General features: G+C 73.7%; 96 protein-coding genes, 2 tRNA genes, 2 pseudogenes and 1 riboswitch (1 of these 101 running past the window's edge). Of the genes and pseudogenes, 42 read left to right on the top strand and 58 right to left on the bottom strand.

Features of this window, described 5'->3' with window-relative positions; translation table 11 throughout:
* From ACLQ2U_RS20540 to ACLQ2U_RS20495, 10 genes are all read right to left on the bottom strand, one after another.
* Positions 1-558, bottom strand: the start of a protein-coding gene (locus tag ACLQ2U_RS20540) for an argininosuccinate lyase (RefSeq protein ID WP_425752322.1). 900 nt of this gene lie to the left of the window's left edge; only the first 558 of its 1,458 coding nucleotides appear in the window; its start codon is at positions 556-558; its stop codon lies beyond the left edge, outside the window.
* 64 nt (positions 559-622) lie between these two features.
* The gene (locus ACLQ2U_RS20535; protein ID WP_425752321.1) at positions 623-1,576 is read right to left on the bottom strand and encodes an amidohydrolase family protein; all 954 of its coding nucleotides are present in this window, start codon (positions 1,574-1,576) and stop codon (positions 623-625) included.
* Positions 1,573-2,397 carry a creatininase family protein gene (locus ACLQ2U_RS20530; RefSeq protein WP_425752320.1) on the bottom strand — a complete coding sequence of 275 codons (825 nt, stop codon included), beginning with the start codon at positions 2,395-2,397 and terminating at the stop codon, positions 1,573-1,575. The genes ACLQ2U_RS20535 and ACLQ2U_RS20530 overlap by 4 nt, the downstream gene beginning before the upstream one ends.
* On the bottom strand, positions 2,385-4,166 hold the full coding sequence (locus ACLQ2U_RS20525) for an ABC transporter permease (protein ID WP_425752319.1): 1,782 nt from the start codon (positions 4,164-4,166) through the stop codon (positions 2,385-2,387). Before ACLQ2U_RS20525 ends, ACLQ2U_RS20530 begins: the two co-directional genes overlap by 13 nt.
* Complete coding sequence (locus tag ACLQ2U_RS20520; RefSeq protein WP_425752318.1) at positions 4,163-5,236, bottom strand: ABC transporter ATP-binding protein; 1,074 nt, start codon at positions 5,234-5,236, stop codon at positions 4,163-4,165. Before ACLQ2U_RS20520 ends, ACLQ2U_RS20525 begins: the two co-directional genes overlap by 4 nt.
* A gap of 121 nt (positions 5,237-5,357) precedes the next feature.
* The gene (locus ACLQ2U_RS20515) at positions 5,358-6,401 is read right to left on the bottom strand and encodes an extracellular solute-binding protein (protein WP_425752317.1); all 1,044 of its coding nucleotides are present in this window, start codon (positions 6,399-6,401) and stop codon (positions 5,358-5,360) included.
* A 49-nt stretch (positions 6,402-6,450) separates the two neighbouring features.
* Positions 6,451-7,614 (bottom strand): ROK family protein, encoded by a 1,164-nt coding sequence (locus ACLQ2U_RS20510; protein WP_425752316.1) that lies wholly within the window; start codon positions 7,612-7,614, stop codon positions 6,451-6,453.
* A 519-nt stretch (positions 7,615-8,133) separates the two neighbouring features.
* Positions 8,134-10,413 (bottom strand): hypothetical protein, encoded by a 2,280-nt coding sequence (locus ACLQ2U_RS20505; RefSeq protein WP_425752314.1) that lies wholly within the window; start codon positions 10,411-10,413, stop codon positions 8,134-8,136.
* Between the two features lie 125 nt (positions 10,414-10,538).
* Positions 10,539-12,257 (bottom strand): glycoside hydrolase family 3 protein, encoded by a 1,719-nt coding sequence (locus ACLQ2U_RS20500; RefSeq protein WP_425752357.1) that lies wholly within the window; start codon positions 12,255-12,257, stop codon positions 10,539-10,541.
* A gap of 94 nt (positions 12,258-12,351) precedes the next feature.
* Positions 12,352-12,843 carry a DUF3145 domain-containing protein gene (locus ACLQ2U_RS20495; protein WP_425752313.1) on the bottom strand — a complete coding sequence of 164 codons (492 nt, stop codon included), beginning with the start codon at positions 12,841-12,843 and terminating at the stop codon, positions 12,352-12,354.
* A 316-nt stretch (positions 12,844-13,159) separates the two neighbouring features.
* On the opposite strand from ACLQ2U_RS20495, the gene ACLQ2U_RS20490 reads away from it, so the two are divergent.
* Entirely contained in the window at positions 13,160-13,489 is a 330-nt protein-coding gene (locus tag ACLQ2U_RS20490) for a hypothetical protein (RefSeq protein ID WP_425752312.1), read from the top strand.
* Positions 13,490-13,604: 115 nt separating this feature from the next.
* On the opposite strand, the gene ACLQ2U_RS20485 is transcribed toward ACLQ2U_RS20490, so the two are convergent.
* On the bottom strand, positions 13,605-14,231 hold the full coding sequence (locus tag ACLQ2U_RS20485) for a carbonic anhydrase (protein ID WP_425752311.1): 627 nt from the start codon (positions 14,229-14,231) through the stop codon (positions 13,605-13,607).
* A gap of 144 nt (positions 14,232-14,375) precedes the next feature.
* On the opposite strand from ACLQ2U_RS20485, the gene ACLQ2U_RS20480 reads away from it, so the two are divergent.
* The 5 genes from ACLQ2U_RS20480 to ACLQ2U_RS20460 all read left to right on the top strand — a co-directional run bounded on the left by ACLQ2U_RS20480 (position 14,376) and on the right by ACLQ2U_RS20460 (position 20,528).
* Positions 14,376-15,299 (top strand): alpha/beta fold hydrolase, encoded by a 924-nt coding sequence (locus tag ACLQ2U_RS20480; protein WP_425752310.1) that lies wholly within the window; start codon positions 14,376-14,378, stop codon positions 15,297-15,299.
* A 133-nt stretch (positions 15,300-15,432) separates the two neighbouring features.
* Positions 15,433-17,547 (top strand): HelD family protein, encoded by a 2,115-nt coding sequence (locus tag ACLQ2U_RS20475; protein WP_425752309.1) that lies wholly within the window; start codon positions 15,433-15,435, stop codon positions 17,545-17,547.
* An 87-nt stretch (positions 17,548-17,634) separates the two neighbouring features.
* Entirely contained in the window at positions 17,635-18,549 is a 915-nt protein-coding gene (locus ACLQ2U_RS20470; protein WP_425752308.1) for a cation diffusion facilitator family transporter, read from the top strand.
* Between the two features lie 154 nt (positions 18,550-18,703).
* A riboswitch (cyclic di-AMP (ydaO/yuaA leader) is annotated at positions 18,704-18,835 on the top strand.
* Between the two features lie 4 nt (positions 18,836-18,839).
* Positions 18,840-19,904: a coiled-coil domain-containing protein gene (locus tag ACLQ2U_RS20465; protein WP_425752307.1), complete on the top strand. Its 1,065-nt coding sequence runs from the start codon at positions 18,840-18,842 to the stop codon at positions 19,902-19,904.
* 117 nt (positions 19,905-20,021) lie between these two features.
* Positions 20,022-20,528: a hypothetical protein gene (locus ACLQ2U_RS20460; RefSeq protein ID WP_425752305.1), complete on the top strand. Its 507-nt coding sequence runs from the start codon at positions 20,022-20,024 to the stop codon at positions 20,526-20,528.
* A gap of 15 nt (positions 20,529-20,543) precedes the next feature.
* On the opposite strand, the gene ACLQ2U_RS20455 is transcribed toward ACLQ2U_RS20460, so the two are convergent.
* Together ACLQ2U_RS20455 and ACLQ2U_RS20450 are read right to left on the bottom strand one after the other, a co-directional pair.
* Positions 20,544-21,011: an SRPBCC family protein gene (locus tag ACLQ2U_RS20455; protein ID WP_425752304.1), complete on the bottom strand. Its 468-nt coding sequence runs from the start codon at positions 21,009-21,011 to the stop codon at positions 20,544-20,546.
* Positions 21,012-21,164: 153 nt separating this feature from the next.
* Complete coding sequence (locus ACLQ2U_RS20450; protein ID WP_425752303.1) at positions 21,165-21,527, bottom strand: STAS domain-containing protein; 363 nt, start codon at positions 21,525-21,527, stop codon at positions 21,165-21,167.
* A gap of 337 nt (positions 21,528-21,864) precedes the next feature.
* Between ACLQ2U_RS20450 and ACLQ2U_RS20445 the strand changes: the two genes are divergently transcribed.
* The 5 genes from ACLQ2U_RS20445 (at position 21,865) to ACLQ2U_RS20425 (ending at position 24,384) form a co-directional block, all read left to right on the top strand.
* Positions 21,865-22,011: a hypothetical protein gene (locus ACLQ2U_RS20445; RefSeq protein WP_425752302.1), complete on the top strand. Its 147-nt coding sequence runs from the start codon at positions 21,865-21,867 to the stop codon at positions 22,009-22,011.
* A 119-nt stretch (positions 22,012-22,130) separates the two neighbouring features.
* Complete coding sequence (locus ACLQ2U_RS20440) at positions 22,131-22,538, top strand: hypothetical protein (RefSeq protein WP_425752301.1); 408 nt, start codon at positions 22,131-22,133, stop codon at positions 22,536-22,538.
* 326 nt (positions 22,539-22,864) lie between these two features.
* On the top strand, positions 22,865-23,545 hold the full coding sequence (locus tag ACLQ2U_RS20435) for a BON domain-containing protein (RefSeq protein ID WP_425752300.1): 681 nt from the start codon (positions 22,865-22,867) through the stop codon (positions 23,543-23,545).
* 57 nt (positions 23,546-23,602) lie between these two features.
* The gene (locus ACLQ2U_RS20430; RefSeq protein WP_425752299.1) at positions 23,603-23,839 is read left to right on the top strand and encodes a hypothetical protein; all 237 of its coding nucleotides are present in this window, start codon (positions 23,603-23,605) and stop codon (positions 23,837-23,839) included.
* Positions 23,836-24,384 carry a DsbA family protein gene (locus ACLQ2U_RS20425; protein WP_425752298.1) on the top strand — a complete coding sequence of 183 codons (549 nt, stop codon included), beginning with the start codon at positions 23,836-23,838 and terminating at the stop codon, positions 24,382-24,384. The genes ACLQ2U_RS20430 and ACLQ2U_RS20425 overlap by 4 nt, the downstream gene beginning before the upstream one ends.
* A gap of 116 nt (positions 24,385-24,500) precedes the next feature.
* Here the strand turns inward: ACLQ2U_RS20425 and ACLQ2U_RS20420 are convergent.
* A pseudogene (locus ACLQ2U_RS20420) lies at positions 24,501-27,360 on the bottom strand (LuxR C-terminal-related transcriptional regulator).
* An 88-nt stretch (positions 27,361-27,448) separates the two neighbouring features.
* Here ACLQ2U_RS20420 and ACLQ2U_RS20415 point away from each other — a divergent pair.
* From ACLQ2U_RS20415 to serS, 5 genes are all read left to right on the top strand, one after another.
* The gene (locus ACLQ2U_RS20415; protein ID WP_425752297.1) at positions 27,449-27,892 is read left to right on the top strand and encodes a hypothetical protein; all 444 of its coding nucleotides are present in this window, start codon (positions 27,449-27,451) and stop codon (positions 27,890-27,892) included.
* Positions 27,889-29,061 (top strand): zinc-dependent alcohol dehydrogenase, encoded by a 1,173-nt coding sequence (locus tag ACLQ2U_RS20410; RefSeq protein WP_425752296.1) that lies wholly within the window; start codon positions 27,889-27,891, stop codon positions 29,059-29,061. The genes ACLQ2U_RS20415 and ACLQ2U_RS20410 overlap by 4 nt, the downstream gene beginning before the upstream one ends.
* Before the next feature lie 29 nt (positions 29,062-29,090).
* Positions 29,091-30,269, top strand: a complete 1,179-nt coding sequence (locus ACLQ2U_RS20405) for a saccharopine dehydrogenase family protein (RefSeq protein WP_425752295.1) — start codon at positions 29,091-29,093, stop codon at positions 30,267-30,269.
* A gap of 75 nt (positions 30,270-30,344) precedes the next feature.
* A complete protein-coding gene (locus ACLQ2U_RS20400) occupies positions 30,345-31,427 on the top strand; it encodes a MerR family transcriptional regulator (RefSeq protein WP_425752356.1) in 1,083 nt (360 codons plus the stop codon).
* A gap of 761 nt (positions 31,428-32,188) precedes the next feature.
* Entirely contained in the window at positions 32,189-33,475 is a 1,287-nt protein-coding gene (gene serS / locus ACLQ2U_RS20395; protein ID WP_425752294.1) for a serine--tRNA ligase, read from the top strand.
* A gap of 243 nt (positions 33,476-33,718) precedes the next feature.
* Here the strand turns inward: serS and ACLQ2U_RS20390 are convergent, their stop codons facing one another.
* From ACLQ2U_RS20390 to ACLQ2U_RS20380, 3 genes are all read right to left on the bottom strand, one after another.
* A complete protein-coding gene (locus ACLQ2U_RS20390) occupies positions 33,719-34,051 on the bottom strand; it encodes a hypothetical protein (RefSeq protein ID WP_425752293.1) in 333 nt (110 codons plus the stop codon).
* Between the two features lie 116 nt (positions 34,052-34,167).
* Positions 34,168-35,631: an NADH-ubiquinone oxidoreductase-F iron-sulfur binding region domain-containing protein gene (locus ACLQ2U_RS20385; RefSeq protein ID WP_425752354.1), complete on the bottom strand. Its 1,464-nt coding sequence runs from the start codon at positions 35,629-35,631 to the stop codon at positions 34,168-34,170.
* On the bottom strand, positions 35,631-37,016 hold the full coding sequence (locus tag ACLQ2U_RS20380) for a ferric reductase-like transmembrane domain-containing protein (protein WP_425752292.1): 1,386 nt from the start codon (positions 37,014-37,016) through the stop codon (positions 35,631-35,633). Before ACLQ2U_RS20380 ends, ACLQ2U_RS20385 begins: the two co-directional genes overlap by 1 nt.
* A gap of 337 nt (positions 37,017-37,353) precedes the next feature.
* Between ACLQ2U_RS20380 and ACLQ2U_RS20375 the strand changes: the two genes are divergently transcribed.
* Positions 37,354-38,205 carry an alpha/beta hydrolase gene (locus ACLQ2U_RS20375; protein ID WP_425752291.1) on the top strand — a complete coding sequence of 284 codons (852 nt, stop codon included), beginning with the start codon at positions 37,354-37,356 and terminating at the stop codon, positions 38,203-38,205.
* Between the two features lie 46 nt (positions 38,206-38,251).
* Complete coding sequence (locus ACLQ2U_RS20370) at positions 38,252-39,394, top strand: site-2 protease family protein (protein ID WP_425752290.1); 1,143 nt, start codon at positions 38,252-38,254, stop codon at positions 39,392-39,394.
* A 17-nt stretch (positions 39,395-39,411) separates the two neighbouring features.
* Here ACLQ2U_RS20370 and ACLQ2U_RS20365 read toward each other — a convergent pair whose 3' ends face one another.
* The 3 genes from ACLQ2U_RS20365 to ACLQ2U_RS20355 form a co-directional block, all read right to left on the bottom strand.
* Entirely contained in the window at positions 39,412-40,278 is an 867-nt protein-coding gene (locus ACLQ2U_RS20365; protein WP_425752289.1) for an AraC family transcriptional regulator, read from the bottom strand.
* Between the two features lie 101 nt (positions 40,279-40,379).
* A complete protein-coding gene (locus ACLQ2U_RS20360) occupies positions 40,380-41,627 on the bottom strand; it encodes an FAD-binding protein (RefSeq protein ID WP_425752288.1) in 1,248 nt (415 codons plus the stop codon).
* The gene (locus ACLQ2U_RS20355; RefSeq protein ID WP_425752287.1) at positions 41,624-42,373 is read right to left on the bottom strand and encodes a hypothetical protein; all 750 of its coding nucleotides are present in this window, start codon (positions 42,371-42,373) and stop codon (positions 41,624-41,626) included. The genes ACLQ2U_RS20360 and ACLQ2U_RS20355 overlap by 4 nt, the downstream gene beginning before the upstream one ends.
* 80 nt (positions 42,374-42,453) lie before the next feature.
* Here ACLQ2U_RS20355 and ACLQ2U_RS20350 point away from each other — a divergent pair, with 80 nt between their 5' ends.
* From ACLQ2U_RS20350 to ACLQ2U_RS20340, 3 genes are all read left to right on the top strand, one after another.
* Positions 42,454-42,663 carry a hypothetical protein gene (locus ACLQ2U_RS20350; protein WP_425752286.1) on the top strand — a complete coding sequence of 70 codons (210 nt, stop codon included), beginning with the start codon at positions 42,454-42,456 and terminating at the stop codon, positions 42,661-42,663.
* A 251-nt stretch (positions 42,664-42,914) separates the two neighbouring features.
* Positions 42,915-43,220 carry an ArsR/SmtB family transcription factor gene (locus tag ACLQ2U_RS20345; RefSeq protein ID WP_425752285.1) on the top strand — a complete coding sequence of 102 codons (306 nt, stop codon included), beginning with the start codon at positions 42,915-42,917 and terminating at the stop codon, positions 43,218-43,220.
* Positions 43,221-43,222: 2 nt separating this feature from the next.
* Positions 43,223-43,753, top strand: a complete 531-nt coding sequence (locus ACLQ2U_RS20340) for an SRPBCC family protein (protein WP_425752284.1) — start codon at positions 43,223-43,225, stop codon at positions 43,751-43,753.
* 9 nt (positions 43,754-43,762) lie between these two features.
* On the opposite strand, the gene ACLQ2U_RS20335 is transcribed toward ACLQ2U_RS20340, so the two are convergent.
* On the bottom strand, positions 43,763-44,971 hold the full coding sequence (locus tag ACLQ2U_RS20335) for an FAD-dependent monooxygenase (protein ID WP_425752283.1): 1,209 nt from the start codon (positions 44,969-44,971) through the stop codon (positions 43,763-43,765).
* A 71-nt stretch (positions 44,972-45,042) separates the two neighbouring features.
* Here ACLQ2U_RS20335 and ACLQ2U_RS20330 point away from each other — a divergent pair, with 71 nt between their 5' ends.
* The gene (locus ACLQ2U_RS20330; protein ID WP_425752282.1) at positions 45,043-45,642 is read left to right on the top strand and encodes a TetR/AcrR family transcriptional regulator; all 600 of its coding nucleotides are present in this window, start codon (positions 45,043-45,045) and stop codon (positions 45,640-45,642) included.
* A 67-nt stretch (positions 45,643-45,709) separates the two neighbouring features.
* On the opposite strand, the gene ACLQ2U_RS20325 is transcribed toward ACLQ2U_RS20330, so the two are convergent.
* Positions 45,710-47,698 (bottom strand): GTP-binding protein, encoded by a 1,989-nt coding sequence (locus ACLQ2U_RS20325; RefSeq protein ID WP_425752281.1) that lies wholly within the window; start codon positions 47,696-47,698, stop codon positions 45,710-45,712.
* Between the two features lie 674 nt (positions 47,699-48,372).
* Here ACLQ2U_RS20325 and ACLQ2U_RS20320 point away from each other — a divergent pair.
* The 3 genes from ACLQ2U_RS20320 to ACLQ2U_RS20310 all read left to right on the top strand — a co-directional run bounded on the left by ACLQ2U_RS20320 (position 48,373) and on the right by ACLQ2U_RS20310 (position 51,566).
* A complete protein-coding gene (locus ACLQ2U_RS20320; protein ID WP_425752280.1) occupies positions 48,373-49,707 on the top strand; it encodes a quaternary amine ABC transporter ATP-binding protein in 1,335 nt (444 codons plus the stop codon).
* Complete coding sequence (locus tag ACLQ2U_RS20315) at positions 49,704-50,594, top strand: ABC transporter permease (protein WP_425752279.1); 891 nt, start codon at positions 49,704-49,706, stop codon at positions 50,592-50,594. The genes ACLQ2U_RS20320 and ACLQ2U_RS20315 overlap by 4 nt, the downstream gene beginning before the upstream one ends.
* An 81-nt stretch (positions 50,595-50,675) precedes the next feature.
* The gene (locus tag ACLQ2U_RS20310; RefSeq protein WP_425752278.1) at positions 50,676-51,566 is read left to right on the top strand and encodes a glycine betaine ABC transporter substrate-binding protein; all 891 of its coding nucleotides are present in this window, start codon (positions 50,676-50,678) and stop codon (positions 51,564-51,566) included.
* A 151-nt stretch (positions 51,567-51,717) separates the two neighbouring features.
* On the opposite strand, the gene ACLQ2U_RS20305 is transcribed toward ACLQ2U_RS20310, so the two are convergent.
* Both ACLQ2U_RS20305 and ACLQ2U_RS20300 read right to left on the bottom strand, forming a co-directional pair.
* Positions 51,718-52,119: a hypothetical protein gene (locus tag ACLQ2U_RS20305; RefSeq protein WP_425752353.1), complete on the bottom strand. Its 402-nt coding sequence runs from the start codon at positions 52,117-52,119 to the stop codon at positions 51,718-51,720.
* 53 nt (positions 52,120-52,172) lie between these two features.
* Positions 52,173-52,988 (bottom strand): class I SAM-dependent methyltransferase, encoded by an 816-nt coding sequence (locus ACLQ2U_RS20300; protein WP_425752277.1) that lies wholly within the window; start codon positions 52,986-52,988, stop codon positions 52,173-52,175.
* A gap of 150 nt (positions 52,989-53,138) precedes the next feature.
* Here ACLQ2U_RS20300 and ACLQ2U_RS20295 point away from each other — a divergent pair, with 150 nt between their 5' ends.
* From ACLQ2U_RS20295 to ACLQ2U_RS20275, 5 genes are all read left to right on the top strand, one after another.
* Positions 53,139-53,714 carry a dienelactone hydrolase family protein gene (locus ACLQ2U_RS20295; protein WP_425752276.1) on the top strand — a complete coding sequence of 192 codons (576 nt, stop codon included), beginning with the start codon at positions 53,139-53,141 and terminating at the stop codon, positions 53,712-53,714.
* 104 nt (positions 53,715-53,818) lie between these two features.
* Positions 53,819-54,298: a hypothetical protein gene (locus ACLQ2U_RS20290; RefSeq protein ID WP_425752275.1), complete on the top strand. Its 480-nt coding sequence runs from the start codon at positions 53,819-53,821 to the stop codon at positions 54,296-54,298.
* A 605-nt stretch (positions 54,299-54,903) separates the two neighbouring features.
* The gene (locus tag ACLQ2U_RS20285) at positions 54,904-56,682 is read left to right on the top strand and encodes a glycoside hydrolase family 15 protein (RefSeq protein ID WP_425752273.1); all 1,779 of its coding nucleotides are present in this window, start codon (positions 54,904-54,906) and stop codon (positions 56,680-56,682) included.
* Between the two features lie 337 nt (positions 56,683-57,019).
* Positions 57,020-57,313: a hypothetical protein gene (locus ACLQ2U_RS20280; RefSeq protein ID WP_357111824.1), complete on the top strand. Its 294-nt coding sequence runs from the start codon at positions 57,020-57,022 to the stop codon at positions 57,311-57,313.
* A gap of 267 nt (positions 57,314-57,580) precedes the next feature.
* A complete protein-coding gene (locus ACLQ2U_RS20275) occupies positions 57,581-58,264 on the top strand; it encodes a DUF1345 domain-containing protein (RefSeq protein ID WP_425752272.1) in 684 nt (227 codons plus the stop codon).
* Between the two features lie 190 nt (positions 58,265-58,454).
* Here ACLQ2U_RS20275 and ACLQ2U_RS20270 read toward each other — a convergent pair whose 3' ends face one another.
* Complete coding sequence (locus tag ACLQ2U_RS20270; RefSeq protein WP_425752271.1) at positions 58,455-59,180, bottom strand: TetR/AcrR family transcriptional regulator; 726 nt, start codon at positions 59,178-59,180, stop codon at positions 58,455-58,457.
* Between the two features lie 28 nt (positions 59,181-59,208).
* Here ACLQ2U_RS20270 and ACLQ2U_RS20265 point away from each other — a divergent pair, with 28 nt between their 5' ends.
* Positions 59,209-59,919 carry an FAD-dependent oxidoreductase gene (locus tag ACLQ2U_RS20265; protein WP_425752352.1) on the top strand — a complete coding sequence of 237 codons (711 nt, stop codon included), beginning with the start codon at positions 59,209-59,211 and terminating at the stop codon, positions 59,917-59,919.
* Positions 59,822-60,400: an FAD-dependent oxidoreductase gene (locus tag ACLQ2U_RS20260; protein ID WP_425752270.1), complete on the top strand. Its 579-nt coding sequence runs from the start codon at positions 59,822-59,824 to the stop codon at positions 60,398-60,400. The genes ACLQ2U_RS20265 and ACLQ2U_RS20260 overlap by 98 nt, the downstream gene beginning before the upstream one ends.
* A gap of 79 nt (positions 60,401-60,479) precedes the next feature.
* Here ACLQ2U_RS20260 and ACLQ2U_RS20255 read toward each other — a convergent pair.
* The 4 genes from ACLQ2U_RS20255 to ACLQ2U_RS20240 form a co-directional block, all read right to left on the bottom strand.
* Positions 60,480-60,556, bottom strand: a tRNA-Ile gene (locus tag ACLQ2U_RS20255).
* A 126-nt stretch (positions 60,557-60,682) separates the two neighbouring features.
* The gene (locus ACLQ2U_RS20250) at positions 60,683-61,924 is read right to left on the bottom strand and encodes an FAD-dependent oxidoreductase (protein WP_425752269.1); all 1,242 of its coding nucleotides are present in this window, start codon (positions 61,922-61,924) and stop codon (positions 60,683-60,685) included.
* Positions 61,914-64,037: an MMPL family transporter gene (locus ACLQ2U_RS20245; RefSeq protein WP_425752268.1), complete on the bottom strand. Its 2,124-nt coding sequence runs from the start codon at positions 64,035-64,037 to the stop codon at positions 61,914-61,916. The genes ACLQ2U_RS20250 and ACLQ2U_RS20245 overlap by 11 nt, the downstream gene beginning before the upstream one ends.
* A 216-nt stretch (positions 64,038-64,253) precedes the next feature.
* A tRNA-Asn gene (locus ACLQ2U_RS20240) sits at positions 64,254-64,326 on the bottom strand.
* Between the two features lie 284 nt (positions 64,327-64,610).
* Here ACLQ2U_RS20240 and ACLQ2U_RS20235 point away from each other — a divergent pair.
* The 3 genes from ACLQ2U_RS20235 (at position 64,611) to ACLQ2U_RS20225 (ending at position 69,757) form a co-directional block, all read left to right on the top strand.
* Positions 64,611-64,997 carry a hypothetical protein gene (locus tag ACLQ2U_RS20235; RefSeq protein ID WP_425752267.1) on the top strand — a complete coding sequence of 129 codons (387 nt, stop codon included), beginning with the start codon at positions 64,611-64,613 and terminating at the stop codon, positions 64,995-64,997.
* Positions 64,998-65,253: 256 nt separating this feature from the next.
* Positions 65,254-68,601, top strand: coding sequence for a ThuA domain-containing protein (locus ACLQ2U_RS20230; RefSeq protein WP_425752266.1), 3,348 nt, complete (start codon positions 65,254-65,256; stop codon positions 68,599-68,601).
* 82 nt (positions 68,602-68,683) lie between these two features.
* Positions 68,684-69,757, top strand: a complete 1,074-nt coding sequence (locus tag ACLQ2U_RS20225) for a sugar phosphate isomerase/epimerase family protein (protein WP_425752265.1) — start codon at positions 68,684-68,686, stop codon at positions 69,755-69,757.
* A gap of 563 nt (positions 69,758-70,320) precedes the next feature.
* Here ACLQ2U_RS20225 and ACLQ2U_RS20220 read toward each other — a convergent pair.
* From ACLQ2U_RS20220 to ACLQ2U_RS20210, 3 genes are read right to left on the bottom strand one after another with little or no spacing between them, the layout of a single operon-like run.
* The gene (locus tag ACLQ2U_RS20220) at positions 70,321-70,764 is read right to left on the bottom strand and encodes an SRPBCC family protein (RefSeq protein ID WP_425752264.1); all 444 of its coding nucleotides are present in this window, start codon (positions 70,762-70,764) and stop codon (positions 70,321-70,323) included.
* 14 nt (positions 70,765-70,778) lie between these two features.
* Positions 70,779-71,141 (bottom strand): ArsR/SmtB family transcription factor, encoded by a 363-nt coding sequence (locus tag ACLQ2U_RS20215; RefSeq protein WP_425752263.1) that lies wholly within the window; start codon positions 71,139-71,141, stop codon positions 70,779-70,781.
* Entirely contained in the window at positions 71,138-71,599 is a 462-nt protein-coding gene (locus ACLQ2U_RS20210; protein ID WP_425752262.1) for an SRPBCC domain-containing protein, read from the bottom strand. The genes ACLQ2U_RS20215 and ACLQ2U_RS20210 overlap by 4 nt, the downstream gene beginning before the upstream one ends.
* 330 nt (positions 71,600-71,929) lie before the next feature.
* Here ACLQ2U_RS20210 and ACLQ2U_RS20205 point away from each other — a divergent pair, with 330 nt between their 5' ends.
* A complete protein-coding gene (locus ACLQ2U_RS20205) occupies positions 71,930-74,161 on the top strand; it encodes a hypothetical protein (protein WP_425752261.1) in 2,232 nt (743 codons plus the stop codon).
* Between the two features lie 95 nt (positions 74,162-74,256).
* Here the strand turns inward: ACLQ2U_RS20205 and ACLQ2U_RS20200 are convergent, their stop codons facing one another.
* From ACLQ2U_RS20200 to ACLQ2U_RS20110, 19 genes are all read right to left on the bottom strand, one after another.
* Positions 74,257-75,267: a sugar phosphate isomerase/epimerase family protein gene (locus ACLQ2U_RS20200; RefSeq protein ID WP_425752260.1), complete on the bottom strand. Its 1,011-nt coding sequence runs from the start codon at positions 75,265-75,267 to the stop codon at positions 74,257-74,259.
* Positions 75,268-75,509: 242 nt separating this feature from the next.
* Positions 75,510-76,292, bottom strand: a complete 783-nt coding sequence (locus ACLQ2U_RS20195) for a sensor histidine kinase (RefSeq protein ID WP_425752259.1) — start codon at positions 76,290-76,292, stop codon at positions 75,510-75,512.
* 136 nt (positions 76,293-76,428) lie between these two features.
* Entirely contained in the window at positions 76,429-77,496 is a 1,068-nt protein-coding gene (locus ACLQ2U_RS20190; protein WP_425752258.1) for a polyprenyl synthetase family protein, read from the bottom strand.
* Positions 77,493-78,968, bottom strand: a complete 1,476-nt coding sequence (locus ACLQ2U_RS20185; protein ID WP_425752257.1) for an alkaline phosphatase family protein — start codon at positions 78,966-78,968, stop codon at positions 77,493-77,495. Before ACLQ2U_RS20185 ends, ACLQ2U_RS20190 begins: the two co-directional genes overlap by 4 nt.
* Positions 78,965-80,164, bottom strand: a complete 1,200-nt coding sequence (gene eboE, locus ACLQ2U_RS20180) for a metabolite traffic protein EboE (protein WP_425752255.1) — start codon at positions 80,162-80,164, stop codon at positions 78,965-78,967. Before eboE ends, ACLQ2U_RS20185 begins: the two co-directional genes overlap by 4 nt.
* Positions 80,164-81,030, bottom strand: coding sequence for a TatD family hydrolase (locus ACLQ2U_RS20175; RefSeq protein WP_425752254.1), 867 nt, complete (start codon positions 81,028-81,030; stop codon positions 80,164-80,166). The genes eboE and ACLQ2U_RS20175 overlap by 1 nt, the downstream gene beginning before the upstream one ends.
* On the bottom strand, positions 81,031-81,633 hold the full coding sequence (locus ACLQ2U_RS20170; protein WP_425752253.1) for an EboA domain-containing protein: 603 nt from the start codon (positions 81,631-81,633) through the stop codon (positions 81,031-81,033).
* Positions 81,634-81,693: 60 nt separating this feature from the next.
* Positions 81,694-82,722 (bottom strand): sugar phosphate isomerase/epimerase family protein, encoded by a 1,029-nt coding sequence (locus ACLQ2U_RS20165; RefSeq protein ID WP_425752252.1) that lies wholly within the window; start codon positions 82,720-82,722, stop codon positions 81,694-81,696.
* The gene (locus tag ACLQ2U_RS20160) at positions 82,719-83,576 is read right to left on the bottom strand and encodes an SCO3242 family prenyltransferase (RefSeq protein ID WP_425752251.1); all 858 of its coding nucleotides are present in this window, start codon (positions 83,574-83,576) and stop codon (positions 82,719-82,721) included. The genes ACLQ2U_RS20165 and ACLQ2U_RS20160 overlap by 4 nt, the downstream gene beginning before the upstream one ends.
* Entirely contained in the window at positions 83,573-84,721 is a 1,149-nt protein-coding gene (locus tag ACLQ2U_RS20155) for an inositol-3-phosphate synthase (RefSeq protein ID WP_425752250.1), read from the bottom strand. The genes ACLQ2U_RS20160 and ACLQ2U_RS20155 overlap by 4 nt, the downstream gene beginning before the upstream one ends.
* A 261-nt stretch (positions 84,722-84,982) precedes the next feature.
* Positions 84,983-86,170 carry a Gfo/Idh/MocA family protein gene (locus ACLQ2U_RS20150; protein ID WP_425752351.1) on the bottom strand — a complete coding sequence of 396 codons (1,188 nt, stop codon included), beginning with the start codon at positions 86,168-86,170 and terminating at the stop codon, positions 84,983-84,985.
* 53 nt (positions 86,171-86,223) lie between these two features.
* Positions 86,224-87,276, bottom strand: a complete 1,053-nt coding sequence (locus ACLQ2U_RS20145; RefSeq protein ID WP_425752249.1) for a substrate-binding domain-containing protein — start codon at positions 87,274-87,276, stop codon at positions 86,224-86,226.
* Positions 87,277-87,401: 125 nt separating this feature from the next.
* Positions 87,402-88,520: an ABC transporter permease gene (locus ACLQ2U_RS20140; RefSeq protein WP_425752248.1), complete on the bottom strand. Its 1,119-nt coding sequence runs from the start codon at positions 88,518-88,520 to the stop codon at positions 87,402-87,404.
* Positions 88,521-88,551: 31 nt separating this feature from the next.
* Positions 88,552-90,063 carry a sugar ABC transporter ATP-binding protein gene (locus ACLQ2U_RS20135; protein ID WP_425752350.1) on the bottom strand — a complete coding sequence of 504 codons (1,512 nt, stop codon included), beginning with the start codon at positions 90,061-90,063 and terminating at the stop codon, positions 88,552-88,554.
* A 139-nt stretch (positions 90,064-90,202) separates the two neighbouring features.
* On the bottom strand, positions 90,203-91,381 hold the full coding sequence (locus ACLQ2U_RS20130; protein WP_425752247.1) for an ROK family transcriptional regulator: 1,179 nt from the start codon (positions 91,379-91,381) through the stop codon (positions 90,203-90,205).
* 260 nt (positions 91,382-91,641) lie between these two features.
* A complete protein-coding gene (locus ACLQ2U_RS20125; RefSeq protein WP_425752246.1) occupies positions 91,642-92,727 on the bottom strand; it encodes a YihY/virulence factor BrkB family protein in 1,086 nt (361 codons plus the stop codon).
* Positions 92,728-92,791: 64 nt separating this feature from the next.
* The gene (locus ACLQ2U_RS20120; RefSeq protein ID WP_425752245.1) at positions 92,792-93,601 is read right to left on the bottom strand and encodes an ABC transporter permease; all 810 of its coding nucleotides are present in this window, start codon (positions 93,599-93,601) and stop codon (positions 92,792-92,794) included.
* Positions 93,602-93,610: 9 nt separating this feature from the next.
* Positions 93,611-94,399, bottom strand: coding sequence for an ABC transporter permease (locus tag ACLQ2U_RS20115; RefSeq protein WP_425752349.1), 789 nt, complete (start codon positions 94,397-94,399; stop codon positions 93,611-93,613).
* Positions 94,400-94,630: 231 nt separating this feature from the next.
* Positions 94,631-95,563, bottom strand: a complete 933-nt coding sequence (locus tag ACLQ2U_RS20110) for an ABC transporter ATP-binding protein (RefSeq protein ID WP_425752244.1) — start codon at positions 95,561-95,563, stop codon at positions 94,631-94,633.
* A gap of 371 nt (positions 95,564-95,934) precedes the next feature.
* Here ACLQ2U_RS20110 and ACLQ2U_RS20105 point away from each other — a divergent pair, with 371 nt between their 5' ends.
* The 5 genes from ACLQ2U_RS20105 (at position 95,935) to ACLQ2U_RS20085 (ending at position 102,926) form a co-directional block, all read left to right on the top strand.
* Positions 95,935-98,130, top strand: coding sequence for a TRAP transporter permease (locus tag ACLQ2U_RS20105; RefSeq protein ID WP_425752243.1), 2,196 nt, complete (start codon positions 95,935-95,937; stop codon positions 98,128-98,130).
* Entirely contained in the window at positions 98,127-99,146 is a 1,020-nt protein-coding gene (locus ACLQ2U_RS20100) for a TAXI family TRAP transporter solute-binding subunit (RefSeq protein ID WP_425752242.1), read from the top strand. The genes ACLQ2U_RS20105 and ACLQ2U_RS20100 overlap by 4 nt, the downstream gene beginning before the upstream one ends.
* A 62-nt stretch (positions 99,147-99,208) precedes the next feature.
* Positions 99,209-101,572: a nitrate- and nitrite sensing domain-containing protein gene (locus tag ACLQ2U_RS20095; protein ID WP_425752241.1), complete on the top strand. Its 2,364-nt coding sequence runs from the start codon at positions 99,209-99,211 to the stop codon at positions 101,570-101,572.
* On the top strand, positions 101,569-101,961 hold the full coding sequence (locus tag ACLQ2U_RS20090) for a roadblock/LC7 domain-containing protein (RefSeq protein ID WP_425752240.1): 393 nt from the start codon (positions 101,569-101,571) through the stop codon (positions 101,959-101,961). The genes ACLQ2U_RS20095 and ACLQ2U_RS20090 overlap by 4 nt, the downstream gene beginning before the upstream one ends.
* Positions 101,958-102,926, top strand: coding sequence for a TAXI family TRAP transporter solute-binding subunit (locus tag ACLQ2U_RS20085; RefSeq protein WP_425752239.1), 969 nt, complete (start codon positions 101,958-101,960; stop codon positions 102,924-102,926). The genes ACLQ2U_RS20090 and ACLQ2U_RS20085 overlap by 4 nt, the downstream gene beginning before the upstream one ends.
* Before the next feature lie 3 nt (positions 102,927-102,929).
* On the opposite strand, the gene ACLQ2U_RS20080 is transcribed toward ACLQ2U_RS20085, so the two are convergent.
* From ACLQ2U_RS20080 to ppdK, 7 genes are all read right to left on the bottom strand, one after another.
* Entirely contained in the window at positions 102,930-103,466 is a 537-nt protein-coding gene (locus ACLQ2U_RS20080) for a hypothetical protein (protein ID WP_425752238.1), read from the bottom strand.
* Positions 103,466-105,337, bottom strand: coding sequence for a DNA primase (gene dnaG / locus ACLQ2U_RS20075; protein ID WP_425752237.1), 1,872 nt, complete (start codon positions 105,335-105,337; stop codon positions 103,466-103,468). Before dnaG ends, ACLQ2U_RS20080 begins: the two co-directional genes overlap by 1 nt.
* 98 nt (positions 105,338-105,435) lie before the next feature.
* Positions 105,436-107,085, bottom strand: coding sequence for a BCCT family transporter (locus ACLQ2U_RS20070; protein WP_425752236.1), 1,650 nt, complete (start codon positions 107,083-107,085; stop codon positions 105,436-105,438).
* A gap of 116 nt (positions 107,086-107,201) precedes the next feature.
* Positions 107,202-108,035, bottom strand: coding sequence for a siderophore-interacting protein (locus ACLQ2U_RS20065; RefSeq protein ID WP_425752235.1), 834 nt, complete (start codon positions 108,033-108,035; stop codon positions 107,202-107,204).
* A 15-nt stretch (positions 108,036-108,050) separates the two neighbouring features.
* On the bottom strand, positions 108,051-109,394 hold the full coding sequence (locus ACLQ2U_RS20060) for a deoxyguanosinetriphosphate triphosphohydrolase (protein ID WP_425752234.1): 1,344 nt from the start codon (positions 109,392-109,394) through the stop codon (positions 108,051-108,053).
* A gap of 2 nt (positions 109,395-109,396) precedes the next feature.
* Entirely contained in the window at positions 109,397-109,747 is a 351-nt protein-coding gene (locus tag ACLQ2U_RS20055; RefSeq protein WP_425752232.1) for a VOC family protein, read from the bottom strand.
* Positions 109,748-109,937: 190 nt separating this feature from the next.
* Positions 109,938-112,646 carry a pyruvate, phosphate dikinase gene (gene ppdK, locus ACLQ2U_RS20050; protein ID WP_425752231.1) on the bottom strand — a complete coding sequence of 903 codons (2,709 nt, stop codon included), beginning with the start codon at positions 112,644-112,646 and terminating at the stop codon, positions 109,938-109,940.
* A 375-nt stretch (positions 112,647-113,021) separates the two neighbouring features.
* On the opposite strand from ppdK, the pseudogene ACLQ2U_RS20045 reads away from it, so the two are divergent.
* Positions 113,022-114,776 (top strand): annotated as a pseudogene (locus ACLQ2U_RS20045) (beta-N-acetylhexosaminidase); the annotation flags it as partial.
* Positions 114,777-115,343 lie beyond the last annotated feature (567 nt).

Here is a 115,343-nt window from a genome sequence, read left to right as displayed (position 1 = left end):
CAGCTGGTCGATCAGGTCGGCGTACGCGACGGCCTCCCCCGCGAGCGCCTCGGCGTACCCGGCGAGGGCGTGGCCGATGGTGGTGGGCTGGGCGGGCCGGCGGTGGGTGTAGCCGGTGATCACCACGTCGGCGTACCGGTCGGCCTTTTCCAGCGCCGTCCGGCCGGTGGCCAGCACCCGGTCGAGCACGCCGAGCAGCTGGTCGCGCAGCAGCATCCGGAACACCCCGGCGTCCAGGTCGTTGCGGCTGCGGGCCATCTGCACGTCGAGTTCGGAGGTGGGAATGCCGCACGCCTCGGCGAGCCGCTTCTCCACCAGGTAGTAGGTGTCCTCGAAGCTGCCGTCGTACGCCGGCGCCGGCGCGGTGTCGGCGCGCAGCTCGGCCAACCCGCGCAGCAGCCGGGCGCCCCGCTCGGCGGGGATCAGCCCCTGCTCGGTCAGCATCACCACGTGCGCCTGGCTGGCCCGCACCATCGCCGGGTAGAGGTGACCGACGTGGTGGTCGTAGGTGGGCCCCAGGTGGTGCCGCTGGTAGGTGGTCAGCGCGGGTGTGCTCATGGCAGGTCCTTACTTCCTTCCAGGCCGGGGCGGGCGTGGACGCGCTCCCCGGGGGTTCGGCCGGTCAGTCGGTCAGGCCGAGCAGCCGTTCGGCGTTGCCGGCGAAGATCGCGCGCAGGTGGTCGTCGGGCATCCCCAGCTCGCGGCAGACCCGGAGCTGGTCGTCGAGGTAGCGGGTGACGTAGCCGCGCGGGAACCAGGACGAGTCGCTGCCGAAGACGATCCGGTGCGGGCCGATGGTCTCGTAGCAGCGGCGGAAGAGGTCCTCCAGCGTCAGCTTGTACGGCATCCAGCGCACCCACTGGTTGGAGCCGGAGGTGTCGACGTGGATGTTCGGGCAACCCCAGGCGGCGAAGAACAACTCCTGCACGTGCTGGACGCCGAAGTGCGGCACCACCACGTTCAGCTCGGGGAAGCGGCGGGCCATCCGGGCCAGCTCGTCCGGGCCGCCGTACCGGCCGAAGCTCAGGCCGCCGGCGCTGCCGTAGTGGCCGATGTGGACCAGCACCGGTACGCCGAGGCGCTGCGCGGCGCCCCAGAGCGGGTCCAGGGACTCGTCGTCGAGCGGGCCGCGCAGCAGCGGGGCGAAGAGCTTCAGCCCGCGCAGGCCGCGCTCGGTCACCGCGCGTTCCAGCTCGGCGGCGGCGCCCGGGGCGTACGGGTCGTGGTGGGCGAAGCCGAGCAGCAGGTCCGGGTGGCGGTCGACCACGTCGGCGACGGTGTCGTTGCCGCCGCCGGTGACGAAGACGGCCTTACGGATGTTCACCGCCCGCAGCTCCTCGGCCCAGCGGTCGGCCTCGTCCTGCCAGCGCTCGGCGGGCGGCTCCGGGTCGGGGAAGCCCCAGGCCTGCCGCCACTGCCGGGCGTACGGCGCGGAGCCGGCGGCCCGGACCGCCCGCTCGTGTTCCCCGCCCGGGTGCATCCCGGCGGCGTGCTCGCAGGCGTGGATCGTCTCGTCGGCGCCGATCCGGAAGTGCAGGTGGAAGTCGACGATGTCGAGTCCCCGGTCGACGGTCATGACACTCCCTCGGTCGGCAGCGGGTCGGCGGTGGGCGGAGCCGGGGGCTCGGCGGCGACCCAGGCGGCGACGATCTCGCGCAGCCGGACGGCGGCCAGCTCGCGGACCTGACGGCCGGCCTCCTCGGTGGCCAGCGAGACGTGCCCGGACCAGCCCTGCCAGGGGTCGGGGCGGGACTCGACCAGCACATACGGGTGGCCGACCGGCAGCTTCGGCTTCGGCGGCAGGTCACCGGCGGCGTCGAGGCGTACCGCGCCGGGGTCGAAGCCGAGCACGCCGGAGGTCTCGTACGCCCCGCCGTGCCCGCGCGAGACCAGCGGGCCGTAGATCTCGCCGGTCTCCGCCGGGGTGACCAGCTGAAACCAGTTCACCAGCAGCAGGCTGGCGGTACGCCGCCCGGAGACCCACTCCATGGCGGCCCGGACGGTGGACATGTTGGCGTCGTGCCCGTTGACGATCAGCAGCCGGGGGAAGCCGGCGGCGACGATCCCCTCGATCACGTCGGCCAGGTAGCCGACCGCGATCTCCGGCCGGATCGCCACCGTGCCCGGCCAGGGCCGGGTCTGCCCGGGGCAGGCCGCGTACGGCACCGCGGGGAAGAGCACCCCGCGCGGCCCGGGGCCGTCGAGGGCGCTCTCCCCGGCGAAACCCTCGGCGAGGATCAGGTCGGTGCCGAGCGGCAGGTGCGGGCCGTGCCACTCGACCGCGCCGACCGGCAGCACCGCGAAATCCGCCGCCTGCGCGACCGCGGCCAGCTCGCCGCCGGGGATCCGGGCGGCGGGGACCAGGCCGCCGCCCGCCGGCCAGGTCAGGCCGTCCACTGCGCCGCCTCCCGGCTGGCCGTCCGGCCGCTCTGCAGCCGGCCGGAGACCACCATCACCACGAAGATCAGGACGACCTGGAGCATGCCGTACGCGGCTGCGGTGCCGACCTCGAACGAGTACATCCGGTTGTTGATCTCGACGGAGATCGGCGCTGTCTCCGAGGTGTAGATGAGCACCGAGGCGACGAACTCGCCGACGCCGTGCACGAAGGCGAGCAGCGCGCCGGCGACCACGCCCGGCAGCATCAGCCGCAGGGTGACCGTGCCGAACGCTCGCCACCAGGACGCGCCGAGGTTGCGGGCGGCCTCCTCCAGCGACGGGTCGAGCTGGGCCAGCGTGGCCGAACTGGAGCGGAAGACCAGCGGCAGGAACCGCACGAAGTACGCCAGCGGCATGATCCAGAAGGTGCCGATCAGCACCTGCCCGAAGCTGAACGCGTTGCCGGTGCTGAACGCCGAGATCAGGTTGATCGCCACCACCGTGCCGGGCAGAGCCCAGGCCAGCATGACCGCCACGTCGAGCAGGCCCCGGCCGCGGAAGTCCAGCCGGCGCACCGCGTACGCGATCAGCACGCCGACCACGACGCAGCCGACAGTGGCGGTCAGGCTCATCTGCAGCGAGTTGAGGATCGGCTGGAAGGCGTCCGGGTCGGAGAAGATCGTGACGAAGTTCTGCGTGGTGTAGGCGGCCGGGATCACCTCGGTGGTCCAGGAGCCGTCCGCGGAGAATGCCACCAGGGCGATGGTCGCCACCGGAGCGAGGAGCACGGCGGTGGCCAGCAGCGAGGCGGCCAGCGCCAGCCAGCGGCCGAACGGGTTGGTGATCTCCCGCCGGTGCGCGGCCACGCCCTTGGACTGGGAGCGGTAGCTGCGCCGTCCCTCGTACCAGCGCATGCCGAGCAGGAAGAGCACCGAGACCACGCCGAGCACCGATGCGTACGTGGATGCCATCGGCAGGTCGCCGTTGGTGCGGTTGATGTAGATCTGCATGGTCATCGTCTGGTCCACCCCGAACAACAGTGGGGCGGTGTAGGAGGCCAGCGACGTCATGAAGACCAGCAGCGAGGCGGAGACCAGCGCCGGGGTGAGCATTGGCAGCAGCACGGTGCGCCAGACCCGGACCCGGCCGGCGCCGAGGTTGTACGCGGCTTCCTCGACTGAGGGGTCCATGCCGACCAGCGCGGCCGAGGCGGCCAGGTAGAAGTACGGGTACATGGTGAAGGTGTGCACCACCAGCACCCCGGCGATGCCGCTGAACGGCAGCACCGGCTCGGCGGTGCTGAAGAGCTGCTGGAGCCCGCGCGGCAGGATGCCCGTCTCGCTGTAGAGCAGCTGGAACGAGATCGCGCCGATCAGCGGCGGCAGCGCCGCCGGCACCAGGATGATCGCCTCGATCAGCTTGCGGCCGGGGAACGAGAAGCGCTTGAGCAGGAAGGCCATCGCCACGCCGACGATCCCGCAGAGCAGCACACTGGCCGCCGAGATGATCAGCGAGGTGACCAGGGCGGAGCGGGCCACACCGTCGCCGGTGAGGAAGGTGGTGTAGTTCTGCACCCCGTCCACGCCGACGCTCTCGGCGAAGGTGGCGAACATCGGCTGCACGACGTACCCGAACAGGATCAGCACCAGCGGCAGCACCAGGACGTACGGGAACCAGGGCGAGTGGGCGCCGAAGGCGGTCCGGGGCCGGCGCGCGCGGGGCGGCGTCGGGTCGCCGGTGACCGGCGGAACGGTGGCCGCACCGGGGGTGGCGGGGATGGTGCTCACGGCCGCACCACCCACATCCGCTCCCGGGACAGCCGCAGCCCGACCTGGTCGCCCACCGACACCCCGGCCGGCACGTCGATCGCCGTGACCTGCACCGGCTCACCGGCCACGTCGACCACGAGGTTGGTGGCCATGCCGGTGAACTCCAGCTCGGTCACCCGGCCGGTGAGCGCGCCGGCCCCGGTGGCCGAGGTGAGGCCGATGTGCTCGGGGCGGACGGAGACCAGGGCGGTCGCGCCCTCGCGCAGGCCGTGGTCGTCGGGGGCGGCCACACCGACCTCCTCGCCGCCGGGCAGCGCCACGGTGACGGTCTGCGGGCCGGCGGCCACCACGGGCAAGCCGAGCACGTTGCTGCGGCCGATGAACCGGGCCACGAAGGCGGTCGCCGGCCGGTGGTAGATCTCCTGCGGGGCGCCGATCTGCTGCACCCGGCCGGACTGCATGACGGCGATCCGGTCGGACATCGCCATCGCCTCGGCCTGGTCGTGCGTGACGTAGATGGAGGTGGTGCCGGCCTCGCGCTGGATCCGGCGGATCTCCACCCGGGTCTCTTCGCGCAGCTTGGCGTCGAGGTTGGACAGCGGCTCGTCGAGCAGCAGCGTACGCGGCCGGATGACCAGCGCCCGGGCCAGCGCGACGCGCTGCTGCTGGCCGCCGGAGAGCTGGTCGATGCGGCGGTCGCCGTAGCCGGCGAGGTGGACCTGGCCGAGCGCCTCCTCGACCCGCCGCCTCGCCTCGGCCCGACCGACCTTGCGGACCTTCAGGCCGTACGCGACGTTCTGCGCGACGGTCATGTGCGGGAAGAGCGCGTAGTTCTGGAACACCATGCCGGTGTCGCGCTTGTTCGGCGGCCGGTGGGTGACGTCCTCCTGGCCGAACCGGATCCGCCCCGAGGTGGGGAAGTAGAACCCGGCCACCATGCGCAGGGTGGTGGTCTTACCGCAGCCGCTCGGACCGAGCAGGGTGAAGAACTCCCCGGCGGCGATGGTGATGTCGACGTCGTCGACGGCCGCGGTGTCGCCGGCGCGCGCGAAGCGCTTGCTCACCGACTCCAGCGTGACATCGATCATGATGTCTCTCCTTGCGTCCGGTACCGGGTCTGGCCGGTGGTGGGTGGTGGGCCAGACCCGGTCTGGCGGTGCGAACGAGGGTGCGGCGCCGGGCGCGGGAGCACGGCCGGCGCCGCCCCGGTCAGCCCTTGTTCTTGATCTGGCTGTTCCAGTGGTTGATCCACTCGGTCTCGTTCTTGCCGATCACGTTCCAGTCGACGTTCATCGGGGTGAGGTTGAGCTGGGCCAGCCACTCCGGCTTCTCGGCGATCTCCACGGCCGGGATCTGGTAGTAGTCCTTGGCCAGGTCGGCGCGGAGCGAGTCGTCGAAGAGGAACTCGATGAACTTCTGCGCGCCGGTGGTGTTGCCGCCCTTGACCGCGGCGAGGCCGTCGACCAGCACCGGGGCGCCCGAGGCCGGCATCACGTAGCCGAACGGCATGTTGGACTGGTTGGCCTGGAGCAGAATGTCCTGGAGGTTCCAGGCGCTGAGCACGCCCTGCTGGCGGGACATCTTGAGGTAGAGGTCGGTCGGGTTGGCCGCGTACGCGCCGGTGTTGGCGTCGAGCTTCTTCAGCCAGTCGTAGCCGGGCTGCGGGTTGCTGCCGTCCGGCGACTGCCGCTGGATCATCGAGGCGTAGATCGACCGCATGGTGCCGGAGGCCGCCACGTCACGGATGATGATCTTGTCTTTCCACTCCGGCTTGAGCAGGTCGTCCCAGTCCTTCGGGGCCTGCTCCGGGGTGAGCGCCTTGTTGTTGTACATGATGACCTCGGGCAGCAGGATCTCGCCGAACCAGCGACCCTCGGAGTCCTTGTACTTGGCGTCCATCTTGCCGGCGAACGCCGGCTGCCAGGAGGTGAGCAGGTCCTCCCCGGCGCCGGCGGCCAGACCCTGCTGGGTGCCGCCCCACCAGACGTCGGCCTGCGGGTTGGCCTTCTCGGCCCGAACCCGCTCCAGGATCTCCTGGGCTCCGAGGTTGAGGATCTCGACCTTGCCCTTGTACTCGGGGTACTTCGCAGTGAACTTGTCGACGACGAAGGTGGTGACCTTCTTGTCGCGGGCCGTGTAGATCGTCAGCTTCTCGACGCCGCCGCCGGCCGCGTCGTCCGAGCCGCCGCCGCAGGCGGTGCCGGCGGCCAGGACCGTGGCGAGCGCTCCGGCGAGGAAGAGTCGACGTCTCATGGGGTACCTCCGAGGGGTGTGGGGGAACTACGTTGTTCGGGAAGGAAGGTCAGGGCGCCGGCAGCAGGGTGGACAGCCCCGCGGCGGCGGCGGAGAGGGCGTAGCTGACCGCGCCGTGCAGCACGGCCCGGTCGCCGAGGACCGCGCGGCGGACCTCGGTGGCGCTGGGCGCGGCGGCGGCGACCAGCGTCTGGAGCCGGTCGAGCGCGGCGTCGTCGAGCTCGGCGGCGGCGCCGCTGAGCAGCACCCGGCCGGGGTCGATCACACAGACGCAGGAGACGATCAGGCGGGACCAGGCTCGCAGCACCTCGTCCAGGTAAGTCGCGGCCCGCTCGTCGGCGCCGGCCAGCTCGACCAGCGCGCGGACCGGCGACTCGGGCCGCCGGCCGGGGGCCAGGGCGACCACCCGCTCGGCGATCGCGTTCTCCGACCAGCGCGCCTCGAACGGGCCGATCCCGTCGTGCCCGAGGTCGGCCGGGTCGAGCGGCAGGAAGCCGACCTCGCCGGCGGCCCCGCCGGCGCCCCGGCGGACCTGGCCGTCCAGCACCAGACCGGCGCCGATACCGTCGGCGACGTGCAGCAGGAGCAGGTCGGCCACGTCGGCGCCGGCCCCGGCGGCGTGCTCGCCGGCCGCCATCAGGTTGACGTCGTTGTCCACCACGACCGGCACGCCGAGCCGCCGCTGGACCGACTCCCCTATCGGCCGCCCCTCGACCAGGCCGACCGAGGGGGCGAGCCGGACGGCGCCGCCGGAGGAGACGCCGGGCGCGGCGATGGCCACGCCGCGCAGCGCCGGCAGGCCGTCCCCGGCCAGCTCGGGCACCGACCGGCAGATGAGGTCGACGATGTCGCCGGTGAGCCGGACCGTGCGGTGGGCGACCACCGCACCGTCGCTGTCGGCGATCTCGCAGCTGATCCGGGAGGGCTCCAGCGAGACGGCCGCGACCAGCTCGGCGCGCGGGTTGAACTCCAGCATCGCCCGGGGGCGGCCGGCCCGGGACGCCCCGGGACCGCGCTCGAGGAGGTAGCCCTCGGCGATCAGGTCGCGCACGAGCGGCGTGAGCGTGGCGGGACTCAGCCCGGTGAGCTCGGTCAGCTCGGCACGGGAGAGCACCCGCACCTGGCGGGCGGCGGAGATCACGGAGAGCCGCTTGATCTCCTTCGACCGCTCCCGGCTCACCGGGCTCGTCGGTGGCGTCACCACGTCAGTCACACTTCCTTCCTACGGCGAACGAATTATCGAGTCAAGTAACGAATGCGTCTCGGTCGACCGACATCTAGGCGAAGAGCAGCGGAAACGTCCTCAATACGCGCAGCCGTCCGGTCGACCGGGCGCGGCCGAGCCGGAGATCGGACGCGCCTACCGCATCGAGTTTGTTTCTTTCGCGAAGGAAGAAAGACCTTGCAAAGCATTGAGGGGCCGCCGCGCCGGTCCCTAACGTCACCGGCGAAGGCCTTCCAGTGTGTACGGACACCTGTGCCGCTGCGTACCCCGGTGACGCGGCGCCCGTCGGCGCCCACCGTCGGAGTCACCCACCACCCGCCGTCCGATCGCGACCCCACGCCGACGCCGCCAGGCGTACGACGTCGATGGTCGCTGCGCGGACCTCGCGATGCGCGGAAGGATCTGCATGCGTCTCAAGGCATTCCTGCCACCCGCGGCGCTCGCCCTGGCCCTCTCCGGGACCCCCGCCGTCGCCGCCCCCGGGGGGTGCTCGGTGGGCGGGGCCCGTCAGCGGAGCCGGTAGACCGCGATCCGGGAGTTGGTGAACCGCAAGTCGGCCAGCTCGGCCAGGTCCGGCGACTCCGGGTTGACCTGCCGGTCGACGACCAGCCAGCGGACCCCGTACCGGTCGCGCAGCTCGGCCAGGCTGGCGGCGGTCGGGGCGGTGAACGCCTCGTCGTTGGCGCGCAGCCGCGCCTGGTCCCAGAACGGGGCGTACGGGCCCTCGGGCAGGCCGACCATCCGGGGCGCGAACGCCCAACCCTCGACCAGCACCGACCGCTGGCTGTAACCGCTGAGCCAGAACGAGCGGGCGTCGCACCAACCGCTCACCACCGCCCGGCAGTGCGCGTTGGTGGCGACCACGTCGTCCGGCGCGCTGTGCGCGTACACGTAGCGGGCCGCCTGCACCCGGGAGGCCGGCATCCGCTCCACCGGGTACGCCCCGCCGTTCGGGTACTGCCGAGTCGCCGCCGCGTCCAGCGCCAGCCCGGGCGCGCCGGCCACCAGCACCGCGGTGAGCAGCACCGCGCCGCCCCGACCGGCCAGCCCGGGCCAGCGGCCGACCAGTCCCGGCCAGAGCAGCGCCACCAGCACGACCAGCACCAGCAGGGCCGCCGCCCAGCAGAGCAACGGCAGCACCGGGGCGTACGCCCGGCCGGGCGGCACGGTCGCCGGGAAACGCAGCTGGAACGCGGTCAGCAGCACCGCGAAGGCGGCAGCGCCCACCCCGAGCAGCGCCCGGGCGCGGCGGGTCGGCGCCGCCCGGTCCAGCAGCTCGACGTACCCCCAGGCGGAGAGCAGCACCCCGAAGGCGAAGCCGGTCCGGGTGAAGTACTGGTTGCTGCTGCCCGGGTGGCCGACCAGCAGGTAGATCGCCGGGCCGGCGAGCGCCCCGCCGAGCAGGAAGACCTGCACCGGTTCCAGCCGCCACCGGCGCAGCCGCAGCAGCGCCACCACGCCGGCGAGCCGGAGCTGGAGGTTGAGCAGGAAGGCGACGAACACCCCGGTCCAGAGCAGCGCGGTCACCCCGTCGGAGTGCCCCTCCCCCACGTACGGCCGCAGCCCGGAGAACGGGTCCACGGTCACCCCGTGGCTCTCGAAGGCGAACAGCACGGCGGTGGCGAAGAGCTGGGCCGCCACCGCCAGGCCCGCCGCGACGAGCACCGCCCGGGGCAGCTGGCGCCGGGTCACCAGCGTCACCGCGGCGGTGAAGGCCAGCGCGGCCAGCACCACCGGCACCGAGCTTGCCTTGGCCCCGGTGGAGGCGGCCAGGAAGACCGCCGCCAGCAGCCAGCAGCCCGGCCCGACCGGCGGCACCGCACCCGCCCGGGGCCGCCCGACGATCTCGGCGAGCACTGCGATCAGCGGCAGCAGCAGCACCCAGCTGTACGTCATCGACGGGCTGCCCCAGACGATGAAGGTGGCCTGGGTGCCGAAGAGCTGCCGTACCCCGTTCTCGAAGCCGAACTCGCCGACGGTGAACATCAGCGCGGCGGCGACCACCCCGGCGTACGGCCGGCCGGTGACCCGCCAGCCGACCACCGCGACCAGCACGGCGGCGAGCGCGCAGAGCGCCGGCACCCCGAGCCGGAAGAAGACCGTGGGCAGGTCGACGCCGCTGACCAGGCTGGCCGCGGCCAGATGGGCGAACCCGAACCAGTGGTAGTGCAGCGGCTCGCCGGCGACCTGCGGCACGTCCAGCGGCGCCTGGTGGGTGGCCGCGCCGGCCAGCGAGAGCTGGAACGCCAGGTCGATGTACTGGGCCTGCCCCTCGTCGGTGGGCAGGACCGGGTTGACCCGCAGGAACGAGTCGTACAGGTAGAGGGTGAAACCGGCCACCACCGCGGCGAGCGACCAGGCCCAGCCGGTCGGCACCGGGACCAGGTCGCGGGGCCGCCAGTGCCGGCGCAGCCGGGGCAGCGCGGCGAACGGCAGCAGCACCGCCAGCGGCCAGAGCCACAGCCAGCCCGGCAGGCCGGCGGCGGTGAGGCCCGCCCAGCCGGCCAGCTCCAGCACCAGCCCGACGGCCGCGCCCATCGCCAGGTCCTCGATCAGGGTGTGCGAACGACGGCGCACGGCCCGCCAGACCAGGGTGCCGGGCAGCACCACGGCCAGCCCGGCGTACCCGGTGTAGCGGAGCAGGTCGGTGCCGGGCGTCCCGGCCGCGAGCAGCACGGCCGCGACGAACGCGTACGTGGCCATGGCCGGGGCCAGGCGGAGCAGGACCGGGCGGCGGCGCAGAGCGGTGGCCGACGGGGCGGCGTCCCCGGTGGCGAGGGCGGTCACCGCAGGGCGTCGGCCAGCTGGGATCGCGTCACGGCGCTCGACTCTCCCGTCGTCGTACGGCTGGCGGACCACCGCACGCTATCAGCCGGGCCGGCCCCCGCCGGCCGGTCGCCGGCGGCCCGGGCTCAGCCCCCGCAGCTGGTGGCGGGCAGGCCCGGCACCGGCACCGGCGACCGGCCAGCCGGGCGGGCCTTGCCGGCGAGCACCCGGGCCAGCGCGTCCATCGAGGCCCGGCCGGAGGAGTAGGTGGCGAGCAGGGTCGGCGACGTCGCCTTCTCCAGCACGTACGGCGTGTCCATGGCGACCGTCACCGCGGCCTTCTTGTTGAGGTCGCCGGTGTCGTCGCCGTAGCCGACCAGGTGGACGGTGGTGCCACCGGCGGGGACCACCCGCACCCCGGCCGCGGTCAGCGCCTCGGTCAACGCCGCCCGGGTCCGGTTCCGACCGGTGGAGGAGGTGACGGTCACCGGGCCGGGAACCGGGGCGCCGCAGGAGCCGCGCAGCAGGGTCACCGCGGCCGCGGCGAGATCGCCGGCCGCCGCCCGGTGCGCGGGGGCGTTCAGGGTGGACATCGCCGGGGCGGGCCGGTCGGCGAGCCGGAACTTCATGGTCAGCACCCGGGTGACCGCCTCGACCAGCCGGGCCCGGGGCAGCGACCCGTCGCGCAGCGCGGCGAGCAGCCCGTCGTACGCCTGGCCGACGTGCGGGGTCATCAGGATCAGGTCGTTGCCGGCGAGCAGCGCCTTCACCGCGGCCTCGCCGGGCGACCAGCGCTTGGCCGGCGACATGTTCATCCCGTCGGTGATCACCACGCCCTCGAAGCCGAGCTGGCCGCGGAGCACCTCGGTGAGGAGCTTGTGCGAGAAGGTGGCCGGGGTCCCCGGGTCGACCGCGGTGACGTCGAGATGGGCGGACATCACCGCCATCGCCCCGGCGTCGATGCCGGCGCGGAACGGCGGGAAGGCGGTGGCGTCCAGTTCCTGCCGCGACTGGCCGACCACCGGCACCTCGTGGTGCGAGTCGGCGGCGCTCAGGCCGTGCCCCGGGAAGTGCTTGACGCTGGCCGCGACGCCCGCGCTCTGCAACCCCTTCACCGCCCCGGCCACCTGCGCGGACGCCTGCCGGGGGTCGGCGCCGAAGGAGCGGGAGCCGATCACCGTGCTGCGGGTGGCGAGCACGTCGGCGACCGGGGCGAAGTCCAGGTTGATCCCCATCGCGGCCAGCTCGGTGCCGGCGGCCCGCCAGGCGGCCTCGGTCAGCGCCGGCTTCCCCGCCGCACCGGCGGCGAGCGCGCTGGGCAGGCTGGTCACCCCGTCGGTGATCCGGGTGACCACCCCGTACTCCTGGTCGGTGCCGACCAGGAACGGCGCCGTACCGGTGGGGAGCTTCCCGGCGGCCTCGCGCAGCCCGGTGGTCAGCTCCCGGACCTGGGCCGGGTTGTCGACGTTGGTGGTGGCCTGGTTGGCGGAGGTGGGGTCGTCGGCGCTGAAGCCGACCAGGATCAGCCCGCCGAGGCGGTACTTCGCGATCATGTCGGTGGGGGTGTCGACCCCGGAGAGGGCCCGGTTGCCGGCGGCGGAGCCGGGCGAGACCGTGGCGGCGGAGCTGCCGTACGCGTAGGGCATCAGCACCTGGCCGACCAGGTCCTCGTCGCCGAGCGTGCCGGCCAGTGCGGCGGCCCGGGCGGCCGGGTCGGACGCGTCGACCGGGCTCGCTGCGACGCCGGACGGGCTCGGCGCCGCGCCCGGTCCCTCCGGGCCGTTCGAGCATCCGGAGACGAGGAGCGCGGTCAGGGCGGCGATGGCGACGCCGGCACGTCGCGAGGGGGTCGACACGCCGCCAATCAAACCCGGTGCCGACCAGGAGCGGCAACCCCCGGTCGGCGCGGGGGGCGGGGCGTGCCCGTCCGCACCGGGGTGTCCGGGTGGACCGGGCGGGTCAGCCCACCCGGGTGAGCAGGGTCACCGGGGCGCCGTCGCCGGCGTAGCGGTACGGCTCCAGCTCGGCGTCCCAGGCGGTGCCGAGCGCCTTGTCCAGGGCGTGCGCCAGCGCCTCCGGGGCCCGGACGCCGGCCATGATGCTGCGCAGCCGGTCCTCGCCGAGCTGGATGTCACCGGCCGCGCCCACGGTGGCCCGGAACAGGCCGCGACCGGGGACGTACATGAAGCGTTCCCCGTCGGCGCCCGGACTGGGCTCCTCGGTCACCTCGAAACGGATCATGGGCCACTGACGGAGGGCAGCAGCCAGTTCGGCGCCCGTCCCCGGGCTACCGGTCCACCCGCACTCGGCCCGGCGGGCGCAGGGATCGACGGGCTGAGCCGTCCACTGCAGGTTGACCGGCGCAGCGAGGACGCGCGCGATCGCCCACTCGACGTGCGAGCACACGGCGAGCGGGGTCGAGTGGACGTATACGACGCCACGCGTTGGCACGGTGACCTCCCGGAGACCGAGGTGCGTCTTCCCCTACGACCTCGACCACCCGAGTGGTTCCTGCGACACATCATGACTGGTGTGACGGATGGTGCGCCAGCGAATCGGCGAATTCGCCGGGCGGAATACCCGGACCGGTGACCTCGGTTGTGCCCTCCGACAGGCACGGTGGCCAGCCAGGCATCGTGGTCGTGTACAGTTCTGTGGGCGGTTCTGTGCCGCCGTACATCTTCGCGGGCTGAGGCTCATCCGGGCGTCACCCGCTACAGCCCCCGGACGTTTCCGTCCTCCCGTACGTCTTGCAAGGAGTACCTCCGTGGCGAGCAACACCTCTAAGACCGCGCGCGCGTCAGTCCGGGCCGGCCAGGCTGGCCAGGGTGGCGCCCTCAGCGTGCTGGGCGAGTTCAAGTACCTCATCCCGCTCAATGGCGGCAAGCACGCCTACGTGCGCAACCTGACCAACGGCAAGACCGCGCACCTGCGCACCGACTCCGAGGCCTTCGTCGAGGAGATCCGGGCGCTGGCCGCCGCCGGCCACGCCGCCAAGATCCGCGCCGAGATCAACACCCTCGCCGCCACCCACCCGGGCGACGGCTGGGACAAGACCGAGAAGCGTCTCGTCGAGGCCGGCATCTTCGAGGGCTGAGCCCTCCCCCGAGCAACACCTGGAACCGCCCGTCGGGTCACCCCGGCGGGCGGTTCCGCCTTTCCCGGGTACGCACCGACGCGGCCGGCCCGCCGGCGGGCCGACCCACGTGGGGTCAGCGGTCGAGGAGGGTGACGTCACCGGTGGCCAGCTCGTAGAGGGCGCCCACCACGTCGATCCGGCCCTCGGCGACCGGGCCGGCGAGCAGGTCGTCGGCGCGCAGCGCCGCCACCGTGCGCAGCACGTGCCGGCGGACCGCCAATGGGTGCGCCCGCGGGTCGTCGGCGCCCACCTCGGCCACCGCCGGCGCGATCTGGTCCACTATGTAGCCCAGCGAGCCGTCGGGGCGCTGCCCGGTGCGCAGCGCCTCGACCGCCGAGCCGACCGCCCCGCAGCGCTCGTGCCCGAGCACCATCACCAGGGGCACTCCGAGCTGGTGCACCACGTACTCGATGGAACCGCAGACCGCCCGGTCCAGCACGTGCGCGCCGGTGCGGATCACGCAGATCGACCCGAAGGTCTGGTCGAAGATCGCCTCCAGCGGGACCCGGGAGTCGATGCAGCCCAGCAGCACCGCGTACGGCTGCTGGTCGCCGGAGGCGACGGCCGCCGCGGCGGTGACGTCGTGCCCGTGCACCGGCCGGCCGCTGACGAAGCGCCGGTTGCCGGCGAGCAGCTCGGCCAGGGCGGACCGCGGCGTGCGTCCGGCCCCGGTGGCCGGCGGACGACTCGGCGACGACATGCCCCCAGCCTGGTCACCGATCCGACCTCGCGGGGCCGGGTTGCGAATCTTCTCACCACCACGGTTGGCGTGGTGTCATGACGGGTAGCCGGTGTTGCCGCCGGGTCAACCCGGCGGAGGGACGGGCGGCCCGGGGAGGTGGCGATGCCGGAACGACTCGAGGTACGTCTTCCCGACGACGTACGCCTGCACGTCGAGGTGACCGGGCCGGTGGACGCGGCGGTCACCGCGGTCCTGCTGCACGGCTGGACGCTGGACGGGCGGGCCTGGCACCGGCAGCTGGCCGGGCTGCGGGATCGCTTCGGCGACTCGGTCCGGGTGGTCACCTACGACGCCCGCGGCCACGGCCGGTCCAGCTGCATGGCGCTGCGCACGGCGACCCTGGCCCAGCTCGGTGACGACCTCGTCGCCGTGCTGGACGAGGTGTCCCCGACCGGCCCGGTGGTGCTCGTCGGGCACTCGATGGGCGGGATGACCGTCATGGAGTACGCCCACCGCCACCCGGAGCACTTCGCCGCCCGGACGGCCGGGCTGGTCTTCGTCTCCACCACCGCCGAGGGGCACACGCACACCGCCTACGGCCTGTCGCCGCGCATCGCCCGGCTGATCCGGCTCGCCGAGACCACCGGCGCCGGGGTGCTGGCCCGGTGCGGCGCGTGGCGGCCGCCCCGGGCGTTGCTGCGCGCCCTCCAGCCGAGCATCCGCTGGATGCTCTTCGGCGACCGCTGCGACCCGTCCGACATCCGGCTGGTCACCTCGGCGGTGGCCCGGGCCTCGCTGCGCTCGATCGGTGGGTTCCGCGCCTCGATCGGCGCCCAGCACCGGCTGGAGACCCTGGCCGCGCTGGCGCACCTGCCGGCGGCGGCGCTGGTCGGCGACCGGGACCGGCTCACCCCGCCGCCGTGCGCCGAGTCGATCGCGGCCGCGCTGCCGGTCACCGAGCTGACCGTCTGCCCGGGGGCCGGGCACATGCTGATGATGGAACGGCCGGACGAGGTGAACGCCGCCCTCGCCGGGGTGCTGCACCGGGTGCTGACCGGGGCCCCGGAGGCGACGTCGGCGCGCTGAGCGGCACCGGGCGGGTGGCCGACGTCGCGGGTCGCGACCCGGCCTCGACGGGTGCCCGTACGCTGCCCGTACCCTCATTCTCCGCCCGGCGCGTCCGCGTCCGGCCACCCGTCGCCGCACAGGAGCCCGTACGTTGACCGACCAGACCACCCTGGAGCAGGAGATCGCCGTCGAGCAGCGGCATCTCGACCGGGTGTACGCCCGCCTCGCCGAACTCCGCCGCGCGGCGGCCCGCGCCGAGCGGGACGGCTACCGGCAGGCCCGGGTCGGCAATTTCGGAGCGCTGGTCGAACGGGACGCGATGGTCTTCCACGCCGCCCGGCGCCGGCACGTGCTGGACGCCGAGCACGAGGGGCTGGTCTTCGGCCGGCTGGACCTGCGCGACCGGCAGGTGCTGCACGTCGGGCGGCTCGGGGTCCGCGGCGAGGACGCCGAGACCCTGGTGGTCGACTGGCGCGCGCCGGCCGCCGCCGCGTTCTACCGGGCCACCCCGACGGAGCCGCTGGGCGTGGTCCGGCGGCGCACGATCAGCTCCTCGGCGGAGAAGGTGACCCGGATCGAGGACGACCTGCTCGACCCGGAGTCGGCACCGCCGGACCTGGCAGTGGTCGGCGACGGTGCGCTGCTGGCCACCCTCTCCCGGGCCACCGGGCGGGGTATGCGGGACATCATCGCCACCATCCAGCGGGAGCAGGACGAGGCGATCCGCTCCCCCGCCTCGGGGGTCACGATCGTCTCCGGCGGCCCGGGCACGGGCAAGACGGCGGTCGCCCTGCACCGTGCCGCGTACCTGCTCTACTCCGACCGCAGCCGGTACGCCGGCGGCGGGATCCTGGTGGTTGGCCCGTCCTCGGTCTTCGTGGAGTACATCGCCTCGGTGCTCCCCTCGCTCGGCGAGGAGACCGCCACCCTGCACTCGCTCGGCTCGCTCTTCCCGGGCATGTCGGCGAACCGGACCGACCCGCCCGAGGTGGCGGCGGTGAAGGGCTCGCTGCGGATGCGCCGGGTGCTGGAGCGCGCGGTGCGGGACGCGGTGCCGGACAGCCCGGACGAGCTGCGCCTGCTGTACCGGGGCACCCTGCTGCGGCTGGAGCGCCGGGAGCTGGACGGCATCCGGGACCGGACGCTGTCCCGGGGCGCCCGCCGCAACGAGGTGCGCCGGGCCGCCTTCGACGGGGTGCTCGCCGCGCTCTACGCGCAGGCCCGCCGGCTGACCGGCGCGCGCCTACCGGAGCAGCGCGCCTTCGAGGACGAGATCATCGAGAGGCCCGAGTTCCGGGAGTTCCTCAAGGCGTGGTGGCCCCGGCTGCACCCCCGGCACGTGCTGGGCTGGCTGGCCCGCCCGGAGCGCCTGCACCGGTACGCCGGGGGGATGCTGTCCCGCGCGGAGATCGCGCTGCTCGGCGTGGCGTACCGGACGCTGGACACCGAGGGGCTCACGGTGGCCGACATCGCCCTGCTCGACGAGTTGGACGCGATGATGGGCAAGCCGGTGCGCCGGGCGAAGCAGAGGCGCGACCCGTACCAGCTCGCCGGCGGGGTCCGGGAGCTGAGCACCTTCGCGGACCGGCAGCGCGCCGCCCGGGCGGCGGACCGCGAGCGCCCGGAGGACTACCGCGACTTTGCACACGTGGTGGTGGACGAGTCGCAGGACGTCTCGCCGATGCAGTGGCGGATGGTCGGCCGGCGGGGCCGGCTGGCGTCCTGGACGGTGGTCGGCGATCCCGCGCAGACCGCCTGGTCGGGCGACCCGACGGAGCTGGACCGGGCCCGGGACCAGGCGCTGGGCCGGCGCCGCCGGCACCGGTTCACCCTCACCACCAACTACCGCAACTCGGCGGAGATCTTCGCGGTGGCGGCGGCGGAGATCCGCCGGCTCCACCCCGACCTGGCGCTGCCGACCGCGGTCCGCTCCACCGGGGTCGACCCGGTCGCGCTGATCGTCCCGGCGGCGGAACTGGTCCCGGTGACCGTGGAGGCGGTGGAGACGCTGCTCGCCGAGGTCGAGGGGACGGTCGGGGTGATCACCCCGGTGCCGCGCCGGGACGAGGTGGCCGGCTGGCTGGGCGACCGGGGTGGTTCCCGGCTCCAGGTGGTGACCAGCCTCCAGGCCAAGGGCATGGAGTACGACGGCGTGGTGCTGGTCTGCCCGGGTGAGATCCGGGCCGAGCCGTCCGGGGTGCGCACGCTCTACGTCGCCCTCTCCCGGGCCACCCAGCGCCTGACCACGGTCGAGCCGGCCGGCTGAGGTCCCACCACCCCGGCGTTCACTTGCACACATAGCGATGTGAGCATAGATTGGTCCCGGTCCGCGGCGGCGACGGAAGGTGTGGGCGTGGGCGCAGGTCATGACCACAGCGGCGCGGTCGCGAACGCCGCGCAGCGCCACCGGGGCCGGCTCTGGGCGGCGTTCGGGCTGCTCGCCGCGCTCATGGTGGTCGAGGCGGTCGCCGCCTTCGGCACCGGCTCGCTGGCCCTGCTCTCCGACGCCGGGCACATGTTCACCGACGTGCTCGGCATCGGGATGGCCCTCGCCGCGATCACCGCGACCCGGCGGGCCGACGGCGACCCGCAGCGCACCTTCGGGCTCTACCGGCTGGAGGTGCTCGCCGCGCTGGCCAACGCCGTGCTGCTCAGCGGGGTCGCGGTCTACGTGCTGATCGAGGCGGTACGCCGGTTCGGCGACCCGCCCGAGGTGCTCACCGGCCCGATGCTGGCGGTGGCGGCGCTCGGCCTGCTCGCCAACCTCGCCGCCTTCGCCCTGCTCCGGGCGGGCGCGCAGGAGAGCCTCAACCTGCGCGGGGCGTACCTGGAGGTGGTCGGCGACCTGCTCGGCTCGCTCGGCGTGATCGGCGCGGCGCTGCTGATCGCCGGCACCGGCTGGTGGTGGGCCGACCCGGCGGTGGCGGTGGCGATCGGCCTGTTCATCCTCCCTCGCACCTGGCGGCTGGGCCGGGCGGCGGTGCGCATCCTGGTCCAGGCCGCACCGGAGCACCTCCAGGTGACCGCGGTGCACGACCGACTGACCGCCGTCCCGGGCGTGGCCGAGGTGCACGACCTGCACGTCTGGACGCTCACCTCTGGCATGGAGGTGGCCTCCGCCCACCTGACCACCACCCCCGGGGCCGAGGTGGGTACGGTGCTCGCCGCCGCCCGCAGCGCCCTGCAGGAGGACTTCCAGATCGAGCACGCCACCCTGCAGATCGAGCCGGGCGCGTCGCCGGGCGCCTGCGGGCCGTCCCACTGGTAGTTAGGAACTCCTTAAGATTTGCGCCCCTCTTGACCTATTTTGCCGAATTTAACGGCATTCCCTCCCGTACCGTGAGTCACGAAACGGGCGAGTGTCACACCCGTACCTATAGGCTCGGCCCCGGCCTCCGCACGGCGGCGCCCACCGGCGCCGGCGGTGGCCGTCGCCTAATCGCCCAACGGGGCGAGCCGGGGAACCAAGTTCGTGGGGTGCATCCGCGTCAGCGGTAGGGATCTTCCGTCCCGAACCCGTCAGCTAACCCGGTCGGCGGCTGACGGAAGGACATCTGCATGCACGTACGACGAACCACCGCGCGACTCGTGGCCGCGGTCGTCGCGACGCTCGCCGTGGGCGTGTCGTCCGCGCCGGTGGCCACGCCGGCCACCGCCGCCGCACCCACCACCCGACTCGCCGCCCCCGGGGACGATGAGGGCGGCACCCCCGCGCTGCGGGCCCAACTCGACACGGCCAGCAAGGGCTGGCTCGACGCCAAGGCGGCGCTGGCCCGCTCCAGCAAGCGCCAGCAGGAGCTGAACGCGCAGCTCAAGACCGTTGCGGCGGAGCTGACCGTGCGCAGCGGCAAGGTCGGCGAGATCGCCGGCCTGGCCTATCGCACGGGTCGGCTCGGGCCGGTCTCGGCGCTGCTCAACAGCAGCAGCCCGGAAGGCTTCGTGGACCGGGCGGCAGCACTGGAGACGGTCGCCGCCAACGAGGACCGTGAACTGCGCAACCTCGTCCGGACCCGGGACGAGGCCAGCCGTACCCGGGCCGCGCTCGACCGGGAGGTCGTCGAGCAGCGCAAGCAGGTCGCCGTGATGGCCAAGCGCAAGCAGCAGGCCGAGCGGGCGCTCGCCGTGGCCGCGGCCGCCAAACCGGACACCACCGCCGACAGCGGCGGGTCGACCCGGGGCACCTCCACCGCGAACGCCAAGGCGGCGCCGCGCAACCCCGACGGCTCCTGGCCATCGGAGTCGTGCACGGTCAACGACCCGACCCCGGCCGACGGCTGCATCACCCCGCGGATGCTCAACGCGCTCCAGCAGGCCCAGGCGGCCGGCTTCAAGCGGTACGTCTCCTGCTACCGACCCAGCGGCTCCGGGGAGCACCCCAAGGGGCGGGCCTGCGACTTCGCCGCGCAGCCGGACGGCTTCGGCGGGGACGCCACCGGCGGCGACAAGACGTACGGCAACAACCTGGCCGCGTACTTCATCCGCAACGCCGACCGGCTCGCCGTGCTCTACGTGATCTGGTACCGGCAGATCTGGCTGCCCAGCAGCGGTTGGAAGTCGTACAGCGGGGCGGGCGGCGACCCGTCCAGCGACCACACCAACCACGTGCACCTGTCGGTGTACTGACCCGACACGCCGGTGGCCCGCCCCCGTGGCGGGCCACCGGCGTACGCCCCTCGTCGTACAGCGGATGTCGTCGCCCGGACCACGACCGGCCGCGACCCGCGGACGAGCATCGGGGGCATGAGGAGACGCTCCCCCGACGCCCGCAAGACCCTGCTCACCCTGCACCTGGTGACCTCGCTGGGCTGGCTCGGCGCCGACCTGGTCCTGCTGACCCTCGGCGTCGCCGGGCTGCGCGGGGCCGACCCGGAGGTGGTCTACCCGGCGGCGGCGCTGCTCGCCACCTGGCTCTTCGCGCCGCTGAGCGTGCTGGTCTGGCTGGTCGGCGTGACCAGCGCCCTGCTCACCCCGTGGGGGCTGCTCCGGTACCGCTGGGTGCTGGTCAAGCTGGTGCTGACCACGGCGATGGTCGGCCTGGTGCTCTTCCTGCTCACCCCGAACCTGCGCGCCGCCGCAGCACCGGACGCGACCGCGCACGAGCGGGTGGACGTGGTGGTCGCGCCCGCCGTCTCGACCGCCCTGCTGGTCAGCATGACCGTGATCTCCACCTGGAAGCCGTGGGGGCGGACCCGCCGGGGCGTGGCGGTCCGCCGGACGGCGGCGGTGACCACCGCCGGACGCGGCTGAGCGGCGCGGGCCCGGTCAGCCGGCGACCGGACCGCCGTCGGCCTCCCGGTCCAGCACCGCGCCGAGCCGGCTGGCCAGCCCCAGGTGCGCGGCGCGGGCCTGGCGGAACGCGTACCCGAACAGCGGCGCCGGCGCGGCCAGGGTGATCTCCACGTCGATCCGCAGCACCCCGGACTCCTCCCGGAGCCGGGTGTGGTTGCGTACCGTCGTGCCGGGCTGCTGGCGGGCCACCGTGACGATCTCGTCCTCGGTGACCACCAGCACGTCGGCCTGGTAGGTGACCGGGAAACGCAGCGGCCCCAGCTCCAGCCGGTCGGTGATCGCGTAGCTGGCCCGGGCTCCCGGCCGCGGCGGCAGCCGGCGTACCCGGACGATCAGCGGGTGCAGCTCGCCCTGCCGGGCCGGATCGCTCAGCAACGCCACCGCGTCCGCCCGGGAGCAGCGCGCCTGCACCGTGTAGCTGAACGACTCCCGCCGGACCACTGCGCCTCCACCCCGTCGTCGGTGGCCCGATCGTGCCGTACCCGGACGGGCCTGGCAACGCCAGGGCGGTCATCGTGGCGTCACGCGCCGGACGCCGCCCGGCCGCTGACGGACACCGGTCGGGTGTACTTCCTCAAGGTCAGCCACGCGCGCTCAGGCGCCGGGGAGGACCTCGGGGGTGGCGGCGCCGGCGAAGTAGGGCTCCGGCGCGCCGAAGAGGCCGAGCAGGCCGGTGACCCAGAGCTGCCGGTGCACGAACCGGCTGGGCTTGGTGACCACCAGCTTGACGCCGCTGACCTCGGCGGTCTGGAAACCGGCGACCATGGCACTGATGCCGACCGAGTCGATGAAGGTGACGAGCCGCGTGTTGAGCTCGATCCGGGACGGACGGCCCTTCGCGAGCACCTCCGCGATCGCCTCACGCACCTCGTACGCGGTGTCGACGTCGATCTCCCCACGCGGGGCGATTTCGATGACACCACCCGGCAGAACCGTCTTCACGATCGACAGGCTCACGCGAGCACCTCCACTCGCCCGTCCACGGGCGCCTCATCAGTACGCGGGCCGCGACTGACAGTATTCCTCCGACGGCCTCGGTCGCCACCCCTCGGGATGAGCAATTCGCGGATCCGGACAGACCGGGCCGTCCCTCTGCGGGTTCTTCCTGGTCCCGTTCGTTTCCACCCGCGGCCGACCCCGGCCGCTCCAACCGCCCCAGGGTAGCGGGCCACGTCCACCCCGGTCCGGATCCCACCGCCCTGGCGAGCCTCCGGCCGACACGCCGAGCGAGATTGCCCCGGTTGCCTAGCCTCGGCCGGGAGAGATGGTTCACCACGGCGGAAGGAACGGATCGATGATCAGGAGACTGCTCGGCCTGGCCGGTGTCGGCGCGCTGCTCGCTCTCGTCCTGGCCTGCGGGTTCGGCGGCGGGGACGACGACGATGACGACGACGGCGACGACGATTTCGCCCGCGCGACCGCGGTGTCCGTGGTCCGCTAGGGCGGTGGTTTGCGATCCGACCAGGTTGGGCACTGGCCGGTGAGCGGACCGTGACGCGCCGCAGAGACGTCGAAGTCCGAAGTGGCCGCAGACGTCGGCACCCCGAGGAGGTAACCACGATGTTCGGTAGCAATCTGCTGGAGCGCCGGAGCAAGCCCGAGCGGGTCGCGGACCAGGCCTGGCAGCACCTGGTTACGGCGGTCGGTTCGGCCGGCGACAGCGTCCGCGACGCCACGAAGTCCGTGCGCGGCGGCGGCTCCGGCCTGTCCGACGCGGGCGACCTGGTCGGCTCGGCGGCGGACGAGGCCCGGCGTCGGGCGACCCTCGCCTTCGACGCGCTCGCCGGGCGCCGCCCGGCCCTGCCCTGGACGCTGCTGATCAGCGCGGCGCTGGTCGGCGCGGCGATCGGCTGGGCCGCCGGCACCGCCGCGCGGGCCGCCGGCAGCCGCGACAGCCGGGCCGCCGACGACATCGAGTTCGTCGACGTGGACCGGCCGAACTCCCCGGTCGGCGGCCTGGACAACTGATCCACCGCACGACACGCACCGGGACGGGCCCCGGCCGACGGACGGGTCGGCCGGGGCCTTTCCGTGCCCGGCACCGCCGGGCGTGCCGGATCCCCAACCCGTCCACCGGCCGGTCCGCCGCGTACCGCCAGCGGGGTGTCCGCCGCCCTCCCCGACCGCCAGATCGTGCCCGAGCAGGGCCGGCTTGTCGACGCCGGAGATCGTCACCCGGCCCGTCCGCCGCCGCTCACCCGGGTCGGGCGAGGGTGGCTCACCCCGGGCGGCGGCAGGCTGGCCGCTGGTGGGCCGCGACGCGCCCGCGCACCGATCCCGGGAGGAGTGAGCGCATGGCCACGGCGATCAGCGTCACGCGTACCGATCAGGACCTGCAGACCGACGTGCTCGACGAGCTGACCTGGGATCCCCGGGTGAGCCCGACCGAGGTGGGCGTCACCGTCACCGAAGGGGTGGTGACCCTGACCGGCTGGGTGGACAGCTACGCGGCCAAGTGGGCCGCCGAGCGGGCCGCGCACCGGGTGGCCCGGGTCCGCGCGGTCGCCAACGACCTGACCGTCCGGATCGCCCCGTCCGCCGAGCGCACCGACCCGGAGCTCGCCGCAGCGGCCGAGCGGGCCCTCGAGTGGGACGCGTTCGTGCCGGTGGAGAACCTCCAGGTGACCGTCGCCGACGGTTGGGTGACCCTCCGGGGCGAGGTGGAATGGGAGTACCAGCGCCGGGCCGCCGAGCGGGTGGTCGGCCGGCTGACCGGCGTACGCGGGGTGAGCAACGGCATCACCGTCCGGCCGGCCGCCCCGCCGGCCGGCGACGAGCTGCCCGAACGCATCGTCGACGCGCTGGTCCGCAGCGGGGCCATCGAGCCGGACCGGGTGAGTGTCCGGGTGTACGGCGACACTGCGCTCCTCGACGGTCAGGTCCACTCCGTGCTGGAACGCGACGAGGTGGAGCGGATCATCTGGTCTGCCCCCGGCATCCGCGAGGTGCACAACCACCTGACGGTGGTCCGCTGACACACCACCCAGGCCGGGTGATCCGCGCTCACCCGGTCCGTCGGCAGGGTGGGTGACATGACTCATTCCGACGGGCTGATCCGACCCGGGAGCCCGGCCCCCGACTTCGCCCCGCCGGCCACCCCGGACGGGCGACGGACGGGCCCCGGGCAGCCAGGCGCTGGTCGACGCGGCCAGGGCCAGCTCCGCGGCCTGCCGGTGGCCGACGTCGAGCCCAAGGGCGAGGTGGCCCGGCGGTACGGCGCGTACCCGCTGGAGCAGCTCGGCACCGACCGGCGGGTGGTGGCCGGATGACCACGCCGCTGCAGGCCACCCCCCGGCTGCGAGTGCCGGTGACCGAGCACGACCACATCCGCGGGCCGGTGGACGCACCGGTCACCGTCGTCCAGTACAGCGACTTTCAGTGCCGGTTCTGCGGGGCGGCGTACCCGAACCTGGCCGAGGTGCTGCGCCAGCGGTCCGACACCGTACGCCTGATCTACCGGCACTTCCCGATCGCCAACGTGCATCCGTACGCGGAGAGCGCCGCCGAGGTCGCCGAGGCGGCCGGGCGGCGGGGCCGGTTCTGGGAGATGCACGACTGGCTCTTCGAGCACCAGGACCAGCTGGACCCGGTGCACCTGTCGCTCGGGGTGGAGCAGCTCGGCCTGCCACCGGACGAGCTCCGCGCGGAGGTGGACCGGCACGAGCACGCCGACCGGGTCCGGCACGACTTCGTCGGCGGCATCCGCAGCGGGGTGCACGCCACGCCCACCCTCTTCGTCAACGGGACCCGCCACGAGGGCGGGTACGACGTGGCGGAGCTGCTCGCCGCGGTGGACTTGGCGGCCAACGCCTGACCCCCGCCGAGACCTGACCCCGCCACCGCCGCTCGCCGCTCGCCGCCGGGATCGCACCGCCCGGCGGCGGGCGGCCCGCCGTCGACCGCGCGGGGCCCACCCGGGCGGCCGGCCGCTCAGATCAGCCGCAGCTCGCGGGCCCGCCGGACGGCCTCCCGGCGACGGGTGGCGTCGAGCTTGCGGTAGATGTTGCGCACGTGCGTCTTGACGGTGTTGACCGACAGGGACAGCTCGCTGGCGATCTCCACGTTGGACAGGATGCTCTGCAGGTAGCGCAGGATGGTCAGCTCCCGCTCGGTCAGCGGTTCGTCCAGCGCCCGCTCCGGGCCGGCCGGGCCACCCTCCGCCGGCTCGTCGGCCCCCTGGACCAGGTCGCTGACGGTGGGCCAGTGCGCGGTGCCGGAGTCCAGGTGGGCGGCGAGCAGGTCGCGTACCGCCGGTTCGGCCCGGGTGAAGACCCGCCGGTACCCCTGCGGGCCGGCCAGGTCGAGGGCCCTTTCCAGCAGCCGGCCGGCCCGCCGGTCGTCGCCGCCCCGGCGGGCCAGCACCGCGTCCAGCACTCCGGCGGCGAGGCGTACCGGCAGCGGCCAGCCGCCGGCAGCGGGGCCGTCCCAGTCCGGCAGGGCGTACCCGGCCGCCCGGACGTCCCCGCCCCGCAGCTCCACCCGGGCCAGGGCCAGCGCCAGCACCGGCGCCGGGTCGGGTTCCCGGGCCCGGTCGACGAGCAGCCGCCGGGCGGTGTCCATGTCGCCCTGCTCGCCCCGCAGGTCCGCCTCGAGGGCGAGCAGCCGGTCGGTCAGCTCTCGCCGGTCGGTCAGCCGCTCCCGGGCCTGCGACACGACCTGGGTCGCCGCGGCGTGCTCCCCGGCGTCGCGCAGCAGCGCGGCCCGGCACAGCGCGGCGACGGCCGCCACCGTCGCCTCCCCGGTCGCCGGACCGGTCAGCGCCAGCCGGGCGCTCGCCTCCTCCGGCTGGTCCCGGTACAGCGCCACCAGGGCCAGCGCCAGGTGTGCGTGGGCGCAGTCGGCCCGGCCCGACCAGCCCTGGCAGGGCGGCATCGCCAGCGCCGCCCGGGCGGTCTCCTCGGCCGTTAGCAGCTCCCCGGCCAGCGCGTGCAGCATGGCCAGCCGGGTCGCGCAGACCAGTTCGGTGCGCGGCCGGCCGGCCCGGCGGGCCGCCGACAGCGCCCCGCCGAACCGGGCGGCCGCCGCGCGCAGGTCCCCCTCGGCGAGGTCGACCAGGCCGAGCGCGGTACCGGCCACCGCCCGCACGTCGGCATCTTCGCCCGCGCCGGCCCGGGGGTCGTCGTCCACCGGCGCGCCGGCCACGACCGGCACGCCGGCAGACAGCTCGCCGCCGGCCGCCGGGCCCTCGGCGGTACGCCCGTCGGGGCCCGCCGGCCCGCGGGTGGCGAGCAGCCGGGCGGCGGCCCGGCGTACCACCGGGTGGTCGCCGGCCAGCCGGGCCAGGGTGAGTTCCAGCGCGGTGGCCAGCCGACGGAACCGGTCCCGGCGCGGCGCGGGGAGCGACCGGGCCTGCTCCACCGCCTGCCGCAGGTGGTCGCCGGCGGCGGCGGTGTCCCCGGCGTACGCCCGCTCGGCGGCGCGGGCCAGCGCCAGCTCCGGATCCCCCCGGACCGCCTCCGGCGGCGGCGCGGCCGGCGGCGGGCCGGCCGGCGCCTCCCCGCCGTACGGTGTCAGCTCCGGCCAGCCGGTGAGCAGCAGCTCGGTGGCCCGCTCCCACTCACCGGCGGCGAGCGCGTGCCGCAGCGCCTCGGCCGGCCGGTCGTGCCCGGCGTACCAGCCGGCCGCGCGCAGGTGCAGGTCCCGCCGCTCGTCGTCGGGGAGCCCGGTGAGTTCGTCGCGGAGCAGGTCGGCCAGGAGCGGGTGGCAGCGGTACCAGGGCGGGTCGCTGTCGTCGTGGTGCAGGAAGCCGCTGTCCCGGGCCAGCCCGGCCAGCACCTGCCCGCCGTCGGTGCGCCCGGTCAACGCGTCGGCGAGGTCGGCGCGGACCGCGGTCGCCACCGCCGTACGCCGCAGCAGCTCCCGCGCCGACGGCGCCAGCCCGTCCAGCACCTCGGCCCGCAGGTACGCGGCGACCTCCGGCTGCTCCCCGCCGAACCGCTCGGCCCAGCGTTCCGGGTCGGGCCGCTCGCGCGCCGCCAGCGCGGCGAACCGCAGCCCGGCCGGCCAGCCCCCGGTCCGCTCGCGCAGCCGAGCGACCGCCGCCGCCGGCAGCGGTACCCCGTGCGCCACCAGCAGGTCGGCCACCTCGTCGGTGGTGAATGCCAGCTCGTCCGGGCCGATCTCGGTCAGCTCGCCGGAGAGCCGCAGCCGGTGCAGCGCCAGCGGCAGCTCGGTACGGGCGCCGGCGACCAGCCGCAGCCGCTGGTCGGTGTGGCGGAGCAGGAACTCCAGCCCGGTGAGCGCCGCCGGATCGGTGATCCGGTGCAGGTCGTCCAGGACGAGCAGCACCGGCCGCTCCCGGGCGGCGAGCGCTGCGGCGAGCAGTTCCAGCTGGTCGGGGCGGGGCGGGATCACCGGCACCGGCGGCCAGTCCCCCGGCTCCCCCTCCGCCGCTCCGCGCAGCGCCGCCGCCAGGTACGCCCAGAGCCGCTCCCCGGAGTCGCCCGCCTCGACCTGGACCCAGGCCGGCCCGGGCTCCGGCAGCGACCGGGCCCAGGAGGCGAGCACCGTGGTCTTGCCCCAGCCGGCCGCGGCGCGGACCAGGGTGACCGAGCCGGTGACCCCGTCGTCGAGGCGGCGCAGCAGCCGCGGTCGGAGCAGCACCGGCTCGGGCAGCGGGGGCGGGGCGAGCCGGGAGGTCAGCAGCGGCGCCGGACCGGCCGCCGCCTCGGCGATCCCGTTGCTGCTGAGCTGCTGCGGCATGCACCACCTCCGTCGGCGCGGTCCTCCCCCGGTGGCCGCGGTTACCCGACGGGAACCCGTTCACCCCTTCGGGAGGAGCCCACTTCACCCGGTCGGCGGCGAGCATGGGCGGACGGTCACGACGTGACCGGTCGGCGAGGCACGGTTCCGGATGGTGCGAGGGGCAGGTGGTACGGATGCGACGGCTGGCAGGCGGCGGGCTGACCCTCGCCGTGGCGACGCTCGGGGCGGCCGCGCTGCGCTCCCTGGCCGCACCCCGGCAGGGTGGCTGGCCGCGCGCGGCGGGTGCCGACCCGGACCCGGCCCGGTGGCAGGTGGTGACGGTGGCCCGCCCGCCGGCGGAGGTGCTGCCCGACGGGCGGTGGCCGGAGCCGCTGCGCCCGCTGGACGGGGCGGTGGAGCTGCACCTGCGGCGGGCCCCCGGCGGCCGCGGCACCGAGCTGGCCGCCCGGCCGCTCGGCGGGGTGACCACCCTGCCCGGGATGGCCGCCCACCTGGTCGGCGACGACCCCGGCCTGTTCCTGCGGGACGTGCTGCGCCGGGTCAAGCAGCTCGCCGAGACCGGGGAGCTGCTGCGCGCGGACCGTTCCCCGCTGGACCGGCCGGCGGTGCCCGGATGAGGGCGCTGTGCTGGGAGGGCGCCGACGCGCTCGCGGTACGCCAGGTGCCCGACCCGGAGCTGCGCAACGCGCACGACATGATCGTGCGGGTCCGGCGCAGCGCCACCTGCGGCGCGGACCTGCCGCTGGTCGAGGGGCGGCTGCCCCTCCTGGCCGCCGGGGACGTGCTCGGGCACGAGTTCCTCGGCGAGGTGGCCGAGGTCGGACCGGAGGTACGCGGGCACCGGGTCGGCGACCGGGTGGTGGTCTCCGCCGCGGTCGCCGGCGGCAGCTGCTGGTACTGCCGACAGGGGCTGCACTCGTGCTGCGACAACTCCGGTACCGCGCCGGCGGTCACCGAGTCGGCCTGGGGCCAGCCCACCGGCGGCTGCTACGGCCATCCCCGGGCCGCCGGCGGCTTCGCCGGCAGCCACGCCGAGTACGTCCGGGTCCCGTACGCCGACGTCGGGGCGTTCACCGTCCCGGACCCGGTCAGCGACGACCGGGCCGTCTTCGCCTCGGACGCCGCCCCGGCCGGCTGGATGGGCGCCGAGCTGGGCGAGGTACGCCCCGGCGACGTGGTCGCGGTCTGGGGCGCGGGCGCGGTGGGCCAGCTGACCGCGCAGGCAGCGAGGCTGCTCGGCGCGGACAGGGTGATCGTGATCGACCGGCACCCGGAGCGGCTCCGGATGGCCGAGCGGCACACCGGTGCGGAGACGCTCAACTTCGAACTCACCGACGTCCCCGCCGAGCTGCGCGAGCGCAGCGGCGGCCGGGGCCCGGACGTCTGCGTGGAGGCGGCCGGCGGGGCCGCCGACGGCGCCGGACCACCCTCGCTGGCGGCGCGGTTCACCGGCCGGCGCGGGCCGGCCGAGGACCCGCTGGCGGTGCGGGAGGCGGTGCACGCCTGCCGAAAGGGCGGGACGGTCTTCGTCTCCGGCACCTTCACCGGGTTCGTCGACACCTTCCCGCTCGGCGCGGTGATGAACAAGGGGCTGACCCTGCGCAGCGCCCGGCAGCACGGGCAGCGGTGGATCCCGATGCTGCTGGACCGGATGGCCCGCGACGAGCTGCGCACCGAGCACCTGGCCACCCACCGGCTGCCGCTGGAGCAGGCCCCGGCCGGCTACGCGCTGTTCCGGGACCGGACCGACGGCTGCGTGCGGGCGGTCTTCACACCGGACGGGTGAGCAGCGCTCGCTAATGGCAGACTCGGCGGATGCGCGACCGCCCGTACGACATGGTCCTGTTCGGCGCGACCGGCTTCACCGGCGGGCTGACCGCCGAGTACCTGGCCCGGCACGCCCCCGCCGGGCTGCGCTGGGCGCTCGCCGGCCGCAACCCGACCAAGCTGGCCGCGGTCCGCGACCGGCTGGCCGACATCGACCCGGCGCTGGCCGAGCTGCCGCTGTTCACCGCGGACGTCACCGACGCCGCCTCGCTGCAGGCGGTGGCGGAGAGCGCCCGGGTGGTGGCGACCACCGTCGGGCCGTACATCCACCACGGGGAGCCGCTGGTCGCCGCGTGCGCCGCGGCCGGCACCGACTACCTGGACATCACCGGCGAGCCGGAGTTCGTCGACCTGATGTACGTGCGGCACCACGCCGAGGCGGCGCGCACCGGCGCCCGGCTGGTGCACGCCTGCGGCTTCGACTCGATCCCGCACGACCTCGGCGCCTGGTACACCGTGAAGCAGCTGCCGTCGGACGGGCCGATCACCGTCGACGGGTTCGTCCGGGCCGGCGGGAAGATCTCCGCCGGGACGTACCACTCGGCGCTCACCGCCTTCTCCCGGGCCGGAGAGATGAGCCGGGCCGCCAAGGCACGCAAGGCGGTCGAGCCGCGGCCGGAGGGCCGCCGGGTCCGCGCGGTGCCCGGGAAGGTCGGCCGGTCGAAGGAGATCGGCATGTGGGCGGTGCCGCTGCCCACCATCGACCCGCAGGTGGTCCGCCGGTCCGCGGCGGCCCGTCCGGAGTACGGCCCGGACTTCCGCTACCGGCACTTCGCCGCGGTGAAGCGGCTGCCGACGATCCTGGTCGCCGGGGCCGGGATGGCCGGCCTGATCGGCCTGGTGAAGCTGCCCCCGACCCGGCGCTGGCTGCTCGGCCGGCTCACCTCCGGCCAGGGGCCGAGCGCCGAGCAGCGGGCGAAGTCCTGGTTCCGGGTGCGCTTCCTCGGCTCCGGCGGCGACCGGAAGGTGCTGACCGAGGTCTCCGGCGGCGACCCGGGCTACGACGAGACGGCGAAGATGCTCGCCGAGTCCGCGCTCTGCCTGGCGCTGGACGACCTGCCGGCCACCGCCGGGCAGGTCACCCCGGTGACCGCGATGGGCGACGCGCTGCTCGACCGGCTGGTGAAGGCGGGCATGACGTTCCGGGTGCTGGACGCGCCGCGCTGAGCGGAGGGTGCGTGGGGTCGGCGGCTTGACCCTCGACCTGGTTGAGGGGACAGGATCACCGTCGTGGAGAGCGAACTGCGCAGCATCGGCGAGCTGGCCCGGGCCAGCGGCCTGACGGTCAGCGCGCTGCGGTTCTACGACCGCTGCGGGGTGCTGGCCCCGGCGCTGGTGGACCCGGCGACCGGCTACCGCTGGTACGCCGACGAGCAGGTGGCGCCGGCCCGGCTGGTCGCCGGCCTGCGCCGGGTCGGCATGCCGCTGGCCGGGATCGCCGAGGCGCTGCGGCACCGGGGCGAGCCGGCGGTGGTCGGGCGGCTGCTCGACGCGCACCTGCGCCAGCTGGAGAACGGCCTGGCCGACGCTCGCCGTGAACTCTCCCGGATCCGCACCCTGGTCGATCCCGAGGAGAACCCGATGACCACCCGACTCGTGCTGTCCCGCGTGGACCTGGCCGCCGCCGTGGACGCCGTCCGCTTCGCCGTCGGCCACGATCCCGAACTGCCGGTGCTGTCCGCCGTGCTGTTCGACGTCGAGCCGGACGGCGCACAGCTGGTCGCCACCGACCGGCACCGGCTGGCGGTGGCGCGTACCCGGGGAAGGGTGGACGGCCCGGCGGCGCGGGCGGTGGTCCCGGTGGCCGCGGTCGACGAGATCCGCGCGCTGCTCGACACCGGCGTGGGGATCACCCCGGAGACGCACCTGACGGTCGCCAGCACGCAGGTCACCGTCTCCGTCGCCGGCCGCGAGGTCACCACGACCGCCCTGCCGTACGACTTCCCGGACCACCGCCGGCTGCTGCGCCAGGCGGTCGGCGACCCGCCCGGGCGGCAGGTCCCCGTCGACGCGGTCGCCCTGCGCGCCGCGCTGCGCGACAGCGACGCCCCCACCGTCACCCGCGACCACGAGGGCGTACCGCTGGCGGTCACCGTGATGGGACTGGACGACCGGGACGGGTTGCGCCTGCTCGGGCCGGGCGATCTGGCCGGAGACCCCGGCGAGCTGCGGATCGGGGTGAACGGCGGCTACCTGCTCGACGCGCTGGACGCCGCCGGCGGGTCGCAGCTGCTGCTGGAGCTGGACGGCCCGATCGCCCCGCTGGCGATCCGCCGCCCCGATGACGCGGACGCCTTTTCCATCCTGATGCCGATCCGGCTCTGACCGGGCGGCCCACCGCCGGCCCGCGCCCGGCGGCCTCGCACCCACCGCGGTCGCAGCCCACCCCTGCGGCGCCGCGCCCACCGGGTCCTCGCCCCACGCCCCGCGTCGCCACGCCCATCGCGGCGCCGCGCCCACCGGATCCTCGACCCACGCGGGCGCTCGTCCCGGGCAGCCCGCGCGTCGCTCCGGACGGCCCGGCGCGTCATCAGCTGGCCCGCCGACCTGGCCGGCCTCGCGTCGGCCTGCCTGTCGTCACACCCGGTCACCGCCGCCGGCCCGCCGCCCACCTTGCTCGCACGCTTTGCTCTGCTGCCCCGGAGGCAACAGCCACGCTGGGTTGCTGTTGCCTGGGCGGCAGCAGAGCAAAGCGAGAAAAGAGAGTGTCCGGGCGCGGCGCGGCCGGGAGAGGAAAGCGCTGGTCCGGGCAGCACCGGCAGTGACGGCATCCTCCCGATGGGGCCGCCCTCACAAACAGTCACCCGACCCCGGCGACCGGAGCGCGCGACACTGGCGAGGGCGGGCACGCGGGACGGCCGCGAGGCCGGCAGGCGCGACGCCCGCAAGGCCGGGACCCGGCAAGGGCGGGCACGGGCCGGGCATGGGCCATGCCCGGGCCGGGCAGCGGCCGGGACAGCGCGGGGCTGTGCCGCCGCTGCCGCCGGTGTCGACGGCTCCTCCGGGCCGGCCCGGGCGCGGAGGGCCGCGACGGTAGCATCTGGGGGTCCCCCCTGAAGTCCCCGGACGGAGGCGTACGGAGCAGCATGCTCGACATGGAGTTGATCCGGAAGGATCGCGAGGCGGTGGCGACCGCGCTGGCGAAGCGACTGGATCCCGCCGAGGTCAACCGGGCCCTGGACGAGATCCAGCGACTCGACCAGGAACGCCGCGCCCTGATCGGCGAGATCGACGCCGAGCGGCAGCGCCGCAAGGCCGAGGCGCGGGCGTACGCGCAGGCGAAGCGGGCCGGCACCGCGCCGGAGTCCGTGGCGCCGGAGGCCGAGCGCAAGCAGCTCGCCGAGCTGGAGTCCCAGCTGGACGAGGTGCAGGCCCGGCTGCGCGGGGCGATGAGCGAACTGCCCAACCTGCCCGCCGACGACGTCGTGGGGGGCGGCAAGGAAGCCAACCGGGTGGTCAAGACCTTCGGTGAGCCGCCGGCCATCGAGAGGGTCCGCGACCACGTGGAGCTGAGCCGCGCGCTGGGCCTGGTCGACTACGAGCGCGGGGTCAAGCTCGGCGGCTCCGGCTTCTGGATCTACACCGGCCTGGGCGCCCGGCTGGAATGGGCGCTGCTCAACTGGTTCATCGACCAGCACGTCAAGGCCGGCTACGAGTTCCTGCTCCCGCCGCACCTGCTGCTGGACACCGCCGGCTTCGCCGCCGGCCAGTTCCCCAAGTTCTACGACGACGTCTACCACCTGGACAAGGAGTCCGCCCCGCGCGGGCAGTTCCTGCTGCCCACCTCGGAGACGGCGATCCTCGGGGCCTACCAGGACGAGATCCTGGAGACCGCGAAGCTGCCGCTGAAGGCGTTCGCCTACACCCCGTGCTACCGGCGGGAGTCGGCCGGGTCGCACTCGGACGAGCGCGGCACCGTCCGGGGTCACCAGTTCAACAAGGTGGAGATCTTCCAGTTCACCCTGCCGGAGCAAGCGGACACGGCGCTGGAGGAGATGCTCGCCCACGCGGAGAGCCTGGTCGAGGGGCTGGGCCTGCACTACCAGCGCACCCTGCTCTCCGCCGGCGACGCCAGCGCCTCGATGAAGAAGACCCTGGACATCGAGGTCTGGATGCCGAGCACCGGCAAGTACAAGGAGGTGTCGTCGGTCTCCTGGGCCGGCGACTACCAGGCCCGCCGGGCGGCCATCCGCTACCGCGAGCCGGGTAGCAAGCAGACCCGCTTCGTGCACACCCTCAACGGGTCGGCGCTGGCCACCAGCCGGCTCTTCCCGGCCATCCTGGAGCAGTACCAGCAGGCCGACGGTTCGGTGCTGGTGCCGGAGGTGCTCCGCGACCGGCTGGGCACCGACCGGCTCACGCCGGTCCGCTGACCGTCTCGACGGCGGCGGGGTCGGGCTTCCCGGCCTCGCCGCCCTCGTTTCGCGTCATGGTCGGTCGGCGGTGGCAGCGGCGGGTCGGCCCGGCGGACCGCTCCCGGCGCTACCGCCGGTCGGCGGGGCAACGGAGGGCCTGGCCCGCGCCGCCGGACAGTTGGCCGACGAGCGACATGACGCCGAGGCAGGAATATGACTGGCAGTCATATCGCTCGTGACGACATGCGGACGGCCAGGAGGTCACGCACCGTGACAGTTGGACGCGGGCACCGGCAGCGTCAACCGGCCAGCTGATCGACCGCGCCGGCCAGTTGACGCTGCCGGTGCCCGCCTCACCGCGGCGTCATCGCCCACCGGCGGGCGGTCCACCGTGGCGCTGGCCGGACGCCGCCGGCCGCCGGCCGGGGCCCGCCGGGCCAGCACCGCCGCCACCAGCAGCAGCACCAGCAGCGCCACCGCGAGCACCCCGGGGCCGACCGCGTCCAGGGCCGCGACCAGGGCGTGCTGGACCCGGGCCGCGCCGACCACCACCGGGTCGCCGAACGCGTCGTGCCGGCCCTGGGCGAGCCGCACCTCGTACCAGCCCGGCCACCACCCGGCCGCGCAGCGGCGACAGCGACGGCGGGCGGCCGTCCACCCTGTCCGGTCCTCCGGTACGACCGCATCCGCGTCTCCTCTCGGTGGGCGAGCTATTCGGCCTTGGCGAGCCGCAGCGCGAGCTCGGGGCAGACCTTGACCGCCTTCATCGCGCCCTCCTTGAGCCAGGTCGGCACCGGGGTGGGCGGGAAGGCGGGGTATCCGTTGCCGTCCAGCCGGATGAAGTCCGGCACCACGTGCGCGCAGAGCCCGTGCCCGTCACAACGAGACCAGTCCAGGGTGAGCTTCTGCGGGTTGGCGTCGGGCGCCCCGGGCAGGCCCATCACGCCCTTGACCCGCCGCCCGCACCCCTCCCCGGTGGTGTGCAGCCGCAGGTCCTCGGCGAAGACCTCCACCGCGGAGAGCGCGAACCGGGCCGTACCGTCGGGGTGGCTGCACGCGCCGCGGCCCTTGACGTCGCCGGCGGCGGCCCGGACGACCTCCACCGGCGCGCTGCCGGAGACCGCCAGGTCGACCGCGCGGGCCAGGTCGGGCAGACCCATCTTGCACGGGCCGCACTGGCCGGCGGACTCGCCCGCCAGGTAGCGGACCACCTGCGCGGCCTCGCCGAGCGGGCAGGTGTCGTTGGCGAGCGGGACGACGATGCCGGCGCCCAGCGTGCCGCCGACCTTGGTGAGGCCCTTGCGGGACACCTCCGCCCGGTCCGCCGCGTCCTGGGTGATCCACTTGCCGTGGTAGCCGCCCATCAGGATGCCCGGCCCGTCCGGCACCTGGCAGAGGTCGAGGATCTCCCGCAGCGGGGTGCCGGCGGCGCACTCGACCACGGCCGGCCGCCTGGCCGCGCCGGTCACCGTGAGCAGCACCATGCCGGGCTCCTCGTCGGTGCCGAGCGCGGCGTACTCGTACGGGCCGAGCCGGGCGGCGATCGCCAGCTGGGAGTAGGTCTCCGCGTTGGAGAGCAGGGTGGGCAGCCCGCCGACCCCGGAGTCGCTGGAGCGCTTCTTGGTGCCGGGCGGGATGTGCGGCAGCCCGTTGATCCCGTTGACGAGCGCGCCGCCCTCGCCGGAGATGAACCGGTGCGGCACGGTGACGATGCTGGTCGGCACGGGCATCCGGCGCTCCTGGAGGGCCTCGGTCAGCGAGTCCCGGCCGACCATGCCGTCGGCGACGCCGATCACGATCTCCTCGGCGTCCAGCGCGTACGCGGCCAGCGCGGCGCCGTCGAGGATCAGGTGCGGCGCCCGGGCGAGCAGCACCTTGTCCTTCCAGCTGGCCGGCTCGCCCTCGGTGGCGTTGACCACCACCACGGCGGCGAGGTCCTGCCGCTCGCAGGACTCCAGCACCGCCGTGAGCTTGCGGAAGAACGGGAAGCCCGCCCCACCCCTGCCCTTGAGCTGGATGCTCTCGGCCAGCCGGAGCAGGTTGGCCGGCTCCATCGGACCGATCGGGCCGTGCACCTCCTCGTGCGCCATCAGGTCGAGCCGGCCGTACTCGGCGAACCCGGCGGTGAGCCGGGGCTCGCCGACGCAGGCCACCGGGGGCAGCTTGATCCGCATCACCGGGCCTCACCCCGCAGCCCGGCCCAGTACGCCCCGTCGACCGCGTCCGCGTTGGCCCGGCGCCGGCGGCGGTTGTCGCCGGAGGCCCGCAGCGCCCGCCGGGAGGCCAGGTCGACCAGGGTCGGGGTGTCGTCGACGGGCGGGTCGTCGACGACGTAGCGGGCCGGCGGCCGCCAGTAGTCCGGCTCCTCCGGCACGTCCTCCTCGACGCTGTGCCGGCCCGCGCCGCTGCGCGGGGTCGCGAAGATCAGCTCGGCGGAGACGGGCAGCGAGGTCTCCCAGCGGCGCGGGCTGTCCCACGGCTCCTCGGGCTCGCCGCCCCGAGCCCGGGGCGGTGCCGAGTAGCGGGCGACCAGGTCGTCGTCGTCCCGCCGGACCCGCCGGCCGGTGGAGACCGGCGTGATGTCCTCGTCCAGCCGGGCACGGCGACCGGTGGAGACCGGTTCACGCAGCGTGCCGGGCTCGGGCACCACCGGCACGGTGAACCGCTCGGGGTTGCGGCGGCGGGCGCTGCCGGTCGGCGCACTCCACGAAGTGGCGGTCGGCTCGGCCCAGCCGCCCCGGCTCTCCTTCTCCTCGCTCTCGGCCTTCTTCCGGCCGCGGCCGCCGAGCAGCGTCCGGGCCCTGCCCTCCTCGGTCGCCCGGATGGTCATCGCCGTGTTCATCGCCGCGGCCTGGTGCTGTTCCCGGCTGCGCTTGCCGACGTAGACGGAGAACCGGACCATCAGCGCCACCACCACCAGCAGCACGCAGGCCAGGTAGCTCAGCGTCACCCAGGACTTCACCGCCCGGCCGGCGTTGAGGCCGTGGACCAACGCGAACGGCCAGGAGACGTACGCCATGGAGTGCAGCGCTCGCCAGCACCATTTCGGACCGACGCCGGCGAAGCGGACCCGGATGATCCCGGTCCAGAGGACGCTCACCATCAGGAACGCGGCGACCGTGCCGAGGCCGACGTAGAGCCCGCGGCCGCCGACGAACGGCACCACGGCGTCGGTGGGCCCGGCCCGCCCGATGGCGATCTTCGTGATGACGTGGAAGACCAGCCCGGCCACGCCGAGGACGCCGGCGGCCCGGTGCGCGGACTGCAGCAGCACCCGGTGCGGGATCTTCAGCACCAGCCGGTCGGTGGCGAGCAGCCCCATCATCACGGTGAGGCTCAGCGAGACCAGGGCCACCACCCCGGCGAAGAACTCGGTGAAGAAGAAGCCGTAGGCGTACATCGAGCCGCCGGCTCCGGAGAGCTCCACGACCGCCCAGACCAGGGCGAGCGCGGACACGGTCAACAGTGCCATCGTGGACTTCGACGTCGTCCGGACACCACGGCTCGTGGTGGTGGTCCGGACCGTCGCCACCTTCTGGTTCTGCTCTGCCCGGGCCATCTGCTCCTCGATCGTGTCTCACGGCGGCGCCCCCACCGGCCGACCCTGCTCCCTCATCCAGTACGGACGCCCGGCGCGTACGGATCAGTCTGGGTGCCGAATTTCTCGGCCGATCCGTCGAACCGACCCGCCCCGGGACGCGTGTAGCGCCCCGCGCAACGACGTATGTCCATCCGGCTGCAAGAAGCCGTCAGCTGAACCCCTCCCCCGGCACCGCCACCATCCCTCGGCCCGGTTGCCGGCAAATGTCAGGGCCGGCGACGCCCGGGCGGGATTCCCGGCGCGTGCGGCGGGTAACCGGCGGGGTCCGCGCACCGCCGCACCGGGGAGGGACGCCATGGGCACCGCGCCGACCGGACGGGTCGACACAATCATGCTGATCCACGGCCTCTGGATGACACCGCGCAGCTGGGAGGGATGGGCCCGGCGCTTCCGGGCGCTCGGCTTCCGCGTGGTGACGCCGGCCTGGCCCGGGATGGAGGCCGAGGTCGAGGCGCTGCGCCAGGATCCCGCCCCGATCGCCGGGATCACCCTGGACCGGATCATCGACCACCACGCGGAGGTGATCCAGGAGCTGCCGAACCCGCCGATCGTGATGGGGCACTCGTTCGGCGGCCTGGTCGCCCAGGTGCTGCTCGACCGGGGGCACGGCGCGGCCACCGTGGCGATCGCCTCGGCGCCGGTCCAGGGGGTGCTCCGGCTGCCGGTCAGCACCCTGCGGTCGGCGTACCCGGTGCTGCGCAACCCCGTCAACCGGCACCGGGCGGTGCCGTTCACGCCGGAACAGTTCCGGTACGCCTTCGGCAACACCCTGAGCGCGGAGGACTCCGGCCGGGCCTGGCAGCGGTACGCCGTCCCGGCGGCCGGGCACGTGCTCTTCGAGGGGGCGTTCGCCAACCTCGACCCCCGGTCGGCGGCGACGGTGAACACCAGACGCGACGGCCGGGGGCCGCTGCTGCTGATCGCCGGCGGCGAGGACCACGTGGCGCCACCGCAACTGGTCAAGGCGAACGCCGCGCTCTACCAGAAGTCGCGGGCGGTGACCGCGTATCACGGGTTCCCCGGGCGATCCCACTTCACGGTGGGCGAGCCGGGCTGGGAGAAGGTGTCGGACTACGCGCTGGACTGGGCGGTGGAGATGGCCACCACCCGCTCCCCCGCCGTCGTCGGCGACCCGCCCCTCTGGTGACATTCGGCCCTGGCATGGGACGGCGTCCCGGGGGTATGCCTGAGGCATGAGGGCGAGCTTCCGGCTTGGCCGGGTCGCGGGGGTACCCGTCGGGGTCAACTGGAGCGTCCTGGTCATCTTCCTGCTCATCGCGTGGGCGCTGTCGGCCAACCAGTTCCCCCGGTCCTACCCGGGCCGGCCCACCTGGGCGTACGTCCTGGCCGGGCTGGCCGCCGCAGTGGTCTTCTTCCTCGGCCTGCTGGCCCACGAGGTCTCCCACGCGGTGATCGCCAAGCGCAACGGCCTCCAGGTCAAGGGGATCACCCTCTGGCTCCTCGGCGGCGTCGCCGAGCTGCACGGCGAGGCGCGGGACCCGGGCGCGGAGCTGCGCATCGCCGGAGTGGGGCCGCTGGTCAGCCTGCTGCTCGGGTTCTTCTTCGGCGGCATCGCCGTGGTGCTCGCGCTGGCCGGGCAGGAAGGGCTGCTGCTCGGCTCGCTGGCCTGGCTGGCCGGCATCAACGTGCTGCTGGCGGTCTTCAACATCCTGCCGGCCGCGCCGCTGGACGGCGGCCGGCTGCTGCGGGCCGCGGTGTGGAAGGCGACCGGCGACCGGACGAAGGCGTCCGTGGTGGCCGCCCGGGCTGGCTGGATCCTCGGCGCGCTGCTGATCGGGCTCGGCCTCTGGCAGTTCCTGGCCGGCTTCGGGGTGGGCGGGCTCTGGCTGGCGCTGATCGGCTGGTTCCTGATCGGCGCGGCCGGCGTCGAGGGGCGCCAGGCCCGGATGGGCAGCGCGCTGGCCGGGGTCCGGGTCGCCGACGTGATGACGCCGCAGCCGCAGACCGCCTCGGCGGAGATGACCGTGGCCGACTTCGTCGACCACTATCTCTTCGCGTACCGGCACTCGGCGCTGCCGCTGACCGAGGAGGGCCGGCCGGTCGGGCTGGTCACCCTGGACCGGGTCCGCGGCATCCCGGCCGAGCGGCGGGCCACCACCACGCTCGGCGAGGTGGCCTGCCGCGCCGACGAGCTGGTGCTCGCCGGGCCGGAGGACCAGCTCAACGACCTCCTCCCCCGGCTCAGCGAGTGCGCCGACGGCCGCGCCCTGGTGGTCACCGACCAGCGGCTGGTCGGCATCGTCTCGCCCAGCGACATCAGCCGGGCGGTGCAACGCGGCAGCCTGCGCGATCAGCTGGCCGGCGACCGGCACTGACCCCACGCGGGTCCGCCTCAGGCGGCGGCCCGCTCCACCGGGATCCAGAGCTCGGCGTCCGCGTGCGTGCCGTCGGCCGAGATCCGGGTACGGGAGATCTCCGGTCCCGGTCGGCTCCGGTACGGGTTGGACGGGAACCACTGGGTGAAGACGTCCCGCCACAGGTGCTGCACGGCCGCCGGGAACTCGCCGGAGGTCTCGAAGACCGCCCAGGTGCCGGCCGGCACGGCGACGCAGTCCAGGTCCTCCGGCGCGTCGGCGCCGGTCACCACCCCGTGCCAGTAGTCCAGCTCGGTGCCCTCCTCCCGGACGTCCCCGAGCCTGTCGCTGACGTTGACGATCCCCGCCGGCTCCTGGTCCGACAGGGCCTCGATCCGGGCCACGGTCTCCTTCGGAATGCCCCTGATGAACTCCACGATCGCCGGGTTCATCCCCTGGTGCACCAGGGGAACCCGGGCCCGCCTGCCGACCAGCCGGAACTCCGGCTTCTCCACCACGCGGTACCGCATGCTGCCACTCCCTTCGACGACGAGGTGGAAGGAGAGCCGTTGCTGGGAGCGCAGCGCCGCGCCGGTCCGCCGGGCCTCGCCGGGGCCGACCCCGTGCACCGCCCGGAACGCCCGGGTGAACGCCTCGGTCGAGCCGTACCCGTAGCGGACCGCGATGTCGAGGAGCGTCCGCTCGCCGGCCAGCACCTCGCCGGCGGCGACGGTGAGCCGGCGCCGGCGCAGGTACTCCGACAGCGGCATTCCGGCCAGCGCGGAGAAGAGCCGCCGGAGGTGGTACTCCGACGTCACCGCGATCCGCGCCAGCTCGGCCACCTCGATCGGTTGGTCGAGGTGACGTTCTACGTAACCCATGGCTTCGTTGAGCCGCTCCAACACCTGGTCTCCCTCCCGTTTGCCGAGATCCACGCTAGGCAGCCGCGGGCGCCCCGACCCGACATCCGGTGCCCGGTCCGGTCGGGTGGTCAGGGGGCGGGTGGTCAGGGGCGGGGGAAGTAGCGGTCCAGCAGGTCGGTGCGGAACCTGCCGGCCGGGTCCAGCTCGGCCAGCAGGGCGGCGAAGTCGGCGTACCGGGGGAAGGCGGCGGCCACCGCCGCGGGATCCAGCGTGAAGACCTTGCCCCAGTGCGGGCGGGGTGCGAAGGGCGTTAGCCGCTCCTCGACCTCGGCCACCACCGGCAACACCGCCGCCGCGTCGTCGGTCCAGGTGAAGTGGATCGCCAGGCTGTCCCGCCCCTGGTTCGGACTCAGCCAGAGCTCGTCGGCGGCGACCGTGCGCAGCTCGCAGACCTGGAGCACGGCCGCGATCCGGTCCCGCATCCCGTCCAGGGCGGCGAGCGCCCCGGCCGCCGCCACGCGCGGCAGGTGGTACTCGGACTGGAGCTCGTCGCCGCTGCTCGGGGTGAAGTCGAGCCGGAAGTGCGGCAGCCGCTCGTGCCAGGGGCCGGGCTCGCCCAGCTGACGGGTGCAGTGCACCGGGTCGATGCCCGGCACCGGGTGCAGCGGCGTGTCAGCGGCCGTGGTCCCCAGCCAGTCCGCCGGGGGCGGCGGCTGGTCGGCCCGCTGCTTGCGCCACACCTGGTCGACCCGGGACGACCGCCAGGAGGTGAACCCGCTGACGCTGTACGCCGAGGCGAACGCCGCGTCGAGCGCGTCGCGGGGCAGGTCCCGCCGGACGTACTGGCGGATCTCGAGGGCCGGTACCACGTCCAGGGTGACCCGGGTGACCACGCCGAGCGCGCCGAGGGAGACCACCATGCCGGCGAACCGGTCCCCGGCGGCCCGGTCAACGGCGAGCAGGTCGCCGCCGGCCGTGACCAGCTCCAGCCCGGCCACCGCGGCGGCGAGGTTGCGGTTGCCGTCGCCGGAGCCGTGGGTGCCGGTGGCCACCGCGCCGGCCACCGAGATGTGCGGCAGCGAGGCGAGGTTGGCCACGGCCAGCCCCTCGGCGTGCAACCGGGTGGCCAGGTCGCCGTAGCGCAGGCCCGCCGCGACGGTGACCGTGCCGCGGTCCCGGTCGATCTCCACGGTGGGCGGCAGCCCGGCCAGCGAGACCAGGTCGCCGGTGGTGTCGCCGAGCCGGTTGAACGAATGGCCGGTGCCGACCGCGCGGACCCGCTCGCCGCGGGCCACCAGCCGGCGCAGCTCCTCCACGGTGGACGGCCGGTGGAAGCGGCGGGCCGCGTACCCGACGTTGCCGGCCCAGTTGCGGCGCGGGACGCCGGTCACGACGGCTCCCGTTCGGAGGGCTCGGCGGCCAGGGCGGCGTCAAGGGCGTCCAGCGCCTCGTCCACCTGGCGGCTGTCGTAGCCGCGGTTGTCGCGCCGCAGGCCGGCCTGGCGCGCCCGGGTGATCTCCCCGCGGATCGCCCGCCGCCGCGCCGGGTCGCTCGAGACGAGCGCCTCCCGGCCGCGCCGGATGAGCGCGTCGACCGGCTCGGTCCGGTAGCCGCGCAGGCAGATCGTGAAGTCGGGGTCGGGGAAGGCGCCCTGGGGCAGCGCACGGGCGTCGACGAAGCGGTCGCTGGCGTACCGCGCCAGCGCCGCCGCGATCTCCTCCGGCGACTCCCGGATAGGGGCGAGGTCGAGCAGCTCCGCCGCCGGGCGGTCGTCGACCGGGTGCCGGGCGTCCAGGGGCAGGCCGAGGGTCGTACCGGGGGCGGGCACCGCGAGCAGCCTCGGGGCGACCGGGACGCCCGCGCGGGGCGCCGGCTGGTCGAGCACCATCGCGTCCAGCTCCGACCAGCGGACGACACGGTCCAGGCCCGGACGCCGGACGGTCAGCCCGTCGGCGGCGATGACGAACCGGAACGGCCGCAGCGTGCCGACGAGCACCGCGACGCCGAGCCCGATCCCGCCGACCGCCACCACCGTCCGCAGCAGCCCGCCCCCGTCGCCGAGCGTGAGCAGCATGATCCCCGCCAGCACGCAGACCCCGGCCAGCGCCTGCCCACCCCGGTTGCGGTGCAGCTCCACGTGGTACCCCCGTCCGAGAGCGCGGTAGGGAGCATCATCCGGCAGGGTTGTCGTCGGCGTCCACGGGGAATCACGGCTGGATGAGCAGCTACCGCGACCCCACCCTGCACGGTGACGTCCACCCGTCGGAAGAGGAGATCGACCCGACCGGCGTCGGGCCGGAGCCGGCGAGCGCGCCGCCGGGGGCGTACCCGGATCTGACCAACCCGGCGCCGGAGCCCACCCCGGAGCCGGAGCCGAAACCGGTGCCGGTGCCGAAACCACCCCCGCGGGCGACCCCGGCTCGCTGACGATCGTCACCCACCACCTGGGCGGCATCGCCTCGCTGCGCTGACCCACCGCCGGGTCATGCGCCGGCCGATCCGGCGGGCCCGGCCGCGGGCCCGCCGACCGACCTGGCCGGGCCCGACGCGGCCGGCGGCGCAATCGGCTCAGAGCTGCGGCATCACCTCGGCGGCGACCAGCTCCAGGTGGTCCAGGTCGGCGCCGCCGCCCCTTTCATTCCTTGACAGGCATATGAACAGTGGGGCATAGTGTGGTGGTGTCCGTCGACGCCTTCGCCGTCCTGGCCGAACCGACCCGGCGCCGGATCCTCGACGCGCTCCGGCGCTCCGAGTGCAGCGTCGGTGAGCTGGTCGACGCGCTGGGCGTGAGCCAGCCGGCCGTCTCCAAGCACCTCAAGGTGCTCCGGGAGGCCGGCTTCGTCGCCTGCCGCACGGCGGCGCAGCAGCGCATCTACCGCATCGACCTACGCCCGTTCCAGGCCGTGGACGACTGGCTGACGCCGTACCGGCGGATGTGGACGGACAGCCTGGACGCCCTCGAACGCCATCTCGACAAGGAGTGAGCATGGACCGCGACTCGTTCCGCCCCGGCCCCCCCGCACAGGTGGCGGCGGAGCCCGCCGACGACCGGTGGACGCTGCTGTTCGTCCGCGAGCTGCGGCACCCGCCGGAGCAGGTCTGGGCGGCGCTAACCAACCCCGCCCGGCTCGCCGAGTGGGCGCCGTTCCTGGCCAGCCGGGACCTCGGCACCCCCGGCGACGCCGCGCTGAGCACCGTCGACGGGGACGAGGTCACCGAGCAGCCCGCGCGGGTGCTGCGCGCCGAGCGGCCCACGCTGCTCGAGTACACCTGGGGCGAGGACCTGCTCCGCTGGGAGCTGGCCCCGACCGGCGTCGGCACCCGGCTGACCCTGCGGCACACCGTCGCCCACCGGGCGGTGCTGCCGATGGTGGCCGCCGGCTGGCACCTCTGCCTCGACGTGGCCGACCACCTGCTCGCCGGCGACCCGGTCGGCCCGATCAGGGGCACCGAGGCCAAGGACTTCGGCTGGGTCGAGCTGCGCGACGCGTACGCCGAGCGGCTCGGCGACTCCTGAGCCGGCCCGTCACATCCCACCCGACGCCGCGACGTCGGGCAGGGTGATCGCGGTCGCCGCCCGGCGGATCGGCTCGGTCACCCGCCGGATCATCGCCTCCCGCCCGGGCAGGTGCGGCATCAGCCGCAGCATCAGCAGCTGGAACCGGATCTGCGCCGCCGAGCCGAGCACCATCCCCCTGAGATTGCGTTCGGCGAGGTCCTGGTTCGCCTCGACGAACGGGCGCATCCGCCGCTCGTAGTCGGCGAACCCGACGGCCGGGTCGCCGCCCGCCTCCGCCAGGGCGGCCGCCAGCACGTACGCCCCGACCAGGCTCAGGCTGGTGCCCTGCCCGGAGGCGGGCGACGGCCCGTACCCGGCATCGCCGACCAGGGCGATCCGCCCGGTCGACCAGCGGTCCATCCGCACCTGGCTGATCGAGTCGAAGTAGAAGCCCGGGGCGTCGGGCAGCGCGTCGAGCAGGCCGGGCACCTGCCAGCCGAGCCCGGCGAAGGCCTCGGTCAGCAGCGCCCGCTGCCCGGCGACGTCGCGGTGGTCGGGGGCCTCGGCCGGCGACCGGAAGAGGAACAGCGCCCGGGCGTCCGGGGAGCCGGCGGTCCGGTAGACGCCGACGCTGCGCCCCGGGGCCACGTGCATCAGCTCGGTGCGGTCGACGCCGAACTCCCCCGGCACGGTGCAGATTGAGATGTGGTGCCCGAGCGGCCGCAGGTGGGACGACTCCGCCCCGAAGGCCAGCCGGCGCACCGTGGAGTGCAGCCCGTCCGCGCCGACCACCAGGTCGAACGTGCGGCGCGGCGCGCGCGCGAAGACGACCTCCACCCCGTCGGTCGTCGGAGTGAGCGCGGCGATCGAGTCGTCGAAGAGGTATTCCACGTCGACGGTGGCGTCGGCGAGGACCCGGGCCAGGTCCCCCCGCATGATCTCGACGTCGTCGCCCTCCCGGCCGCCGAAGACCCGGGCGTCCATGGTGGCGAGCTGGGCGCCGCGGGAGTCCACGAAGCGGGCCAGCCGCATGTCGGTGTCGTGCCGCCGAACCTGCTCGCCCAGACCCATCCGGTCGACCACGGTCAGGGCGGCGCCCCGGATGTCCACCTTGTAGCCGCCCGCGCGGATCGCCGGGGCGCGCTCGACGACGGTCGGGCGGAAGCCGTGCCGACGCAGCCACCAGGCCAGGGCGGGGCCGGCGATGCCGCCGCCGGAGATCAGAACGTTCGTCATGCCGATGACTGTACGAGCGTGTCAGACGTTTGTGCAAGACGTTTGTCCCACGACTCGGATAGGCTGCCGGCATGGGAAATCGGGAGGACCTGCTCGCCGGCGCCCGGCACTGCCTGATCGAGAAGGGCTACGCGGGCACCACCGCGCGTGACATCGCCACCGCCGCCGGCACCAGCCTGGCCGCCATCGGCTACCACTTCCGCACCACTAGGGCGCTGCTCGACGAGGCGCTCTACCAGGCGATGCAGGAGTGGGGCGAGGAGCTGGAACGGACCCTCGCCGCGAGCGCCGGGGCGGACGCCACCGGGGCGGAGCGGTTCGAGGCGGGGTGGAGCCGAATCATCGAATCGTTCGCCCGGCTGCGCCCGCTCTGGGCCGTCCAGTTCGAACTGATCGCCTCGATGGACCGCTCCCCCGAACTGCGCGAGGCCTTCGCCCCCGCCAACCGCCAGGCCCGGCTGGGGCTGGCCGCGATCTTCCACCGGCTCGACCCGGAGGTGGACGAGGCGAAGGCGCTCGCCCTCGGCGCGTTCTACCAGGCCCTGCTCGGCGGGCTGGCGGCCCAGTCGCTGGTCGACCCGGCGGGCACCCCGTCGGCGGCGGAACTGACCGACGCGCTGCGCACGGTCGCCGAGGAGTTCGCCACCGGCCCGGGGGCGGCTCAGGGCTGAACGAGCTCGAACTCCCGGGCCCGGACCCACCGGATCCCACCCACGGCCGTCTCCCCGTCTCCCCTGGTCATCTCCGCGAGGGTGGTGGTGTGACGGGCGTCGATGCCGTCGGTGTCCCGAGGCCCCGCTGGGCCAGGAAGCGGGTGTACTCCACCCGGTCGTACGGGTTGCCGTCGGTGCGCGGCCGGCGCGGCGGCGCGCCGACCACCGGCCGGTCCCCGTGCGGCTCGGACGACCAGAGCCCCTCCCCGCCGGAGAGGTCCGGCAGCCGGCGCCGCGCCTGCGGCACGAGCCGGGCCGGCAGCTCGCCGGTGACCCGCCAGCTCCCCCGGCCGGGGACGGTCGCGTCGATCCGCGCCGCGAGCCCGGCCAGGTGGCCGGTCACCGGACCCAGCCGGTCGTCGGGCACCTCCACCTCGAACCGGTGGCACGGCTCGTACACCCGGGTGCCGGCGCGGGCCAGGGCCCTGGCGAGCACGTACGGGGTGAGGTCGCGGAAGTCCCCGGCGGTGCTCTCGGGCGCCCAGTACCCACTGCGAGTCAGGGTGACCGTGACGTCGGTGACCGGCCAGCCGTGGACGCCCTGCTCCAGCGCGGAGTGGACGGACTCCTCGATCGCGGTGTGGTACGCCGGCAGCAGCGAACCCCGCTCGACCGCCAGCCGGTAACGCACGCCGCGCCCCGGCTCGACCCGCAGTCCGACGGTGGCCAGGAAGCCGTGCCCGATGATCTCCTCGGCGCTGCCCACCCCGACCGGCCGTTCCCGGTGGACCAGCCGGCTCGGCGCGAGGCACACCTCGACGCCGTGCCGCTCGGCCAGCGTCGCGGCGAGCACCTCCCGTTGCACCTCGCCGTAGAGCAGCACCGCGCTCTCCCCGTCCGGCGTGACCCGGGTCCGGATCAGCGGGTCGGCGTCGGCCAGGGCGAGCAGCGCCGCGTGCAGGGCGGCGGCCTGCTCGGGGCGGGCCGGCCGGACCACCGTCTCCAGGCTGGGCGGCGGGAAGTGCCGGCGGACGTCCAGCCCGGCGACGGTGCCGAGCTGGTCGCCGATGCGCACCACGGGCAGGCCGTGCACCCGGGCGATCCGCCCGGCGGTCAACCGGTCGGCGTCCGGGTCACCGACCACGTCCAGCGCGGTGACCTGGCCCCGGTGGCCGGTCACCCGGCCGTCCGGCTCCCGCCGGTGCACGGTCACCCGCTGCCGGCGGCGCAGCTCACCGCCGTACGAGCGGACGTAGGCGACCTTCTCCCCGCCGGGGTTCCGTTCCACGGCGAAGACCCGGCCGCGCAGCACCGGCTCGGCCGGGGGCGACGGCGGCAGCAGGTGGGCGATGCCGTCCAGCAGGTCGGGTACGCCGGCGCCGGTGACCGCCGAGCCGAACCAGAGCGGGTGCACCACCCCGGCGGCGGTCCGGTCGCGCAGAGCGGCGCGTACCTGCCGGTGGTCGGGGAGCCGCTCCTCGACCAGCGCGGCGAGCAGCCGGTCGTCGTGGTCGGCGAGCGTGGTGGCCCAGCGCGTGACGGTGTCGGGGACGCGGTGGTCGTACCCGAGGAAGGTGGCCGCGGCCGTGCCGGGGTCGCGGACCGTGCCCATCGGCACGACCGCCGGGGTGAGCAGCCGGGTGACGTCCGCGACCAGCTCGTCGACCCGGGCGCCGGTCCGGTCGATCTTGTTGACGAAGAGCAGCGTGGGCAGGCGCAACGCGGTGAGGGTACGCATCAGCAGCCGGCTGTGCGGCTGTACGCCCTCGACCGCGGAGAGCACCAGGACGGCGCCGTCGAGCACGCCGAGCGCCCGCTCGACCTCGGCGACGAAGTCGGCGTGCCCCGGGGTGTCGATCAGGTTGACCCGGCGCCGGCCGACGGTGAACGCGGCCACCGCCGAGCGGATGGTGATGCCGCGCCGGCGCTCGATCTCGCCGGTGTCGGTCCGGGTGGTGCCGGCGTCGACGCTGCCGAGGCGGTCGATGACGCCGGTGTCGAAAAGCAGGCGCTCCGTGAGGCTGGTCTTACCGGCGTCGACGTGCGCCAGGATGCCGATATTGACGGTCTGCATGGGTTGACGGGTCCTCGAAAAATCGCATCCGGATGGGCGGGGCGTTTTCGAGTGCTCGCATTGTCCCTGCTCCCGTCGTCGGTGACAGCCGTCGCGGTCAGGCTGGCACGGCGCCGCCGCCGGGGTCCACCGAATTTCCGGCGGCGTCGGGCCGAGCCGATGCCGCCGGCTCGGCCACACGTACGGCCTGGTGGCGTACGCCGAGGCCTCTCCACCTGCATGAACAGTGCTCCGGGAGGGGTACGGCGTCCTGTCGGCTGCCCGCCACCGGGCGGGTCGCCCGGGTGACTGTGGTCCAGCCGGAAGTGCGCCTGTCCCGGCCGGACACCGGCACCGGGGCCGGAGCGGGCGAGGCGGCCACATTCTCACTCAGGAATTGCGTGGCTGACGGAAATCGATCACCCGTCACCGAATGCGGCCGGCGCCGGGGCGAGGTCGCCGAACAGCGCCGGCGACACCCGACCGTGCCCGAAATCAGCCGTGGAAACACCAAACTGTGTGGCGAGTTCCACAGCCCCCGCTGTCCCGGCTGGTTTTCGGGTTCTGCCCTCGGTAGGTTTCTCAGCCTGACCGTATGACCTCATCAGTGTGACCGATATTGATATCGACAGACGACACGCGAAGATGACTACCGATGGCGCGATCCGCCCCAGGTTTTCGTCGGAGAGGAGATCGTGTCAGCGCTCGCCGTGAAGTCGCTCTATAAAATATTCGGCAGCCGGGAGGACGAGGCGGTAAGGCGCCTCGTTGACGGCGCGCCCCGGGCGGAGGCCCTCGCCGGCCTGTCCGCCACGGCCGCCGTGATCGACGCGAACTTCGAAGTCCGCCCCGGCGAGATCTTCGTGGTGATGGGTCTGTCCGGCTCGGGCAAGTCCACCCTCATCCGGATGCTCAACGGCCTGCTGCGCCCGACGACGGGCAGCGTGCAGGTCGACGGGGTCGAGCTGACCGGGCTGAAGCCCGCCGCGCTGCGCCGACTGCGACGCGAGAAGATCAGCATGGTCTTCCAGCACTTCGCGCTCATGCCACACCGGACGGTGCTGGAGAACGCCGGCTACGCGCTCGAGGTGGCCGGCCTGCCCAAGGCCGAGCGGCGCGAGCGGGCCTTCGACGCGCTGCGGATGGTGGGCCTGGAGGAGTGGGCGGACAAGCTGCCGCACGACCTCTCCGGCGGCATGCGCCAGCGGGTCGGGCTCGCCCGGGCACTGGCCGCGGGCACCGACATCCTGCTGATGGACGAGGCGTTCTCCGCACTGGACCCGCTGATCCGGCGGGAGATCCAGGACCAGCTCCTGGAGCTGCAGGCCGAGCTCGGCAAGACGATCGTCTTCATCACCCACGACCTCAACGAGGCCATGCGGCTGGGCCACCGGATCGCCGTGATGCGGGACGGCCGGATCGTCCAGATCGGCACCGCCGAGGAGATCCTCACCGACCCGGCGAACGACTACGTCGCGCAGTTCGTCGCCGACGTCGACCGCACCCGGATCCTCACCGCCTCGTCGGTGATGGAGAAGCCGCACACCGTGCTGGACGTCAACGTCGGCCCCCGGGTCGCCGCCCGCACGCTGCGGGAGACCCTGACCTCGGTGCTCTACGTGACCGGCCCGGCGAAGCGTTTCCTGGGCACGGTCACCGAGGACGAGATCCTGCGCGCGCTGCGCGAGGGCCGGCAGCGCCTCGACGGGTACGTCTCCACCGAGCGGGTCCGCACCGTCTCGGAGGACACCGCCGTGGCCGACCTCTTCACCGACTGCGCGGAGAGCGTGCACCCCATGGCCGTGCTGGACGACCGGGGCCGGCTGGTCGGGGTCATCCCCCGGATCACCCTGCTCAGCTCGCTGGCCAGCGCGGTGCCCGACGACCCGTCCGCCGGGGACGGTGACGCGGCGCCGGCCGTCGCGACGCCGACCGACGGGCCGGTCGCGGCGACACCGGACGCCGTGGTGGCGGACGACCCCGCCGGGATGGTCGACGTCCCGCTCCACGCGAAGGGAGAGCCGGCATGAGCCGCACCGCGTCGCCGCTCGACGTCACGCTGCCCCGGGTGCCGTTGGGCGCCTGGACCGAGGCCGCCGTCGACTGGGCCACCGACACCCTCGGGCCGTTCTTCGACGGGGTCGCCGCGCTGGTCGACACCCTCGTCCGGCCGTTGACCGAGCTGCTGACCGGCGTACCGGCCCTGGCGGTCGTGCTGGTCTTGGCGGGGCTCGGCTGGTGGCTGCGCGGCTGGAAGTTCGGCCTGGGCACGCTGGTCGGGCTCGGCCTGGTGGCCGGGATGCCGTACTGGGAGGAGACCATGAGCACGCTGGCCCAGGTGCTGGTGGCCAGCCTGCTCTCCCTGGTGCTGGCAATCCCGCTGGGCATCCTCGTCGCGGAGAACCGGCGGGCCTCCGCGGTGGCCCGGCCGGTGCTCGACCTGATGCAGACCATGCCGGCCTTCGTCTACCTGATCCCGGCCATCTTCTTCTTCGGCATCGGCACCGTGCCGGGCGTGCTGGCCACCGTGGTGTTCAGCATGCCGCCCGGGGTACGCCTGACCGAGCTGGGCCTGCGCCAGGTCGACCGGGAGATCGTCGAGGCGGCCGAGTCGTTCGGCGCCCCACCGTGGATGGTGCTGCTCCGGACGAAGCTGCCGCTCGCCCTCCCGACGATCATGACCGGCGTCAACCAGGTCATCATGCTCGCCCTGTCCATGGTGGTCATCGCCGGCATGGTCGGCGCCGGCGGGCTCGGCGACGTGATCATGTTCGCGCTGGCCCAGGTCGAGGTGGGCAGCGGATTCGAGGGCGGCATCGCCGTCGTGGTGCTGGCCGTGGTGCTCGACCGCCTCACCGACTCCATCGGCGACCGCTTCCCGTCCGCGCGGGCGCAACGCCTCGCGCGGGAAGCCTGACCGCCGCAATCCTCGCCGGCACCCCTGTCCCGCTCGATCGCGGGTACCGCCGGCTGCCCGACAACAGGAAAGGACAACCCTGTGTTCAAGTCCCTGACCCGCGTCGTCGCCCTGGCGGCGACCGCCGCCCTGGCGCTGGGCGCCACCGCCGCCTGCGGCGAATCCGCCGACAAGTCGTCCGGCGGCAAGGACAAGAAGATCACCATCGGCTACATGGCGTGGGACGAGGCCATCGCCGCCTCCCACCTCTGGCAGCAGATCCTGGAGAAGGACGGCTACCAGGTCCAGCTGAAGAACCTGGAGGCGGGCCTGGTCTACGGCGGCCTCGCCAGCGGCGACATCGACCTGTTCCTGGACAGCTGGCTGCCCCAGACCCACGCCTCCTACCTCGAGAAGTACGGCGACAAGCTGGACAAGCTCGGCGTCTGGTACGACGACGCCAGCCTCAGCATCGCCGTGCCCAAGTACGTCGATGGTGTCGACTCGCTGGAGGACCTGGCCGCCAAGGCGGGCAGCTTCAATGGTGAGCTGGTCGGCATCGAGCCGGGCGCCGGCCTGACCAAGGCCACCCAGGAGAAGGTGATCCCCGGCTACGGCCTGGACGGCAAGATGAAGCTCAAGACCTCGTCGACCCCGGCGATGCTGGCCGCCCTGGACGGCGCGATCGCCGACAAGAAGCCGATCGCGGTCACCCTCTGGCACCCGCACTGGGCCTACGCCAAGTACGAGCTGAAGGACCTGGCCGACCCGAAGGGCACCCTCGGTGCGGCCGAGCAGGTCAACACCCTGGCCCGCAAGGGGTTCGGGGAGGACTTCCCCGAGGTCACCGCGAAGCTCAAGAAGTTCCAGATGGACGGCGAGCAGCTCGGCACCCTCGAGGACCTGATGTTCAACGTCCACAAGGGCGACGAGGAGAAGGCCGTCGAGGAGTGGCTGAAGGCGAACCCGGACTACCTGGGGACGCTCTCCTGAGCTGATCACCCTTCGGGGCAGCGCTCATCGCGGGCGGCGGGGCCGGACGGCCTCGCCGCCCGCGTCGTACCCGACGGGGTTCGTCCCGTGCCCGCCACCGACGGGACGATGCCCAGGCGATGGTCCTGCGGCAGGGTCCTACCGCGACCGGTCAGCCAGCGGGCGCCCCGCGGCGGCGCCGGCGGACCAGGTGGGCACCCGCACTCACCACGGTCGTCCCGACGCCCATCCCGACCAGGACCATGACCGCTCCCACCGCCCACAGCCCGCTGGCGTCGGTCGCCGCGGCGTGCGCCGCCCAGGCCCCGGTGAAGGCCACGGTCATCACCGGGGCCACGAGCCACGGGCGGAGCCACCACCCCGCCACGGCGGCGAGCAGGGCCAGGGTGAGCACGCAGCCGGCGACCTGCCACGGCTGGTACGGACCCGTGGTCGCGCCGGTCTCCGGGTCGGTGGCGTACCCGGTGTCCCAGCCCAGCCAGGCCCACCAGGTGCCGACGGTCGCCGCCGCGAGGATCAGGGCACCGAGTAGAGCGCGGGTACGCGTCGTCATGGTCACGGCTCGATCCTTCCCGCCCCGGCGCGATCGGGGATGAGCACCCGTACTCACGATCCTTGCGCCGCGGTTCGCCCCACCGCGGTGCCGCGGACCGCCCAGGCCCGCGCCGTGAGCCGGATCGATCCGTCCGGCTCGGCCGGTACGCGGGTGGCGAGCAGATCGCGCAGGGCGGCCCGATCCGGCTCGGCGAGGGACCTGACGTAGCCCGGAGCCGATCCCTGACCACCCAGGAACGGCGTCCAGTAGTCGGCGAAGTCGGCGAAGACCGTCGGTACCTCGACGGGCTGGACCGACACCGTCCGCAGACCGGCATCGCGCCACAGCGCACGCAGCGGTTCCGGTTCGCATACCGAGAAGCGGCGGCCCTCGTCCAGCGCGGCCGCGGACGGGCCGAGTTCGGCGGCCGCGTCCCAGAAGTGCCGCATCATCGCCATGCCCTCGGCGTAGTCCCAGACGTAGGCGGCGGCCACGCCCGCCGGCCGCACGACCCGGGCGAACTCGGCCACGGCGCGCGCCGGATCGGGTACGAAGTTGAGCGCCAACCCGCTGACGACGACGTCGACGCTGCGGTCGGGCAGCGGCAGCGAGCGGGCGTCGCCGACGTGGAACGCCGAGCGGGCGCCGCCGACCCGGGTGCGAGCGTGGGCGACGAACCCTTCGGACCGGTCGACGCCCGCGACGTGCGCCGGCTCCGCCCGGGCGAGGATCGTCGAGGTCAGCGCGCCGGTGCCGCAGCCCACGTCCAGCCAACGCCGACCGGGTGGCACGTCCAGCCAGCGCAGGAACTCCTCCGCGACCGGACGGCTCCACCGGCCCACGTACGCCTCGTAGGCCTCACCGTCGGCCCAGACCTCGTGCCCCATCCGGCGACCATACGGCACCATCGATCCGTAGCGCGGGCACGCGTCGGGGTCGCCGAGCCCGGCATCCGGGAACTATGGTCCTGGATGGAAGGGATGCGCGCACCAACGCCTCCATCTCCCACCCGACAGCACACGGAGGACGAAGCGACCATGGCTGAAGTGTTGTTGTTCCACCACGCGCAGGGACAGACCCCGGGATTCCTCGCGTTCGCCGACGAGCTGCGGGCGGCGGGGCACACTGTGCACACGCCCGACCTCTACGACGGCCGCGCGTTCGACACCCTCGACGAGGGCCTGGCCTACGCGAGAGAGATCGGCTTCGGCGAGATCCTCGAGCGCGGCGTCCGGGCGGCGGACGACCTGCCGCACGAGCTGGTCTACGCCGGCGTCTCCCTCGGGGTGATGCCGGCGCAGAAACTGGCCCAGACCCGACCCGGGGCCCGCGGCGCCCTGCTGTTCGAGTCCTGCCTCCCGCCGTCGGAGTTCGGCGGGCCCTGGCCGGCCGGCGTGCCCGTGCAGATCCACGGGATGGACGCCGACCCCTTCTTCAGCGGCGAGGGTGACGTGGAGGCGGCCCGCGCGCTCGTGGAGTCGGCCGAGCAGGGCGAGCTCTTCCTCTACCCCGGCGACCAGCACCTGTTCGCCGACGCCAGCCTTCCGTCGTACGACAAGGAAGCCGCGGAACTGCTGACCAGGCGGGTGCTCGACTTCCTCAGCGCACGCTGAGGTGGGGCGGGGCGGGGCGGGGCGGGCGGGCCGCACCCCCTCGTGGGCGTCACTGGTCAATTGCGCGGCTATGGGATTGGCAACCGGGACATAGGATCCTGCTCATGAACGTGTCTCGGGTCCGGCTTCTTGCCTGCCTTGTCATGCCGTTCCTGGCAGCCTGCGGCGACGAGCCCTCCGGCCCGGTGACGGCCGCGCCGACGTACACCTGCTGTGAGGCCGGGGACGTCGACAGGCTGTACCAGCCTGGGCAGACCTTGACTGTGCACTGGACGGTCGAATCCCCGGACGAGCCGAGCGGGACCCCACCGCAGGTCGAGTTGACCGCACGCCTGACCGGTCCGTTCGCCACCGTAGGTGACCTCAAGGCCGCGGCGGACGACACCCAGATCGTCTCGGGGCTGGTCACCTTCGCGGCCGCACCGGTTCGACCTTCCGGCACGCCCGACGAACGACCCATCAGCATCATCGTGATCGGTCCCGAGGCCAAGCCGGGGTACTACAACCTGGCCACCTCCTTGGTCGGCGACGACAACACGGCGAGCGGCGGGGGAAGCGTCGTCCGGGTAGTGCCCAGGACCTGAACCTCTCCGCTCGTGTCCCCCGTGTGCGTCGTCGTGGGCGACCCAAACCGGCGTGGGGATTAGAAGAAGGTCACGGATGGCTGGTCAGGCGGCTGCGCCCCTGGTCAACCCGTCCGTCGTTGTCGGCCAGCGTCGGCACTTGCGGGCGGTCTTGGCTGTACGGATGGCTGTACAGTCCCGGGCGTGGGCATGGCCGTGGATCTGCTTCTCGGGACGGCCGGGCCGGATGCGCCGCCCTCACTGGAGCGGTTCGCGCCGGAGGTCGCAGAGGTGCTCGGCGTCGAACTCGTCGAAGTGCCCAGCAGCCGGCGGACTTTCTCTGGTCAGAGCGAGGAAATATCGGGCGAGAGATCGAGGCGCTGCCTCCGTGAGTTGGCCAGGCAGGAGGAGTTTCGGGAGCAGCACGCCGGGCTGGTCGTGGAGCGGCAGGGGGATCCCCGGTTCGTCCAGCGGCTGCGCGGCCGGGACGGTAGCGCGATTCTCACCTGGGACGGGGAGTCCGAGCTGGGCCGGGAGATGCGGGCGACTCGGTGCCACCGCGGATGCCCGGGCGCAAGTACCCGAACGGGCGGCATAGCCGTCGCGGACGTGGGTAATCGCGCGGGGTGTCCGGGGTCGCCATCGCCGACTACGGCCTGCTCTCCGACTGCGCCTCGGCTGCGCTGGTCAGCCGGGGCGGCTCAATCGACTGGTGGTGCCCGGGCCGGTTCGACTCTCCGTCGGTCTTCGGGCGGCTGCTCGACGCCGACGCCGGGTTCTGGGCGCTCGGTCCGGTGGCGGCCGAGTCGGGCCTGCGGACCGAGCGGGCGTACGTCGACGGCTCGCTGGTGCTGCGGACCGTGCACAACATCAGCGGTGGCAGCGTCGCGGTGACCGAGGGGCTCGCGGCCGAGCCCGGGGCGCGTGGGCACGAACTGGGCCGCAACTCCCCGATGGTGCTGGCCCGGGTCGTCGAGGGACTCACCGGCAGGGTGCGGATGCGGTGCGAGTTCGCTCCTCGGCCGGAGTACGGGCTGCTCAGCCCGTACCTGCACGGCGGCGATGGCCGGGTGCTGGCCACCGCCGGCCCGGTGACCCTGACCCTGCGCAGCCCGGTGCCGCTGATATGCGCGCACGGACGGGCGTACGCCGAGTTCGACGTTGCCCCCGGCCAGGTGGTCGGCTTCGACCTGGCGTACGCGCCGGCCTACGGTCCGCCGCCGCAGCAGCTGGATCCGGTGCCGGCGCTCGCCGAGACCGTCGAGGCTTGGCGGGCGATGCGGGAGCTGCACCGGTACGACGGCCGCTACGCTGACCTCGTGCGGCACAGCGCGCTGGTCCTGCAGGGCTTGACCTATCAGCCGAGCGGGGCGGTGGCCGCGGCCGTCACCACCTCGCTTCCGGAGCGGCTCGGCGGCACCGACAACTACGACTACCGGTACGCCTGGCTGCGGGACTTCTTTCTGACCGTGCGGGCGTTCTGGGTGGCCGCCTGCCCGGACGAGACCGGCCGGCTCTTTGACTGGGCCGCCCGCTCCGCCGGCCGCACCGGCGACCAACCGGTGCCGGTCATGTACGGGCTGACGGGCGAGCGGAATCTCTCCGAGTACTCGCTCGACCACCTGCGTGGGTACGCCGGCAGCCGGCCGGTCCGGGTCGGCAACGACGCCTGGCGGCAGCGGCAGTACGACGTGCCCGGCGAGGTGCTGCTCATGGCCCACCTCATCCGGGACCAGCTCGGTGATCTCTCGGAAGAACTGCAGGCGCTGCTGGTCGGCCTCGCCGAGCAGGCCACCCACTGGCGGGAACCGGACGCCGGCATGTGGGAGGACCGCGGTCCGGAGCGGCACTACCTGGCGTCCAAGGCGCTGTGCTGGGGCGCGCTGGACAGCGCAGTGAAGCTCGCGCCGATGCTCGGCGCGCGCGCCGATCCCGAGCGGTGGTCCGCCGTCCGCGATGAGATCCGGGCCACGGTGCTGCGGGACGGCTGGAATGAACGGGTCGGCGCCTACACCGGCGTGATCGGCTCGCCGGAGCTGGACGCCTCGGTCCTGGCCATGCCCTTCACGGGGATGGTGTCGGCCACCGATCCCCGGATGCGGGCCACCATCGAGGCGGTCGCGGCGGGGCTTACGACGGAGGGTCTGGTCCGGCGCTGGCCGGACGATCCGGCCGGCTTCGTGGTGTGCACGTTCTGGCTGGTTGAGTGCCTGGCGATGGCCGGCGAGACGGAGCGGGCCGTCGCGCTGTTCGAACGCACCGCCGCCCGCGCGAACGACCTCGGGCTGTTCGCCGAGCAGATCGACCCCCGCACCGGCGCGCACCTGGGCAACACCCCCCTGGCGCTCTCCCACGTCGGCCTCGTCGGGGCCGCCTGGCGTCTCACCAAGCCCAGCTTCATCTGACCCCGCCGCTCAGTGGCCGCCGCGGGAGCATCGCCGAGCAGGTCGGGGTGAGCGCGACTATCAGTTCGCTCGGGCCCCAGGAAGCCCCATTCATCGACCAGGAACGCGAACGCGGCTGGACCCTCCTCCAAATCGCCTCGACAGGAGTGTCGACGACGACCCACAAGGCCAGTGTGCCGGCTCGAGCTGCGCGACACACCTCACGACCGGTCCGCGCGATCTAACCGGCGCGGCCCCGCACATACGCGAACGCCCGCGGCGCCAGGGCAAGGACGGCGAGCGTAGCCGCCCGTAACGCGGCGTGAGCGGGCGTCGACTCGCGTGAGAACATGCGTCCATGAGCAGCGACGTCGCCCTCGATGTGAGCGCCCTGGCGATCAACGTCACGATCCCCGAGGGGCTCCGCTGGACCGACACTCGACGCGGTGAGGAGTTCACGCTGACCACACTCAACGTCCGGCTCCTCCCGGACGGGCGCCTCGCGGCAAAGGCCTACGGCCGACCGACCGGCGGCGGCCGCGGCACATACGTCTCGTTCCCCGTGCCCAACAGGCCCGAGCTGGTGGCCCTAGTCGACAAAGCTGCCAGCCGCGCCGGCGCGCTGTGGGCCGCCCACCGCGGTCTCAGCTGACGGCTCGACTGCTGTGACGCGGCAGGCGCGTCGACTCACCAGTCTCGTAGGCGCACAGGCTGCAGCAGACGCGACCTAAACCGCACCGAGCGCGCTCGCTCAGCGGCAGTTGCGGACGTTCCACTCGCTCGCATGCAGTCGACTCGCACCGCTCGACGGGCGCAGAGGCATGCCGATTGCTAGATCAGTGGGCCATCCAGGTGACCAACGGGCTCGCTGTGCGCGGCTTTGAGCACGCCATGCGATGCGGTGGGAGACACTCGGACGATGACCGGCATGCCCCCGGAGACGATGTATCACCGATGCCTGGGCTGGCACGCCCCTGCCCTGCGGCGAACCGTCATCGTCGCCTCCATCGGGCTCATTGTCGCTCTGGCGCTCCTGCCGTTCATGACGTGGGAGTTGGCCGCGGTCGGAGGCTGGGACGCCGCCGCGCTCGCCTTCCTCCTCACCATCTGGCCGGTCATTATCCGAGCGGACAGCTCGCGCACCGAGATGCTCGCCATGCGTGAGGACGAGACGCGGGGAACCGCCGCGGTGCTGCTGGTAGGGGCGGGCGTCACCAGCCTGCTGGGCGTCGGCTTTGCTCTCAGCCGCGCCGGCCGGCAGAGCGGCTCAATGCGGATGCTGCTCGCCGGCCTCGCAATACTGACCGTCCTGTTGTCGTGGACCGTTGTCAACACGGTCTTCACCCTGCGCTACTGCGACCTGCATTTCCGATCAACGACCGGGGGGATCGGCTTCGGCGGCCAGTCTGTGCAGGGGCGGCCCACCTACCGCGACTTGGCCTACGTCGCCTTCACGATCGGCATGACTTACCAAGTATCGGACACGGCCATCAGCGATCCACGGATCCGGGGCAGCGTGCTGTCCCATGCCGCCCTGTCGTACCTATTCGGCGTGGTGATCGTGGCGGGTTCCGTCAACCTCATCGCCGACCTGGCCCGCTGACCGTGTCGGACTTACCGACCGGTTGGTGGCACGCACGGAGCTCAACGAAACGTGCTTCGCTCGCGGCTTCTGACGTACCACTCCTAACCGGCGCCGGTCAGCGCAAGCCAGCCGCTCGCTCGGCGGCAGATCCGGATGTCTGATCAAGGCGCATCGGCTTCCAGCCGGCCGCTGGCCGCAGGGCAGTCGGTCACGTGCGGGGTCGGCTGGTGATGCCGTCCAAGACGGTGGTCAGGTTGTGGTTGAAGGTTTCCTCGGCATTGAGGTGGGCGCCGTCGATGACGAGCCGGGCGACGGTGGGGTACCTGCCGGTTTTGAACATGCGTGTGAGGTAGGGGCCGAGGCTGGCCTGAAAGGCGGCTTCATCGGTGCCGGTGGAGCGGGCGGTGCGTCGCTCGGTGACCTCTCTGCGGACCGCTCCGATGATGAAGGCGTTGAGGGCGCCCAAAGCCCGCTGGAGATCGTCGATGCCGCGCACGCCGGGGGCCTGGCTCAGCGCCGCCGCGGTCGCTTCGCCCACGGCGAGCGCGTGAGGTCCCAAGTGTGGCCGTCCGCCGAGCAGGTCGGCGAACCACTCATGATCAAGGGCGGCATCGCGGGTCGCGTGGGCGATGGCAAGTACCGTGGCGCTCCACTCGGAGTGCTGGCCGACCTCGGCGATCCGGGCATAGACGACGTCGACCATCAGATCGAGCAGTTCGGATCTGTTGATCACATAGTCGTAGAGCCGCATCGGACCGACACCGAGCTCTTTGGCGATCTTGCGAAGCGACAGGCCGTCGAGGCCGTGCGCGTCGGCAAGCCGGATCGCCGTAGCGGCGATCTTCTCGCGGCTCAACGGCACCGGCGCCGCCCGCGGCTGGGGCTCGGGCCGTTCCCAAACGGGCATCGCTGCGTTACCGTACGGCGTATCCACGAATACAGCGTACGGTAACGGGGTGAGAATGCGAATTGCGATCGCTGGTGGCGGCCTTGGCGGGCTGACGCTGGCACGGATCCTGCATCGGCACAGCATCGATGCGGTGGTGTACGAGCGGGAGGCAGGCCGATCCGCGCGGACGCAGGGCGGCGCGCTCGACCTGCACCCGGAGTCCGGGCAACAGGCCCTGGCCGAGGCGGGTCTCGCTGGCCGGTTCCGGTCGGAGGCGCGGCCCGAGGGCGAGGAACATCGCATCGTCGACCCGACCGGACGGACCCTGGTACACCATGAGCCGCAACCTGGCTCATTCTCCGGACGTCCCGAGATTGACCGGAGCGCACTGCGTGATCTTCTGCTCGATTCCCTCCCCGGCGACACGGTTGTCTGGCGGCACCGGCTTGTCGCGGCGACCCCGCGATCTGACGGGGGCTGGGAACTGACGTTCCATGGCGGCCACCAAACCGGCTGCGACATCCTCATCGGCGCGGACGGCGCGCGCTCAGTCGTCCGGTCGCTGCTGACCGACGTCCAACTGTCCTATGTGTCCACCCTCGTAGAGCTGAACATCGAAGACGTCGACCGGCGCCATCCCGATCTCGCCGAGCTGTGTCGGCCCCGGGAACCTGTGGTGCGTCGGCGTGAACCAGATCCTGGCAGCGCAACGCCTCGGCGACGGCAGCCTACGTGTCGGGATCTCGCTGCGCGCAGACGATCGCCCCATCGACACATACCGTAGTAAGCGCGCTCTGCTGGACATGTTCGGTGGCTGGGACCCACGCCTCACCGCACTCATCGAGGCCGGCGACAGCGCGCCGACGCCGCGCCCGATCGAAGCGATGCCCATCGGTACGCGCTGGGCCAGCCGGCCGGGCATCACCCTCATCGGCGACGCCGCGCACCTCATGCCGCCGGTCGGCGAGGGCGCCAACCAGGCCATGCTCGACGCCGCCGAACTCGCCAGCCGACTCGCCGCCAACCCCGCCGACCCGGACTCGGCAATCCGGACGTACGAGGAGGCGATGTTCACCAGGACTCACCCGATCGCCGAAATGTCCGCACGAGTCCAGGCGATGATGCTGTCCCCAACCGCGGCGGAAGACATCATCCGCTTCTTCACGGCCCGGCCCGCCGAACCGGCACCCGCCCCCGCCCTTCCAGCCAAGATGACAAGAACGGCGCCCAGCGCAGAAGCATCCCACGGCTCGGCCACGCGATGACCATGCGCAACGGCGTTGGTCCGGATCTTGACGCGGTTCGTCCGGGTCGCCGTCACCATGCCTGACCAGGGCTTTCGCGTGGTGGGGCGGGCGGGACTCGAACCCGCGACCGAGGGATTATGAGTCCCCTGCTCTAACCCGCTGAGCTACCGCCCCGATACCGCGCCGGATCGTAACCCGCTCGCCGGATCACCGGCCACCACCGAACCGGCAGGAAAACGGCGGACCGGCACGATGGGCTACGCGAGAATAACAGTCAGCAGCGGCCGGACGAGGCCCCGTTCAGCCCGCCGCGCGCAGCTCCGCCAGCACCGCCCCCGCGGTCCGCCACCCGCTGGCCAGCGCCCCCTGGATCGACGGGCTGTCCCGGTGGTCCCCGCAGACGAAGAGCCCGTCACCCAGCGCCACCGGCTTGCGCAGCCGCTGCTGCGGCGGCGGCGCGGCGGGCAGCGCGTCGGGGACCGACACGGTGGTCAGGTGTTCCCAGTCCGCGGTGGAGCGCCCGTAGAGCCGGTCCAGCTCGCGCCGGATCGCCGGCTCGGGCGGGGCGGACGGCCCGACCACCGAGGTGGCCACCAGGTGCCACCCGGCCGGCGCGTACGTCGGCGCGGCCTTGCTGATCACCACGGTGTTGGCCACCATCTCCCGGCGTTCGCCGTCGATCAGCAGGATCGGCTCGTCCAGCGGTGCGGCGTGGGTGCTGTGGTAGTACGTGGTGTAGCTGTGCATGCGTACCCGCGCCAGCGCCGGCAGCAGGGTGGCCGCCGCCGGCGGGTCGACGGCGACCACGACGGCCCGGCAGCCGATGTCGCCGGCCTGGGTGCGGACCCGGCCGGGCGCGACCTCGGCGACCGGGGTGTCCAGCTCGATCAGGTCGGCGGGCAGCGGGTCGGCGACGGCCCGGGGCAGCGCGGCCATCCCCCGCGCGGGCAGGCCGATCCGCCCGCGGGCGAACGAGCGCAGGATCATCGCCAGCACGTGGCTGGAGGTCTCCAGCTCGCGGTCGATGAGGACGCCGGAGAGGAACGGCCGGATCAGCTCCTCGATGATGGTGTCGGAGAGCCCGGCCCGGCGCAGCGCCGCCTCGGTGGTGGTCTCGGTCGCGCTGAGCAGGCGGCTCTTCGGCAGGGTGGCGCAGCCGGTGGCGAGCGTGGCGAAGCGCAGCCGGTCGAGCAGCGATCCCACCCCGGCCAGCGCGGTGCCGGGCGCCCCGGCGGGCTCGCGCAGCGGGTTGACGAGCCGGTCCAGCCGGTCGCCGCGGCGGACCAGCACGCCGGAGGTGAACCAGCCCAGGTCCAGGGCGGCCACGTCGACCAGGGTGCCCAGCCGCGGGTAGACGGTGTTCAGCACCTGGAAGCCGCGGTCGAGCAGGTAGCCGTCGACCGGGTCGGTGGCGACCCGGCCGCCGAGCCGGTCGCCCGCCTCCAGCAGCCGCCAGGGCACGCCGGCGCGGTGCAGCCGCCGGGCGGCGGCCAGCCCGGCGAGGCCGCCGCCGACGATGACGACGTCCGTCTCAGCGAGCACGATGGGCCTCCGCGTCGCTCCGGGCCGCGCGGGACAGCCGGCCCGGCCACCAGATCTTCGGCCCGATGTCGTACGACAGCGCGGGCACCAGCAGCGAGCGGACCACGATGGTGTCCAGGAGTACGCCAACCGCGACCGCCGTACCCAGCTCCACCAGCACCACCAGCGGGAGTACCGCGAGCGCGGAGAAGGTCGCGGCGAGCACGATGCCGGCGGAGGTGATCACCCCGCCGGTGACGGCGAGGCCGGCCAGCACGCCGGCCCGGGTGCCCCGCTTGACCGACTCCTCGCGGACCCGGCTCATCAGGAAGATGTTGTAGTCGATGCCGAGGGCGACCAGGAAGACGAACGCGAACAGCGGGAAGGACGCGTCGACCCCGGGGAAGTCGAAGAGGTACGTGAAGATCAGTGCGCAGAGGCCGAGCGTGGCGAGGAACGACAGCAGCACGGTCGCGATGAGCAGCACCGGGGCGAGCAGGGCGCGCAGCAGCAGGGCCAGGATGACCGCGATCACCACCAGCACCACCGGGATGATCACGTTGCGGTCCCGGGTGGACGCGTCGGAGGTGTCCACGTTGATCGCGGTGAATCCGCCGACCACCGAGTCGGAGCCGGGCACCTCGTGCACCGCCTCGCGGAGCTCACGGATGGTCCGCTCGGCGCCGTCGCTGTCCGGCGGGTCGGTCAGGGTGGCCTCCAGCTGCACCTTCCCGTCGACCACCGTGGGCTGCGCGTTCGGGTCGGGCGGCCCGGCCTGGCTGCCGGTGACCGGGCGGACCGCGGCGACGCCGGGCACGCCCTGTGCCACCTGGGCGACCTGCCGGGCGGCCTCCTGTGTGGTGAAGATGGTCGCCGGGCTGCCGGTGCCGGCCGGGTAGTGCCGGGCGATCACCTCCTGGCCGGCGACCGAGTCGGTGCGGTTGGTGAACAGGTCGGACTGGCCGAGGGTGGTGGCGCGGAGCTGGGTCAGGCCGAGGGTGAGCAGGGCCAGCACCACGGCGGTGACCAGCCAGACCGTCCGCGCCCGCCGGGCGACGAAGCCGGCGATCCGGCTCCAGATGCCATGCTCGGTCTGCGGGTCGGCCTCGTCGGCCCTCGGCGTACGCGGCCAGAACGCCCACCGGCCGCCGAGCAGCAGCAGCGAGGGCAGGAAGGTGAGCATCACGACCAGCGTGGCGGCGATGCCGATGGCGGCCACCGGGCCGAGCGCCCGGTTGGAGTTCAGGCTGGACAGCAGCAGGCAGAGCAAGCTGACGATGACGGTGGCGCCGGAGGCGACGATCGCCGGTGCGGCGCCCCGCCAGGCGGTCTTCATCGCGTCCCGGGGGCGCTCGTGCCGGTGCAGTTCCTCCCGGTAGCGGGCGATCAGCAGCAACGCGTAGTCGGTGCCGGCGCCGAAGACCAGCACGGTGAGGATGCCCTGCGCCTGCCCGTTGAGCTTGATCACGTCGTTCTTGGCGAGGTGGTAGACGAAGACCGACGCCACCGAGTACGACATCCCGGCGGCGAGCAGCGGGAAGATCCAGAGCACCGGGCTGCGGTAGACGATCAGCAGGATGATCAGCACCACCACCAGGGTGACCAGCAGCAGCGGCCCGTCGATCGCGGTGAAGACCTCGATCAGGTCGGCGAGCAGGCCGGCCGGGCCGGCGACGTCGACGGTGAGGCCGTCCCGGTTTTCGCCGGCGATGCGGCGCAGCTCGTCGACCACCTGGCCGATCTGCTCGCCCTCGACGGCGTCGACTGGCACGACCACCTGCAGGGCCTGGCCGTCCTGGCTGGGGATCGGCGGGGGCAGCGGACCGGCCACGCCCTGGATCTGGGCGAACCGGGCGGCGTCCGAGGCGGCGCGCCGCTTGTCGGCCTCGGTGATGCCGGAGGCGCGCTCGTAGACCACCAGTGCCGGGATGGTCTCCTTCTCCACGAAGCCGGCGGCCAGATCCTGGGCCCGGGTGGCCTCGGCGTCGGTGGGCAGGAACGAGGCGTTGTCGTTGGTCGCGACGTCACCCAACTTGCCCGAGTACGGCCCGGCGATGCCGCCGACCACCAGCCAGCCGAGGACGACCAGCACCGCGATCAGCGTGGCCGTGCCGCGGCCCGGTCTTCCGGCCATCTCCACCCACCCTTTGAATCGACGCATCAATCGACGCAGCGGGAAGTCCAAGTCGACATCGACCATCCTGCCGGCCGAGCGCGCCCGACGGGGCGGAAACCGGGCGTCACGCACGCACCCCCGCGCGATCCGGCAGGGTCGGGAGCCCGCGGCGGCGGCAGGAGCGGGAACGAGAAACGCCCGCCGGCGGGGCCGACGGGCGCGAGTGGAGCTGAGCTCCCCCGTTTGGACTCGAACCAAAAACCTGCCGGTTAACAGCCGGCTGCTCTGCCAATTGAGCTACGGGGGACCGCTTGTCACCGCGCTCCGGATCCCTCCGGCGCTCGGCGACGGCACAAGAGTACAGGATTCTCGGGGGGTCCGGTCCAGGGGGTTACCCCCTCCGGTCCGCCCCGGGCCGGATCCGCGGCGGCCAAGAATAATACGGACAAATCGTCATCCCGGCACAACCAGGTATGAGAGCGGAGCAGGATGGGTAGTTAGCTGCCGACAGAGGACTAGGCGCGAAATGGTCGGTCCCGACCGGGTGTCCCGGGCGGGAACGGCGGAGCGTCAGGTACGGAAGGAGCCGCCATGCGCGGAAAGATCATGTTTCTTGGCGGGCTGGCTGCGGGCTTCGTCCTGGGCGCCCGTGCCGGCCGGGAGAAGTACGAGGAGCTGGTCGTCCGGGGCCGCAAGGTGCTCGACCACCCGACCGTCCAGGAGGCGGCGGGCGTCGCGCAGGCCCAGGCGACCCGACTCTACAGCGAGGGCAAGGACAAGCTCGGCCAGTCCAAGCTGGGCGAGAAGCTGGGCAGTGGCAACGGCAGCAAGCAGGAGCTGACCGCGGCGGACGACGCCTTCGCGGGCACGCCGGCCACCGTCGGCGCGAAGTCGGGCAGCTCCACCAGCTCGTCGTCGACCACCACCGCCCCGCGGACGAAGCCGTCCGGCACGGGCACCAACGCCAGCACCCTCTGACCCATCGAACAGCGGGCCGGTCGCCGTCGGGCGACCGGCCCGCTTTCGTGTGCCCGAACGATCCATCTCGGACTTTTGCTGATCTGAAGCAAAAGTTTGAGCGGTTCATCGAAAACTTTTGCCTCCAACCTCTTCTCTTTCCTCTAGTACGCAAATATCGTCCTGCGTAGAACCTGGCCAGGCTCTCGTCACCTCCAGCGACCTCCTCAGCCCTCGTCCCGGCTGAGGCGGACCCGCCCGACCAGAGCGAGGTTCGATGCGCAGACAATTCGGCCGCAGGGCCGCCACCCATCTCAGCCTGCTCGCCCTCGTCGCCGCGACGCTCGTCGCGACGGCAGAGCGGCAGCCGACCCCGGCGCTCGCCGCGCCGACACTCACCGCTCCGGCGCTCGCCACGCCGGCGCCGATCAGCAACGGCATCGGGTACAAGGTGCTCGTCTTCACCCGCTCCGTCGGCGGCAGTCACGCCGCCACCGCCGCCGGGGTGGAGGCGATCAAGCAACTGGGCCGCGACCGCCGGTTCACGGTCGAGGTCACCAACGACCCCCGCAAGTTCGACGAGTCGCACCTCAAGCAGTTCCGCGCGGTGGTCTTCCTCAACACCGCGGGCGACGTGCTGACCAACGCCCAGCAGAGCGCCTTCGAGCAGTACTACCGCGACGGTGGCGGCTTCCTCGGCGTCCACTCCGCCATCGAGGCGGAGCCCGAGTGGTCCTTCCTCACCGATGTGCTCGGCACCCGGGCCACCACCGCCTCCGGGGTGAGCAGCGCGACGGTCACCGTCGCCGACCGGGTCCACCCCGCCTCGGAGACCCTGCCGCAACGCTGGAGCACCACCGACCGCTGGTACAACTTCGCGGCCAACGTTCGGGGCTTCTCGCACGTACTGGCCACGGTGGACGAAAAGACGTACACCGGCGGCACCATGGGCCACGACCACCCGGTGACCTGGTGCAAGGACTACCAGGGCGGCCGGTCCTTCTACACCGGACTCGGCGCGACGCCGGAGAGTTTCGGCAGCACCGACCTGCGCGCCCACCTGGGCGGGGCGATCCAGTGGGCGGCCGGGGTGACCGACGGCGACTGCGGCGCGACCGTGCTGGCCAACTACCAGATGACGGTGGTCGGGGCGCAGCCCAACGTCAACGAGCCGATCGGCTTCGACGTGCTCCCCGACGGCCGGGTGATCCAGACCGACCGGCGTGGCGGCGTACGCCTGCACGACCCGGAGGGCAACGCGACCACCGTGCTGGCCCAGATCCCGGTCTACACCCACAGCGAGGACGGGATGTACGGCCCGGCGATCGACAACGACTTCGCCAACAACAAGTGGGTCTACCTCTACTACGCGCCCCTGTTGGACACGCCGGCCGGTGGCGCGCCGACCACCAGCACCGACCCGACGGCCTGGGACCAGTGGAAGGGTTACTTCCAGCTCTCCCGGTTCAAGTTCGTCGACGGGGAGACCCCGTCGCTCGATGTGAGCACCGAGCAGAAGATCCTCCAGGTGCCGGTGGACCGGGGGGCCTGCTGCCACGTAGCCGGTGACATCGCGTTCGACTCGAAGAACAACCTCTGGCTGGTCACCGGGGACGACACCCCGGCCGGTGGCGGCGGCTCCGGCGGCTTCTCGCCGCACAACGACTCGGTCAGCGCCACCGGCGTCTACCAGGCGCCCTTCGTGGACGCCCGACGCAGCTCCGCCAACACCAACGACCTGCGCGGCAAGATCCTGCGGATCACGGTGGGGGCGGACGGTTCGTACACCGCGCCGTCGGGCAACCTCTTCCCGGCCGGCACCGGGAAGACCCGCCCGGAGATCTACGCGATGGGCTTCCGGAACCCGTTCCGGATCACCCTCGACAAGAACGACGTCGCCTACATCACCGACTACTCCCCCGACTCCTCGACCGCCGCGGTCGGCCGCGGGCCGGCGGGCACCGGCCGGATGATGGTGGTCGACGAGCCGGCGAACTACGGCTGGCCGATGTGCGTCCAGCCGAACCTGCCGTACATCGAGATGGACTGGACCACCAGCCCGATCTCTCCGATCGCACCCTTCGACTGCGCGGCGCCGAAGAACACCTCCCGGCACAACACCGGCCTCACCGATCTGCCGGCGGTGGAGAAGTCCGAGCTGTGGTACTCGTTCCAGGCGCCTACCCCGTGCCCGGAGTCGTACCTGTCGACCCCGACGCAGACCTGTCCGGTGCTCTTCCCCGAGCTCGGCACGGGCGGTGTCGGCCCGCACGGCGCGGCGAAGTACGACTTCGACCCGGAGCTGAGGTCGGAGACGAAGTTCCCCGAGTACTACGACGGCGCGATCTTCTTCGGCGAGTTCACCCGGGACACCCTCAAGGAGGTCCGGCTGGACGACAAGGGTGACATCCTGAAGATCAACAACGTGCTGAACTGTGGCCAGGCGCCCACCACCCCGACCAAGCCATTCCTCTGCGACAACCCGATGGACATGCGCTGGGGCGCGGACGGCAACTTCTACCTGCTGACGTACGGCGACGGTTTCTTCGCCGTCAATCCGGACGCGGCGATGGTCAAGTTCAGCTACGTCAAGGGCCTGCGGGCGCCGAACGCCGTGCTGACGGCCACCCCGACCAACGGCATCGCGCCGCTGACCGTGGCCTTCTCCAGCGAGGGTTCGAAAGACCCGGACCCGGCCGACTCGATCTCGTTCGCCTGGGACTTCGACGGTAACGGCACCACCGACTCGATCGACCCGAACCCGTCGCACACCTACACCAGCAACGGCGTCTACACCGCCCGGCTGACGGTGACCGACTCCAGCGGCAAGACGGCCTCGGCGAACACCACCATCACGGTCGGCAACACCGCGCCGACCGTCACCGTCACCACCCCGCTCGAGGGCGGCTTCTTCAGCTGGGGCGACGACATCCCCTGGTCGGTGACCGTCACCGACCCGGAGGACGGGCCGGTCGACTGCGCCAAGGTCGAGGTGACCTTCGTCCTCGGGCACGACCAGCACGGCCACGGTGAGGCCAACCAGTTCGGCTGCTCCGGGGTGCTGCCCACCGACGCGGACGACGCCTCGCACGGCGGCTACATCTACGGCGTGGTGAGCGCGTCGTACACCGACAGCGGGGCGAACGGGCAGCCGGCGCTGACCACGGTGGACCAGCAGATCGTCCAGGCCAAGCGGCAGGAGGTCGAGTTCGCCGCTGGCGAGTCCGGCACCACGGTCGGCACCAGCGCCGACACCGGCGGCGGCCAGCAGCGCGGCAGCCTCGACAACGGCGACTGGCTCGCGATCAACAACACCGTGAACCTGAAGAACATGCAGTCGGTGACGCTGCGTACCTCCGGCGGCAGCGCGGCCACCGCCGGGCAGCCCCGGTTCGGCGTCGAGTTCCGGCTCGACTCACCCACCGGCCCACTGCTGACCACCGCCACGGTCAACGCCACCAGCGGAAACAACGCCTTCACCAGCACCACCGTGCCGTTCACCGACCCGGGCGGCACGCACAAGCTCTACCTGGTGTTCACCACCGTCCCCGGTGGTCCGGCCAGCGGCTTCGGCAACCTCAACTGGGTCGAGCTCACCGGTCAGGGCATCGGCGTCACCCCGTGACGACCGCCCCGGGTGGGGCCACCGCCGGTGGCCCCACCCGAGCACCAGCCATCACCAGTCAGCACGGAAAGGCAGCCAGCAGATGAACCACACACAGCACGGAATGAGCCGTCGCCGGATGCTCGGCACCCTCGCCGGGGCGGCCGGAGCGGTCGCCGTCGGCGCTGCGGGCTGGGCCCCCTCCGCCGCTGCGGAGGGCAACGGCCTGCTCGTCCCGACCGGCAAGCGGGGCATCATCCTCTACAGCGTCCGGGACCGGATCGGCGCCGCTCCGGACGCCAGCGGGGTGCCGTACGGCTTCGAGCGGGTGCTCGGCCGGCTCGCCGAGATCGGCTACAAGGAGGTTGAGTTCGCCGGCTACAACCAGAACACCTCCATCCTGGGCCGACAGATCACCGCGGCGGAGATCCGCAAGATCCTGGACGACAACGGGCTGCGGGCCAACGGCTCGCACGCCTCCGTCCCGAGCACCATCACGCCGGACACCCTCGCCGCCTTCGAGCAGCAGTTGGACATCGCCGAGACGCTCGGCATGACGCACATCGGCACCGGCGGTGACCCGACCGGCAGCAACTACAAGGCGGACTGGGACGCCGCCGCGGACCGCTGGAACACCCTCGGCGAGATCGCCGCCGCCCGGGGGCTGAAGCTCTACACCCACAACCACGACGCGGCGTACAACTTCCTGCTGGACAGCGGGCCGCTGGACGCGCTGGGCCGGCCGACCCGGTCCTCCGGCGTCCGGAAGCTGGAGTACTTCTTCGGCCTCACCAACCCGGAGCACGTCTGGTTCGAGATGGACATCTACTGGGCGCACGTGGCCCAGCACCGGTTCCGCAGCTACACCGACCCGGACGGCGTGACGCAGACGAACATCTTCGACCCGCTGGCCACGGTGGCGGCGCGGACCAACCGGTTCCCGCTGTTCCACGCCAAGGACGGCGCGTTCAACCCGGCCAACTCCGCCGGATACGACATGGTGCCGCTCGGCCAGGGCGACATCGACTACGGCAACTTCTTCGCCAACATGGGCGCGAAGGGCTACCACAACCCGATGTGGGAGCAGGACAACGCGCCCGGCGGCACCGCCGATCCCGGTCGCTCGCTGCGCTACGCGGAGATCAGCTACCAGCACATGTCGGGTCTGCGGGGCTGACCGACCCGACTGGAGCAACGGAGGGGCCGCGTCCGGGAAACCGGGTGCGGCCCCTCCCGTCACGCGGCTGTGACGCGGGTGTGGCAGATTCCGGATGGAGGTCATCGCCCGAACTGATCACTGTCCTCGACGTCGTCGCGGCCGTGGACGGATCCCAGCCTGCCTTCGTCTGCACCGAGATCCGCCAGCGGGGCCCCCTGGCGACACCGCAGCAGGCCTGCACGCGGCCGTGCGCGATTGCCCGCGCGATGGCCAGCGCCGAGCCCGCCTGGCGTGCGGCCCTGCAGGCGATATCCGTCGCGGACCTCGCCAGGAGTGTCGACGAGGACCACGGCCCCACCGCACTGGCCGGCGTCCGCACCTGGCTGAACGGACCGAACGACGGCGATACCGCGGGTGTCGAGCAGGGAGAAGAGGCGCGAGGGCGATGTCGGCCTCGGCGAGCCATTGCCGGAGCGGTCCGAGCGCTCGAACGCCAAACCCGACGGACAACCCCTCCCCGCCGGCGGCACTGACCGGCCTGCTGATCGGCGTCGTCGCAATCCTCCTCGGGCGTCGCCGGGTCAGTGCCAGTCGCTGATCTTCACGTCGCGCGGCTCGGGGGCACCTTCCCCGGTCTCGAGGAGCTGCTTGAGGCTCATCAGGAAGGTGCCCCACTTGGTGCTGCAGTGGTGCATGAACTCGACCGGCTCACGCCAGCCCTCGTGCTTGAACAGCACGATCGTGTAGTCGCCGTCCTGACGGAGGTCCCACTGCACGCTGGTGCCGATCCACTCCTGCGGTCCGTCCACGACGTCCCAGCGGACGAGCCGGCCCGGATCGAGCTCGGCGACCTTCATGTCGAACCCGCCCGACCCGAACCGGAACTCGATCACGCCGCCGACGTCGGTCTCCCCCGACGTCTTCTCGGTCCACCAGCCGGACAAGCCGTCCAGGGTGGTGAGCGCGTCGTACACCTGCTCCGGCGAGGACTGCTCGACGCCGATGCGGTGAAGGATGTCTGCCATCTCCGTGTTCCTCTCTACTGCTTCTTCTCGATCTCGTTGTTCGTGTCCTTGCCGCGCTGGATCGTCTCGGCGATGCGCTTGATGCGCTGGAGACGGGAGTCCCAAGCAGCGCCGACGTCGGCGAGCTGGGCGACGGCGCGGGCGAGCTGGGCCTGATCGACGCGGAACTGCTTCTCGCGGCCGGCGGTGGTGACGTGCACCAGGCCGACCCGGTCGAGGACGACGAGGTGCTTCGCCACCGCCTGACGGGTCACCGGCAGGTGCTCGCTCAGGCTGGTCGCCGTCCCGCTGCCTTCGCTCAGCAGCAGGTCGAGCATCCGGCGCCGGGTCGGGTCGCCGACCGCCGACCAGAGGTCGTCGTCCACCATCACACTCATGCGCCCGCTCCGACCTTCGCGGCGTACGCCGGCAGCCGCGGCAGGTAGAAGTCCCAGCCGGTGACGTGCGCGCCGTACTCGGCGGCGAGCTTTGCCTCGTCCCAGCCGCGCTCGCGGAAGCCGCTCTCGGTCATCCGCAGGAGCGTCCCTCTCCCGGCGGGCTCGAGCTCGAAGACGACCAGGAGCGAGTTGCCCGGGGCGGCGGCCTCCCCCTCCTCGTGGGTCCACCGGAAGGAGAAGAGCCGCGGCGGCACGGCGTCGACGACCGCGAACTGCACCCAGGTGCCGCCCTGCGAGCAGTCCCCGAAGCCGATCCGCCCCGCTCCCCCGGGCACGGCCGGGAACTGCGCCTCGTCCGGCCACCACTCGCGCAGGTGCTCGGGACTGCTCACCACGTCGAAGACAACCTCGGGTGAGGCGTCGATGTGGATCTCCCGCTCGATCGTTCCGAATTCCATCCTCGCCACCTTCTGCAACGTTTGGTTGCGTATCACGCTAGCCGACCTGCCGGGACATGTGCAACCGTTAGTTGCATGACGGCGTGGCCCGGCTCGGCGACTGATCGCTGGCCGCCGGCTTTCGCAGCCCCGGGCCGCGCTGAACGGCAGCCGTCGTTTGCACCCTCGGGCCAGGCGGCACCGGTCCTGGTGTCCGACGGTTGGGCCCGGCCGGGTGGGGTAGACCGCCACGAGGCGGGGCGGTCCTCGGCCAGGTTCACCCGGTTTGGACCGCCAAGACGGCTCGGGGGGCCGATGTCGGATGCATCAGCGCGGTTGAGCGGGCCGGGGATGTCCGATGACGTGGTGGAGCTGCGGGTACATGGGGCCGCCAGCGCGAGCGCCGACCAGGTGTCGGACCTGCCGCAGATCGAGCAGGTCGCGGGCGACCGCAGTGGGGGCTTCTACCGACCCCGCCGCCGCTATTCGGGCACCAGCGGCGGCGGCCGGGTGACGCTGGAGGCGTACCACTGGGGTGACCTGCCCTCCGGAACCATGGTCCGAACCCTGTCGCTGGTGTTCCTGCTGCCGTTCATGCTGGTCAACGTGGCGATCTGGATGCGCCCGGCGAACCCTGGTTCCGACGCGATGGTCCGATCCCTGTGCCGATTGCTGGCGCTCACTCTCACCGCGCTGTATGTGCTTGCCATCGCCGGCGTCGCGCTGGACCTGATCGCGTGGAAGTGTATGAGCTCGCCACGCTGCCTGGCCGGGCGCAGTTGGTTGTCCTGGTTGGGTGGGCAACCGGTCGGGCTGCGGCTGGCGGTACTCGCGCTGGTTCCGGCCGCTGCCATCGGCCTGGTCTGGCGGGCCAGTGCGCGCCCAGGGAGGGTGTTCGACGCGTTTCGCGCTCCCGAGAAGGAGGTCTCCGGGCATCGGCTCAGCGCGGTCGGTCAGTGGGACGCCGAGCCGCTGGTGGGTCGGCTGCGCTCCATCCACGTCGCGGCGGCGTTCGCGACACTGGACGTCACTCTGCTCGCCGCCCGGGTCTCAACCGGGGCCTCGGCCGGCACGATCGCGCTGGCGGTCGTCACCGGGACGGTCCTGGCCACCTGTGTGGTCCTGCTCTGCACGCCCCCGCTGATCGACCGGGCCGCCGCGGACCGGCGACTCGACCGGATCACCCGCACGCTGCGGACGATCGCCGTCGTCCTGACCATCGTGGTCACGGCCCACGTCCTGGCCAGCCCGGCGCCATGGCACGAGGGGGGCGGCCTACCCGGCTACGACTCAATCCTCACCTGGCTGTTCGTCACCCAGACGACCCTGCTGGCCGCCCTGGGCGCGGTGCTGCTCTGGCGCCGGGACCGCCAGCCGGATGCCACGCCGCTGCTCGGGCTGGGCGCGCTGGTGATCGCGGCCTCAGCGATCAGTCTGGCGGTGGCGTTCTCCGCCGAGCTGATCTACCGGGTGGCGGACTTCCTGGACCGCGACGCGCAGACCGCAGCGGGCTTGGCCGCCGGTCCGCCGCAGGCGTACACCTGGGCGATCTTGGGCTTCTTCCGGGCGGTACTTTTCACGCTGGTGGTCGTGGGCCTGGTGACCCTGATCTCCCGACGCGGCCGGTTCCGCGCCGCGGCGGCAATTGTCGCGCGCGACTACCCGGACCCACCGGCGGAGGCCCGGCCCCGGCTGCGGCAGGTGCAGAAGGCGATAGCCCAGGCTCGGTTCACCGAAACACTGATACCGCTGGCCGTGGTCTACGCCTGCCTCGCCGGAATCGGCACGGCCACCACCACCATCGGCCTACTGGAGCTGCCGGGCGACGCCGTGGAGCGGTACGCAGGGGTGCCGTCTGACGTGGTCATCTTCGGCATCGCGTTCGGCAGCTGGGTGATCGCGGCGATCATCCTCAGCCTGATCGTCGGCGGAATCTTCGCCTACCGGACCGTCGAGTTCCGGCGCCACGTCGGCGTCCTGTGGGACCTGGGCACGTTCTGGCCCCGGGCCGCCCACCCGTTCGCGCCGCCCTGCTACGCCGAGCGGGCCGTGCCGGAGCTGACCCGACGGATCACGTACCTGGTCGGACGAGGCAACGCGGTGCTGCTCACCGCAAACAGCCACGGTTCGGTCCTGGCCGCCGCGACGGTGCTCCAGTTGCCGCCCCGGGTCAGCAGCCGGGTCGCCCTGCTCACCCACGGGTCACCGCTGCGCCGGCTCTACGCCCGGCTCTTCCCCGCCTACATCGACGACGAGGTGCTGCACGAGATCGGCGCTCGAGTCGACTGGCGGTGGGTGAACCTGTGGCGCGACACCGACCCCATCGGCGGCTGGATCTTCTCCGCCCACCGGCCAGCCGCGCCGGTCACCGTCGGCCGCCCAGCGGCAACGGTGGACCGCCGGCTGCGAGATCCCGCCGATGTGGTGGCTCCACCTGGCGACAGCGTCCCACCGCCGATCCAGGGACACCGGCCCTGCGAGTCCGACCAGCCGTTCACCGAGGCGGTGCGCGAGCTGGTCGAGCGCCTCCGCAAGTCGATGGACCCAGGGCCTCGTCGGGCCGACCCACCGGCCGGGCGATGAATTCGGCATCCGCCCGTCGGGCAGCGCACCGTCGGCGCACCGGAGTCGGTCAGTGCGGCGTGCCCGGGGCCGGGTCGGCCCCGGGCACGCCGGGATCAGTCCCGGCTGCTGCTGAACGCGGCGTCGAAGGCGGCCGCCGGGGCGTCGAAGGCGAGCCGGCGGACGAACTGGAGCGCCTCGGGCGCGCCGACCAGCCGGTCCATGCCGGCGTCCTCCCACTCGATCGAGATCGGGCCGGCGTAGCCGATCGCGTTCAACGCCCGGAAGCAGTCCTCCCAGGGGACGTCGCCGTGGCCGGTGGAGACGAAGTCCCAGCCCCGGCGCAGGTCCGCCCAGGGCAGGTGGGACGAGAGCCGGCCGCGCCGCCCGTCGCCGGTGCGGACCTTCGCGTCCTTGCAGTCCACGTGGTAGATCCGGTCGGCGAAGTCGAAGATGAAGTTCACCGGGTCCAGCTCCTGCCAGACGAAGTGCGACGGGTCCCAGTTCAGCCCGAACGCCGGCCGGTGCCCGATCGCCTCCAACGTGCGCTTGGTGGTCCAGTAGTCGTAGGCGATCTCGCTGGGGTGCACCTCGTGGGCGAACCGCACCCCGACGGAGTCGAAGACGTCCAGGATCGGGTTCCACCGGTCGGCAAAGTCCTGGTAGCCGCGGTCGATCATCGACGGCGGCACCGGCGGGAACATCGCCAGGGTGTGCCAGATCGACGAGCCGGTGAAGCCGACGACGGTGTCCACCCCCAGCTTCGCCGCCGCCCGGGCGGTGTCCTTCATCTCCTCCGCGGCGCGGCGGCGTACCCCTTCGGGCTCGCCGTCTCCCCAGATCCGGGCCGGCAGGATGTCCTGGTGGCGCTCGTCGATCGGGTGGTCGCAGACGGCCTGGCCGACCAGGTGGTTGGAGATGGCGAAGACCTTCAGCTTGTGCTTGGCGAGGGTCTCCCGCTTCCGGTCGACGTACGAGTCGTCGGCGAGGGCCTTGTCGACCTCGAAGTGGTCGCCCCAGCAGGCGATCTCCAGCCCGTCGTAGCCCCACTCGGAGGCGAGCCGGCAGACCTCGTCGAACGGAAGATCGGCCCACTGGCCGGTGAAGAGCGTGATCGGTCGCGCCATTGTCTGTCTCCCCTGTCGTGATGGGGATTCCTGAGCGGGACCGGGGCGAGGGTGACCGGGCCGGGCCGGTGCGCGGCGGCCACGAAGGATCACCGGTGGGTGCCTACGCACCTGGGCCCGACGGGTTGCGCCTCCCGTCGGGTCACCGGCCACCTCGCGGTCGCCGCCCTCACTCTAGGACCGTCGGGACCGGTGCGGAAGAGCCCGCACCGGACCGGGCTCGGCGAGCAGCACCCGGATCGTCACTCGGCCTCCTCCTCGGGGGCGGGCAGCTCGGCGCGGACTCCGAAGCCGCCCTCGGGTCGCGGGCCTGCGGAGAAGGTGCCGCCGACCACCTCGGCCCGCTCCCGCATCGCGAGCAGTCCGAGCCCCGCCCCGGGCCGCTCCCCCGCCGGGCGGACCGGGCCGTCGTCGCGTACCTCGATGGTCACGCCGTGGTCGTCGTAGCGCAGCCGGACCGCGACGGCCGCCCCCGGCGCGTGCTTGTGCGCGTTGGTCAGCGACTCCTGGATGACCCGGTACGCCGCGACGTCGACCGCGGTGGGCAGCGGGCGGGGCTGCCCGGCGACGGTCCAGCGCACCGGCTGGCCGGCGCTGAAGCCCTCGACCAGGGCGTCCAGCCGGTTGAGGCTGGGCGCCGGCTCGGTGGGCGCGTCGGTGACCGCGAGCGCCGCCCCGGCACCGGCCACCCACGCGGTCCGCCGGTCGGTCCGGGTGGCCACGGTGTACGCGGCGATCGCCACGACGATCATGAAGGGGCCGCGCGCGTAGCCCAGCAGCAGGGCGGCGACCACCAGGACGGTGACGACGGCGAGCACCGGAAGCGGGTGTCGGCGGCGCAGGGCGAGCGCGCCACAGCCGAGCAGGGCGAAGAGCACCGCGCCGGCGGTCAGCGGCGCCCGGGCGGGGCCGCCGGGCGGGTCCACCGGCAGCAGGCTGACCACGAAGAGCAGCCCGGCCAGCAGTGCGTCGGCGACCGCCGGGTGCGCCCGCACGACCCGACGCCAGTCCGCGAGGCGTCCCATGCGGCCCAAGGTACGGCAGCCGACGCGTGCCTTAACCGGCGCGTCCGGAGATCACGCACCGGGTGTCGCCGGTACCCGGCGGCGGGTTCCGGCAGGGTTGCGTGTCGCGCTCCGGTCGGCCTCACCGAGGGCCGGGTCAGCTGCGGCGGTGCACCGCCTGGTCGGCCAGGCCGGCGAGCGCTGCCCGCGCAGGCTCCGCCAGGGGTACCCGACCCAGGGCGGCCCAGGCGGCGTCGGCGCGGACCCGGATCAGCCGCTCGATCTCCTCCTTCGCCCCGGTCGCCTCGATGATCGCGCGCAGCTCGGCCGCCCCGGCCGCGTCCAGGCCGCGATCGCCGTGCAGGTCACGCAGCCGGGCGGTCTGCGCCCGGTCCGCGCCGGCCCGGGCCAGGGCCATCATCACCGTCGGCTTGCCCTCGCGCAGGTCGTCCAGGGTGGACTTGCCGGTCACCGCCGGGTCGCCGAACACACCCAGCACGTCGTCGCGGAGCTGGAACGCGTCGCCGAGCGGGTCACCGAACTCGGCGAGCGCGGCGACCAGCTCCGGGTCCGCACCGGCCAGCGCCGCGCCGATCTGCAACGGCCGGGTGACGGTGTAGCGGGCCGCCTTCATCCGGATCACGGTGAGCGCGCTGGCCACCGAGCCGTCGCCCACCCCGGAGACCAGGTCCAGGTACTCCCCCGCGATCACCTCGGTCCGCATCCGGGCGAAGACGGCGTACCCCCGGCAGACCCGCGCGGTGTTCAGCCCGCACTCGTGGAACATCTGGTCCGACCAGGCGGCGCAGAGGTCCCCGCAGAGCAGCGCGGTGTTGCGCCCGTACGCCTCCGGGTCGCCCCGCCACGCGGACCGGGCGTGCAGGTCGGCGAAGAGCCGGTGCACCGAGGGCTCGCCCCGCCTGCTGTCGCTGCCGTCCAGGATGTCGTCGTGGATCAGCGCGAAGGCGTGGAACAGCTCCAGCGCCGCCGCGGCGACCACTATCGGCCGCCCGTCCTCGCCGCCCGCGCCGCGCCAGCCCCAGTAGCAGAAGAGCGGGCGCAGCCGCTTGCCGCCGGTCAGCACGAACCGTTGCAGCGCGGCGAAGACGCCGCGCGGTGCGCCATCCGGCCAGTCCGGGCCCTGCCGGTCGAGGAAGGCCACCAGTTCGGCGTCGAACCGCGCCCGCAGCCCGCTCGCGTCGGTCGGCGCCGCGGTCACCGTCACGGTGCCTCCCCCCGATGCCCGGCCGCGCGCCCCCCGGCCGGCGGCGGACCGGCTGCCGCCCTCGCGGCCGGAGCCGGGGGACGAGCGGCCGACCCCAGGCCGGCCAGCTCCAGCAGCAGCGCCTTCACACCGGTGGCCGGGATCCGGTCCCGGGCGGCGGCCGGGTCGGAGCAGAGCAGCACCGGGGCGTCCGCCGGGTCGACGGGGAGCCGCCCGTGCGAGCCGCGCACCGCCCGGGCGCCGGCGTCCAGGCCGACCACGCTCATCAGGTAGCGCATGCCGAGCTTCTTGCGGGCCAGCGCGACCGCCGCCCGGCGCTTCGCGGCGCCCGGTGCGGCCGGGTCGAAGAAGAGTTCGGCGGGGTCGTACCCAGGCTTGCGGTGGATCTCGACCAGCCGGGCGAAGTCCGGGGCGCGGGCGTCGTCGAGCCAGTAGTAGTAGGTGAACCAGGCGTCCGGCTCGGCCACCAGCACCAGCTCGCCGGCGCGCGGATGGTCCAGCCCGGCCGCCGCCCGGCCGTCGGCGTCCAGCACCTCGGCCACCCCGGGCAGGGCGCCGCAGAGCTTCGCCACCGCCGGCACGTCCGCCGGGTCGCGGACGTACACGTGCGCCACCTGGTGGTCGGCGACCGCGAAGGCCCGGGACGTCCACGGGTCCAGGTATTCCATCCCGGCCTGGGTGTACACCCGCAGCAGCCCCTCGGCGCGCAGCAGCCGGTTGACGTCCACCGGGCGGGAGACGTCGGTGATGCCGTACTCCGACAGCGCCACCACGGTGGCGTCCCTGGCCCGGGCGGCGTCCAGCAGCGGGGCGAGCACCGCGTCCAGCTCGGCCGCCGCGGCGGCGGCCCGGGGCGAGGAGGGGCCGAAGCGTTGCAGGTCGTAGTCGAGGTGCGGCACGTAGACCAGGGTGAGGTCCGGCGCCTGCTCGGCGAGGATCCGCTCGGCGGCCCGGCAGATCCACCGCGACGAGGGCAGCCCGGCCCCCGGCCCCCAGTAGGTGAAGAGCGGGAAGGTGCCCAGCGCGTCGGTGAGCGTGTCGTGCAGCTCCGGCGGATCGGTCCAGCAGTCCGGTTCCTTACGCCCGTCGGCGTGGTAGACCGGGCGCGGGGTGACCGTCCAGTCGACGTCCGCGCCCATCGCGTACCACCAGCAGACGTTGGCCACCGTGTAGCCGGGCTCGGCCCGGCGGGCCGCCTGCCAGAGCTTCTCCCCGCCGACCAGCGCGTGGTGCTGCCGCCACAACAGCACCTCGCCGAGGTCGCGGAAGTACCACCCGTTGCCGACGATCCCGTGCCCGGACGGCGGCTCACCGGTCAGGAAGGTCGCCTGCACCGAGCAGGTCACCGCGGGCAGCACGGTGCCCAGCTCGGCGGAGAACCCGGCGTCGGCGACCGCGCGCAGCCGGGGCATGTGCGCCAGCAGCCGCGGGGTCAGCCCGACCACGTCCAGCACCACCAGTCGCCGGCTCATCGTCGTACCCCCGTCCCGGCCGGGGCTGCGGCGGCGAGGCCGAGGGCGACCAGCTCGTCGCGGGCGAAGGCCAGCTCGGCGGCGATCCCGCCGGCCAGCTCCGCGTCGGTGCGCGGCCGCCGCGCCATGGGCAGCACCCCCCAGGTGTACGTCTCGACGTCCAGGTGGTCGCAACCAGCCGTCGGGCCGGAGAAGAGCGCGGCCAGCGCGGCGCGCAGCACCGGCAGGGTCGAGGTCAGCGGCTCCTCGGGCGGGGCGTGCAGCGGCACGTGGTAGTGCACCCGCCACGGCCCCGGCGGCCGGGCGGCCAGCGCCGCGTCCAGGTCGTCGGCGGCGTACGCCGGATCGGCCGGATCCACCGCCCCCGCGCAGCCCGCGGCCCGGGTCTGGTGCAGGAAGCGCGGCTCCACCCAGCGCTCCAGCGCGGCGGCGGAGCCGACCGGGTCGGCGGCCGCCAGCGCAGCGGAGACCTGGACCTTGACCACCGGCAGGCCGGCCACGCGGAGCCGATCGAGGGCCTCGGCGGGCTCCTCCCAGGCGCAGGCGAGGTGCGCCAGGTCCAGGCAGACGCCGAGCCGCTCGGTGTCCACCCCGGCCAGCGCCGCGACCGCCTGCCCGGTGCGCTCGACCACGCAGCCCGGTTCCGGCTCGAAGCCGACCCGGACCGGCCGGCCGGTGTCCCGCTCGACGGCGGCGAGGCCGGCCGCGAGCCGGTCCAGCCGGCGCCGGGCGGCGTCCGCCCGGTCAGCGTCCCAGGGGTGCCGCCAGGCCAGCGGCAGGGTGGAGACCGAGCCCCGGGCCGCGTCGTCGGGGAGCAGGTCGGCCAGCACCCGGGCCAGGTCGAGGGTGTAGTCCAGCCGGGCGTCGGTGGTCCAGTCCGGCCGGTAGACCGCGCCCTTGACCACCGGCGCCTGGAAGGCCCCGTACGGGAAGCCGTTGAGGGTGACCACCTCCAGCCCGCGCACGGTCAGCTCGGCGCGCAACCGGCGTCGGGCGGCCGGGTCGGCGGCGAGCTCGGCGGCGGCCGGCGCGGCCAGCCAGAGGCCGAGGCCGAGCCGGTCGGCGGCGAGGGCCTCGCGGACCGGCACGGCGTGGGTGTCCAGCTGGGCGAGGATGCCGGCGGCGTCCTCGGCCGGATGCACGTTGGTGCAGTAGCCGAGGTGGACGGTGCTGCCGTCGGCGTGCCGCAGCCGCATCAGCTGCCGCCGCGCAGGATCGAGTTGCCGGCGAAGGTGCCGGCCGGCGGGTCGACGTCGGCGAGATCGAGGTCGGTCAGGTCGAGTCGGCCGGACTGGCCGTAGAACTCCACCGGGTTGCGCCAGAGCACCCGGTCGACGTCGTCGTCGGTGAAGCCGGCCAGCAACATCGCCTCCCCGGTGGCCCGGGTGAGCAGCGGGTCGGAGCGCCCCCAGTCGGCGGCCGAGTTGACCAGCACCCGCTCGGTCCCGTACGCCCGCAGCAGCTCCACCATCCGCGGCGGGGACATCTTGGTGTCCGGGTAGATGGAGAAGCCCAGCCAGCAGCCGGTGTCCCGGACCAGCTTCACGGTCACCTCGTTGAGGTGGTCGAGCACCACCCGCCCCGGGTCGACGCCGGACTCGGCGACCATCGCGAGGCTCCGCTCGACGCCGCGGGCCTTGTCCCGGTGCGGCGTGTGCACCAGCGCCGGCAGATCGTGCGCGACGGCCAGGGCGAGCTGGGCGGCGAAGACCTCATCCTCCTCGGGGGTCATCGAGTCGTACCCGATCTCGCCGACCGCGACCACGGCGTCCTTCTCCAGGTAGCGGGGCAGCAGGTCGAGCACCGGCCGGCAGCGCGGGTCGTTGGCCTCCTTCGGGTTCAGCGCGACGGTGGCGTGGTGCCGGACGCCGAACTGCCCGGCCCGGAACGGCTCCCAACCGATCAGCGAGTCGAAGTAGTCGGCGAACGAGGCGGCGCTGGTACGCGGTTGACCGAGCCAGAACGCGGGTTCCACCACCGCGCGGACCCCGGCGGCGGCCATCCGCTCGTAGTCGTCGGTGGTCCGTGACGTCATGTGGATGTGCGGGTCGAAGATGCGCATTCACGCCTCCCTGACGGTGAGCCGGTCGAGCAGGTCGGTGGCGTCGGCGGGCAGCCGCCGGCCGGCGGCGTGCCGTTCCGCGGCGAGCGCGGCGAGCATCCCGGCCAGCTCGGCGTCGGCGCGGGCGTCCAGGTCGGCCACGGCGGCGAGCGGGACGCCGGTGAAGACGCACTTGAGCACCGCCTGCCGCCAGGCCGCCGGGTCGAGGTGCCGGGCGTACGGGCCGAGCGCCGCGGTGACCAGCCGGGTGTCGTGGGTGCGGATCGCGTCGTGCAGCAGCGGCAACCCCGCCGTACCGACCGGCAGCAGCGGCAGCGCCCTGAGCACGGCCCGCTTCTCGGCGGCGTCGCCGTGCCGGTAGAGCGCCTCGGCGTGCCCGGCGACCTGGTCGGCCGGGAGCACGGCGAGCAGCAGCGCCCGGGCCGCCTCGTCGGCCGTCCAGCCGGGCGCGTCGGGCAGCTCGGCCCGGCCGCAGCGCCGGCCGGCGGCCGGGAAGAACCGCGCGATCGTCGCGGGTTCGGTCGCGACGCGGCGCAGCGCCGTCGCCAGCCAGTCGGGATCGGGTACGCCCTCCAGCGCGGCCCGCAGTCGATCGGGTGTCATGCCGTCTCCCTCCTCGTGCTGCTGCTCCCTGGCGCTGCTCCCGCGCCGCGGCGCGATGCCTCACCGCGTCCTTTGCTCTGCTGCCCTCCCCGCAACGGTCGGCGTCCGGATATCGGACGTCGGGTGTTGCGTCCGCTGCGGCAGAGCAAAGGACGCGTCGGGGTGGTCCGTGGTCGGCGCGGCGGCGCGCAGGAAGTCGAGCGACCGGGCGGCGACTATCGGCGCGGCGTGCGAGTGCCGGGGCAGCTCCACCGCGACCAGCCCCCGGTAGCCGACGTCGGCGAGGGCGCGCAGCACCGGCGGGAAGTCAATCTCGCCCGCGCCGAACTCCAGGTGCTCGTGCACGCCCCGGCGCATGTCGTCGATCTGCACGTTGACCAGGTGCGCGGCCACCTCGCGTACGCACTGCGGCACCGGTTGCGACTCGAGGCAGCGGCAGTGTCCGATGTCGAGGGTGATGCCGAAGGTCTCCGGATCGCCGAGCGCGTGCCGCAGCCGCCACCAGCCGGCGATGTCCTCGACCAGCATCCCCGGCTCCGGCTCGAAGCCGAGCGGCACGCCGGCCCGGTCGGCGGCGTCGACCACCGGCGCGCAGCCGGCGACCAGCCGGTCCCAGGCGATCCGCGGCGCGACGGTGTCGGGGCGTACGCCGGCCCAGAAGCTGACGGCCTCGGCGCCCAGGTCGGCGCCGATCCGGACCGCCCGGCGGAGGAACTCGACGCGCCGGGCCGGCTCGTCGTGCAGCAGGGTCGGGGCGTGCTTGTGCCAGGGGTCGAGCAGGTACCGGGCGCCGGTCTCGATCACCACGGCCAGGCCGAGGGCGTCCAGCCGGCGCGCCACGTGGGCCACCCGGCGGGTCAGCCCGGGTGCGAACGGATCGAGGTGGTCGTGGTCCAGGGTGAGCGCGACACCGCGGTAGCCCAGGTCGGCGATGACCGCCAGGGCGTCGTGGAGGCGGTGGTTGGCGAAGCCGTTGGTCCCGTAGCCGAACCGCGGCCCGCCGCTCCCCCCGCCCGGCGCGCCAGCCGGCGGCGGGGTGGTCGGGGCCGGTCGGTCCGGTTCCGGTCGGCGGGGCTGCGGGGCGGTCATGTCGGCGAGACTTTCCGGGCCAGCCGGCGGCCCAGCGGCGCGGCTGCGGCCACCGCCAGTCCGAGCAGCCCGGCCCCGGCCCGGGCGGTGAGCGCCCCCTGCAACGCGGGGAGCCCGGTGATCCCGGCGCCGACCGCCGCCCGGACCCGGCCGGCCGTGGGTTCGGCGACCACCCGGGCCTGCGCGCCGCCGTACCGGGCGACGTACCAGCCGGCCAGCGCGACCGGCAGCGCCGCGGTCACGTCCCGTTGGCGGGAGGCTGTGGCGGCGACCGCCACCAGGACGGTGCCGGCGAGGGTGCGCAGCGGCAGGGCGGCGTCGGCGCCGGTGACCTCGCGGCGCGAGAGCGCGGTGACCGTCCAGGTGTGCGCGGCCACGGTCAGCGCGGCCGGCACCGCCCGGGCCACCCGGCCGCCGGTCGCGCCGAGCAGCACGTCCAGCCCCCGGCAGGCGGCCATCACGGCCGGACCGGCGGCGGTGTTCTTCGCCGTCAGGTCGTACCCCCAGATGGCGGCGGCGAGCGGGAGCGCGACGGCGGTGGCGCGACGGCCGCCCGCGGCGGCGGCCAGGCCCAGGCCGGCGGCGGTGAGCCCGGCGGCGAGGCCGACCGCGGTGGCCGGGGCGACCCGGCCGCTGGGGATCGGCCGCTCCGGCCGTTCGACGGCGTCCAGCCGGCGGTCGGCCCAGTCGTTCGCGGCCATCCCGGCCCAGTAGAGCAGCACCGACGCGCCGGCCAGGGCGGCGGTACGCGGGCCGAGCGCCCGGGCCGCGGTGGCGCCGGCGACCACGTCCCCCGGTACGGAGAGCGCGGCCGGCGCCCGGACCAGCTCGGCCAGGTCGGCGACGGTGGTCACGCGGCGCCTCCCGCATGCAGCCGCCCGGCGAACCCGACCAGCCGCTGCCACTGCTCGGCGAGCGAGTGGGTGGGCGAGCCGAGCGGGTCCTTGAAGAAGAACGCCAGCTCGGTCAGGGGGCCGACCTCGCCGGCGGCGTGCGCGGCGGCGGTCAGCCGGGCCAGGTCGAGCACCAGCGGCGCGGCCAGCGCGGAGTCGCAGCCGTGCCAGGTGAACTCCATCCGCATGCCGGTGCCGAGGAAGCCGGCGAAGGTGATCAGGTCCCAGGCGGTCTTGAAGTCGCCCAGCTCCTCGACGTACTCGATCCGGGTGCCGCCCTGCGGCAGGTAGCCGAGGGTCTCCCCGAGCACCCGCTGCTTGCTGCCCACCTTGGCCGCGTTGGCGGCCGGGTCGGCGAGGGTGGCGCCGTCGCCGCCGCCGAGCAGGTTGACCCCGGACCAGGAGCGCACGGCCAGGTGCCGCATCGCGAACATCGGGGCGAGCACCGACTTGACCAGGGTCTCCCCGGTCTTGCCGTCGTGCCCGGCGTACGGCAGGCCGCGCGCGACGGCCAGCGCCTCCAGCGCCGGCAGCCGCAGCCCGGTGGACGGGGTGAAGTCGACGTACGGGCAGCCCGCCTCGACCGCCGCGTACGCATAGAGCGAGCTGGGCGGCAGCACCTCGCCGGGGCAGGCCAGCGCGGCGCGCAGGGCGGCCGGGTCGGCGTGTCCGGGGTGCGGGCGGGCGGCCGGTTCGGTGGCGGAGACGTTGACCACCACCACGCGGTCCAGCCGGTGCCGCGCGCGGAAGGCGGTGAGATCGGCGACGACCGCGGCGGCCCGCTCCGCCTGGCTGCCACCGGCCGGCGCGGGGCGCAGATCCTCCTCGACCGTGGCCAGGTCGGGGGCGAGCGCGGCGGCCAGCCGGCCGGGGAGCACGCCGGCGGCGGCCAGCGCCTCGGCCCGCTTGGTGAGCGGGGTGGTGGCCACGTCGTGGCCGCCGAAGATCAGGTCGGCGAAGCCCGGCAGCGCGGGACCGCGCAGCGCGGGCAGCTCGGTGACGCAGCCGGTCGGCCCGGCCAGGCCGGCCCGCAGGGCGAGCCCTCCGACGATGCCGGTGGTCGCGACCGAACCGCGCGCCCCCACCAGCCAGACACCCGTACGCATGGTGCTCCTTCCGTCGGGTACCGCCGACGCCGGACCGCTGTCCGTCCGACCAGTATGGACGGACGGGGCTGACAGGCAAGGTCGGTCGGCGTCCGGTACGGCCGGGGAATCCCGGTCCGGCCGCACCGGACGACCGTCGTACGCGTGCGCCACCGGGCCGTGATGGCCCGGCCGCACGCCCTCCCGGCACCGGCCCCCGTCCCGGCCGCGGGGCGCAACCGCGGCCGGTCCCTCGCCGGTCGGCGCCGTGAGGTGGTCTGGTCAGACGGCGAGCGCGGCCAGGGCCGGCTCCACCTCGGTCCACTGGGAGCCGAGCTCCGCCGAGCGGGTCACCGCGTCCAGCACCAGCTGGACCTGCAACGCGTCGGCGAAGGACGGCGTCGGGTCGGCGCCGGTGGCGACCGCCTCGACGAAGTCGCGCATCTGGTGGGTGAAGGAGTGCTCGTAGCCGATGATGTGCCCCGGCGGCCACCACGCCGACATGTACGGGTGCTCCCCCTCGGTCACCAGGATCCGGGTGAAGCCCTGCTCGGCGGTGGGCCGGGTGGCGTCGTAGAACTCCAGTTCGTTGAGGCGTTCCAGGTCGAAGGCCACGGTGCCGAGCGAACCGTTGATCTCCACCCGGAGGGCGTTCTTGCGGCCGGTGGCGAACCGGCTCGCCTCGTACGTGGCCAGCGACCCCTCGTCCAGCCGGGCGACGAAGACCGCCGCGTCGTCCACGGTGACCGGGCCGGTGGGCGGCCCACCGCCGTCGACCGAGCCGTTGGCGGTCGCCGCCAGCCCGCTGGACCCGGCCGGCAGCGGCCGCTCCTTGACGAAGGTCTCGGTGACCGCGCTGACCCCGGTGATCCGCTGCCCGGTGACGTACTGGGTCAGGTCGATGATGTGCGCCCCGATGTCGCCGAGGGCACCGGATCCCGCCCTGTCCCTCTGCAACCGCCAGACCAGCGGGAACTGCGGGTCCACGATCCAGTCCTGCAGGTACGCCGCCCGGACGTGCCGGATCACGCCGAGCCGTCCGTCGGCGACCAGCTGCCGCATCATCGTGACCGCGGGCACCCGGCGGTAGTTGAACCCGCACATGGACCGGACCCCGGCCGCCCGGGCGGTGGCCGCGGCGGCGGTCATCGCCCGCGCCTCGGCCACCGTGTTGGCCAGCGGCTTCTCGCAGAGCACGTGTTTGCCGGCGGCCAGCGCGGCGAGCGCGATCTCGGCGTGGCTGTCCCCCGGGGTGCAGATGTCGACCACGTCGATCTCGTCGGAGGCGACCAGGGCGCGCCAGTCGGTGGTGTACGCGTCCCAGCCGAGCCGGTCGGCCGCGCCGGCCACCTTCCCGGCGTCCCGACCGCAGATCATCGCCATCCGGGCCCGGGCCGGCAGGTCGTACACCCGGTTCACGGTCCGCCAGGCCTGCGAGTGCGCGGCGCCCATGAACGCGTAGCCGACCATGCCGACCCGCAGTTCGGTGTGGTGAGTGGACAAGGTGGGTCTCCCCCCGTGTGTCAGAACCCGAGCTTGAGGTAGTTGCCCGCGTTCTCCTTGGTGATCGTCTCGGAGGCGAGCACGATCTCCTTGGGCACCTGGAGTTCCACCAGGTCGGACATGCCCTTCCCCTGGCCGATCAGGCGGGCCAGCGAGATGGCCGAGGAGGCCATCGACGGGCTGTAGGTGACGGTCGCCTTGAGCACCGTGTTGTCTGCCTGGATGTCCTCCATGGCCTTCTTCGAGCCGGCGCCGCCGACCATGAGGAACTCCTTGCGGTTGGCCTGGTTCACCGCGGCGAGGACGCCGATGCCCTGGTCGTCGTCGTGGTTCCAGAGCGCATCCATCTTGGGCAGCGCCTGGAACAGGCCGGTCGCGGCCTGCTGCCCGGAGTCGGCGGTGAATTCCGCCGGCCGCCGGTTGGCCACCCTCAGCCCGTTCGCGGCGAGGGTGTCGGCAAAGCCCTTGGAGCGCTCCTGGGTGAGCTCCAGCGAGTCGATGCCGGGGATCTCCCCGATCACCGGGCTGCTGACGCCCTTGGCCTTGAGCTGCGCGACGATGTAGGTGGCCGCGGCCACCCCCATGCCGTAGTTGTCGCCCTTGATCTGCAGCCGGTAGGCCCGCGCGTCCGGGAAGGCCCGGTCCAGGTTGATCACCGGGATGCCGGCCTTCATCGCCTCCAGGCCGAAGGCGTTCAGCTCCTTGCCGTCGTGCGGCAGCAGCACGATCACGTCGGGCTTCTGCGAGACCAGGGTGGACAGCGCCGCCCGCTGGGCCGCCGCGTCCGCGCCGGCCTCCACCGACTTGAACTCCACGTCGGAGTACGCCTGGGCCTGCGCCTTGGCGTTGTTGGTGATGGCGGCGATCCAGCCGTGGTCGGCGGCCGGGGCGGAGAACCCGATGACGACCTTGTTGCCCGGCTCGTTGTTGCCGCCGGCCGCGGCCGCCTTGGTCTGCGCGGCGGTGGGCTCGGTCTCGTTGCTGGTGCAACCGGCGAGGAGCACGCCGGCGCCGACGGCGGCCCCGCCGAACAGCAGCCGGCGGCGGGACAGGTCGCGACTGTGCTGGGTCATGACGACCTCCTGTATTCGCGGTGGTGGGGGCGGGAAAGGGTGTGCTGGGCCCGGCCACCGTGCGGGTGGCCCGGAGACTGCGGTGGTTCGTGGGGTCGGGGCGGCGCCGGCCGGCGCCGCGACGGTCAGGCGGTGGTGGCCCGGTTGCGGCCGAGGAACTGGGTGAGGCTGCGGAACTGCACCTGCTGGACCAGGACGGCGCCGACGATGATGCCGCCCTTGACCATGTTCTGGGCCTCGGTGGAGAGGCCGTTGATGGCGAAGAGGTTGGTGATGGTGGAGAAGATCAGCACCCCGAGCAGGGAGCCGACGATGGTGCCCCGGCCGCCGCTGAGCAGCGTCCCGCCGATGATGGCCGCGGCGATCGCGTCCAGCTCGTACAGGTTGGCCATGGCCGCCTGGGCGGAGTTGGCCTGCGCGGTCAGCATGACCGCGGCGATGCCGCAGCAGAGACCGGAGAGCCCGTAGAGCAGCAGGGTGTGCCGGCGGACGTTGATGCCGGCGAGCCGGGCCGCCTCCGGGTTGCCGCCGACGGCGACCGTACGCCGGCCGAACGTGGTCCGGTTGAGCAGCACCCAGCCGGCGGCCACCACGGCGGCCAGGATGTAGACCAGCAGCGGGATGCCGAGCAGCTCGGTGCTGGCGATGCCGTTGATGAAGGTGTTGTCCGAGACCTGGGTCTGCTTGTCGGAGATCTCGGCGGCCAGGCCGCGGGCGGCGACCATCATGGCCAGCGTGGCGATGAACGGCACCAGCCGCCCGTACGAGATGAGCAGCCCGTTGACCACGCCGACCGCCAGCCCGACGGTGAGCGCGCTGAAGATCATGCCGCCGGCGCCGTAGCTCTGGGTGGCGACCGTGGTGCACCAGACCCCGGCCAGCGCGACGATCGCGCCGACCGACAGGTCGATGCCGCCACCGATGATCACGAAGGTCATCCCGACGGTGACCACTCCGACCACCGAGGCCAGCTTGAGGATGGTCAGCGTGTTGTTCCACACCCAGTCCGGGTTGGAGTAGAGGTCCCAGCGGGTGGCTGCGCCGATCACGATCAGCACCACGAGCACCGCGATCAGGCCGACGTTGCGCTTGGCGCCCTCGCCACCGTCCCCGTGCCACCAGGAGAGGCGGCCCGGCGCGGCGGTCTTCCCGGTCGCCGCCGCCGTTTCGGCCGGGTCGACCGGCGGGGACTGGGCCGGCAGGCCCGGCCGCTCCGGCGTCGCGGTCCCGGTCGCCTCGCTCATGCCGTCACCTCTTTCCGCTCGCTGCGCTCGTTCATGCCGGCGCGCCTTCCATCAGGGACCCCGCCATGACGAGGTCGAGCACGGTGTTCTCGTCCAGTTCGTCGGCCGGCGCCTCGCGCACCATCCGGCCCTCGCGCATGACCAGCACCCGGTCGGCCAGGCCGAGCACCTCGGGCACCTCGCTGGAGACCAGCAGCACCCCGACGCCCCGGGCGGCCAGTTCCCGGATCACCCGGTAGAGCTCCGCCCGGGCGCCCACGTCGACCCCCCGGGTCGGCTCGTCGAGCAGCAGCAGCCGGGTGTCGCCGAGCAGCCAGCGCCCGACCACGACCTTCTGCTGGTTGCCGCCGGAGAGGGTGCGTACCGGCCGGCGGACGTCGCTGGGCCGCAGCTGGAGGCTGTCGGCGATCCGCTCCGCCGCGGCCCGTTCCCGCCCGGCGTCGGTGAACCCGAGGCGGGCGTACCGGGTGAAGGTGGCCAGCGTGACGTTGCGGTGGATCGGCTCGCCGAGCAGCAGCGCCTGGCTCTTGCGCTCCTCGGGGGCCATGCCCATGCCGGCCCGTACCGCCGCGCCGACGCTGCCCGGCCGCAGCGCCCGGCCGGCCATCCGGACCGTGCCGGCGTCCGGGCGGCGGGCGCCGTAGATGGTCTCCAGCAGCTCCGAGCGGCCGGAGCCGACCAGCCCGGCGATGCCGACGATCTCCCCGGCGCGGACGCCCAGCGAGACGTCGGCGAACTCGCCGGCCCGGCTCAGCCCCTCGACCCGCAGCAGCTCCTCGCCGTCCGCGGTGTCGTCCGGGCGGTCCGGGAAGACGTACTCGATAGTCCGGCCGGTCATCTTCGCGACCAGGTCGCGGGTCGGGGTGTCGCGGGCCGGCAGGTTCGCCGCGGTGGTCCGGCCGTCCTTGAGTACGGTGACCCGGTCACCGATCTCGCGGATCTCCTCCATCCGGTGCGAGATGTAGATGACCGCGATGCCCTGCGCGGTGAGTTCCCGGATGATCCGGAACAGGTTGCCCACCTCGTCGTGGGCGAGCACCGCGCTCGGCTCGTCCATGATGATCAGTCGGGCCTCGTGGGAGAGCGCCCGGGCCATGCTGACCACCTGCTTGCCGGCCGCCGGCAGGGCCCGGACCATCCGGCTCGGGGGGATCTCGCCGTGGCCCAGCCGGCCGAGGATCTCCCGGGTCCGGCGGGCCATGTGGCCGCGCCGGACGAAGCCGAGCCGGCGCGGCTCGTGGCCGAGGAAGGCGTTCTCCGCGACCGAGAGGTCCTCGACCAGGTCGAGTTCCTGGTAGATGGTGGCGATGCCGGCCCGCATCGCGGCCTGCGGGTTGGCGAAGGAGGCCGGCTCGCCGCGCCACTCCACCCGGCCGGAGTCCGGTCGGTGCACCCCGGCGAGCACCTTGATCAGGGTGGACTTGCCGGCCCCGTTCTGGCCGAGCAGGCAGTGCACCTCGCCGGCCCGCACCTCCAGCTGCACCCCGTCCAGCGCCCGTACGCCGGGGAAGGTCTTGACCACGTCGGTGAGGCGCAGGACCACCTCGCCCGGTACGGCGTCGGCGGGCGGCTCGACCAGCGGCGCGGCCGGCGCGGCGCCCGGGTCGGCGGGCGTCGGGACGGTCACTGCGTCGCCTCCGTTCGCGACTGCGGGGCTCGCAGACCCGGCTCACTCCTCGCGCTCACGACGCCTCCCCGAAGGCGATGTCGCTGGCCAGCACCGCAGCCCCGGCCACGCCGGCGCGCGGGCCGAGTTCGGAGAGGACGACCGGCAGGTTGCCGGTGGCCAGCGGCAGCGACCGGCGGTAGACCACGCTGCGGATCTCGGCGAGCAGGATGTGGCCGAGGTGGGCCAGCCCACCACCGATCACGATCATCGACGGGTTGGTGAAGCTCACCAGCCCGGCCAGCACCTGGCCGACCCGCCGGCCGCCGTCGCGGATCAGCTGGATGCAGGTGACGTCCCCCTCGACCGCCCCCTCCGCGACGTCCCGCGCGGTGAGCACGCCGCGCGCGGCGAGCCGTTCGGCGAGCGCCGGCGCGGTGCCGGCGCGGACGGCCGCGATGGCCTCCCGGGCCAGTGCGGCGCCGCTGAACACGGCCTCCAGGCAGCCGGCGTTGCCGCAGGAGCACATCGGACCGTGCGCGTCGACCTGGATGTGCCCGATGTCGCCGGCGCAGCCGTCGGTGCCCCGGTAGACCTCGCCGCTGAGGTAGATCCCGCACCCTATTCCGGTGCCGATCTTGATGAAGAGGAAGTCGTCCACCGAGTGGGCGACCCCGCCGTGGCGTTCGCCGATCGCCATGATGTTGACGTCGTTGTCGACCACCGCCGGGCAGCCGTGCTCCCGGGTGAGCAGCTCACGCACCGGGAACCGGTCCCAGCCAGGCATGATCGGCGGCGAGACCGGCACCCCGTCGCGGAAGCTCACCGGCCCGGGCACCCCGATGCCGACCCCGTCCAGCTTCTCGTACGCCCCGTCGACGCGCGCCTTGTGCAGCAGCTCGTTGACCCGGTGCAGGATGACCTTCGGCCCGGAGCGGATGTCGGCCGCCTCGGCGTACGCGGAGACCGGCTCCAACCGGCCGTTGACCACCTCGACGTCGATCGAGCTGGCGCCCAGGTCGACGGCGGCGAACCGGAGGCCGGGGTTCAACTCGACCAGGGTGGAGCGTCGCCCGCCCCTTGAGGCGGCCAGCCCGGCCTCGGCCACCAGACCGAGGCCGACCAGCCGCTCCAGCTCGGCGAGGAGCCGGGGACGGGGCATCTGCAACCGGTCGCCCAGCTCGGCCCGGGACGCGGGGCCCTCGTCGCGCAGCAGCCGTAGCAGCCGCAGATGCAGGGGATCTGCCGTCCGCACGGGACTCACCTCCGCCTCGGGTTCACACCGACATGACAGCGATGTGTTGTGTCCGACACAGTAGGAGACTTCCGCGCCATCTGTCCATAGCTTCGGTCGATCCGACACCAACTTTTGTCTGATCGAGCAAAAGATCGGACGCCGCCACATCGCCGCCCGGAGTCGATCAACGCCGGGCTGGCCGCCGAAAAGGTCCGCCCCACCGCGGGAGAGCGGCGGGGCGGATGGCGGAACGGGCGGGCGGTGGAACGGGGTGGCGGTCAGCGCCTGCCGGCGGCGTTGCGCTTCTTCTTGAGCTTGCGGTCATCGCGCAGCTCCACGTACGGCTCCTCCTCCGGCGGGTGCCCGGCGGAGATGGCCCGGCTGCGCTCCAGCTCCGCGTCGAACTCGGCGCCGAGCAGGATCGCGATGTTGCTCAGCCAGAGCCAGATCAGGAAGATGATCACGCCGGCCAGGGCGCCGTAGGTCTTGTTGTAGGAGCCGAAGTTGCTGACGTACAGGGCGAAGAGGCCGGAGATCACCAGCCAGATCACCACGGCCAGCGTCCCGCCCGGGCTGACCCAGCGGAAGCCGCCGTGCTTGGCGTTCGGCGAGGCCCAGTAGAGGATCGCGAACATCAGGCTGACCAGGAGCAGCAGCACCGGCCACTTGGCGATGTTCCACACCGCCAGCGCCGTGGAGCCCAGTCCGATCGCGTTGCCGACCTGCTCGGCGAAACCACCGGTGAAGACCACGATCACCGCGGCGGCGAGCAGCAGCACGCCGATCACCGCGGTCACCCCGAGCCGGATCGGCAGGGTCTTCCAGATCGGCCGCCCCTCCGGCACGTCGTAGATGGTGTTCGAGGCGCGCATGAACGCGGCGATGTAACCGGAGGCCGACCAGAAGGCGGCCAGCAGACCGATGATCGCGGCGATGCTGGCCAGCCCGCCGGACTGGCCGGCCTGGGTGATCGCGCTCTCGATGATGGTGCGGATGTTGTCCTGCGGCACCGCCTGGCCGACGGTGTCCTTGACCCCCTCCTTGGCCTCGGGACCGAGCAGACCGAGGATCGAGATCAGCACCAGCAGGCCGGGGAAGATGGAGAGCACGCCGTAGTAGGTCAGCGCGGCCGCCCAGTCGGTCAGGCTGTCGTCCTGGAACTCCCTGACGGTGCGCTTCAACGCCGCCTTCCAGCCGGAGGCCGGGAGCTGGGTGGGGCTGTCCGGCCCGCCGTCCGGGCCGACCGGCCGGCGGCGGGCGTCCGCGTTCCGCCGGTCGCCGGAACGGTCCCGGTCGTGCTGGGCCGCGGTCGCTGCGCCCACGTCGTCGCGGTCGCGCCCGGCGGACGTCTCGTCGGAGGCCATCGCCCCTCCTCGTGGTCGGCGTGTGTCGCCCTCGACATGCCCGCCGGAGCCGACACCTAACCCCTCATTTGTAGAGCAGGCCCACCATCCGCCGGGAGGCCACGACCAGCCCGAGGACGGTCAGCGCCAGCAGGTAGAGCACGTCGAGCAGCCACCACCAGCCGGAACCGCCCACGCAGATGTCCCGGACCAGGTGCACCGAGCGGTAGAGCGGGGTCGCCTCCACCACCCAGCGCAGCAGCGCCGGATAGGACTCGGCGGGCACGAAGGTGCCGGAGAAGAGGAAGAGGGTGAACTGCGCCGAGCCCATCAGGTCGAAGTCCTGCCAGCTGCGCATCAGGGTGGCCAGCGCCATGCCCGCCGCGCCGAAGGCGAAGCCGACCAGCACCGCCGCCGGGAACGCGACGACGGCCCGCCCGGCGGTGGTCAGGTCCATCGCGACCATCACCGCCAGGAAGGCCGCCGAGTACGCCGAACCGCGCACCATCGCCCAGCCCAGCTCCCCCAGCGCGATCTCGAACGGCCGTACCGGGGTGGCGATGACCCCGTCGTAGAGCTTGAGGTACTTCATCTTGCCGAAGAAGTTGAAGGTGGTCTCGGCGATCGCCCCGGTCATCGCGGAGGAGGCCAGCATCGCCGGGGCGACGAACGCGGCGTATTCCACCACCCGGCCGTCGGGCAGGGTGAACCCGTCGATCAGCCGGCCGACCCCGATGCCGATCGAGAAGAGGTAGAGCACCGGCTCGACGAACCCGGAGACGAGCAGCAGCCAGTAGACCGGCTTGAGCGCCGCCACGTTGCGCTCGACCACCGAGGCGGACCGGCGGGACGTGCCGGACACGTCGAGCAGCCGGGGCAGGACCAGAGTGACCACGCGAGCCTCCTAGACCACGAGCCGGCGGCGGAAGACGCGGACGGCGAGCAACCAGCCGGCCGCCGCCCAGGCGGCGAGGTAGGCCAGGTGGCCGAGGGCCGACCACTGCGGCGCCGTGCCGAGCGTGGCCGCCCGGCACAGGTCGACGGCGTGCCAGAGCGGCGTCGCGTACGCCAGCCACCGCAGCGCCCCGGGCAGCGACTCCACCGGGAAGAAGACGCCGGCGAAGAGACTCATCGGGATCACCGCGAAGCGGAACAGCATGGCCAGCCAGCTGTCGCTCGTCACCGCCGCGGCGTAGGCGAAGGTCGGCGCGGCGACCGCCAGGCAGAGCAGCGCCACCACCGGCAGGGTGGCCACCGCCCAGCCTGTGCGCAGCGCCCCGAACAGGCCCGTCACCAGCAGGAACGCGGCACTGGTGGCGAGCACCCGGAACAGCACGAAGGCCAGGTGGCCGGCGACGATGTCACCGACCCGCAGCGGCGCGGCGCCCTGCGCGAAGTAGGTCTTGATCCACTGGAAGTTGCTGAACACCGGCCAGGTCGCCTCGCCGACCGCCACCTGCAACGCGGTGGAGGCGATCAGCCCGGGCACGATCCAGTCGAGGTAGCGCACCCCGTCGACGCCCTGGTCGACGTAGGCCCCGACGCCCAGCCCGAAGCCGACCACGGTCAGCGTCGGCAGCAGGAAGGACGAGAAGATCCCGGCCCGCCAGGTGCGCCGGTAGCCGGTCAGATAATGGGCCAGCACCGCCAGCGCCGGCACCCTGGGCAACGCCGGCCGGGACCGCTGCGTCACGCTCACCCCTGGCCTCCCCTCACCCGCCGTCCACCACGGCCTTCCTACCCCGGGGGTACGACAGGCCGCCGGCCACCCTACGACCGGACCGGGCGGGTGTCGCGGCACTTTCCGCTGGACCGCCCGAGAACCCGTAAGCCGCCGGGGCGGGAACAGCCCCCCGTACCGGCGGTCCACGGCGGGGTTGCGGGCGCCGACGCAACCCGACCGACGGCAGCGGTCCGGCCCGTGTCAGTCGATCAGGGTGCGCCCGGTCAGGTGCAGGAAGACATCCTCCAGGCTGCTGCGCCGGACCAGGACGGCTGCCGGCGTCAACCCACGCGCCTCGACCTGGGCGACCGCCGCATCCCCGTCGGCCACGTAGAGCAGGATCCGGTCGGGCAGCACCTCCACCCGCTCCCCCAGCCCGTCGAGCTTGCCGGCGAACGTCTCCTGCGACTCGGCCGCGAAGCGCAGCTCCACCACCTCCCGGGTGGAGTGCCGCTCGATCAGCACGCGGGGCGAGCCCTCGGCGACGATCCGGCCGCCGTCCATCACCACCAGACGGTCGCAGAGCTGCTCGGCCTCGTCCATGTAGTGGGTGGTCAGCACCAGCGTGACGCCCTGCTGCTTGAGCCGGAACAGCCGTTCCCAGACCAGGTGACGGGCCTGCGGGTCGAGCCCGGTGGTGGGCTCGTCGAGCAGCACCAGCTCGGGCTCGTTGACCAGCGCCCGGGCGATGGTGAGCCGGCGTTTCATGCCACCGGAGAGGGGCTCCACCTTGCTGTCGGCCCGCTCGGTGAGCTGGACGAAGTCGAGCAGCTCCGCGGCGCGCTCCCGGGCCACCCGGCGGGGAATGCCGAAGTAGCGGGCGTAGGTGAGCAGGTTCTCCCGGACGGTCAGCTCGGGGTCGAGGTTGTCCAGCTGGGGGCAGACGCCGAGCCGGGCCCGGATCGCCGTGCCGTCGCGCACCGGGTCCATGTCGAGGATGCGCAGCTCGCCCTCGCTGGGCGGGGAGATGCAGCCGATCATCCGCATGGTGGAGGACTTGCCGGCGCCGTTGGGGCCGAGGAAGCCGAACGCCTCGCCCGGTCGCACCTCGACGTCGATGCCGTCCACGGCGGTGAAGTCGCCGAACCGCTTTACCAGCCCGCGCGCCCGGATGAGGGGTTGAACAGTGGTCACCGGCCGACCCTAGCCACCCGGTCCGACACATTCGAGCGGATTCGCCCGCCGGCACCACCGGCACCCCCCCGATCACGCGGAGTCACATAGACTACCGACCGTCACCGGCGGGCCCGGCACGTGAACCCCCGTCCGTCGCCCGGCCGGCCGCCCGACGGGCGACGACGACGGGCGATGCCCACCCATAGTGGACAGATCGTTTTCGGTCACTCCGGTCGGTCGGTAATTGTCAACCTCTACCGTCGACACATGTGTCAATTCCGCTCGCCGCTTCGATTCCTCTGTGTGATTGGCGGGCCGCTGCCATCACCGCGCGCAATGACAAAGAGCAATGTTCCCTGGGCAGCCCGGTTCGCGTATCGTGCCCCCTCGTGTCGTCCGTGCGTTCCTCCGAAGGTCCCGCGCCGCAGCCGCCCGCCGGCTCCAGCGACCCAGGACCCGCGCTGGACAACGCCGCCGTCCCGCTGCCGCCGGAGCGGGCGGGCACGACCGGCTCCACCGGCGTCGGGCCGGATCCGCGCGATCTCGCCGCCCAGTTCGAGGACGAGAAACCGGGGCGGACGCTCTCGGGTCCGGTCGGCATCCTGCTCACCGGCGTCACCCTGGCGATCGCGCTGCTCGCACTCCTGCAGGTCTTCCGCCCGCTCCCGCAGGGCAGCAAGTACTACCTGATCATTTTCCTGGCCGGCGTACTGCCGACGGTCTTCCTGGCGTACCCGTCGGATCTTCGGCTGCCCGGCCGGGCGCGACCGGTGGCGGACCCGGACCGGGCACGGACCCGGCCGACCCTGGCGGACTGGGTACTGGCCGCCGCGGCCCTGGTCAGCTGCCTGTACCCGGTGCTGCCGGTGCCCCTGGGCGCCGGCGGTGGCGGGTACGACGCGTTCCTCGACCGGCAGGGCCTGCTCGTCGGAGTGGACGTGGCGATGGGCACCGTGCTGCTGCTCCTGCTGCTGGAGGCCTGCCGGCGCACCACCGGCTGGATCCTGCCCGTGGTCTGCCTGCTCTTCCTCGGCTACGGCTACTACGGCGGGCTGCTGCCGCAGTCCTGGCCGGTGGCCCACGCCGGGCTCGACTTCGGCCAGCTGGTCGACGCGTTCTACAACTCCGACAGCGGCTTCTACGGCACCCCGCTCGACGTGGCGGCCTCGTACATCGTGCTCTTCACCATCTACGGCGCGGTGCTGGACCTCTCCGGCGCCGGACGGTTCTTCGTGGAGCTCTCCGCCGCCGCGTTCCGGCGCTCCCGGACGGCCGCCGGGCGCACCGCCGTCGCCTCCGGCTTCCTGCTCGGCACGGTCTCCGGGTCCGGTGCCGCCACCACGGTCAGCATCGGCGCGGTCACCTGGCCGATCCTGCGCCGGGCGGGCTACCCGGCCGAGCGGGCGGGCGGCATGCTGGCCGCCGCCGGCGTCGGGGCGATCCTCTCCCCGCCCACCCTCGGCGCGGCCGCCTTCATCATCGCCGAGTACCTGGGCGTGTCGTACCTCCAGGTGCTCGGCTGGGCGACCATCCCGACGGTGCTCTACTACCTCGGCATCCTGCTCTCCGTGGAGATCGACGCCCGGCGCTCGGGGGTGCGCCCGGTGGTGATCGAGGCCGGCTCCGCCGGGCGGCTGCTGCTCCGGTTCGGCTACCACTTCCTCTCCCTCGCCGTGATCATCGCGTTGCTGGCGGTCGGCGTCTCCGCGACCAGGGCGGTGGTCGTCGCCACCGTGCTGGCCGCCGCGCTGTCCTTTCTGGACCGGCGGCACCGGCTCACCCCGGCCCGGCTGGTCACCGCGCTCAGCGCCGGGGTGCGCGGCGTGCTCGCGGTGAGCGCGGTCTGCGCCGCGGCCGGCATCATCACCGCGACCACCACCAAGACCGGTCTCGGCCCGCAGGCCGCGGCGCTGCTGGTCGGCGGCGCCCGGACGGTCAGCTCGGACCCGGCCGTGGTGCTGGCGCTCACCGCCCTGCTCGCCGCCGTCGCGCTCAGCCTGCTCGGGCTGGCCGTGCCGGTCACCGCCTCCTTCGTCATCGGCTGGGTGATCATCGGCCCGGCCCTGCTCGACCTGGGCGTCGCCGCGCCCGCCGCGGCGATGTTCGTCTTCTACTTCGCGGTCCTGTCCGAGGTGTCCCCGCCGACCGCGCTCGCCGCGGTGGCCGCCGCCGCGGTCACCGGCGGCCGGCTGGTGCCGACCATGTGGCAGACCCTGCGGTACGCCCTGCCGGCCTACCTGATCCCGATGGCCTTCGTGATCACGCCGGCCGGGCTCGGGCTGCTCGGCATCGGCGGGCCGGGACGGATCGCCGTCGCCGCGTCGGTCTCCGCGCTCAGCGTGGCCGTGCTGGCGGTGGCGGCGGGCGGCTGGCTGCCCGGCGTCGGCCCGGCCGGCGTGCCCGAGCGGGTCCTCGGCGTGCTCGCCGGGTCGGCCCTGCTCTGGATCGAACCCGTACCCGTCACGGTCGGCGCGGTCCTGGCCGCCGCCGTGGTGGCGGGTGTGCTCGTACGACGCGGCACCGCCGGCCGGACCGGCACGCCGTCGGCACGACCATCGGGAAATCTCGGGGAGGAGAAAGAGTGAGACGGATCAACGTGCGGATCGCCGTGGGGGTGGCCGCGCTGGCGCTCGTCGCGGCGGGCACCGCCGGATGCGGGGGCCGTCAGGACGGCGCCGCCAAGGACGACGCCGCCAGCGAGATCACCTGCAAGGTCACCGACAGCACCCGGGTCGGCATCGCCACCGGCAACGCCACCGGGGTCTACTACGTGGTCGGCAACGCGCTCGCCGGGCAGCTCTCCGGGGCCACCGACGGCAAGCTGACCGGCACCGCCGCCGAGACCGGCGCCTCGGTGCAGAACGTCGAGCAGTTGGTCGGCGGCCAGTACGACGTCGCCTTCTCGCTCTTCGACACCGCGGTCAACGCGGTGCAGGGCAAGGGCACCTTCACCGCCCCGCAGCCGGTCGAGGCGCTGGCCCGAATCTACGACAACTACACCCAGGTCGTCGTCCGCGCCGACTCCGGGATCACCTCGGTCGCCGGCATGAAGGGGAAGAAGATCTCCACCGGCTCCCCGAAGTCCGGCACCGAGGTCATCGCCAACCGGCTGCTCACCGCCGCCGGCCTCGACCCGGCCAAGGACGTCCAGGCGCAGCGGCTCGACCTCGCCAAGACCGTCGAGGGGATCAAGGACGGCAGCGTCGACGGGTTCTTCTGGTCCGGCGGGGTGCCGACCGGCGGGCTGACGGACCTCTTCACCACCGCCGGGGACAAGGTGAAGTTCCTCGACATCAGCCCGCTGCTGCCGAAGATGGCCGAGCTCAACCCGGCGTACCAGGCCGGGACGATCCGCGCCGACGTCTACAAGACGGCGGCCGACACCCCCACCATCGTGGTGCCGAACGTGCTGCTGGTCCGCAAGGACCTCGACGCCGACGTGGCCTGCGCGATCACCAGGGTCGTCTTCGAGAAGAAGGACGCCCTGGCCCAGGCCAACCCGGCGGCGAAGGGCATCAGCCTGGACAACGCCCGCAAGACCGACCCGGTGCCGCTGCACCGCGGCGCGGACAAGGCACTGCGGGACCTCGGCGCGAGCTGATCCACGGCGCCGGGTCCGGGCCGCGGTGCCCGGACCCGGCGCCCCGACACAGGGAGACCCGCGTGCCGCTCCCCAGCCCCCGCGTCCGCCGGCACAACCGGTCCACCGACCACACCGACCGGCTCTGGTCGGTCCGCACCCAGCTGCTGGCGCCGATCCTGGTGGCCACGGTCGGCCTGGTGGTGCTCGGCGCCACCCAGACCGACACCGCCCTGGACGCCGCCGCCGACGCCGACCGGGCCCGAGTGCTGGCCGGCACCGCGACCGCCACCGTCCGGCTGGTGCACGAGCTGGAGCGGGAACTCGGCGAGACCGCGGCCCTGCGCCAGCGCGGCGGCTCGTCCGGCCGGCCGCTCGTCGACGCCCAGCGGCGGCGGGTGGACACCGCCGCCGACCGGTACCGCGCCGCCAGCCGGGCCGCCCGCCGGGCCGCCCCCGACCTCGATCGGGTGCTCGACGGCGCCGCCGACGAGCTCGCCCAGCTCGAGCCGACCCGCAAGCTGGCCCAGGACTCGGCGACCGTCGACCCGACGTACGTGGCGCTGGTCGAGTCGTTGCTCGCCGTCGCCGACGCGCTGCCGGCCCAGCTGCGCGACACCGACCTCGCCAACGGGGCCCGGGAGGTGGCGGCGGTGGCCGCCCAGGAACACCTCGCCGCGCTGGAGCGCGACCTGCTCCGCACCGTCTTCGTCCGGGGCGAGCTGGCCGGCGGGGAACTCGTCCGGCTCGGGCAGCTGCGCGGCGCGCAGGACCAGCGCCAGGCCGAGTTCTCCCGGATCGCCGGAGCGCGGGCGGCCGCCGCGTACGCCCGGCTGGTGACCGGCACCGACGTCTCCACCGCCCGCCGGATGCGGGACGACGCCCTCGCCGCCGACACCGAGCCGGCCGGGGCGAAGACCGACGGCGACGCCTGGTACGTCGCGCAGAGCGGCACCATCCGCCGGTTCAACCTCCTCGGCCGGGAACTCTCCGAGCAGCTCGACCGGCAGGCCGGCGCGCTGGCCCGGGACACCCGACGGCGGGCGCTGGTCACCGCCGGGGCGACCACGACGGTGGCGCTGGCCTCGCTGGCCGCCGCGGCGCTGCTCGCCGTACGCACCAGCCGTCGGCTGCGCCGGCTGCGTGTCGCCGCCCTCGCCATGGCCCACCGCGAGCTGCCGGAACGGATCACCGCGATCGCGGCCGGGGACGGTGGCCGCGCCGAGGGGGCGGCGACCCGGCTCACCGCGGGGATCCGGCAGGGCCGGGACGAGGTCGCCCAGGTGGCCGAGGCCTTCGACATGGTGAACCAGGCCGCCCTGCGGCTCGCCGGTGAACAGGCCGAGCTGCGGCTGGACGTCACCCGGATGGTCGAGGCGCTGGCCCGGCGGATCCGGACACTGATCACCCGGCAACTCCGGCTGCTCGACGAGTTCGAGCGCGAGGAGACCGACCCGGACGCGCTGGCCCGGTTGTTCGCGCTGGACCACCTCGCCGCCCGGATGCGCCGCAACGGGGAGAACCTGCTGGTTCTCGCCGGCGGCGAGCCGGGCCGGCCGAACGAGGGCGCCCACCTGCTCTCCGACGTGGTCCACGCGGCCGCCTCGGAGATCGAGGAGTACCCCCGGTTGGAGGTCGACGTGCCGGCCGCCGCGGTGCACGGCGCCGTGGTCGGCAACCTGGTCCACCTCCTCGCCGAGCTGCTGGAGAACGCGACCGTCTACTCCCCGCCGGACGCCCCGGTGCAGGTGGACGGCCGGCGTACCGTCGACGGGCTGACGCTGCGCGTGCGCGACCAGGGCATCGGCATCAGCGAGAGCCGGCTCACCACGATCAACGAGCGGCTGCTCGCCCCGGCCACCCTCTCCAGCGCCGCGGCCGGCAGCATGGGCCTGCACGTGGTGGCCCACCTGGCCGCCCGGCACGGGGTGCGGGTGCAGCTGCACCGCAACGGTGGCGGCACGGTCGCCCAGGTGGAGGTGCCGGAGGCCGCGCTCACCCGGGTCGAGACGGTCACCCGGCGACCGGTGGCGGGCCGCCGCCCGGCGTCCTCCCACGCCGCCTGGTTCCCGCCCCGAGCCGACGCGCCGGCGGCGACGACCGTACCGGTGGTGGCCGCGCCGCGGGCGGCACCCGGCGGCGACCCGGCACCCGGCATCCACCGGGCCCCGGCCGTGACGCTGCCGGTGGTGTCCGCCGGTCCTCCGGCGGCATCGGGCGCCGACACGCCGCCGCCCGGGTCGGGGGCGACCACCGGGGCCGGCCTGCCGCGCCGGACCCGCGGCGGGCAGCTCCCGGCCACGCTGCACCACGCCTCGCCGGCCCGGCCGGACGGCGACCTGCTCGACCCCGAGGTGGTGCGGGCCCGGCTGTCCGCGCTCGCCCAGGGAGTGGCCACCGCGATGCGACGCAACCAGCACACGACACCCATCGGGAGCACCGAATGACCCCATCCGTGAGCGCCGGCCTCGACTGGCTCCTGGCGAACTTCGCCGAGCAGGTCCCGGACGTGTCGCACGTCCTCGCGGTCTCCGGCGACGGGCTGCGACTGGCCGCCTCGCCCGCCCTCTCCCCCGACCAGGTCGACCAGCTTGCCGCCGTGATCTGCGGCCTGGCCAGCCTGACCGTCGGTGCTGCCCGGCTGATGTCCGCCGGCCGGGTACGCCAGCAGATCGTCGACATGGACGGCGGGGTGCTGCTGGTGATGGCGGTCGGCGAGCGGGCGCTGCTCGGGGTGCTGGCCGCGCCCGGCTGCGACCTCGGGCAGATCGGCTTCGAGACGGCGACGCTGGTGCAGCGGGTGGCGGAGGCGCTGGAACCGGCGGTGCGGGCGTGACCGGCCGGCCGCTGCGGGCGCTGGCCGTCCTGCTGGCGGTCGCGCTCGCCACCGGCGGCTGCGGTGACGGCGACCCCGCGCCGCAGGCCTGGCACGACGGCCGGATCTTCCTCGCCACCGGCAACACCACCGGGGTGTACTACCAGCTCGGCGGCGGCTACGCCGATGTGATCAGCCGCCACCTGCCCGGCTACGAGGCGCGCGCCGAGCCGACCGGCGCCTCGGTGGAGAACATCAACCGGCTGGCGGGCGGCGACATGGAGATCGCCTTCAGCCTCGCCGACACCGCGGCGGACGCGGTGGCCGGGCGGGGCGCTTTCCGCCAGCCCCAACCGGTCCGGGCGCTGGCCCGGGTGTACCGCAACTACACCCACGTGATCGTCCGGGCCGACGCGCAGATCACCACGTTCGCCGGGCTGCGCGGGAAGCGGGTCTCCACCGGGTCGCCGAAGTCCGGCACGGACGTCATCGCGGGACGGCTGCTCACCGCCGCCGGCATGGACCCAAACCGGGACGTCCGCCGGGAGACGCTGTCGCTGCCGGAGACCGTCAAGCGGATGCGCGCCGGCACCCTCGATGCGATGTTCTTCTCCGGCGGGCTGCCCACCCCCGGGATCGCCGACCTGCTCGCCAGCGCGCCCGGGAGGTTCGTGCTGCTGCCGATCGCCGACCTGACCGAGCCGCTGACCGCCCGGTACGGCTCGGTCTACACCACCGCCGAGCTGCCGAAGGAGGCGTACGGCAGGGCGGCCGGCACGCCGACCGTCACGGTGGCGAACGTGATCCTGGTCGGCGCCGACATGCCGGACCAGTTGGCGTACGACCTGACCCGGCTGCTCTTCACGTACCAGGGGGACCTGATCGGGGTGCACCCGGAGGCGGGCAACTTCACCCGGCAGAGCGCGGCGGGCACGGAGCCGATCCCGCTGCACCCCGGAGCGGCCCGCTTCTATCGGGGCGGCTGACGCTCAGGCGTCGGCCGGGGCGGATGCGGCACGGGCCGCGGCGACCAGCCGGTCGGTCTCGGCCAGCACCTGCTCGTCGTCGACCGGGGTGCCGGGGTCGTAGCGGACCGTCCAGCTCAGGCCGTCCACGCCGGCCACCCGCCGGGCCGCGATCCGGCCCGCGCCGCCGGGCACCGGGTGGTGCTGGGTGTACGCCACCGACCGGGTGACCCGGGCCCGTACCTGGTGCGGCAGGTCGCCCGGCTCGACCAGGAGGTAGGTCTCGGCCGGGCAGTCGGCCACCACCTGGTAGCCGTCCCGCTCGGTGACCCGCTCGGCGGGGGTGACGGTCAGCTCGTGGCCGGACCAGACGGCCTTGAGGATGTCGTGCCAGCCGAGCCGGTGCCCCCGCCCGGGCAGCCAGAGCCCGAGGTTGCTGGCGACCACCACGCCGTCGCCCTCGCCGTTGCCGGCGGCGGACCAGGCCAGCACCCGTTCGTCGTCGGCCAGCGGGGGCCGGGCGGCGGGCGGCAGCTTCGGTTTGCGGCTGAACAGTCCCATTACAGTCCTCCCGCGGCCTGCTCGCGCAGCGCCCGCGCGTGCTGCTCCAGCGAGAGCAGTTCCCCGAACAGGGCGAAGTACTCGTCCTTGTTGTTCACCGGGTTGATCCGCTGGATCCGGGACTTCAGGTCCCGGATCCGGCCGGTGACCGAGCCCCACTGCAACCGGGCCATGGTGATCGAGACGTACCGCGGGTCGGGCTCGCCGTCGATCCGCAGCGGCTCCACGGCCAGCTCGCCGACCAGGGCCTGGGCGGCGAGGTCCTCGCAGGCGTCCCGGACCGAGGAGATCCAGACCGCGCCGCCGGCCGCCGCCGCGGCCCCGCCGGCCGCCGCGATCGCGGCCCGCAGGGCGACGTGCACCGGGTGCCGGTATTCCGGGGCCTCGACCGCGTCGAACATCGGCCCGGCCAGCACCGGCTCCTGGACGGCGAGCTTCAGCGCCTCGCGTTCGACCATCGACTGCGGGCTGTCCACGGCCGGCTCCGCCGCCCTGGCCCGGGCCGGCGCGGGCGCATCCCTCTTGCCGTTCGGGGCGGCGCCGGCGGCGAGCACCGCCCGCTGCACCGGTTCGATCTCCAAGCCGAGGTCGCCGGCGAGCTTGCGGACGTACTCCGGGCGCTTCTCCCGGTCCTTGATCTTGGCGACCAGCGGGGCGGCCCGGCGCATCGCCTCCACCCGACCGTCGACGGTGTCCAGGTCGTAGCGGTGGATCAGGTGGCGGAGCGCGAAGTCGACCAGCGGCTCGCGGCGGGCGACCAGGTCGCGGACGGCCAGGTCGCCCTTGGCCAGCCGCAGCTCGCACGGGTCCATGTTGTCGGGGCTGACCGCGATGAAGGTACGACCGACGAAGCGCTGGTCGTCCTCGAAGGCGCGCAGCGCGGCCTTCTGCCCGGCGGCGTCACCGTCGAAGGTGAAGATGATCTCGCCGGCCACCGCGTCGGTGTCCAGCAGCAGCCGGCGCAGCAGCCCGATGTGGTCCGAGCCGAAGGCGGTGCCGCAGGTCGCCACGGCGGTGCTGACGCCGGCCAGGTGGCAGGCCATCACGTCGGTGTAGCCCTCGACGACGACCACCTTGCCCTGCTTGGCGATCTCCCGCTTGGCCTGGTCGAGGCCGTAGAGGACGTGCGACTTCTTGTAGATCGGCGTCTCGGGGGTGTTCAGGTATTTCGGGCCGTCGTCGTCGTCGAAGAGCCTGCGCGCGCCGAAGCCGATCACGTCGCCGGCCAGGTCCCGGATCGGCCAGAGCAGCCGGCGGCGGAACCGGTCGATCAGCGAGCCGGAGCGAGCCGGCCGGGACAGCCCGGCGGTGACCATCTCGTCGTGGCTGAAGCCCTGCTGGCGCAGGTGCTTGGTGAGCAGGTCCCAGCCGTCCGGGGCGAACCCGCAGCCGTAGCGCTCGGCGGCGGCCCGGTCGAAGCCGCGCTGGGCCAGGAACTCCCGCGCCGGCCGGGCGGCGGCGGTGGTGAGCTGGGCCCGGTAGAACGCGGCGGCGGCGGCGTGCGCCGCCACCAGGCGCTGCCGCTGCCCCTGCTGCGGGCGGCTGCGCGGGGCGGCCTGGTCGTTCTCCACGTAGCGCAGCTGGAGGCCGGCGCGGGCGGCGAGCCGCTCGACGGACTCGACGAAGCTCAGGTGCTCGGCGTCCATCAGGAACTTGATCGCGTCCCCGCCGGCACCGCAGCCGAAGCAGTACCAGACGTTGCGGGCGGGCGAGACGTTGAACGACGGGCTCTTCTCGTCGTGGAACGGGCAGAGCCCCTTGAGGTTGCCGCCGCCGGCCGACCTGAGGGTCACCGTGTCGGAGATGACCTCGGCGATGGAGGTGCGCTCCCGGACCAGCGTGATGTCCTCGTCCCGGATCCGCCCAGCCATCAGTGCCACCCCCTCGGCCCTACATCCTGCCCTGCCGGACCGACGATCCGCCCTCCGGGGGACGGGCGTGTGGCGAAGGACGCCGGGCGGCGCCGGTGTCACCGCGGGCGACGGTGGAGCCAGCGGGTGACCGGCGGCGGCGGCTCCTCCTCCTCGTACGACCTGGCGGCGCGGATCGCGGCGGCCAGGCCGTACCGCCGGGGCCGGGCCAGGTGCGGGTTGACGGCGGGATCCTGGGCCATGTCCCGCAGCAGTGCCACGGCGAGGCCGAGCATCACCACCACGAAAGGCAACGCGACCAGGATCGTCGCCTGTTGCAGGGCGGCCAGGCCGCCGGCGAGCAGCAGGGCGGCGGCGACGGCGCCGATCAGCACGCCCCAGAGCACCACGACGGCCCGGTGCGGCCGCAGCGCCCCCCGAGAGCTCAGCGAGCCCAGCACCAGGGCCGCCGAGTCGGCCCCGGTGATGAAGAAGAGCGCCACCAGCACCGACGCCAGCACGGTGGTCACCGTCGCCAGCGGCAGCGCCTGGAGCAGCCCGAAGAGCGCGCTCTCGGTGCTCTCCCTCACGTCGGCGACCAGGTTCCGGGCGCCGGTGGTCTGCACCCGCAGGGCGGTGCCGCCCATGATCGCGAACCAGACGATGCTCGCCCCGCTGGGCACCAGCAGCACCCCGGTGACGAACTCCCGGATGGTCCGGCCCCGGGAGATCCGGGCGATGAAGATGCCGACGAAGGGCGCCCAGGAGATCCACCACGCCCAGTAGAAGATCGTCCACGAGCCCAGCCAGGCCGGGTCGGAGAACGCCCCGGTCCGGGTGGACATGATCGTCAGGCCGCTGAGGTAGTCACCGACCGAGGCGGGCAGCACCTCCAGCGTGTAGATGGTCGGCCCGGCAACGAAGACGAAGACCATCAACCCGACCGCGAGCACCACGTTGGTGGTCGACAGCCACTTGATGCCCTTGTGCAGGCCGGTGAAGGCGGAGACCACGAACGCCGCGGTGAGCGCGGCGATGACCACCAGCTCCACCGCGGTGCTGTCCGGCACGGTGGTCGCGCTGCCCAGCCCGGCGGTCACCTGGAGCGCCCCCAGGCCCAGGCTGGTCGCCGAGCCGAAGACGGTGGCGAAGACCGCCAGCAGGTCGACCGCCTGGCCGATCCTGCCGTACGCCCGCTGGCCGAGCAGCGGCTCGAAGGCGGCGGAGATCCGGTTGCCGCGCTTCTTGCGGAACGTCGAGTACGCCAGCGCCAACCCGGCGATGGCGTAGATCCCCCACGGGTGCAGCGTCCAGTGGAACAGGGTGTACTGCATGGCCACCTCAGCGGCGGCATGGGTCTGCGGCTCGACGTCGGCGGCCGGCGGCGGCACGGCGTAGTGCTGGATCGGCTCGGCCACGGCGTAGAACACCAGGCCGATGCCCATGCCGGTGCTGAACATCATGGACACCCAGGCCATCGTGCTGAACTCCGGCTCGTCGTCGTCGGCGCCGAGCCGGATCCGGCCGAACCGGGATGCGGCGATCACCACCGACAGCACCAGGAAGGCGTCCGCGGCGACCACGAAGAACCAGCCGAAGGTGTTGGTCACCCAGCCCAGGCCGGCCTTGCCGACGCCGGCCAGCGAGCTGCCGCCGAAGACGCCCCAGCCGACCACGGCCAGCACCCCGGCGACGCCCAACGCCAGCACCACCGGGTCGATCCGCCCCCTGGCCGGCCCGGTGGCCTGCTCACTCGCCTGCTCCGCCATGGTCACATGGTGCGGCCCACCAACCCCCCGTACCGCCCATATCGCCACACTTCACCAGGCCGGGCCGCCGGTCGGACCGCGGCGGGAAACCGGCGCGGTGGGCGAGGTTCCGACGGTCAGGCGACGACGACGGCCTCCTCGGCCTCGACCTGGCGGTTCCAGTCGGCCTTGGCGGAGCGCCAGCCCTCGTCGTCCATGCCCCGGCGCCAGTAGCCGGAGATGGAGAGCGCCTCCCGGGGGACGCCCCGATCGACGCGCAGCAGCCGGCGCAGCTCCTTGACGAAGGTCGCCTCGCCGTGGACGAAGGCGTGCACCCGGCCGGGCGGGAACTCCAGCGCCCGGACGGCGGCGACCAGCGCCTCGCCCACCGGCCGGTCGCCGCGGTGCAGCCAGGTCAGCGCCACCGTGCCGGGGCTGGCCAGCGGCAGTTCGTCCGCCGCCCCGCCCACCTCGACCAGGACGACGGCCGGGGCGCCGACCGGCAGCCGCTCCAGGGCGGCGCCAATGGCCGGCAGCGCGCTCTCGTCACCCACCAGCAGGTGCCAGTCGGCGGACGGGTCCGGGGCGTACGCCCCGCCGGGGCCGGTGAAGAGCACCTCGTCGCCGGGGCGCAGCCGGGCCGCCCACGGCCCGGCCAGCCCCTCGTCGCCGTGGTGCACCACGTCGACGGTCAGCTCACCGGTCACCGCATCCCCGGCCCGCACCGTGTACGCGCGCAGCCGGGGCCACTGCTCGGCCGGGTACTCCCGCCTGATGGTGGCCAGGTCCACCGGACGCGGGTAGGTCACCCCGTCCGGCGGGAAGACCAGCTTGATGTAGTGGTCGGTGTACTTCCCCACCGGCAGTCCGGCCAGCTCCTCGCCGCCCAGCACGAGGCGGATCAGGTGCGGGGTGGGCCGCTCGGTCCGCAGGACCCGGGCGGACGTGACTGTCTTGGGGCGCTCCGTCATACCAGTTAGGCTAGCCTAAGTCGCCGAGCCGCCCCCAGCCGGTGGACCGAGGGTCCCGCAGACCAGCCGGTCGTGCCAGACCACCGCCGCCGGGTCGGTGAGCGAGGCGACCTGGTCGACCACCACCCGCAGCCGGGCGGCGTCGTCCGGGGCGGCCCGCCAGAGCGGTGCGAAGACCGGGTCGAGCGCGTCCGGCGCGCGGTCGGCCAGGGCCCCGACCAGCTCGGTGAGGATCTCCCGCTGCCGCTCGTACCGGCTCCGGGCGCCCGGGCGGCGCATCACGTAGCGCAATGCGATGCCCTTGAGCACCGCGCACTGGGCCCGGATCCGCCGGGGCACCACCAGGTCGGCGGCATAGCGGCGGTGCGGGCCGGGCCCGAAGCGCTCCTGGGTGGCGGCCACCACGGTCGAGACGAACCGGCCGGTGAGCACGCTGGTGGTGGCCTTCAGCGCGGTCTGCGCCCGGTGGCTGCCGTCGTAGCGGGCCAGCGGGGCGAGCGCTGGCTCGGCGAGCAGGTCGACCAGCACCCCGCCCAGATCGTCCGGGGACTCCCCGGAGTACGCCGCCGCCACGTCGGCGCAGAGTGCCCGCCGCTCGTCGGCGTCCTCCAGCAGCGGGCGCAGCGAGACGTACCCGCCGTGGATGCCGTCCTCGACGTCGTGCACCGAGTACGCCACGTCGTCGGCCCAGTCCATCACCTGCGCCTCCAGGCACCGGCGGCCACCGCCAGGAAGGCCGTCGTCGACGGGGGCGCCCGCGCGCAGCCAGTCGAAGACCGGCCGGTCGTCGGCGTACACGCCGAACTTGCGCAGCCCCGGCTGACGGGGCCAGGGGTACTTGGCGACCGCGTCGAGCGAGGCCCGGGTGAGGTTGAGCCCGGCCGGGGTGCCGTCCGGGGCGAGCACCTTGGCCTCCAGCCGGGTCAGCACGCGCAGCGTCTGCGCGTTGCCCTCGAACCCGCCGCAGGGCGCGGCGAGCAGGTCGAGGGCGTCCTCGCCGTTGTGCCCGAACGGCGGGTGCCCGAGGTCGTGGGCGAGCCCGGCGGTGTCCACCACGTCCGGGTCGCAGCCGAGCCGGGCGCCCATCTCCCGGGCGATCTGGGCCACCTCCAGCGAGTGGGTCAGCCGGGTACGCAGGAAGTCGTCGGTGCCGGCCACGTGCACCTGGGTCTTCGCGGCGAGCCGGCGGAAGGCCGCCGAGTGCAGCACCCGGGCCCGGTCCCGCTCGTACGGTGACCGCCCGTAGCCGGTGTCCTTCGGTGCCTCCTCGACCCGACGACACGCGTCGGCCTCGACCCGACGACACCCGTCGGCCGGAGCACCGCCCCCCGGCGTCGGGGCCGGACCGTCGACCGGCACCGTCAGCCCTGCTGCCGCAGCACGCAGAACTCGTTGCCCTCCGGGTCGGCCAGCATCGTCCACCCGGCGTCGCCCTGGCCGACGTCGACGTGCCGGGCGCCCATGTCGACCAGCCGCTCGACCTCGGCCTCCTGGTCGTCGGGACGCAGATCGAAGTGGAGCCGGTTCTTGCTCTCCTTGGCCGCGGCGACCGGGACGAAGACGATGCCGGGCAGCCGCTCGGCGGACTGCCGGATCTCCACCTCGTCCGGCTTTTCGGTGACCACCTGGTAACCGAGCGCCTCGGCCCACCACCGGGCCAACCGGGCGGGATCCCCGGCGTCGACGGTCACGCTCTCCCAGACGCTGGTCATGCAGCCACCCTTCACCGGTCCAAATCCCGCGGGAGCCCAGGTTACGCCCGGATGACCGGTACGGCCCGGCGGCGAGGCCCGGAAGCCGGTCCCGCAACCGCCGATCGGACCACCGGCCGGGCGGCGGCGGACGGCGACGGCGGCGGCCCCGGGGTCCGGGGCCGCCGCCGAGGCGATGTCGTGCCGCGGGTCAGCGGCTGTCAGAGCCGTCCGTCTCGATGACCGCGCGGCCGGCCTCCAGCCGGGCCACCGGCACCCGGAACGGCGAGCAGGAGACGTAGTCCAGCCCCACCTCGTGGAAGAAGTGCACCGAGTCGGGGTCACCGCCGTGCTCGCCGCAGACGCCGAGCTTCAGCCCGGGCCGGGCGGCCCGGCCCTCCTCGGCGGCGATCCGAACCAGCCGGCCGACGCCGTCCCGGTCGATGGACTCGAACGGCGAGATGCCGAAGATCCCGAGTTCCAGGTAGCGCCAGAAGAACGCGCCCTCGACGTCGTCCCGGGAGAAGCCCCATGCCATCTGGGTCAGGTCGTTGGTGCCGAAGGAGAAGAACTGCGCGGCCTCGGCGATCTGGCCGGCGGTCAGCGCCGCCCGGGGCACCTCGATCATGGTGCCGATCAGCACCTCGACCCCGCTGTCCCTGACCACCTCGGCGATGATCTTCTCGGCCTCGGCACGGACCGTCTCCAGCTCCTGCACCGCGCCGACCAGCGGGACCATGATCTCCGGCTTGGCCACCGCGCCGCCGCGGGCGACCGTGACGGCCGCCTCGGCGATCGCTCGGACCTGCATGGCGAAGAGACCCGGAATGACCAGGCCGAGGCGTACGCCGCGCAGGCCGAGCATCGGGTTCTCCTCGTGCATCCGCCGGACGGCGGCGAGCAGCGCCTCCTCCTTGGCCACGTCCTCGCCGCGCTCCTGAGCGACCGCGACGTTGACCGCGAGCTGCTCCAACGGCGGCAGGAACTCGTGCAATGGCGGGTCGATCAGCCGCACGGTGACCGGCAGGCCGTCCATCTCGCGGAAGATCTCCTCGAAGTCGGCCCGCTGCAACGGCAGCAGCGCCGCCAGCGCGCCGTCCCGCTCGTCGTCGGTGCGGGCCAGGATCAGCCGCTCCACCAGCTCCCGCCGGTCGCCGAGGAACATGTGCTCGGTGCGGCACAGCCCGATGCCCTCGGCGCCGAAGCGCCGGGCCCGGGCGGCGTCCGCGCCGGTGTCGGCATTCGTGCGGACCGCCAGACGCCGCGTGGCGTCGGCGTGCGTCATGATCCGATGTACGGCCCGGACCAGTGCGTTGTCGATGTGCTCCGGGTCGACGCTGCCCTCGAAGTACTGGACCACCTCGGACGGCATGACCGGCACCTCGCCGAGGTAGACCTTGCCGGTGGTGCCGTCGATGGAGACGATGTCGCCCTCGGTGACGGTCTGCCCGGCGACGGTGAACTTCTTCGCCGGCACGTTGACCTCGAGCTCGTCGGCGCCGGAGACGCAGGTCTTGCCCATCCCCCGGGCCACCACGGCGGCGTGGCTGGTCTTGCCGCCCCGCGAGGTGAGGATGCCCTTGGACGCGATCATGCCGTTGAGGTCGTCGGGGTTGGTCTCCCGGCGGACCAGGATCACCGACTCACCCTCACCGGCCAGCTCGACCGCCCGGGCGGAGGTGAAGACCACCTTGCCGGACGCCGCGCCCGGCGACGCCCCGATGCCCTTGGCCACCGGCTGGAACTCGTGGTCGAGCTGGAACCGGGGGAACATCAGCTGGGCGAGCTGCGCGCCGTTGACCCGGTGCAGCGCCTCGTCCAGGTCGATCAGGCCCTCGTCGACGAGCTGCCCGGCGATGACGAACGCGGCCGCAGCGGTGCGCTTGCCGACCCGGGTCTGCAGCATCCAGAGCTTGCCGCGCTCGATGGTGAACTCGATGTCGCAGAGGTCCTTGTAGTGCTCCTCCAACCGGGCCATGAAGGCGAGCAGCTGGTCGTAGGACTTCTTGTCGAGCTGCTCCAGCTCCTGCAGCGGCACGGTGTTGCGGATGCCGGCGACCACGTCCTCGCCCTGGGCGTTGGCCAGGTAGTCGCCGTAGATGCCCTGCGCGCCGCTGCCCGGGTCGCGGGTGAACGCGACGCCGGTGCCGGAGTCCGGGCCGAGGTTGCCGAAGACCATCGCCACCACGTTGACCGCGGTGCCGAGGTCGGCCGGGATCCGCTCCTGCCGGCGGTAGAGCACGGCCCGGTCTGCGTTCCACGACTCGAAGACCGCCCGGATCGCCAGGTCGAGCTGCTCGCGCGGCTCCTGCGGGAACTCCCGGCCGGTGTGCTTGCTGAAGATCTTCTTGTACGAGTCGACCAGCCCGCGCAGGTCCTCCGCGTCCAGGTCCAGGTCGTTGGTCGTGCCCTTGGCGCGCTTGGCGTCGTCGAGCGCGTGCTCGAACTCCTCGCCCGGCACCTCGCAGACGGTCTTGCCGAACATCTGGATCAGCCGCCGGTACGAGTCCCAGGCGAACCGGTCGTTGCCGCCGGCCTGCGCGGAGAGCCCGACCACGCTGCGGTCGTTGAGACCGACGTTGAGGACGGTCTCCATCATGCCCGGCATGGAGAACTTCGCCCCCGAGCGGACGGACACCAGCAGCGGGTCCTGCGGGTCGCCGAGCCGCTTGCCCATCGCGCTCTCCAGCGACGACAGGTGCGCGGCGATCTGGCCGGCCAGCCCGTCCGGCTCCTCGCCGGTGGCCAGGTACGCCTTGCAGGCCTCGGTGGTGATGGTGAAGCCAGGCGGGACCGGCAGACCGAGGTTGGTCATCTCGGCCAGGTTGGCCCCTTTGCCGCCGAGCAGGTCCTTGAGGTCCATGTTGCCCTCGGCGAAGTCGTAGACGTACTTGTGGTCCACCGTCTCTTGCGCTGCCACCTGGAGCCTCCCACGCGCGCCGGATTGACACTTAACGAAGGTTCAGTCGCTCTCATACCCCGGGGTCGACCATCGGTAATCCCGGGTCGACGCCGATCGGTGGGCGAAGGTTAAGCGAACATCGGGCGGCTCGGGACCGTTCGGTGACAATAGGCACAGCCATCACGACTATCCGCGTTCGTGGTGGTTCCTGGGAACGCTTCCACGCGCACGATCACGCAATTCCCCCTCCCCTCGTACCCTTGACGGCACCGGTACCTGCTGAACCTGACTTTTGCCATATCCCTCGCGAATACACACCCCGGAGCCGCTGCCGTGCCGCCCACCCCGTCCCGCACCCCCGAGACCGGCCAGGAACCGCTCGGCCAGGTCGTCCTGCCCGGCCACGAGCCGGCGGCGGGCGACCTCGCCCGGGCCGCCGCGCGGGCGGCCGGCGACCAGCTCGCGCCGCCCGCCCCGGTCCGGATCGGCGACGTGGTGCCGGCCCCGGAGCGGGTCGCACCGGACCCGGCCGCCGACTTCACACTTTCCGCCGACGCGGCCGTCCGGGTCAGCCCGGACCCGGCCGCGCGGGACGTGGCCGAGCAGCTTGCCGAACTCCTGCGCCCCGCCACCGGGTACGTCCTGCCGGTCACCGAGGTGACCGACGCCGGGACCGACGGCCACCTGGTGATCACCCTGTCCGGCACCGCGGGCCCGGTCGCCGTCGCCGCCGCGGGCCCGGTCGCCGTCGCCGCGGCGGGCCGGGTCGACGGTGCGGCGGGCCGGGTCGACGGTGCGGCGGAGCCGGCTCCGGCGGGGGACGCCCTCGGCGACGAGGGCTACCGGCTCGACGTCGGCCCCACCGAGGTCCGGATCACCGCCGCCACTGCGGCCGGCCTCTTCCACGGCGCGCAGACGCTGCGTCAGCTGCTGCCGGCGACCATCGAGAGCCCGACCCCGGTGACCGGACGCTGGGTGGTGCCCGGCGGCGTGATCGTCGACCGGCCCCGGTTCCCGTACCGGGGCGCGATGCTCGACGTGTCCCGGCACTTCTTCGGCGTCACCGACGTGCTCCGGGTGATCGACCACCTGGCCCGGTACAAGCTCAACCACCTGCACCTGCACCTCACCGACGACCAGGGCTGGCGGATCGCCGTCGACTCCTGGCCCCGACTGACCACCGTCGGCGGGACGACCGCGGTCGGTGGCGGCCCCGGCGGCTGGTACACCGCCGCCGACTACCGGCGGATCGTCCGGTACGCCGCCCGCCGGCACGTCACCGTCGTCCCCGAGGTCGACCTGCCGGGCCACACCAACGCGGCGCTGGTCGCGTACCCCGAGCTGGCGCCGGGCAAGGTCGCGCCGCCGCCGTACACCGGCACCGAGGTCGGCTTCAGCTACCTGGACCCGGCCGACGAGCGGACGTACGACTTCGTCGCCGACGTGCTCGGCGAGGTCGCCGCGCTCACCCCCGGCCCGTGGCTGCACATCGGCGGCGACGAGGCGTTCAAGGTGAAGGGGGAGGCGTACACCGGCTTCGTGGAACGGGTGCAGCGGATCGCCGCCAGCCTCGGGAAGACCGTGGTCGGCTGGCACCAGATCGCCCCGGCCCGGCACACCGACGGGCGAGTGCTGCAGTGGTGGGGCACCAACGGCGACGACCCGGTGGTGGCCGACGCGGTACGCCGGGGTGCCCGGCTGATCCTCTCCCCCGGCAACCATGCCTACCTGGACATGAAGTACGCCCCGGACACCCCGATCGGGCACGACTGGGCGGGGCTGATCGACGTGCGGCGGGCGTACGACTGGGACCCGGGCACGCACCTGACCGACGTGCCGGCGGAGGCGGTGCTCGGTGTCGGGGCGCCGCTCTGGACCGAGTCGGTGACCTCGCTGGCCGAGGTGGAGTTCATGCTCTTCCCCCGGCTGCCCGCCCTCGCCGAGCTGGGCTGGTCGGCCCGGGGCACGCACGACTGGGCCGGGTTCCGGGACCGGCTGGCCGCGCACGGCCCCCGCTGGGCCACCGCCGGCATCACCTTCCACCGCTCCCCCGAGGTGCCCTGGCCAGCCGAGCCGGCCGTGCCCGCCCAGGCGGCCGAGCGGCCCGCCCCGGCCCAGCCGGCCGTGCCCGCTGAACCGGCCGCCGGGGCGGCGCGGATCCCCGCCCAGACCCGCCCCGACGCCGCCGGAGCGCCCGGACCAGCCCCGGCCGCCGAGGGAGCGTGACGCTCCCTCCCGCCCACAGCGGTCAGCGCGCGAGGCGCGCAGCCAGCGCCGCTCGGCCCGCTCAAAATCCGCGCACTTTCGGAGAAAGTGTGGCCTCAGCGCGCAGGGAGATCACACTTTCCGAGAAACTGCGCGGATCTTGACGCTGGTGGCCGGCGTCGGGATCGGGGCCGAGCGGCGAACAGGCCGACCTTGGCGCGCCGGATGTCCAGTCCGGCTAACCGGGCCGGCGGATCCGGCCCCGGGATCCGGTTTGACCTGCGCCGTCCCGTGGCCGGCGCCACCCCGGCGGCGGAATCGCCGGGGGGTGCGGGTCGTTGTACATGGCACACCGCTCCGGCACCCCCGACCAAGGCGGCGGCCCGGCAAGCCAGCGCCGATGGAATGCGCACCCGGCCGGGCCGGTTACACCCCCCCGGACACCCGAGCAGGCCCCCCGGCCGCCGGGCAGATCCCCCCCTTTGACTTTCCCGCGGCACACCGCCCCCG

Source organism: Micromonospora sp. DT47 (assembly GCF_049844475.1).
GTDB lineage: Bacteria > Actinomycetota > Actinomycetes > Mycobacteriales > Micromonosporaceae > Micromonospora.
Note: the sequence above shows the minus strand (reverse complement) of the source record. Positions and strands in the feature narration are given on the sequence as shown.

Bases quoted from the DNA above. Each gene is read 5' to 3' on its own strand.
- ACLQ2U_RS20535 (WP_425752321.1), bottom strand. From the start codon at position 1,576: ATGACCGTCGACCGGGGACTCGACATCGTCGACTTCCACCTGCACTTC.
- ACLQ2U_RS20520 (WP_425752318.1), bottom strand. From the start codon at position 5,236: ATGATCGATGTCACGCTGGAGTCGGTGAGCAAGCGCTTCGCGCGCGCC.
- ACLQ2U_RS20515 (WP_425752317.1), bottom strand. From the start codon at position 6,401: ATGAGACGTCGACTCTTCCTCGCCGGAGCGCTCGCCACGGTCCTGGCC.
- ACLQ2U_RS20485 (WP_425752311.1), bottom strand. From the start codon at position 14,231: ATGTCGTCGCCGAGTCGTCCGCCGGCCACCGGGGCCGGACGCACGCCG.
- ACLQ2U_RS20480 (WP_425752310.1), top strand. From the start codon at position 14,376: ATGCCGGAACGACTCGAGGTACGTCTTCCCGACGACGTACGCCTGCAC.
- ACLQ2U_RS20465 (WP_425752307.1), top strand. From the start codon at position 18,840: ATGCACGTACGACGAACCACCGCGCGACTCGTGGCCGCGGTCGTCGCG.
- ACLQ2U_RS20460 (WP_425752305.1), top strand. From the start codon at position 20,022: ATGAGGAGACGCTCCCCCGACGCCCGCAAGACCCTGCTCACCCTGCAC.
- ACLQ2U_RS20445 (WP_425752302.1), top strand. From the start codon at position 21,865: ATGATCAGGAGACTGCTCGGCCTGGCCGGTGTCGGCGCGCTGCTCGCT.
- ACLQ2U_RS20440 (WP_425752301.1), top strand. From the start codon at position 22,131: ATGTTCGGTAGCAATCTGCTGGAGCGCCGGAGCAAGCCCGAGCGGGTC.
- ACLQ2U_RS20435 (WP_425752300.1), top strand. From the start codon at position 22,865: ATGGCCACGGCGATCAGCGTCACGCGTACCGATCAGGACCTGCAGACC.
- ACLQ2U_RS20430 (WP_425752299.1), top strand. From the start codon at position 23,603: ATGACTCATTCCGACGGGCTGATCCGACCCGGGAGCCCGGCCCCCGAC.
- ACLQ2U_RS20425 (WP_425752298.1), top strand. From the start codon at position 23,836: ATGACCACGCCGCTGCAGGCCACCCCCCGGCTGCGAGTGCCGGTGACC.
- ACLQ2U_RS20415 (WP_425752297.1), top strand. From the start codon at position 27,449: ATGCGACGGCTGGCAGGCGGCGGGCTGACCCTCGCCGTGGCGACGCTC.
- ACLQ2U_RS20410 (WP_425752296.1), top strand. From the start codon at position 27,889: ATGAGGGCGCTGTGCTGGGAGGGCGCCGACGCGCTCGCGGTACGCCAG.
- ACLQ2U_RS20405 (WP_425752295.1), top strand. From the start codon at position 29,091: ATGCGCGACCGCCCGTACGACATGGTCCTGTTCGGCGCGACCGGCTTC.
- serS (WP_425752294.1), top strand. From the start codon at position 32,189: ATGCTCGACATGGAGTTGATCCGGAAGGATCGCGAGGCGGTGGCGACC.
- ACLQ2U_RS20385 (WP_425752354.1), bottom strand. From the start codon at position 35,631: ATGCGGATCAAGCTGCCCCCGGTGGCCTGCGTCGGCGAGCCCCGGCTC.
- ACLQ2U_RS20380 (WP_425752292.1), bottom strand. From the start codon at position 37,016: ATGGCCCGGGCAGAGCAGAACCAGAAGGTGGCGACGGTCCGGACCACC.
- ACLQ2U_RS20375 (WP_425752291.1), top strand. From the start codon at position 37,354: ATGGGCACCGCGCCGACCGGACGGGTCGACACAATCATGCTGATCCAC.
- ACLQ2U_RS20370 (WP_425752290.1), top strand. From the start codon at position 38,252: ATGAGGGCGAGCTTCCGGCTTGGCCGGGTCGCGGGGGTACCCGTCGGG.
- ACLQ2U_RS20350 (WP_425752286.1), top strand. From the start codon at position 42,454: ATGAGCAGCTACCGCGACCCCACCCTGCACGGTGACGTCCACCCGTCG.
- ACLQ2U_RS20340 (WP_425752284.1), top strand. From the start codon at position 43,223: ATGGACCGCGACTCGTTCCGCCCCGGCCCCCCCGCACAGGTGGCGGCG.
- ACLQ2U_RS20335 (WP_425752283.1), bottom strand. From the start codon at position 44,971: ATGACGAACGTTCTGATCTCCGGCGGCGGCATCGCCGGCCCCGCCCTG.
- ACLQ2U_RS20330 (WP_425752282.1), top strand. From the start codon at position 45,043: ATGGGAAATCGGGAGGACCTGCTCGCCGGCGCCCGGCACTGCCTGATC.
- ACLQ2U_RS20325 (WP_425752281.1), bottom strand. From the start codon at position 47,698: ATGCAGACCGTCAATATCGGCATCCTGGCGCACGTCGACGCCGGTAAG.
- ACLQ2U_RS20315 (WP_425752279.1), top strand. From the start codon at position 49,704: ATGAGCCGCACCGCGTCGCCGCTCGACGTCACGCTGCCCCGGGTGCCG.
- ACLQ2U_RS20305 (WP_425752353.1), bottom strand. From the start codon at position 52,119: ATGACGACGCGTACCCGCGCTCTACTCGGTGCCCTGATCCTCGCGGCG.
- ACLQ2U_RS20300 (WP_425752277.1), bottom strand. From the start codon at position 52,988: ATGGGGCACGAGGTCTGGGCCGACGGTGAGGCCTACGAGGCGTACGTG.
- ACLQ2U_RS20295 (WP_425752276.1), top strand. From the start codon at position 53,139: ATGGCTGAAGTGTTGTTGTTCCACCACGCGCAGGGACAGACCCCGGGA.
- ACLQ2U_RS20290 (WP_425752275.1), top strand. From the start codon at position 53,819: ATGAACGTGTCTCGGGTCCGGCTTCTTGCCTGCCTTGTCATGCCGTTC.
- ACLQ2U_RS20280 (WP_357111824.1), top strand. From the start codon at position 57,020: ATGAGCAGCGACGTCGCCCTCGATGTGAGCGCCCTGGCGATCAACGTC.
- ACLQ2U_RS20275 (WP_425752272.1), top strand. From the start codon at position 57,581: ATGACCGGCATGCCCCCGGAGACGATGTATCACCGATGCCTGGGCTGG.
- ACLQ2U_RS20265 (WP_425752352.1), top strand. From the start codon at position 59,209: ATGCGAATTGCGATCGCTGGTGGCGGCCTTGGCGGGCTGACGCTGGCA.
- ACLQ2U_RS20245 (WP_425752268.1), bottom strand. From the start codon at position 64,037: ATGGCCGGAAGACCGGGCCGCGGCACGGCCACGCTGATCGCGGTGCTG.
- ACLQ2U_RS20235 (WP_425752267.1), top strand. From the start codon at position 64,611: ATGCGCGGAAAGATCATGTTTCTTGGCGGGCTGGCTGCGGGCTTCGTC.
- ACLQ2U_RS20230 (WP_425752266.1), top strand. From the start codon at position 65,254: ATGCGCAGACAATTCGGCCGCAGGGCCGCCACCCATCTCAGCCTGCTC.
- ACLQ2U_RS20225 (WP_425752265.1), top strand. From the start codon at position 68,684: ATGAACCACACACAGCACGGAATGAGCCGTCGCCGGATGCTCGGCACC.
- ACLQ2U_RS20220 (WP_425752264.1), bottom strand. From the start codon at position 70,764: ATGGCAGACATCCTTCACCGCATCGGCGTCGAGCAGTCCTCGCCGGAG.
- ACLQ2U_RS20215 (WP_425752263.1), bottom strand. From the start codon at position 71,141: ATGAGTGTGATGGTGGACGACGACCTCTGGTCGGCGGTCGGCGACCCG.
- ACLQ2U_RS20210 (WP_425752262.1), bottom strand. From the start codon at position 71,599: ATGGAATTCGGAACGATCGAGCGGGAGATCCACATCGACGCCTCACCC.
- ACLQ2U_RS20205 (WP_425752261.1), top strand. From the start codon at position 71,930: ATGTCCGATGACGTGGTGGAGCTGCGGGTACATGGGGCCGCCAGCGCG.
- ACLQ2U_RS20200 (WP_425752260.1), bottom strand. From the start codon at position 75,267: ATGGCGCGACCGATCACGCTCTTCACCGGCCAGTGGGCCGATCTTCCG.
- ACLQ2U_RS20195 (WP_425752259.1), bottom strand. From the start codon at position 76,292: ATGGGACGCCTCGCGGACTGGCGTCGGGTCGTGCGGGCGCACCCGGCG.
- ACLQ2U_RS20185 (WP_425752257.1), bottom strand. From the start codon at position 78,968: ATGAGCCGGCGACTGGTGGTGCTGGACGTGGTCGGGCTGACCCCGCGG.
- eboE (WP_425752255.1), bottom strand. From the start codon at position 80,164: ATGCGGCTGCGGCACGCCGACGGCAGCACCGTCCACCTCGGCTACTGC.
- ACLQ2U_RS20175 (WP_425752254.1), bottom strand. From the start codon at position 81,030: ATGCGCATCTTCGACCCGCACATCCACATGACGTCACGGACCACCGAC.
- ACLQ2U_RS20170 (WP_425752253.1), bottom strand. From the start codon at position 81,633: ATGACACCCGATCGACTGCGGGCCGCGCTGGAGGGCGTACCCGATCCC.
- ACLQ2U_RS20165 (WP_425752252.1), bottom strand. From the start codon at position 82,722: ATGACCGCCCCGCAGCCCCGCCGACCGGAACCGGACCGACCGGCCCCG.
- ACLQ2U_RS20155 (WP_425752250.1), bottom strand. From the start codon at position 84,721: ATGCGTACGGGTGTCTGGCTGGTGGGGGCGCGCGGTTCGGTCGCGACC.
- ACLQ2U_RS20150 (WP_425752351.1), bottom strand. From the start codon at position 86,170: ATGGTCGGCTACGCGTTCATGGGCGCCGCGCACTCGCAGGCCTGGCGG.
- ACLQ2U_RS20145 (WP_425752249.1), bottom strand. From the start codon at position 87,276: ATGACCCAGCACAGTCGCGACCTGTCCCGCCGCCGGCTGCTGTTCGGC.
- ACLQ2U_RS20140 (WP_425752248.1), bottom strand. From the start codon at position 88,520: ATGAGCGAGGCGACCGGGACCGCGACGCCGGAGCGGCCGGGCCTGCCG.
- ACLQ2U_RS20125 (WP_425752246.1), bottom strand. From the start codon at position 92,727: ATGGCCTCCGACGAGACGTCCGCCGGGCGCGACCGCGACGACGTGGGC.
- ACLQ2U_RS20090 (WP_425752240.1), top strand. From the start codon at position 101,569: ATGACCCCATCCGTGAGCGCCGGCCTCGACTGGCTCCTGGCGAACTTC.
- ACLQ2U_RS20080 (WP_425752238.1), bottom strand. From the start codon at position 103,466: ATGGGACTGTTCAGCCGCAAACCGAAGCTGCCGCCCGCCGCCCGGCCC.
- dnaG (WP_425752237.1), bottom strand. From the start codon at position 105,337: ATGGCTGGGCGGATCCGGGACGAGGACATCACGCTGGTCCGGGAGCGC.
- ACLQ2U_RS20070 (WP_425752236.1), bottom strand. From the start codon at position 107,085: ATGGCGGAGCAGGCGAGTGAGCAGGCCACCGGGCCGGCCAGGGGGCGG.
- ACLQ2U_RS20065 (WP_425752235.1), bottom strand. From the start codon at position 108,035: ATGACGGAGCGCCCCAAGACAGTCACGTCCGCCCGGGTCCTGCGGACC.
- ACLQ2U_RS20055 (WP_425752232.1), bottom strand. From the start codon at position 109,747: ATGACCAGCGTCTGGGAGAGCGTGACCGTCGACGCCGGGGATCCCGCC.